Genomic DNA, 112,639 nt, shown 5'->3' with positions numbered 1-112,639 from the left:
GCTGATGATCGGCAGCAGCGGCAGCGTATGCACCACCCAGGCCACCCGCGCCCCGGCGATGAACACCCCGAGGTAGGTCAGGATCGCGACCACGGCGCCGGCCACGATCAGGTAGCGGCTCAGCGGCTGACGCAGCAACAGCAGAATCACTCCGGAAATGGTGGACAAAGCAAACACCAGCGCCAGGAATGCCACCGCAACGCAAAACAGACGATCCGAGTGCCACCAACCGGCGATCAGGTCGGTCGCCACCACCGAGGTGGCCCAGCCGCTGACGATGCTGACGGCAGCGGCGGCCACGGCCGTCGTGCGGCTTGGCTCGCCGAACGGCGCCGGCGGCGGGGCCGGTGCGAACTGCGGCTGCGGCGGCGCCGGCGGGCGGGAGATGAAGGTCGTGCGCGCGTCATCGACGGCCTGTGGCATCGGGCCGGTGGGTGCGCGCCGAATGATGCGCGTTTCGGGATTGGCGGAGCTGGGGTTACTCGGGTTCGTCACATCAACCGGCGAAGGTACCGACGGACAAGCCGCGCTTCGCGAGCCACGGCACCGGGTCGACCCGCTGAGTGCCGCCCAGCAGCACCTCGAAGTGGCAGTGCGGCCCCGTGGAATTGCCGCGGTTGCCCAAGGTGGCGATCTGGTCGCCGGCCATCACGCGTTGGCCCACGCTGACCAGCGTGGTGTTGACGTGGCCGTATAGCGTGACCGTTCCGTCGGCGTGGCGCAGCTTGACCCACATGCCGTAGCCGGCGGTCGGGCCCGCGGCGATCACCACGCCGTCGGAGACCGCGTGGATGGGGGTGCCGATCGAGTTCGCGATGTCGATCCCGGCGTGCAGCACACCCCAGCGGTAGCCGAAGCCCGAGGTGAAGACGCCTTTGACCGGCATCACGAAGAGCGGCTGCTGTAGGCGTGCCTCACGCTGGGCACGTTCTTGGGCGAACGCGACGCCGTGGGCCAGTTCGGCGTTGTGCACGGCGACGTTGGCGGCCGGTTGGACGGTGACCATCTGCATGCCACCGTCGGATGTGCTGATCGGACCGGTTCCCGCCGACTGAGCGGCAAGCACGGTCTCGGTCTTCGAATGCCGCGGAGCCTCGGTGGCCGAGTGCGCGGCGGCTGCGGCGGCGCCGGCGGCCAGCGAACTGATCAAAACTCGACCCCGGGTGGCACCGGTCAACTGTTTGCGGTGCAGTGCGCGACCCGGCCGGGATCCGGCTTCGCTGCGGGCCCGGCTCGTGCCACGCTCGAGTGGGGTCAGGCGCCGCTCGGAAACGCTGGGCCCGATGAGATCGCGGACGACGAGGTTGTCCGTCTCGTCCAAGTCGTCGAGCTCAGGAGCGCTGAGGACCTGCGCTTCTTTGTCGAAGACCGAGTTCTCGCTGAAGGTCGAATCGGCGAGCCGTCCGAACTCGTTGAAGGGGATGATGTCGGTGACTTCGTTGCGGTGGACGGCTGGCCGGCGGTCGCTCGACGCCGAGAGCTCTCCTCGAACAGGAGACGACGCCGGGATTTGCTGGGTCAACCTGATTGTCCTTCGAGCCGTAACCATAACGTTATCTGGACTCTGAGACGTTAACCGTCAGGCGCGAGGCGTCGCAAGTTAAGCCAGAAATCCCGTCGCGTTTGTGACTCGGATCACTCGCCGCGCTCCGGTGAGATCTGCCACATCCGTCGGTGCCCATGGCGGGACACTCTGACCGTCTCGATACAGTTCCCGCAAGCGGACAACCGAAAACTTAGTCCGCTCATAAAAGGCCGACACACAGAAGTGAGCCCATGGATCTTTTCGAGTACCAGGCAAAAGAACTGTTCGCCAAGCACAACGTCCCCACGACTCCCGGCCGGGTGACTGACACCCCCGAAGGGGCCAAGGCCATCGCCGAAGAGATCGGGCGCCCCGTCATGGTCAAGGCGCAGGTCAAGGTTGGCGGACGAGGTAAAGCCGGTGGCGTGAAATACGCCGCCACCCCGGACGACGCTTTCAATCACGCGAAAAACATTCTCGGGCTGGACATCAAGGGCCACGTCGTGAAAAAGCTGCTGGTCGCCGAGGCCAGCGATATCGCCGAGGAGTACTACATCTCCTTCCTGCTCGACCGGGCCAACCGGACGTACCTGGCGATGTGCTCGGTCGAGGGCGGCATGGAGATCGAAGAAGTGGCGGCCACCAAGCCCGAACGGCTCGCCAAGGTCCCGGTTGACGCTGTGAAGGGTGTCGACGAGTCGTTCGCCCGCTCGATCGCCGAGCAGGGCCACTTGCCGGCCGAGGTCCTCGATGCCGCCGCAGTGACCATCGCCAAGCTGTGGGAGGTCTTCGTCGGCGAGGACGCCACCCTGGTCGAGGTCAACCCGTTGGTGCGCACGCCTGACGACCAGATCCTGGCGCTCGACGGCAAGGTCACGCTCGACGGCAACGCCGATTTCCGCCAGCCCGCCCACGTCGAATTCGAGGACCGCGACGCCACCGACCCGCTGGAGCTCAAGGCCAAGGAGCACGACCTCAACTACGTGAAGCTCGACGGCCAGGTCGGCATCATCGGCAACGGCGCGGGACTGGTCATGTCGACCCTCGACGTCGTCGCCTATGCCGGTGAGAAGCACGGCGGCGTCAAGCCGGCCAACTTCCTCGACATCGGCGGCGGCGCCTCGGCCGAGGTGATGGCCGCGGGCTTGGACGTCATTTTGGGTGACTCGCAGGTCAAGAGCGTGTTCGTCAATGTCTTCGGCGGCATCACATCGTGTGACGCGGTCGCCAACGGCATCGTCAAGGCGCTGGAGATTCTGGGCGACGACGCCAACAAGCCGCTCGTCGTGCGACTCGACGGCAACAACGTCGACGAAGGCCGACGGATCCTCACCGAAGCCAACCACCCGCTGGTGACGCTCGTGCCCACGATGGACGAGGCCGCCGACAAGGCCGCCGAACTGGCGAGCGCCTGAAAAGGAGACATGACCTCATGGCAATCTTTCTGACTAAAGACAACAAGGTCGTCGTCCAGGGCATCACCGGATCGGAGGCCACCAAGCACACTGCCCGGATGCTCAAGGCCGGTACGCACATCGTCGGCGGCGTCAACGCCCGCAAGGCCGGAACCACTGTGGCGCACAAAAACGTCGACGACGAGCCCGTGGAACTGCCGGTGTTCGGCAGCGTCAAGGAGGCTATCGACAAGACCGGCGCCGACGTGTCGATCATCTTCGTTCCGCCGGTGTACGCCAAGGACGCGATCATCGAGGCCATCGATGCCGAGATTCCGTTGCTGGTCGTCATCACCGAGGGAATCCCGGTGCAGGACAGCGCCTATGCGTGGGCCTATAACGAGTCCAAGGGCAACAAGACCCGGATCATCGGGCCCAACTGCCCAGGCATCATCACCCCGGGGCAGGCCCTGGTTGGCATCACCCCGGCCAACATCTCCGGTCCCGGCCCGGTGGGCTTGGTGTCCAAGTCCGGCACGCTGACCTACCAAATGATGTACGAGCTGCGCGATTTCGGTTTCTCCACCTCGATCGGCATCGGCGGTGACCCGGTCATCGGCACCACCCACATCGACGCGATCGAGGCGTTCGAGAAGGACCCCGAGACCAAGGTCATCGTGATGATCGGTGAGATCGGTGGCGACGCCGAGGAGCGGGCGGCCGACTACATCAAGGCGAACGTCTCCAAGCCGGTCGTCGGCTACGTCGCGGGTTTCACCGCGCCGGAGGGCAAGACGATGGGCCACGCCGGTGCCATCGTGTCCGGGTCGTCGGGCACCGCGCAGGCCAAGAAGGAAGCCCTCGAGGCCGCCGGGGTGAAGGTCGGCAAGACGCCGTCCGAGACCGCCGCGCTGGCACGCGAGATCCTGGAGAGCCTGTAGGCGTTAGTCACGAGTCCGATTCTGCTGCCGACTCTTTCGCTAGATCGGCGACGAATCGGTCGATCGGCGCGAGTAATTCTTCGTCCACGTATCGACGTGGATCACGCTCGGTCGGCATCTCGACACCCAACACGGGGGCGGCCATCGCCACCGTTGCAGCTACTGTTTCCTGGGTGTCTTTGGTAAAGGCGGCGATGACGGTGTCGAATTGCTCGGGATGAACGTCATTTCTATGCAGGGTCATTGCCAGCGTCCAGCCGACAGCAACGCTGCCCGCACGTTCCCGTGGCAGTCTCTTCGCGAACGGGATCGTAGTTAGCCATAAGGCCCAAGCGACGTTTCGATCGGGTTCGGCCACCCCGTCTACCCCGTCGATGTCGTCCAGGATGTCGTCCACAGCGGACAGAGCATCGTCGGCTTGACCTTCGTGCCTCAGCGCCCACGCCATCAGCATTCGGAGCATCAGCGCGGGCTTTGAGATATGCCGCTCACGTAGAGCTGCGAATTGCTGGTCATCAAGGGCGCGTACGCCACCTCTTTGTGCGCTGCAGAGGAATTCGAACACCGACAGAGCGTCGCCTGCATCGTCATCCCATTCTCGGAGACGCAGACGCAGGAGGGAAGCGCGGACCTTGTCTTCAATCGTGGCGGCGTTTGTTTGAGCAGCGATCGCATCTGCCACGATGTGCTTGAGGTGCTTGGCAACCGGCCGTGTGTACGAAATCTCAAGCGCCGCTGCGAGTATTGCGTCGAGGACGACGGCGATGTCGCTCAGCGATTGCTGTTTGTCGATCATCCAGGTGCGGACGGTGGCGACGAGGGATGTCGGATCATCATTCAAGCCGGCCGCCGCAAACCAGTTGTTCCGGTCGTCTAGTGCGTGCTGAAGATGTCGCTCGACGGGCGAATCTGGGACTGCTTCAGCGAGCTCGGCAAGTAACCGCTCCCGAGAGTAGAAGCCGCGCAGGAACTCGACGATGAGCCGCAACGGTTTTCCTCGATCCTCCCGGTACTGCAGGTGATAGCGCAGCAGCGGCTCGGTGAGGTCGTACCACGTCGCTCGGCGGTCGCCGGTTGGCGCCTTGCTGGATGTCACCCACCGAGCGGATGACAACCTTCCCAACGCCGCAGCTGCCGACTGGTTCGAAATGCCAACGGCCGCTGCGAGATCACTCACCGTCTGCGGTTCCCAACCGCGGGCCAGCTCGACTACTAGGCGTTGTTCGCCGCCGGGGAGTTGCCAGAGCTGCTGCTGGTAATAGGGCGCCAGCCGATCTAGCAGTGACTCCACTGCGGGGACAAGGGCATCGAGAGACTCGATGTCGATTCCTTCGGAAAGAAGATGCCACAGCCGTGGTGATCCACCTGCCAGTCGATGAACGACTTGAAGACGCTCGCGTCCTGTCGTGGACTCGATAAAGCGTGCGAGCTCGTGATCGTCATTGCGCCGAGCGGCTTTGCTCAGCATCATGATTGCGTCGTCGACGGTGAGGTCGGGAAGTGGTTCGACGATGAACGAGCCGTACCAGGGATACGAACGAGAAGAAACGCCGGCGAACAGCATAGGGGCCGTCGCGAAAATTGTTATGGCGGTTGATGTCTCCACCCAGGCGCGCAGCGCTCCTTGACCGCCTGAGCCCAGGCCGTCGAAAACCCTGTCGAGGTTTTCGATCATCAGCAGGATCATTCGGCCGCCCGCGGCCGCATTGATCGCTTGTTCGATCCCTACCGTGTCTTTCTGCCTGCGCATCTCCCGGGCACTGGCGGCAAGGTCGTCGTCGATCGACCGCGCTATCTCGACCAGGAGGTCGGTGTATGAGCTGATCGCCAATGAATCTTCCGGAATAAAGACCGGCAAAATGGATTTGGCTGTGTCGGGGTCGGCGAGGCTTCGGTGCACCGCAACATGCACTGTGTGGGTCTTACCACCTCCACGAGGAGCGACAAGCAGCGTGTGCGGTCGCGAGCCGTCGCGAGCCGCGCCTTTGATTCTGCCGACCAAGGTGTCGAACACTGCGGCACGTCCGACTGTGATGGCGTCGAGTTCGTCGGGAGCCAGTGCCGACGGTGTGAATGTCGGGTGCATCCGTCACCGCCTCATCATGCGCCATGCCCGCTGCACCAGCGGTGATGCGAATCGGTCCGCGTCTCCGGTCCGGACCAGATAGTGGTCGAGCTCTAAACGTTCTACGAGCGCTACCAATTCGGTGCGGTCGTTTATCGAGCTGCCTTCGCTTTGCAGCCTCATGAAGGTGTCGTGAATGGTCAGCGGGCGATCGGCGTGCGCGTAGATATCGAGAAGCTTGCCGACGTTGTCGGCGTCGTCGCCGTAGTAGTCGCTGAGCCGATTGCGGTAATGCTTCAAGTCCCATGGGTCTACTGGGTTTTCGAGCGCGTCATCGACCAACTGCGAGATCGCTTCAGGTCGAAGCGGTGTGCGACCGTCGCGCCAGGACCGAAGCGCGGACGCCACCAGATGCTGAATGTAGTAGGGGATGTTTTCGGCTCCGTCGGCGATGGCTTCGGCGACGGCTCTGCGTCCTTCCACAGGTACCCGCTCCCCCAGGAGCAGGCATTCAGCCAAGTACGCGGCATGGTCGGAGCGGATCGGGCCTACCGCGATCTTGCGGATATCGTTCACCGTGCTTGGCGCGTCGGGTGAAACATGGTGGAAGCCAATGGAACCCGACAGCACCGTCGCGACCGCGGTTCCGTGCTTCTGACGGAACCGACGCAACACATGCAAGAAGCTGGCACCCGCGCCGCGATCGTGACGTTCAAGGTTGCGCGCGAGAATGGTCACCTCGTCGACGAACAGGACTACTTGGCGACCATCGGCGCGTGCAACTACCCGGTCGAGCAGCTCATCCAGCGCGCTCGCGGCACGGGCGTCTCGTTCTACTTGGAGCGGGCCCGCCGTCAGCGTAACGCGCAGTTTCGCCATCTCCTGCGCCCAGCGAGGTTCAAGGTGGCCGAGCTCTGTCGCAAGCGCCGCCACAAACTCGCCGTAGGTTTCTCGCTCGGCGCTGGCCGCCACCACCACCGCGCCGGCCAATTTGGCATCGCGTTGCACGACGCGCGACAACGAGGTCTTGCCGTGTCGGCGGTCTCCCACCAGGACCGCTCCGCTGCCATTGAGTGAATCCATGACATCGGCGACGTCGCGCACGCGCCCTACGACGTTTTCCGGTTGCACAATGCCGCCAACGACCAACGACATCGGTTTGAGCTCCCAAGCCACTTCTCAACAATACGCTGGAATTGATGTACGTCAATATTGATGTACACCATTGGCGATGTACGTCGTACCCGAGTCGGAAACAGGAACACGTTCTATTAGCCTGACTGATTAACACTCGTCAGGAGGTCTGATGGATCCCCGCACTCCCGTCGTCGTCGGCGTCGGCCAGTTCACCGAGCGCATCGACGACTCCGGCTATCGCGGGCTGTCCGCGGTAGACCTGGCGACCGAGGCCGTCCGCGCTGCATTGGCTGACACCGGTGTTGACGTGGCCCAAGTGGCGGCGGCCATCGACGTGTTCGCGGGCCTGCGGCAGTTCGAGATCTGCACGCCGTTCAACTCGCCGCCGTTCGGCGCGTCCGACAACTACGTCCGTTCGGTCGCGCAGCGCGTCGGCGCTGACCCGGCACGGGCGGTGCTCGAGCCGATCGGCGGCAACGGCCCGCAGAAGCTGATGACGGAGTTCGCCGGGGCGATCGCCGCCGGTGACGTCGAGGTCGCGTTGATCCTCGGATCTGAGCCGGGGTCGACGGCCAAGTACTTCGCCGGTCGTGACGACAAGCCGGACTTCACCGAACACGTCGGCGGCCAACTCGAAGACCGTGGTTACGGTTTCGAGCAGTACATGAGCGAATACACCGCCAAGCACGGGCTGACCGGAGCGCCCGTGCAGTACGGACTGCTCGACAACGCCCGACGTACCCGGCTCGGACTCAGCGTCGCCGACTACCGTCGCGCGATGGCCGAGCTGTTCGCGCCGTTCTCGAAGGTCGCTGCCAAGAACCCGTTTTCGTCGTCGCCGGTGGAACGCTCGGTGGAAGAGATCGAAACCGTCACCGACGAGAACCGGATGATCTGCGACCCGTATCCGCGATACCTGGTCGCGCGCGACACCGTCAACCAGGGCGCGGCTGCCCTGGTGATGTCGGTGTCGGCCGCCCGCCGACTCGGAGTGGCCGACGACAAGTGGGTGTATCTACGCGGGCACGCCGACCAGACCGAGCAGGACCTGCTGGACCGCGAGGATCTCAGCGTCAGTTACTCCGCCAAACAGGCTGTGGCCGAGGCACTTCGAGGCGCGGGCATCGGCATCGACAACCTGGCGACGTTCGACCTCTACAGCTGCTTCCCGTTCCCGGTGTTCGCGGTGTGCGACGAGTTCGGCCTCGCCGCCGACGATCCCCGCGGTCTGACGCTGACGGGCGGCCTGCCCTATTTCGGCGGTCCGGGCAACAGCTACTCGCTGCACGGCATCGCCGAGACCGTGGCCGCGATGCGCGACAGGCCGGGATCGTACGGCCTGGTCGGGGCGAACGGGGGTGTGATGAGCAAGTATTCGGTGGGCGTCTATTCGACCGAGCCCGGATTGTGGGAGCCCGACCGCAGCAAGGAGCTGCAGCGGGATATCGCGGCGCTGCCGAAGGTCTCCGTCACGCGGAACGCCAACGGCGCGGGGACAATCGAGACCTACTCCGTCCGCTATGACTGGCCGACGACGACGGGCGTGATCATCGGCCGGCTCGACACCGACGGATCGCGGTTCATGGCGCTCACCGAGGACGACGACCTGGTGGCGTTGATGACCGACGGCGACCCCCTGGGCGCTGCGATCACTGTGACGTCGACCGACGAAGGCATCAACCGGGCGGCGGTCGGCTAGTCCTTCAGCGCGGCGACCAACCCTTCGCAGTCCTCGACGGTGACGTTGAGCGCCGAGTGGTCGCGCAGACCGATCACGCGGTGAATCCTGGGCTCGAAGTGGATGCACACGCCCCGGGTCGCGTTGGTGCCGAACGTCAGTCCGTCGTCGGCCAGCGACAGCCGCGCACCCACCGCCGTCCACCACCGGTACGGGCCGGTGATATGCGCATCCTGAATCTGGGACAGCGGCACGTCGACCCGCAACGGTCCGAAGCGCGCGACGAACCGGCCTTCGTCGGTGATCGTGACGCCCTGTGTGCCGGGCCAGGCCCGGAAGGCGAGCCACATCGGCGCCAGGCGCGTGTCGTAGCGATACCGGAAGTGCCGGCCCTGCTCGGTCACGGTGTGCCTCCCGTCAGCTAGACCGCTGCGGCAAGCTTGCCCGCCAATCGTTCGACGTATGCGGCCACCTCATCTTCGGACTTGTCCGGCAGCCCGAACAACACCTCGGTGACGCCGATCTCGGCCCAGTGCGCCAGCTTCTCGGGTACCGGCTTGAAGTCCAGGGCGACGATCTGCGGTGCCCCCTCGCGGCCCGCGGCGGCCCAGGTGTCCTGCAGCAGCTTCACCGGCTCGTCGATGTCGAAGTCGCGGGGCGTGGTGATCCAGCCGTCGGCGCTGCGGGCGATCCACTTGAAGTTCTTCTCGGTGCCGGCCGCCCCGACCAGCACCGGAATGTGCGACTGGACGGGCTTGGGCCACGCCCAGCTGGGCCCGAAGTTGACGAATTCACCGTCGTAGGCGGCCTCTTCCTCGGTCCACAGCGCGCGCATCGCCTCGATGTATTCGCGCAGCATCGTGCGGCGGCGACCGGGCGGCACGCCGTGATCGGACAGTTCGTCGGTGTTCCAGCCGAACCCGACACCCAGGCTGACCCGCCCGCCGGAGAGGTGGTCGAGCGTGGCGATCGATTTCGCCAGCGTGATCGGGTCGTGCTCGACAGGCAGGGCGACCGCGGTCGACAGCCGCACTCGCGACGTCACCGCGCAGGCCGCGCCGAGGCTGACCCACGGGTCGAGGGTGCGCATGTAGCGGTCGTCGGGCAACGACTCGTCACCGGTGGTGGGATGTGCGGCCTGACGCTTGACCGGGATGTGGGTGTGTTCGGGCACATAGAAAGTGGTGAACCCGTGGTTATCGGCAAGAGTGGCAGCCGCCGCCGGGGAGATTCCGCGATCGCTGGTGAACAGCACAAGCCCGTAGTCCATGGATGAATTAGAACGTGTTCCAATCTTGCGGGCAACCACCGGGGTCGGTACTGGCGACCGGCGGCGCGTCGGAGGTGCGCTAGCGTGGTTCATCGGCTCGCGTCGCACATCCCGCGCAGGCCGTCGCCACCGCGTTGACCCAGCGTTTGCAGGTAGCCTCGCGTGGAGCGGCGCGCGGGAGTAACCAGCGCCGCACGACAATGGCGCCCCAACCGCATCGGAAGGCACAGGACAAGCCATGACTTACCCGCCCGGCAACCCCGGATATCCGCCCGCGCAGTCGCCCGGCTCCTACGGAGCTCCCGCATCGACGTCGTTCGCGAAGTCGGAGGACGCCGAGAGCAACCTCAAGCACTACCTGACCATTGCGGTCGCGGTGCTGGGCGTGCTGACCTACCTGGCCAGCTACTTCCCGATGGTCTCCCGTGTGCTGCCCAACGGCGACGAGCTCGTCGAAAAGGGCAGCACTCTGCCGGTCGACCTCGTGTTGCTGGCCGGCCTACTGGCCGGGGTCAGTCTGTTGCCCAAGGCCAAGAACTACCTCGCCGTCGTCGCCGCGATCTCGCTTCTGGGCTCGCTGCTGCTCATCCAGGACACCGTCGACGCGTCGGATCGCGGCGCCGGGTTGTGGATCGCTGTCACCGCCGGTGTCGTGCAGGCCGGTCTGGCCGTCGCCGCTCTCCTGCTCGACGCGGGCGTGATCACCGCACCGGCGCCTCGTCCGAAGTACGACCAGTACTACGGCCAGTACGGCGGCTACTACGGCCAGCAGCAGGCCCCCTACCAGCAGTCCGGCTACGGGGCGCAGTACGGCGGTTACCCGTCCGGCCAGACGACCGGTGGATTCCCCGCACAGCCGGGACCTCAGCCGAGCTCCGTCCAGTCCCAGCAGCACGGATCGCCAACCCCGCCAACGGGTTTCCCGAGCTTCAGCCCGCCGCCGTCGCCCGGCTCCAACACGCCGGGCCAGGGCAACTCCAGTGACCAGGGCGGCCCTGTCCACGGCCAGCACGAGTACGGCTCAGGTCAGCAACCGCAGGCGCCGTCGGGTCCGTCCCAGTCCTGACGGGTGCGTCCAGGCGCGGCGAGTCGCCTACTGCCCGATCCGGTAGGTAACGTCCTCAAACCGTGACCCCGGACAGTCGAACCCCGGGCGCCCATCAGGCGCGCGACCTCGTGCGGGTCGCGTTCGGCCCAGCGGTGGTGGCGTTGGTGGTCATCGCCGCAGTGACGTTGTTGCAGTTGGTCATTGCCAACAGCGACATGACCGGCGCGCTGGGTGCGATCGCAAGCATGTGGCTCGGCGTGCATCAAGTGCCGATTTCGATCGGCGGCCGCGAGCTGGGTGTCATGCCGTTGCTGCCGGTGCTGCTGATGGTGTGGGGAACGGCGCGGACTACCGCGCACGCCACCGCGCCCACGGCGTCCTGGTTCGTCACGCGCTGGATCGTGGCCTCGGCGCTGGGCGGGCCCCTGCTGTTCACGGCGGTCGCGCTGGCGGTCATCCACGACGCCGCGTCGGTGATCACCGAGTTGCAGACGCCGAATGCTTTCCGAGCATTCTGCAGCGTTCTGGTGGTGCACGTTATCGGCGCAATCATCGGGGTCGGGTCGAGGGTCGGACGACGCGCCCTTGCGGCGTCGCCGCTACCGGACTGGGTGGCCGATTCGCTGCGCGCGGCAGCGGCCGGGGTCCTGGCGCTGCTCGGGCTGTCCGGGATGGTGACGGCCTGCTCGTTGGTCGTGCACTGGGCGACGATGCAGGAGCTGTACGGGATCACCGCGTCGCTGTTCGGTCAGTTCAGCCTGACGGTGCTGTCGATCCTGTACGTGCCCAACGTGATCGTCGCGACCGCGGCGATGGCGGTCGGATCGAGCGCCCACCTGGGTTTTGCGACGTTCAGCTCGTTCACGGTTTTCGGTGGTGACATTCCCGCGCTGCCGGTGTTGGCGGCGGCCCCCCACCCGCCGCTGGGCCCGATCTGGGTCGCGCTGCTGATCGTCGGCGCGTCCTCCGGGGTTGCGCTCGGTCAGCAGTGCGCGCGACGGCCGTTGCCACTTTCCGACGCGATGGCGAAGGTCGGCGTTGCGGCGTTGGTCGCGGCGCTGACGCTGGCATTGCTCGGGTACGCCGGCAGTGGCCAGCTCGGCAACTTCGGCGGCGTCGGAATCGACCAGGGCACATTCGGTTTCGCGATCTTCCTGTGGTTCACCGCGATCGGTGCGCTCACCGTCATGATGGCCGGCGGCATTCGGCGCCGCCCGCGCCGACCCAAGCCGGCTCCCGTCGTGCCGTCTGCCGAGCCACCGCTATCGGCCGAGCCGACCCCGGACCGCGACCCCGACGACTCCGAGGTCGCGACCCAGGACCTGTCGGGCCTCGATCTGCCCGACGAGCACGACCGCTAGACATCCCCAGGGTGGTAGCGGGCAGCGTCGTCGGCCGAAGTAGGCTCTGACCTGTGCAGCAATCGTTCCGTGTGCCTCCCAGCGCACCGGCACGGTTGGTCGTGCTGGCCTCAGGCACCGGTTCGCTGCTGGCGTCACTGCTGGACGCCGCGGTCGGTGACTACCCGGCGCGGGTGGTGGCCGTCGGCGTCGACCGCGACTGCGCGGCCGTCGACATCGCCTCCGCTGCCTCCCTGCCCTCGTTCCGGGTGCGGCTTGGCGACTACCCCGATCGCGAGGCATGGGACGCCGCGCTCACCGAGGCCACGGCCGAGCATTCGCCGGACCTCGTCGTGTCGGCGGGTTTCATGAAGATACTTGGACCGCAGTTCCTTTCGAAGTTCGAGGGCCGGACGCTCAATACCCATCCGGCGCTGTTGCCGGCCTTTCCCGGCGCGCACGGGGTGGCCGACGCGCTGGCCCACGGCGTCAAAGTGACCGGGTGCACGGTGCATCTGGTCGACGCCGGCACCGACACCGGCCCGATACTGGCCCAGCAGGCCGTTCCGGTGCTCGACGACGACGACGAACAAACCCTGCACGAACGCATCAAGGTGATCGAACGGCGACTCTTGGTGGACGTGATAGCCGCGGTGGCGACTGGCGGCGTGACCTGGATCGGACGAAAGGCGACTATCGGATGAGTAACAGTGAAGGCAGGCGGCCGATCCGCCGCGCGTTGATCAGCGTGTACGACAAGACCGGTCTGGTCGACCTCGCCAAGGGACTGGCCGATGCCGGGGTAGAGATCGTCTCTACCGGCTCGACAGCGAAAACCATTGCCGACAAGGGCATTCCGGTTACCCCGGTGGAAGAACTCACCGGCTTTCCGGAGGTGCTCGACGGTCGGGTCAAGACCTTGCATCCCAGGGTCCATGCCGGGTTGCTCGCCGACCTCCGCAAACCTGAGCACGCCGAGGCCCTCGAGCAACTCGGCATCGCGGCGTTCGAGTTGGTGGTGGTCAACCTATACCCGTTCAGCGAGACCGTGGAGTCGGGCGCGGGCGTCGACGAGTGTGTCGAGCAGATCGACATCGGCGGACCATCGATGGTCCGCGCGTCAGCCAAAAATCATCCCAGCGTCGCGGTGGTCACCGACCCGCTGGGTTACGACGGCGTGCTGGCCGCCGTGCGCAGCGGCGGGTTCACGCTCGCCGAGCGAAAGAAGTTGGCGTCGTTGGCCTTTCGGCACACCGCCGAGTACGACGTGGCAGTGGCCGGCTGGATGGAATCGACGCTGGCGCCCGAGGAGCCGGCGACGGAATTCCCCGAATGGGTGGCCGGCACATGGCGCCGCTCGACCCAGCTGCGCTACGGCGAGAACCCGCACCAGAAGGCCGCGCTGTATGTCGACGACAGCGGCTGGCCCGGCCTGGCGCAGGCCGAGCAACTGCACGGAAAAGAGATGTCCTACAACAACTTCACTGACGCCGACGCCGCCTGGCGGGCGGCATTCGATCACCAGGACATCTGCGTCGCGATCATCAAGCACGCCAATCCCTGCGGCATCGCCATTTCGTCGGACTCAGTCGCCGACGCGCACCGCAAGGCTCATGAATGCGACCCGCTCAGCGCGTTCGGTGGCGTGATCGCGGCCAACACCGAGGTCAGCGTCGAGATGGCCGAATACGTCAGCACGATCTTTACCGAAGTGATCGTCGCGCCGGCCTACGCGCCGGGCGCCGTCGACGTGCTGGCCCGTAAGAAGAACATCCGGGTGCTGGTGGCCGCGCAGCCGGAGGGTGACGCGTTCGAACGCCGTCAGATCAGCGGCGGGCTGCTGGTGCAACAACGCGACCGGATCGACGCACCGGGCGACGACCCGAACAACTGGACGCTGGCGACCGGTGAGCCGGCCGACCCGGCCACGCTGGCAGACCTGGTCTTCGCCTGGCGAACCTGCCGGGCGGTGAAGTCCAATGCGATCGTCATCGCCGGTGGCGGCGCGACCCTCGGCGTCGGTATGGGCCAGGTGAACCGTGTCGACGCCGCCCGCTTGGCCGTCGAGCGTGGGGGAGACCGGGTCCGGGGTGCGGTCGCCGCGTCCGATGCCTTCTTCCCGTTCCCGGACGGCCTGGAGACCCTGGCCGCCGCGGGCGTCAAGGCGATCGTGCATCCGGGCGGCTCGGTGCGCGACGACGAGGTGACTGCCGCCGCGGCCAACTTCGGCATCGCGCTCTACCTGACCGGCGCGCGGCACTTCGCGCACTAGTCGTGCGCTAGGCGGTGATCTCGTCCTGCACGCTGGTCGCGTAGCGGATGAAGGCCGCGACCTCCGCGACCGCCCGGCGGGCGTCGGGGTTGACGTCGAAGCTCAGCTGGAACATGTGCATCGCCTTGTGCCACAGCTGGACCCAGACTGCGACGTTTTGTTCGCGTAGCCGTTCGGCGAACACAACGGTGTCGTTGAGCAGCATCTCGTGGGTGCCGGCTTGCAGCAGGAATGGGCCCAGCCCGCGAAGGTCGGCCTCGGGCGGCATCAGCGGCGGCGGCCGGGTGCCGTTCACCGTCGCGAACACGTCGTAGATGAACTTCACCGTCATGAACGGAAACATCACGTCGCGGTGGTCTTTCAGCGCCCGGTACTTCAGGCCCATGTCCGACGAGGTCAGCGGCGACATCAATGCCTGCCCCGCCGGCACCGGCAGCCCGGCGTCCCGCGCGGCCAATGCGACGTCGGCGGCCATCAGTCCGCCGGCCGAGTCGCCGGCCAACACGATCCGCTCGGGCGCGAATCCCTGCGCCAGCGCGAAGCGGTAGCCGTCCAGACCGTCCGCGACGGCCTCTTCGATGCTGGCCTGCGGTGCCAACCGGTAACCGACGTTGAGCACTTTGGCGCCGGTCGCCTGCGACAACCGGCTGACGAAGCGGCGGTGGGAGTTAAGGCCCAGGGTGACCAGCGCCGAGCCGTGGAAGTACACGATCAGCGACGTCGAATCGCGTGCTTCGGGTGCGACGACCCATTCGGCCCGACAGTGCGGCAACTCGACCTGCGTGACGTCGGTGCCGGGCAACGGCCGGATGAACTTCATCGAGCCGTCGATGCCGTCGAGTCGGACGCGTTGCAGGGTGTCTGGGCTAATGCGATTGACCACGATGCCGATGAGGGTCAAGGTGGCCAGCACCGGGCGGACGAAGATGGCGGTCAACACGGCGAGCACGGTGGACTGCCACGAGGCGGGGCCGAAGTGCGCGGTCTCGGGCCGTTCGCGCCAGTCGAGTGAATTCACGGTACTGAGGGTATCGGGTAGCTGGGCACGCATCGTCAGGGCCGTCGGTTGATGCTCGGCAGAACGCTCGACCGCCGCTCAGCAAAGCGCCGTTCTTTGCCGGCCGAGCGGCCTCGAGACGTCTCTTCCGAACAAGATCGGATCGGCTTAGAGTCACGGTTCGGGCACGTCAAACGGGACGAGTCCGAGCCGATCGATGAGTATTCGAAAGGAAATAATGCACGCGCTCAACAGAAGAACAGCGTCGTTCTCGGTCGCTCTTGCAGCTCTCGCATTTCTCGGTGCGGGGTGTCACCAATCGAACAACTCGAGCAGTTCCTCGTCGAGTTCCGCAGCGACCTCGACGTCGTCCGCGATGATGTCGTCGGCTGTCGCCTCGCCAACCTCGAGCGTGACGGCCAGCCCGTCGCCGACGCAGATCGCCGGCAAGAACGGCACCCTGTACACCGTCGAGGGGCCGATTTTGGCCAAGTGGGAGACCCTCACCGACGAGCAGAAGAAGGACCTCGGCGCGCCCTACGACAACCAGAAGAACACCGCCGACAACACCGGCGTTTACCAGCAGTACGACGGTGGCGTCCTGATCTACAAGAACGGCGGACCGGTCTACCTGGTGTGGGGCAAGATCCGCGACGCGTGGAACGACAACCAGGCCTCGCAGGGCAGGCTGGGGTATCCGACCGCCGACGAGACGAAGGAGCCGGACGGCACCTACAAGTCGACGTTCGAGCACGGCACCATCACCTGGAAAGAAGGGGACGACAACGCGACGGTGACGTTCAGCTGATCGCATCTCGCTTCAGCACCTGGGAAGGCCGGGCAATCCAGCGATTGCCCGGCCTTTCGATTTATCAGTAGCGTGGTGTGGTGACCGCTGCGAACAACCTGCCCCGTACCGTCGGCGAACTACGTGCCGCCGGGCACCGCGAACGGGGCGTCAAGCAAGAGATCCGGGAAAACCTGTTGGCCGCGTTGTCGTCAGGGCCGGACGCTCCGGAAATCTGGCCGGGCATCCTCGGGTTCGAAGACACCGTGCTGCCGCAGCTGGAGCGGGCGCTGATCGCCGGTCACGACTTCGTGCTGCTGGGCGAGCGCGGCCAGGGCAAGACCCGGCTGCTGCGGGCGCTGATCGGCCTACTCGACGAGTGGACGCCGGTGATCGCGGGCGCCGAACTCGGGGAGCACCCGTACAGCCCGATCACCCCGGAGTCGATCCGCAAGGCCGCCACCCTCGGTGACGACCTGCCCATCGAATGGCGGCATCGCAGCGAGCGCTACACCGAGAAACTGGCCACCCCCGACACCAGCGTCGCCGACCTGGTCGGCGACATCGACCCGATCAAGGTCGCCGAAGGCCGCAGCCTGGGCGACCCCGAAACCATCGCCTACGGCCTGATCCCGCGGGCGCACCGCGGCATCGTCGCCGTCAACGAGCTGCCCGACCTGGCCGAGCGCATTCAGGTATCGATGCTGAATGTGATGGAGGAGCGCGATATCCAGGTCCGCGGCTATACGTTGCGGCTGCCGCTGGACGTCCTGGTGGTCGCCAGCGCCAACCCCGAGGACTACACCAATCGCGGTCGCATCATCACCCCGCTCAAGGACCGGTTCGGTGCCGAGATCCGCACGCACTACCCGCTCGAACTCGATGCGGAGGTCGCGGTCATCACCCAAGAGGCGCACCTGTCCGCGCAGGTGCCGGAATACCTGATGCAGGTGATCGCCCGGTTCGCCCGCTACCTGCGTGAGTCGAATTCCATCGACCAGCGGTCGGGAGTGTCGGCCCGATTCGCCATCGCCGCGGCCGAAACCGTCGCGGCCTCGGCGCGCCACCGCGGCGCGGTGCTCGGCGAGACCGACCCGGTGGCCCGAGTGGTCGACCTGGGCACCGTGATCGACGTGCTGCGCGGCAAGCTCGAATTCGAGTCCGGCGAGGAAGGTCGCGAGCAGGCCGTGCTGGAACACCTGCTGCGCCGCGCCACCGCGGACACCGCGTCGCGCGCGCTGGGCGGCATCGACGTCGGCCCGCTGGTGTCGGCCGTCGAGGGCGGCTCCGCCGTGACGACCGGCGAGCGGGTAGCAGCCAAGGACGTGCTGGCGGCATTGCCGAATCTGCCGGTGATCGACGCGATCGCCAAGCGGGTCAGCGCCGAGTCCGAGGGCGAGCGCGCCGCGGCGCTCGAATTGGCCTTGGAGGCACTGTATTTGGCCAAGCGCATCGATAAAGCATCCGGAGAAGGCGAAACCATTTATGGCTAGACGCCACTCCTCACGCTATTCGGCCTATACCGGCGGCCCGGATCCCCTTGCGCCGCCGGTAGATCTGCGCGAGGCGCTCGAACAGATCGGCCAGGACGTCATGGCGGGAACCTCGCCGCGACGGGCATTGTCGGAGTTGCTGCGCCGCGGCACCAAGAGCGTCAGGGGCGCCGACCGGCTGGCCGCCGAGGCCAACCGGCGACGACGAGAGTTGCTGCGCGAGAACAACTTGGACGGCACGCTGCAAGAGATCAAGAAGCTGCTCGACGAGGCGGTGCTGGCCGAGCGCAAAGAGCTGGCCCGGGCCCTGGACGACGACGCCCGGTTCGGTGAGCTGCAACTCGACTCGCTGTCGCCGTCGCCGGCGAAGGCCGTGCAGGAGCTCTCCGAGTACGGCTGGCGCAGCGACGAGGCGCGCCAGAAGTACGACCAGATCAAGGATCTGCTCGGCCGTGAAATGCTCGACCAGCGCTTCGCGGGCATGAAGGAAGCCCTCGAGGGTGCCACCGACGAGGACCGTCAACGCGTCACCGACATGGTCAACGACCTCAACGACCTGCTGGACAAGCACGCCAAAGGCGAAGACACGCAGCAGGATTTCGAAGACTTCATGGCCAAGCACGGCGAATTCTTCCCGGAGAACCCGCACAACGTCGAGGAGCTGCTGGACTCGCTCGCCAAGCGAGCCGCCGCCGCACAGCGGTTCCGTAACAGCTTGAGCCCGGACCAGCGTGCCGAGCTGGATGCATTGGCGCAGCAGGCATTCGGATCGCCTGACTTGATGCAGGCACTGGGCCGGCTCGACGGGCATCTGCAAGCGGCGCGCCCCGGCGAGGACTGGGACGGCTCGTCGGAGTTCAGCGGCGACAACCCGCTCGGCATGGGCGAGGGCGCACAGGCGCTCTCCGATATCGCCGAGTTGGAGCAGCTCGCCGAGCAACTGTCGCAGAGCTATCCGGGGGCGACCATGGACGACGTCGACCTCGACGCGCTGGCCCGTCAGCTCGGCGACCAAGCCGCGATCGACGCCCAGACGCTGTCCGAGCTCGAACGCGCGCTGGTCAACCAGGGCTTCCTGGACCGCAGCTCGGACGGTCAGTGGCGGCTCTCACCGAAAGCCATGCGTCGTCTCGGCGAGACAGCGTTGCGCGATGTGGCTCAACAACTTTCCAGCCGCCACGGCGAGCGCGAACTTCGGCGCGCGGGCGCGGCGGGTGAGCTCACCGGTGCCACCCGGCCCTGGCAGTTCGGCGACACGGAGCCGTGGAACGTGACGCGCACGCTGACCAACGCGGTGCTGCGACAAGCCGGCACCCGAACACTGGACGGCCCGCTCGACATCACGGTCGACGACGTCGAGGTCTCCGAGACCGAGACCCGCACGCAGGCCGCGGTCGCGCTGCTGGTGGACACCTCGTTTTCGATGGTGATGGAGAACCGTTGGCTGCCGATGAAGCAGACCGCGCTCGCCCTCGACCATTTGGTGCGCACCCGGTTCCGGTCAGATGCGCTGCAGATCATCGCGTTCGGCCGCTACGCGCGCACAATGAGCAGCGCCGAGTTGATGGGCCTGGAAGGCGTCTACGAGCAGGGCACCAATCTGCATCACGCGCTGGCGCTGGCCGGGCGGCACCTGCGCCGGCATCCGAACGCGCAACCTGTGCTGCTGGTGGTCACCGACGGCGAGCCGACCGCCCATCTCGAGGACTACGGTGACGGCTCGCCGACGGTCTTCTTCGACTATCCGCCGCATCCGCGGACCATCGCCAACACCGTGCGCGGGTTCGACGAGATGGCGAGACTGGGCGCGCAGGTGACGATCTTCCGGTTGGGCAACGACCCCGGGCTGGCCCGGTTCATCGATCAGGTGGCCCGCCGTGTCGAGGGCCGAGTGGTCGATCCCGATCTTGACGGTCTCGGCGCCGCGGTCGTCGGCGACTACCTGCGGTCGCGTCGGCGAAGGTAGTCCGGCGAACTAGCTCTGGGCCTTGCGGTTCTTGCGCCGGACACCGACGCCGCCCCACAGCGAGAAGCCGCGGATGCGTACCGTCGGGGCGCCGGGTGTGCCCTGGCCTTCGACCTCGTGGTCGAAACCGCCCATCACGCCGCGGCCCTTGATCTCGACGTTGACTTCGGGCGGCAGCAGGATGGTCTGCCCGCCCATGATCGAGTGGGCGTTGATCTCGACGTCGGTCGAGGTGAAGTCCGCGTAGCGCAGATCGATCACGCCGCCGCCCCACAGCGCGAACGTCGTCAGCTTCTTCGGGACGTTCCACCGGCCGCGACGCTCGAAGGCGCTCATGATCGCCAGCAGCAGCATCGACGGCGCCGGCTTGGTGGCGCCGCCGCGCTGCGGGCTCACCGACGACCCGAGCAGGTCCGAGCGCAGCTGGTCGAGGTCGTCGTAGGTCTCGGCGGCGTAGGCCTTGGTGAGGCGGTCCTCGTAATCGCTCATTTGCAGCTTGCCCTGCGCCGCGGCATCGGTGAGCAACTGGGCCACCTGGATACGGTCAGTCTCGGCGGCACGCTTCTCTGCGTCCGGCCGGTCGCGCGCCCCTCGCTGCGCTGACTTGCTCATCATGACGAGCCTACGACGAAGAATTTTTCAAGCAAGCGATCTTGACCAAAATGTTGCGTCAACCTCACGGTTTGGCGGATTCGCGGCGCGCGGCTTGGGCGGCCCGGTCCGCGAGGCGGTCGTAGATGGGACGTGAGCGGATTGCGACGGCGACCAGCATCGCGACGGCGCAGGCGGCAAGCATCGGCGGTAACTGGTTGGTGTTGCCGGTCATCTCCGTGGCCAGGATGAGTCCGGTCACCGGGGCGTGCACCGACGCGGTGAAAAACGCCGCCATGCCGATCAGCGCGCAGGCGGGCAGGCTGGGTACCGCGTGCGGGGTCAGATGCACGGCGACCAATCCCACCACGAGACCGGATTGCGACCCGAGCACGAGCATCGGTGCGAACAGTCCTCCTGGGGTGGCCGCGGCATAGGAGACGACTCCGAGCGCGAACCGGAGCAGGAAAATACCGGCGACCGTCAGCAGCGCGCCGCGGCCGTGCAACGCGTCCTGGGTGAGTCCGTCCCCGCTACCGACCAGCCCCGGTGCGAGCCACACGAGAACCCCTACCCCCGCGCCGGTGAGGGCGGCGCGGACCTCTTTCGGCCAACGGCTGGCGTCGGCCCGCTTCAAGGCGGCCATCACGGAGCTGTTGTAGGCCACCCCGAGCAGACCGGTGACGACGCCAATCGTCAGGATCCAGCCGTACTCGACGAGCCGCGGATCAGCCAGCGGCTTCATGTCGAAGTCGTAGCGCGATTCGACCAACAGGTGGGCGGCCACGAACCCGGACGCGGACGCGACGAGGGTGGCGATGGTGGTACGCGGATCGAATCGCTTGAGAAGCTCCTCGAGTACGAAGACACCGCCGGCGATCGGCGCGTTGAACGCGGTGGCCAGGCCGGCGGCGGCGCCACCGGCGACGAGTACCCGCAGGTCGGCGAGGTTGCGCCGCGTCAGGGTGGCGACGATGACGGCCGCGCTCCCGCCCATCTGCACCGACGGGCCCTCACGTCCCAGCGCCAAGCCGCCGCTGATGGCCAGTAGCCCGCCGACGTATTTCACGGGCAGGATCCGGAATCGGTCGGGCCGCACCCTGCCGTCCGCCACCGCCTCGACGCGAGGGATGCCGCTGCCCTCGGCGTGCGGCTCGATGCGGTGCACCAGGGCCGCCGCGATCGCGGCGGTGGCCGCGCAGGCGAGTATCACGGCAACGAGCCCCCACCACGAGCCGTGCGCCCACCCGGCCACGACCGCGCGCAGGTGCGCTCCGCGCTCGAGTAGCAGCCGAAAGGTCGCCGCGCTGACGCCGGTCAAGATGCCGACCATCGCGGCGGCCACCACGAAGCCGATCAGGCTCTCGGCGCCCTCACCCTCCTCGTCGACCGGATGCTCGGTGGGGCGCTGCCACCCGGTGAACAGGCTGCGAAGGACGTTTCGCCAGTCGCCGGTCTCGTCACTCACCCGTCTTGCATAGCGGAGGAACCTGGGCGGGTGTCAGGTGGCCCAGCTGGGCGGCCGCTTTTCCAGGAACGCCAGCATGCCTTCCCGGGCTTCGTCGGAGACGAACAGGCGGGCCGACTCGGCGCCCAGCCGCTCGGCGTCGCGGTCGAATCCGTCCAGCACGGCGGCGGTGGTCAGCGCCTTCGACGCGGCCAGGCCCTGCGGCGAGCCGCGGCCGATGTCGGCGACCAACGCCGCAACCGCGGCGTCGACGTCGTGGGCGGCCTCGGTGATCAACCCGATCGCCGCGGCGGTCGCGGCGTCGAACGTCTCGCCGGTCAGGTAGTAGCGCGCGGCGGCGCGGGCCGTCAGCTTCGGCAGCAGGGTCAGCGAGATGATTGCCGGCGCGACGCCGATCCGGGCCTCGGTCAACGCGAACGTGCTGCGGGGCCCGGCCACGGCGATGTCGGCCGCGGCGACCAGTCCCATGCCGCCGGCGCGCACGTGGCCGTCGACCGCGACGATCACGGGCAGCGGCGCCTCGACGATGGCCCGCAGCAGCGCCGCCATCTCCCGCGACCGTTGCGCGGTCGCCTGGGCTGGATCCGCATTCGCGGCACCCTGGGACAGGTCGGCGCCCGCGCAGAACGTGTTGCCGGTGTGCCCGAGCACGACGACCCGCACCGCGGGATCCGCGGCGGCGTCGCGCAGACCCTCGTGGAGTTGGGTGACCAACGCCGTCGACAGCGCGTTGCGGTTGTGCGGCGAATTCAGGGTCAGCCGCGCGACATGACCGTCGACGGCGTAGTCGACCACCCGGTCCATCAGTAGCTGCGGGGCAGGCCGAGCGACGTCTGCGCGACGAAGTTGAGCACCATCTCGCGGCTGACCGGCGCGATGCGGGCGAGTCGCGCCGCGGCCATCATTGCGGCAACGCCGTATTCCTTGGTTAGGCCGTTACCGCCGAGCGACTGCACGGCCTGGTCCACGGAGCGGTTAGCCGCTTCAGCCGCAGCGTATTTCGCCATGTTCGCGGCGGTGGCGGCGCCGGCGTCGTCGCCGTTGTCGTACAGCGTGGCGGCCTTCTGCATCATCAGCTTGGCCAGCTCGACCTCGATGTGACATTGCGCCAACGGGTGCGACAGGCCTTGATGCGAGCCGATCGGTGTGCCCCACACCTGGCGGGTCTTGACGTAGTCGGCGGCACGGTCCAGTGCGAAGCGGCCCATGCCGACGGCGCTGGCCGCCCCCATGATCCGCTCGGGGTTCAGGCCGGCGAAAAGCTGTGCGATCGCGGCATCTTCGGCGCCGACGAGTGCGTCGCTGGGCAGCCGCACGTCGTCCAGGAACACCTGGAACTGTCGCTCGGGGCTGATGATCTCCATGTCGATCGGGGTGTAGGTGAAGCCGGGCGCGTCGGTGGGCACCATGAACAACGCGGGCCGCAGCTTGCCGGTCTTCGCTTCCTCGCTGCGCGCGACCACCAGCACCGCCTGCGCCTGGTCGACGCCGGAGATGTAGACCTTCTGCCCCTTGATGATCCAGTCGCTTCCGTCGCGGCGGGCCGTGGTGGTGATCTTGTGCGAGTTCGATCCCGCATCGGGCTCGGTGATAGCGAACGCCATTGTCAGCGTCCCGTCGGCGATGCCCGGGATCCAGCGCTTTTTCTGCTCGTCGGTGCCGAACTTGCTGATGATCGTGCCGTTGATGGCGGGGGAGACCACCATCAGCAGCAGCGCGCTGCCGGCCGCCGCCATCTCCTCCATCACCAGCGACAGCTCGTACATGCCTGCGCCGCCGCCACCGTACTCCTCGGGCAGGTTCACCCCGAGGAAGCCGAGTTGCCCTGCCTCGAACCACAATTCGTCGGTGTGTTCCTGGGCGCGGGCCTTCTTGAGGTAATACTCGCTACCGTATTTCGAGGCCCAGTCCGACACCGCCTTGCGCAGCGCCTTGCGGTCTTCGTTCTCGATGAAGCTGCTGTCGGTCACGGGGTTTCTCCTTCTGCTTCGGGTGTATCGACGCGTGCCAGTACGGCGCCGACTTCGACTTGTTGGCCGGTATCGACGTTGAGTTCTGCGAGCACACCGTCGGCGGGGGCGGTGATGGTGTGCTCCATTTTCATCGCCTCCAGCCAGATCAGGGGCTGTCCGGCGGTGACGGTGTCGCCTACTGCGGCGCCGAGCCGGATCACGTTGCCGGGCATGGGCGCAACCAGTGAGCCCTTCTCGACGGCCGATCCCGGCTCCGGGAAGCGCGGCTGTGCGACGAGGTGCACTGGGCCCTGTGCGGAGTCGACGTAGACATCGGCGCCATAACGCTCGACCGCGAAGCTGCGCGCCACCCCGTGCTCGTCAGCCAGCACAACTTCGCGCGGAGTCGACGACACCAGGTGCACGGATTCGTTGCCGGGCAGCGTCACACCGGTTCTGCCGAAACGGTATTCGACGCGGTGCTCGGCGCCGCTGTCGTCGAGGTAGGTCTTGGCCTGGTAGCCCGACGCCAGGTTGCGCCAGCCGCTGGGCAGCGAGCCGAGCACGGTGGCATCGGCCCGGTTCTGCGCGGCGTCGGCCAGCGCTGCGGCCACCGCCGAGGTCCGGACCACGGCGTTGTCGGCCAGCGGAGCGGACAGCGTCGTCAGGTCGTGGGTGTCGAAGAACGCCGTGTCGGTGTCGCCAGCGAGGAAGGCCTTGTGCCGCAACACGTTCACCAACAGGTCGCGGTTGGTTCGCAGCCCGTGCACCTGGGCGCGGGCCAGTGCATCGGCGAGCACCAGCGCCGCCTGCCGTCGAGTCGGGGCGTAGGAGATCACCTTGGCCAGCATCGGGTCGTAATGGATCGAGACCACCGAGCCGTCGACGATGCCGGAGTCCAGGCGGATTCCGGTGCGCGCCCCCAGCGTGGTGAACCGGGTGCGGGCCGAGGGCACGTCGATGCGGTGTACCTGGCCGGCTTGCGGCTGCCAGTCGCGCGCGGGGTCTTCGGCGTACAGCCGGGCTTCGATCGACGAGCCATGCGCGGCAGGCGGTTCGGCGTCCAACCGGCCGCCGTCGGCCACCTCGATCTGCAGCTCGACCAGGTCCAGGCCGGTGGTCTCCTCGGTGACCGGGTGCTCGACCTGCAGCCGGGTGTTCATCTCCAGGAAGAAGAATTCGCCGTCGTCGTCGGCAAGGAACTCGACCGTGCCGGCGCCGGTGTAACCGATCGCGGACGCCGCGAGCCGGGCGGCCTCGAACAGCCGGGCCCGCATGCCGGGGATGCGTTCGACCAACGGCGAGGGCGCCTCTTCGATGATCTTCTGGTGACGGCGCTGAATGGAGCACTCCCGCTCACCGACCGCCCACACCGTGCCGTGCGCGTCGGCCATCACCTGGACCTCGACGTGGTGACCGGTAGGCAGGTAGCGCTCGCAGAACACCGTCGGGTCGCCGAACGCGGATTGGGCCTCACGTTGCGCCGCCGCGACTTCGGTTGGCAGCGCGTCTAATTGGTCGACCACCCGCATGCCGCGGCCACCGCCGCCGGAGGACGCCTTGATAAGCACCGGCAGCTGCGCGGCGGTCACGGTGCCGGGGTCGAGTTCCTCGAGCACGGGAACACCGGCGGCGGCCATCATCTTCTTGGATTCGATCTTGGAGCCCATCGCGCGGACCGCGTCCACCGGCGGCCCGATCCATGCCAGCCCGGCGGCCTGCACGGCGGCCGCGAAAACGGCGTTCTCCGAGAGGAACCCGTAGCCGGGGTGCACCGCGTCAGCGCCGGAGGCTTTCGCGGCGGCGATGATCGCCTCGGCGTTGAGGTAGTCGCTGGCCTGAGGCAGCCGTACCCGGGCGTCGGCCTCGGCGACGTGTGGGGCGCCCGCGTCCGGGTCGGTGTACACCGCGACGGTGCCAATGCCGAGATTGCGGCAGGTCGCAAACACCCGGCGGGCGATCTCGCCGCGGTTGGCCACCAGAACTCGAGTGATTCCCATTTCCGTCACATCCGGAAGACGCCGAAGCTCGACGTCCCCTTGATCGGGCCATTGGCGATGGCGGACAAACACATTCCCAACACGGTACGGGTGTCCCGCGGGTCGATGATGCCGTCGTCATAGAGCATGCCGGACATCACCATCGGCAGCGACTCGGCCTCGATCTGACCTTCGACCGCGGCCCGCAGCGCGGCATCGGCGTCTTCGTCGACCTGCTGCCCGCGGGCCTCCGCCGCGGCGCGGCTGACGATCGACAACACCCCGGCCAGTTGCGCACCGCCCATCACGGCCGACTTGGCGCTGGGCCAGGCGAACAGGAACCGCGGGTCGTAGGCGCGGCCGCACATGCCGTAATGCCCGGCGCCGTACGACGCGCCGATCAGCAGCGAAATGTGCGGAACGGTGGAGTTCGAGACGGCGTTGATCATCATCGAGCCGTGCTTGATCATCCCGCCTTCCTCGTAGTCCTTGCCGACCATATAGCCAGTTGTGTTGTGCAGGAACAGCAATGGCGTGTTCGAGCGGTTCGCCAGCTGGATGAACTGGGTGGCTTTCTGGGATTCCTCACTGAACAGCACGCCGCGGGCGTTGGCCAGGATGCCCAGCGGATAGCCGTTCAACCGGGCCCAGCCGGTGACCAGCGACGAGCCGTACATCGCCTTGAACTCGTCGAAGTCGGAGCCGTCGACGATACGGGCGATCACCTCGCGGGGGTCGAACGGGATGCGTAGGTCGGCCGGGACGATGCCGATCAACTCCTCGGCGTCGAACAGCGGCTCGACCACCGGCGCCGGTTTCGGGCCCTGCTTCGTCCAGTTCAGCCGCGCGACGATGCGCCGTCCGATCCGGATTGCGTCCAGCTCGTCGACGGCAAAGTAGTCGCCCAATCCCGATACTCGCGAATGCATTTCGGCGCCACCGAGCGACTCGTCGTCGGACTCCTCTCCGGTAGCCATCTTGACCAGCGGCGGGCCGGCCAGGAACACCTTCGAGCGCTCCTTGATCATCACCACGTGATCGGACATGCCCGGGATGTACGCGCCGCCGGCGGTCGAGTTGCCAAAGACCAGCGCGATGGTCGGGATGCCCGCCGCCGACAGCCGCGTCAGGTCGCGGAACATCCGGCCGCCCGGGACGAAGATCTCTTTCTGCGTGGGCAGATCCGCGCCGCCGGATTCCACCAGGGAGATCACCGGAAGCCGGTTTTCGAAGGCGATCTGGTTGGCCCGCAAGATTTTCTTCAGCGTCCACGGGTTGCTGGTACCGCCCTTGACGGTCGGGTCGTTGGCGACGACCAGACACTCGACACCCTCGATCACGCCGATCCCGACGACGGTGCTCGCGCCGACGGTGAAGGCGCTGCCGTAGGCGGCCAGCGGGCTGAGTTCCAAAAACGGCGAGTCTTCATCGAGCAGCAACTCGATCCGCTCGCGCGCGGTCAGCTTGCCGCGGGCATGATGGCGCTCAACGTATTTCGCACCGCCGCCGGCCAGGGCCTTGTCCAGCTCGGCCCCGATCTCCTCCAGCCGGGCCTCAGCGGCAGCGGTGGCTGCGGTGAAGGTGTCACCTTTGGGGTCGAGCGTCGACTTCAGGGCCGTCATGACTGGAATCCCAGCAGCTTGGCGGCCAGTGAGGTGAGGATTTCGGTCGTTCCGCCACCAATGCCCAGGATTCGCATGTCGCGGTATTGGCGTTCGATCTCGGATTCGGTCATGTAGCCCATGCCGCCGAACAATTGCACGCCCTGGTTGGCCACCCACTCGCCGGCCTCGACGGCGGTGTTCTTGGCGAAGCACACTTCGGCGATCAGGTTGGTCTCACCGGCCAGTTGCCGCTCGACCACGTGATGCGCGTACACCCGCGCAACGTCGATCCGGCGGGCCATCTCGGCCAGCGTGTTCTGCACCGACTGCCGCGAGATCAGCGGCCGGCCGAATGTCTCGCGGTCGCGGCACCATTGGACGGTGATGTCCAGGCAGCGCTGGGCGCTCGAATAGGCTTGTGCGGCAAGGCCGATACGTTCGGAAACGAAGGCTTCGGCGATCTGCGCAAAGCCGGTGTTCTCGACGCCGACCAGGTTGGCCACCGGCACGGCGGCGTCGACGTAGGACAGCTCTGCGGTGTCGGAGGAGCGCCAGCCCATCTTGTCCAGCTTGCGGCTCACCTCGAAACCCGGAGTGCCCTTCTCGACGAGCAGCAGCGACACCCCCGCCGCGCCAGGCCCGCCAGTCCGCACCGCGGTGACGACGTAGTCGGCGCGCACCGCCGAGGTGATGTAGGTCTTGGCGCCGTTGACGATGTACTGATCACCGGAACGGGTCGCGGTGGTGCGCAGGTGTCCGACGTCGGAGCCGCCGCCAGGTTCGGTGATGGCCAGCGAGCCGATCTTCTCTCCGGCCAGCGTCGGCCGGACGAACTCCTCGATCAGCCGCTGGTCGCCGGAGGCGATCATGTGTGGCACCGCGATGCCACAGGTGAACAGCGAGGCGAACACTCCGCCGGGTACCCCCGCCTGGTGCAGCTCTTCGCAGACGATCACCGCGTCGGCGCCGTCACCGCCGCCACCGCCGACTTCCTCGGGGAAATTGGCACCGAGCAGGCCGGCTTCGCCTGCGGCACGGTGCAATTCGCGCGGCAGCTCACCGCTGCGCTCCCACTCGTCGACGTGCGGCAAGATCTCCCGTTCGGCGAACGAGCGCACGGTTTTGCGGAGCGCCTCGCGCTCCGGCGTGGTCCAAATGCTCACAACAACCCTTCTGGAATGTCGACGTGGCGGCTGCGCAGCCACTCGCCGAGCCCTTTGGCTTGGGGATCGAACCGGGCCTGGTAAGCCACGCCCTGGCCGAGGATGTCCTCGATGACGAAGTTGATCGCACGCAGGTTGGGCAGGAGATGCCGGGTCACCGGCAGATCCGCGGTCTCGGGCAGCAGCTCGCGGAGCAACTCGACGGTCAACGTATGAGCCAGCCAGCGCCACTGCTCGTCGGTGCGCACCCACACACCGACGTTCGCCGACCCGCCCTTGTCGCCGCTGCGCGCGCCGGCAATGCGGCCCAAAGGAACTCGCCTGGTCGGCCCGACCGGCAGCGGTTCCGGCAAAGCGGGCGCGTCGACCGGTTGCAGTTCGAGAGTCTCCGCGGCGCAGGGGATCTCGACGCGCGTGCCGTCGGCGTGCACGGCGGTGTGCGCCACCGCTGCGGCATCGACATAACCCGGGGTGTACACCCCGTAGACCTGACCGTCACCCGGCGGCGCGGTGACGGTGAAGCCGGGATAGCTGGCCAGCGCCAATTCGACCGCGGCCGAGGAGAATTGACGTCCCACATTGGCCGGGTCGGGGTCGCGGACCACACAGCTCAGCAGCGCGCTGGCGGCCTGTTCGGTGTCGGCGTCGGGGTGGTCAGTGCGGGCCAGTGTCCACTCCAGCTCGGCGGGCTTGACCGACAGCGCGGCTTCTAGCTGCCGTCGCACCAGGTCCGCCTTGGCGTCGATGTCCAGACCGGTCAGCACGAACGTCGTCGCGTTGCGGAAGCCGCCGATGCTGTTCAGCGACACTTTCAGCGTGGGCGGCGGCGCCTCACCGGTGACGCCGGAGATCCGTACCCGGTCGGCGCCGTCGGAGCTCAGCGCGATGCTGTCCATTCGGGCCGTCGCGTCGGGGTTGGCGTAGCGCGCGCCGGTGATCTCGTAGAGCAGCTGCGCGGTAACGGTGTCGACGCTGACCAGCCCGCCGCTGCCGGCATGTTTGGTGATCACCGAGGAGCCGTCGGCGTGGATCTCGGCCAGCGGGAAGCCGGCGTAACTCAGATCGGGGATTTCGGTGAAGAACGAGTAGTTGCCGCCGGTGGCCTGGACGCCGCATTCGATGACGTGTCCCGCGACCACGGCGCCGGCCAGCCGGTCGTAGTCGGTGCGCTGCCAGCCGAAGTGGGCGGCGGCCGGTCCGACGGTCACCGAGGCGTCGGTCACTCGGCCGGTGACGACGATGTCGGCGCCGTCGTTGAGGCAGTCGACGATGCCCCAGGCGCCCAGGTACGCATTAGCGGTCAGCGGTGCGCCCAGCCCGAGCTCCTCAGCCCGTCCGGACAGGTCGTCGCCCTCGACATGGGCCACTCGCGCCGAAACGCCCAGGCGATCGGCCAGCGCGCGCACGGCGTCGGCGAGGCCCGCGGGGTTCAGCCCGCCGGCGTTGGCGACGATGCGCACGCCGCGGTCCTGGACCAGTCCCAGGCACTCTTCGAGCTGGGTCAGGAAGGTCTTGGCGTAGCCGCGCTCGGGATGCTTCATCTTGTCGCGGCCAAGGATGAGCATGGTCAGCTCGGCGAGGTAGTCGCCGGTCACGTAGTCCAGCTCGCCCCCGGCCAGCATTTCGCGCATCGCGGAATGCCGGTCACCGTAGAAACCCGAGCAGTTTCCGATGCGGACCACGGCACCAATTCGAGAAGGTCCCGAACGACCCACTATGCGCCTTCCCTCCGTTGGGATTGGCGGTCAGAAACACCAACCAACCGGTAGGTCAGCATAGCGGTACCGATCTGGTCTGGACACCCGCCTGTGGCCCCCCGGCCTTCAAAGCTGTGATCTAGATCATAGCTAGCGTCGGGATTGAGCTAAATCACATAGAGGAGCTATGGTGTCTGATTTCTTGGACTTTCCGCGAACGCGAACATTTTCAGCAAACTTTATGTAGCGCTTCTAGCGGCCTCCGTAGGGCTCTATCGCCGCTATCGCGCAACGTAGTTTAAATATAGGTTAACGGAAGAAAATACGTCTAACGTGCGCAGATAGTGATTCACCAAGGATATTTCCAGGTATCTCTCAGGTTTTCTCACCTTGCTTTCAGGTTGACTCTTCGGTAACTTTCCCGAGGCCGGGGGCCTCTAGCAAAGGAGATGATTGGCGTGGACATGGTGCTACGGCCGTATGCAATCGCGGGATTGACCCTCATCAGTGGCGGTGCCGTCGCCGCGGTACCGGTCCTGTGGCCGGTCGCGCAGGTACCTGAGGTCAAGTCGATGCCCGTCGAGCTTGCCTCGTCCGACACGGCCATCGACTCCTTTCTCAGCGCGGTTGTCGCGGGGTTCAACGCGGGGGAAGCCAACGCCACGCAGCTCTTCGACAACTTCGCGCTGGCCCCCTTCGTGGGTGCGCAGCAGGGAACCGTCGACGGATTCGGCTACCTGCAGGACCTGATCAACGGGACCAGCTTTGACACCGTCCTGGGCGACATCCAGGCCCAGTTGACCGACGTCTTGAGTTCATTCGCCCTCGTCGGAGCTAGCTCGGACACGATCTCGACGACCACCGGACTCACCCTCGACACGTTGCACAGCCTGGTCTTCCAGGAATTACCGAGTTTCCTGCCGGCGTCAGATGCTGCGACCCTGACGCCGGTACTGGACTTTTTGGCCTCCCCGGCGAGCGGCATTCTGATCGGCGCGTTAGGCCCGGTCATCAGCCCGGAAGTGTCGCTGCTCAACAGTGTTGAAGCGATTTCGAGCGCGGTACAGGCCGGTGATACCACCACCGCATTCGACGACCTGCTGGCCGCGCCGGTCAACGCCATCGGTTCGATCTTCAACGGCGCGACCCTCGACCTGGATCCGCTGGTGCCGCTGGTCAACGACTCGGGCTTCCTGCCGGCTGGTGACAGCGTCAGCTCGCTGAGCTTCGCGTTCGGTGGACTGCTGAGCGGCGGCGCCGTGGGCGACACCTGGAATGTCTCGACCGGTGCGATACACGCCGCGGGCGGCTCGCTTTTCAATAGCGTCGGCATGGACCTCAACCTCGAGTTCAACGGTATCCCGTTGACCCTCGATCTGACGGCCAACCCGGTTGGCCCGGTGGGCGCGCTGGAAGGTTTCGACCAGGCGGTCGGCCTGTTGCTGGGTGACAACTGGACCGGTAAGGGAGTCACCCCGGGTGACCCGCTGGCGGGCTTGACCTTCCCCACCATCCCCGTCGCCGACGTGAGCCCCGATGCCGCCGGAAGTCTCAATCTCTCCGACTTGCTGGGCGATTTCAGTGGTCTCAACGACCTCGGCGGCACGCTGTCGACGGACCTCACCGCGTCGCTCAGCTCGCTCACCGACCTGTCGCACGAACTGGTCAACGGATTGCTGAGCGTCTTCTGAGGCGATCAATGCGTAGTTTGGTCGAACTTGCCCAGGCCAGGGCTGAACGTCACCCCGACAAGGTGGCGTTCAGCTTCTCCTACAACGGTGACGCCGACGATGTCAGCCAGCTCACGTATGGCGAGTTGGATGCGAGGGCGAGGTTGATCGCGACGGATCTACAGGGTCGCGGGGCCGCGGGTCGCCGGGCACTGGTGCTGTGCCGGCCGGGACTGGATCACATCGCCGGATTGTTCGGATGCCTCTATGCGGGTGCCGTGGCGATTCCGGTGCACGAACGGCTCGCTCCGCGCCTGACGTCGGTGGTACCCGACGCGCAGGCCGACTTCGTTGTCGCCACCTCGCAGACCCAGTCGAAGATCAAGGCTGTGCTCGACCTGCTCGGCGATGGCCGGCGGCTGCAGTGGTGTTTGAGCGACGGGGTCAACGGCCACGAGGCGGCGGGCTGGGTGCCGCCGGATCCCGATCCCGGTTCCGTCGCGATGGTGCAATACACGTCGGGATCCACCGGGTCGCCTAAAGGTGTCGTGTTGACGCACGGCAACTTGCTACACAACCTGGAGGCCATCCGCGGCGCGTGGGGTGGTGGCGAGAACGATGTGGCGTTGTTTTGGCTCCCGCAGCATCACGATATGGGACTCATCGGCGGCATCTTCAATCCGATGTTCGTCGGGTGTACGACGGTGCTGATGTCTCCGACGGCGTTCATCAAGCGGCCGATGCGATGGCTGGAGGCCATTTCGGCGCATCGTGCGACATACACCGTGGCACCCAACTTCGCCTACGAGAAATGCCTCGAGCAGAGCACCGAAGCAGAACGCGCGGCCCTGGACCTGTCCTGCCTTTCCACCGCGATGAACGGGGCCGAGCCGATCCGCGTGGAGACCATGAATTCCTTCGCCGACGCGTTCGCGCCGGCCGGATTTCGGCATGAGGCGTTTCAAGCCGTCTACGGACTCGCTGACGCCACCTTGTTGGTGTCCGGTGGCTCGGGCTCCACGCAGCCGACGGTAGCGTACGTCAGTCGCGTTGGGCTGCAACAGGATCGTGTCGTTGACGGGGCTCGGGAGGACCCGGCCACGGTTGCGCTGGTGGGTTGCGGCGCGGTGCGGGGCGGTCTGCGCGTCGCCATCGTCGACCCTGAGACCGAGCGAGAGCGCGGCCCCGATGAGGTTGGGGAAATCTGGCTCGCCGGCCCCAGTGTGGCCCAAGGCTATTGGGCGCGGCCGCAGGAGACGGTAAAGACCTTTGCGGCCCACCTGTCGGACAGCGGGGAGGGTCCGTTCCTGCGGACGGGCGATCTGGGATTCGTCCGTTCCGGCGAGCTTTTCATCACCGGACGCGTCAAAGACCTGATCGTCATCGACGGCGGCAATTATTACCCCAACGATGTCGAGTTCACGGTGCAGCAGTGTCATCCGCTGTTCCTGTCGGGGCGCGGCGCGGCGTTCGCGGTGGCACGCCAGTCAGGCGGGGCGGACGAGCTCGTCATCGTCCAAGAGGCGGACCGTGACCTGTTCCGGGACGTCAAGATCGCCGAGGTGATGTCCGCGGTGACGGCGACAGTGCGACAGAGCCACGGCGTGCGCCTGCAGTCCCTGGTCGTGGTCGAGCCGATGAGCATCCCCACTACGACGAGCGGCAAGATCCAGCGTGGGCGGTGTCGCCAGACTTATCTCGACCGGGGTTTTGACACCGTCGCGGAGGCGCACGCGGCTCCCGTCGCACGGGACCGCGAAACCGAAGCACTGGCGAAGGCGGCTGCGATGCTGAAGATGGCGATCGTCGCGCAGCGCCAAGCCACCCGGTGACGACGCTGATTTTTGCCGCCGGCAGGTCAGCGATTACTATTGCTTCAACCGTCGCTGCCGGGACATCTTGCGCGGCGACCCCCCTACCAGGAGTAAGGCCTGATCATGGCTGTGCCAAAGCGGCGGATGTCGCGCTCGAACACCCGTAGTCGACGCGCGCAATGGAAGGCTGAGAAGCCCGAGTTGGTCGGCGTGACGGTGGCCGGACGGCAGCACAAGGTCCCGCGTCGCCTGCTGAAAGCGGCGCGCCTCGGACTGATTGACCTCGACCGCCGCTAACTTTTAAGCCGTGACCGAAGGCCGCGGCGATATCCTCCGCAATTTGCGGACAGCCAACTTTGGCGAACTCTCAGCACGTTCTCAGGCATTTGGATAAAACTGGTGGCCGTGCGAATTCTTGTCGTTGACGACGACCGTGCCGTGCGCGAGTCACTGCGTAGGTCGCTTTCCTTCAACGGTTACTCGGTGACCCTGGCAGAAGATGGCGTCGAGGCCCTCGAAATGATCTCCGCCGACCGGCCCGACGGGGTCGTGCTCGACGTCATGATGCCCCGGTTGGACGGCCTAGAGGTGTGCCGGCAGCTGCGCAGTACCGGCGACGATCTGCCGATTCTCGTGCTGACCGCGCGCGACACGATTTCCGAGCGGGTCGCCGGCCTCGACGCCGGCGCCGACGACTATCTCCCCAAGCCGTTCGCGCTCGAAGAGCTTTTGGCCCGCATGCGTGCGCTGCTGCGCCGAACGCGAATCGAGGATGCCGGCGAATCGGTGGCTATGACGTTCGCCGACCTCACCCTGGATTCGGTGACGCGGGAAGTCACTCGAGGGAACCGTCAGATCAGCCTGACCCGCACGGAATTCGCTTTGCTGGAAATGCTGATCGCCAATCCGCGCCGGGTATTGACGCGCAGCCGCATTCTCGAAGAGGTGTGGGGTTTCGATTTCCCGACGTCGGGAAATGCGCTCGAGGTGTATGTCGGTTACCTGCGTCGCAAGACTGAGGCAAACGGCGAGCCGCGTTTGATCCACACCGTGCGTGGTGTGGGCTACGTGCTTCGCGAAACACCTCCCTGATGCCGCTGAAGACACTGTTCCGGCGGCGTAGCAGAGGTCCGCTTCGGCCCAGCACGTCCCTGTCGCTTCGCTGGCGGGTGATGCTGCTGGCGATGTCGATGGTCGCCATGGTGGTCATCCTGATGGCCGTTGCTGTGTATGCGGTCATCTCGGCCGCGTTGTACAAAGACATCGACAACCAGCTGCAAAGTCGGGCGCAGTTGTTGATTGCCAGCGGCTCGCTGGCCGCCGACCCCGCGAAAGCCATTGAGGGAACGGCATATTCGGACGTCAACGCGATGCTGGTGACTCCGGGTCGATCGATCTTCACCGCTAACCAGGAGGGTCAGACGCTCCCGGTGGGGCAGCAGGAGAAGGCCGTCATCCGGGGTGACCTGTTCATGTCCCGCCGCACCGCCGCCAACCAGCGCGTGTTGGCCGTGCATCTGCCCAACGGCAGCTCCCTGCTGATCTCCAAGAGCCTGGCGCCCACCGACGCGGTGATGACCAAGTTGCGCTGGGTACTGGTGATCGTCGGCGGTGTCGGCATGGCCGTCGCCGCGGTGGCCGGCGGCATGGTCACCCAGGCCGGGTTGAGACCGGTGGGCCGGCTGACCGGGGCGGCCGAGCGGGTGGCCCGCACCGACGACCTCCGGCCGATACCGGTTTACGGCAGCGACGAATTGGCCAGGCTCACACAGGCTTTCAACATGATGCTGCGCGCACTCGCCGAGTCGCGGGACCGGCAGACGCGACTGGTCGCCGACGCCGGTCACGAGTTGAAGACCCCGTTGACCTCGCTGCGCACCAACATCGAGCTGCTGATGGCCTCCAGCGCCCCGGGCGCGCCACCGATACCCGAGCAGGAGATGGTCGACCTGCGGACCGACGTGATCGCCCAGATCGAGGAATTGTCCACGCTGGTAGGCGATTTGGTGGACCTCACGCGCAGCGAAGGCAGCGAAGTCGTGCACGAGCCGGTCGACATGAGCGAAGTGATCGAACGATCGCTGGAACGAGTTCGACGGCGCCGCATCGACGTCGAATTCGACGTCGACATCACGCCCTGGGAGGTCTACGGGGACTCCGCCGGCTTGTCGCGGGCGGTGCTGAACCTGATGGACAACGCCGCCAAGTGGAGCCCTTCCGGCGAGCGGGTCGGAATCCGGCTCCGGCAGCTCAACGCTTCGCACGCAGAGTTGGTGGTATCCGACCACGGACCGGGCATCCCGGAACACGAGCGCGAATTGGTCTTCGAGCGGTTTTACCGATCGACCACGTCGCGCTCGATGCCCGGATCGGGTCTCGGCCTGGCGATCGTCAAGCAGGTGGTGCTCAAGCATGGCGGGGCGCTGCACGTCGAGGAAACCGTGCCGGGCGGACAACCCCCGGGCACGTCGATCTTCGTCCTGCTACCGGGGCGGCCGATACCAGTGACCGATTACCCGTCCGAGCATGCGGCGGCGTCGAATGTCACGGAGGCGACGGCTCCGGGGAACTCTGCGAACCCGGCAAACGTTGTCTCAGTCGAATCACAGACCACGCAGGCAAGGTAGTAGTCCAGTTACTGTTTTGGATCTGTAACCACGGCACAGAAAGAGCGACCAGCGACATGACGAATCACCCGAGGTATTCGCCACAGCCGCAGCAGCACGGATACCGTCCGGGCGCCGACCAGCGTGGAGTTGGAAGCCCTTCCGGCTACGGGCAGCAAACCTACGGCCAGGGTTACGACTGGCGGCACGGGCAGCAGCCGCCCGGCCAGCAGCCACGGCAACCGTACGGGCCGTTCGGGGGCCCGCCCCCGCAGCCGATGCCCGCGCCGCGAAAGCGTTCTCGCGCAGGCGCTTTGACGGTCGGTGCAATCGCGGTCGCAGTGGTCTCGGCGGGTATCGGCGGTGCCGCAGCCTCTGTGGTTGCGCATCACGGAACGCTGTCGTCGGTCGCCGACGGCGCGATGCCGGGCGGTGCCACCCCCGGCATGCCGGCCTCCAACGCGCCGCTGGGCAGCGTCGAGCAGGTAGCCGCCAAGGTGGTCCCCAGCGTCGTCATGCTCGAGACCAATGTCGGCCGGGCGTCCGAAGAAGGCTCCGGCATCATCCTGTCCTCGGACGGCTTGATCCTGACCAACAACCACGTCGTGGCCACCGCCGCCGGCAAGGCGCCGCCGCCGCACTCCCGTCCGAACCCAGAGCACCAGAGCCCGGGCCCGGACGAGGACCCGGGCGGTCCCGGACCGGATCCCGACCAGCCCGCGCCGCCGCCGGGTAACGGCAAGCCGAAGACCACGGTCACCTTCTCCGACGGGCGCACCGCGGAGTTCACCGTCGTCGGTGCCGACCCCACCACCGATATCGCTGTGGTGCGGGTGCAGGGCATGTCGGGCCTGACCCCGATCAGCCTGGGCTCGTCGGCCAACTTGCACGTCGGTCAACCGGTGATGGCGGTCGGTTCGCCGCTCGGCCTGTCGGGCACTGTGACCACCGGCATCGTCAGCGCGCTGAATCGCCCGGTGTCCACGACTGGTGAGACGGGCAACCAGAACACCGTGCTGGACGCGATCCAGACCGACGCCGCCATCAACCCCGGTAACTCCGGTGGCGCGCTCGTCAACATGAGCGGACAGCTGGTCGGCGTCAACTCCGCGATTGCCACCCTGGGTGGCGACTCCCCGGACGCGCAGAGCGGCTCGATCGGGCTGGGCTTCGCGATTCCGGTCGACCAGGCCAAGCGCATCGCCGACGAGCTGATCAGCTCCGGCACCGCCTCCCATGCCTCACTGGGCGTGCAGGTCACCAACGACAAGGACACCCCCGGCGCCAAGGTCGTCGAGGTGGTTCCCAATGGTGCCGCCGCGGCCGCGGGCCTGCCCAGCAACGTCGTCGTCACCAAGGTCGATGACCGGACCGTCAACAGCGCCGACGCATTGGTCGCTGCCGTGCGATCCAAGGCGCCGGGCGACAAGGTGATGCTGACCTTCAAGGACCCGTCGGGGGAAACCAAGAAGGTCCAGGTCACATTGGGTAAGGCCCAACAGTGACCCGAGCCGCCGCGCTGCGGTCAGACGTCAGATATACGGTTGCAGCCATGGAACAGGGCGCGGAATTGGTCGGCAGGGCACTCGTCGTCGTCGTGGATGACCACGGCGACGAGGACCACAGCGGTCCATTGGTCACCGAGCTGCTCACCGAAGCCGGGTTCGTCGTCGACGGCGTGGTCGCCGTTGCAGCCGACGAGGTGGAGATCCGCAACGCACTCAACACCGCGGTGATCGGCGGCGTCGACCTCGTCGTCTCGGTCGGCGGCACCGGAGTGACACCGCGCGACGTGACGCCCGAGGCGACGCTGGACATCCTCGACCGGGAGGTGCTCGGCATCGCCGAGGCGATCCGCGCGTCGGGTCTGTCCGCCGGCATCATCGAGGCGGGCTTGTCCCGGGGTCTGGCGGGCATCTCCGGAAGCACGCTGGTGGTCAACCTCGCGGGCTCGCGGTACGCGGTGCGCGACGGCATGGCGACGCTGAATCCGTTGGCGGCGCAGATCATTGGTCAGCTCTCCAGCCTGGAGATCTGAGCCCGGCATGTCCAGGCCCACCGGTGACGACCACGAGTGGCAGTCGTCAGCCGACGAGCGCGACCCGGATGCCAGCCGGGACGCCGAGGAACGTGAGCGGTGGCTGCGCGACAACGTGCCGCCACACCACGGCTGACAGCACACCTGATAACGGCCCGTCGATGTCACGGCACGAACACCCTTGCATGACTAATTCGGCGCAAAACGCGCGAATGTCGATGGGCGGTCTTACCGTCAACCGAGGGTGATCGCGGGTCGCCCCGTTTCGTTCCTGCTCACGGGAGGTTGGCTCGGGTGTTAAAGGGTTTCAAGAACTTCGTCATGCGCGAGGATGTCATCACCGTCGCCGTCGGTTTGGTTGTGGCCTTGGCGTTTTCGAATCTGGTCAAGTCGTTCACCGAAACAGTGATCAATCCGCTGGTAGCGGCGGCCCAGCCGCATGCCGCCCTGGGACTGGGTTTCCAACTCGGCGACGCCGGCAACAAGGCAACCTTTATCAATATCGGTGACCTGATCGGGGCGATCATCTACTTCCTGGTTTTCATGGCTACCGTGTACTTCGCAATCGTGGTGCCGTACAGGACGATTCAAAAGCGACGCGGTGTCACGGTGTTCGGCGAGGCGCCTGCGACCAAGGCATGCTCGGAGTGCTGCTCCGACATTCCCGAGGCGGCGCACAAGTGCAAATTCTGCGCCAGCGAGCAGTCCGCCCCGGCCGCTTGAGCGAAATCCTCAATGCAGGGTGAGGGTCACGGTCGCGACCAGCGCCGCGCCCGCCACCGCGGTGGCTGAGGCGGCCGGCAGCGCGACCAGCACCACCCGGTCGCCGGTTGTGCTCTGGCCCTTCGACTTCGCCGACACCGAAACCACGATCGCATCGGTGGCCACCACGTGCGGGGTGGCCTGTGTGCTGCCTTCGGTCGCGGCCACCACGTCGACCACGTCGCCGGGTCGCACCACGTCCACCAGTGCTCCGTCGGCCGGGTGCACCGGCACGATCCGGGCATCGGGTCCGGCTGCCGATTCGGCGAGGCGACGGCCCAGCAGTCGAACGTCGGTGAGCACTTCGCCGCGTCTGGCGGGGCCGGCCAGCGTCGAGCCGACGACAGCCCCGACATCGGACTGCGAGCCATCGGGAATGGTTGGCGCCGAACGTGTTTCAAGACTGACGTCGTCGGCGGTCAGCTCGGCGCCGGGGTCCAGGTCCCGGGCGGCGACCACAACCTGCGTGCGCTGGTTGACGGGATCCGGCCGCATCGCGGCGAAGGCGGCCAGCACCACCAGCGCGCCTGCAGCGATACGGCGGGCCAGCACGGTCCGCGACCAGTCCGGACGAAGCCACTGCGAAAGACGACTCGGCAGAGACGGATTCAGCGACGTCCGGGAATCGCCCACCCACTCACGCTAGACACGGTCCGGGATGTGTGCGGTCGGCGGCGTGGCCGCCTGTGGATAACCCGCTAGCTCGACGTGGTGGCGGGCGCTTTCGAGGTCGACGATGACGACGAGTCGGTTTTCGACGAGTCGCTCGAGGAGCTCGACTTCTCGGTGTTTGACGTGCTGGACGTCTCGCTCGAGCTGGAGCCGTCAGACGCCGACGACGAACTGGAACTCTTGCCGTTCGAGCTCTTGGACGCTTCGCGACTGTCGTTGCGGTAGAAGCCGCTGCCCTTGAACACCACGCCGACGTTGCCGAACAGTTTGCGCAGTCGTCCCGAGCATTTCTCGCAGGTGGTGAGGGCGTCGTCGCTGAAGGCCTGGACTACATCGAAGCGATTACCGCACTCGGTACACGCGTAGCTGTAAGTCGGCACACATACCTCCGTGATGGTCTAGACGCTTAGCACTCTACAGTCTTAAGTGCTAAAACCGCTATGTGGCACTGGTCATTCCCGCCGGTTCGAACATCGACCGGCCCGCGACCGCTTCCCGCCTACGCTTATCCCATGGACTCCGTCGAGTGCATCCTGTGTGAGAACTCTTTCGGCTCCTACGCCGTGCCACGTTCGAGTGCACATCGCCCAGCCGCTCAGGTAGTCCTTGGTGGGGGAGTCTGGGAGCTCGAAACCATCCGCTTTATGCGGGATCACGCAGCGGGACGTGACATCGCACATGCGGGAACATATTTCGGAGATTTCCTGCCAGCTCTGGCCGCAGTCGCCACGACCGTCTACGCCTTTGAACCCAACACCGAGAACTTCCGCTGCGCGCAGTGGACTCTTCGCCTCAACGGCCTCACCAACGTGCAGTTGCATCACGGTGCGCTGGGTGACGTCGACGGCACGGGGCACCTGGAGATCGCACGGGACGGGTACGTGCTGGGCGGAATGTCGCACATCACCGCGGCCACCGACGCCGTCTACGAAGATGTCCCGCTGATGCGTCTCGACGATGTTTTGCCACCGGACTCCGACATCGGCGTGCTGCAACTCGACGTCGAGGGATTCGAACAGGCCGCGCTCGCCGGAGCACTGTCGACGATCCAACGTTGCCGACCGATCCTCATCTTGGAAACGCTGCCTGAAGCATTCGTAACCTCGCATCTGACCGGTCTCGGCTACCGTCTCGCGGCCCAAATTTGCGGCAACACCGTGTTGCGAGTGTGAGCCAAACGCGGTAACGCAGATTGACGAGGCCTCAGCCCGGAGGCGCGTCGGGCGGAGCGGTTGGGATCGCCCCCTCGCAGCCGCCCGGTGGAGGCGGCGCCGGGAGAGGTTCGTCGCCGCCGACGCAGTCGTAGTGAAATTTCGGGCCGCCCCAGTATGTCTTCATCCACTGGTGCCAGTAGGACCCGTCGGGGTATTTGTCGCCGTCGCAGACGCCCAAACTTCCGTAGCCCCACTGGCCGCCCGGGCAATAGTCGTGCGTGATGTCCGGCTTGTGCGGGTCCTGGGGATCGGCCGCGGCAACGCCCGCACCCGGCAGAATCGTGGCACCCGCGCCGAGGACCCACGCGCACACGACAAGACGTTTCAGGACCATGTCGACTCCATACCGGTAAGCAACATCAACTTATGTCAATTACCTTCGCGTGGCGTCCCGAGCAACTCGACGAGGCCCCGGCCCGGCGTCAGCGCGTGGGTTACCGGCACATCGTGAGGCTCGTGCGGCACCTCGTCGAGCAACTCCTCGTCGCGGATGACGGCGACCAACCGCGCATCCGGATCGCCCAGCACCAGCGTCCGGTCATAGAAGCCGCGGCCCCGTCCCAGCCGCGCACCGGCCCAATCGACGGCCAGCGCCGGAACCAGGACGATGCTCGCCTCGGCGACCGTCTTCGACGGCAGCCACGGCGCCGGCGGCTCGAGCAGACCGAAGCGGGCCTCCACCAATTGACCCGGCCGGTATTCCCCCCACTGCAGGGCGACGGCATCGTCGTCAGCTGTGGTGCGCGCGACCGGCAGCAGCACCCGGGCCCCGCGGCGCGCCAACACATTCAGCATCTGAAGAGATCCCGGCTCGGCTCCGACCGGCACGTAGGCGCAGACGGTGCCACCAACAACCGCCAGCGCGTCGATATGATCAGCCAACGCCGCGGCATGCTGCGCCCGCACGTCGTCGGGTACCGAACGACGTGCTGCCAGAAGCCGCTTTCGCATTGCGGACTTGCCCGCGCTCTCCACCGCGTCAACGATATGGTTTCAACGATGGCGACCCCACACGTATCAATCCCGCGGACGGCGATTGTGCCCGCGGCCGGATTGGGCACGCGTTTTCTGCCCGCGACCAAAACCGTGCCCAAGGAGCTGTTGCCGGTCGTCGACACCCCGGGTATCGAGCTGGTGGCCGCCGAGGCGGCCGAGGCCGGCGCTGAGCGCTTGGTGATCATCACCTCCGAGGGCAAGGACGGCGTCGTCGCGCACTTTGTGCAAGACCTGGTGCTGGAAGGCACGCTGGAGGCCCGCGGCAAGAAGGCAATGCTGGCTAAGGTCCGCCGGGCGCCGCAGCTGATCAAGGTCGAGTCCGTCGTGCAGAGCGAGCCGCTGGGGCTGGGACATGCCATCAGTTGCGTCGAGCCGGTGTTGTGGGAAGACGAGGACGCGGTGGCGATCCTCCTTCCTGACGACCTGGTGCTGCCGACCGGTGTGCTCGAGACGATGTCGAAGGTGCGCGCCGAGCACGGCGGCTCGGTGCTGTGCGCCATCGAGGTGGCGCGCGAAGAGGTAAGCGCATACGGCGTTTTCGACGTCGAGCCGGTGCCCGGGGCCGGCAGCGACGTGCTGAGGGTCAAGGGCATGGTGGAAAAGCCGACGGCCGAGGAGGCGCCGTCGCTGTATGCCGCCGCCGGCCGCTACGTCCTCGACCGCGCCGTCTTCAAAGCGCTGCAACGCATTCAGCGTGGCGCCGGCGGCGAGATGCAGCTGACCGATGCCATCGCGCTACTGATCGACGAGGGACACCCGGTCCATGTCGTCGTCCACCGCGGCTCCCGACACGACTTGGGAAATCCCGGCGGCTACCTCAAGGCTGCGGTTGACTTTGCCTTGGACCGTCCCGATTACGGGCCAGATCTACGGCGCTGGCTGGTGACCCGATTGGGTCTGGCCGAAGACTAACAAGCCAGATTCCGCGCCCGGTCGATAGAGAAAGGCGCGCTGTGCGTTCGGTGGAAGAGCAACAGGCCCGGGTGACGGCCGCCGCGGTGGCGCCGAGACCGGTGCGGGTCGCCATCGCCGAGGCGCAAGGGCTGCTGTGCGCCGAAGAAGTGGTGACCGAACGCCCGCTGCCAGGATTCGACCAGGCCGCCATCGACGGATATGCGGTCCGCAGCGTCGACGTGCTCGGGGTAGGGGAGGCCAACCACGCTGACGACCAGATCGCCGACGACGATGACGCGACGGAGTCGTCGTCGGGTCGCGGCGGCGTGACGCTGCCGGTGATGGGCACCGTCGAGGCGGGCGCGCGCACGCCCAGCAGGCTGCAGCCCGGGCAAGCCGCGCGCGTGCAGACCGGAGCGCCGCTGCCGACGCTGGCCGATGCGGTGTTGCCGCTGCGCTGGACCGATGGCGGCCAGTCGAGGGTGCGGGTGTTGCGCGGTGTGCGGTCGGGCGCTTATGTGCGCCGTACCGGTGATGACGTGCAACCCGGCGATGTCGCCGTGCGGGCCGGGACGATCATCGGCGCGGCCCAGGTCGGTCTGCTCGCGGCGGTCGGGCGTGACCGCGTGCTGGTGCATCCTCGCCCGCGCGTGTCGGTGCTGGCGGTCGGCGGCGAGCTGGTCGACATCTCCCGCACACCGGGTAACGGGCAGGTCTACGACGTCAACTCCTACGCCTTGGCGGCGGCCGCCCGCGATGCAGGCGCCGAGGTGAACCGTGTCGGCATCGTCGGCAACGACGCCCGTGAGCTCGGCGAGGTGGTCGAGGGTCAGGTCAACCGCGCCGAGATCGTTGTGATCGCCGGTGCGGTGGGCGGCGCGGCGGCCGAGGCGGTGCGGTCGGTGCTGTCCAAGCTGGGGGAGATGGAGGTAACCCGGGTCGCCATGCATCCCGGCTCGGTGCAGGGCTTCGGCCAGCTGGGCCGCGACGGGGTGCCGACGTTTCTGTTGCCGGCCAACCCGGTCAGCGCCTTGGTGGTGTTCGAGGTGATGGTCCGGCCGCTGATTCGATTGTCACTGGGCAAGCGGCAGCCGATGCGCCGGATCGTGCAGGCCCGCACGCTGTCGCCGATCACCTCCGTCGCCGGACGTAAAGGCTTTTTGCGCGGCCAGTTGATGCGCGATCAGGACACCGGTGAATACCTGGTTCAGGCGTTGGGCGGAGCACCGGGAGCCTCCTCGCATTTGCTGGCGACGCTGGCTGAGGCAAACTGTCTGGTCGTGATCCCCCGTGAGGCCGAGCAAATCCGCACCGGCGAAATCGTCGACGTCGCGTTCTTGGCTCAGCGCGGCTGAGGGACGCGGCGGTTTCGGCTTGTGAGCCTGTGGCGCAACGACGCTCAGCATCCTGGCTGGCCCGGAGCTGTCGGCCCGTTGCGGGTGGAAGCCGGCGCGATCCGGCTCCGGCCGGTGCGACTGCGCGACGCCGCGCAATGGAGCCGGGCCCGGCTGGCCGACCGGCCCCATCTCGAGCCCTACGAACCCAGCACGGACGCCGATTGGATTGCGCGACACTCGATTTCGGCGTGGCCGGCGGTGTGCTCGAGTCTGCGCTCGGAAGCCCGCAAGGGTCGCATGCTGCCCTACGTCATCGAGTTGAACGGTGACTTCTGCGGGCAGTTGACGATCGGCAACGTCACGCACGGGGCGCTCCGGTCGGCCTGGATCGGCTACTGGGTGTGCAATGCGGTGACCGGTCGCGGCGTGGCCACCGGCGCATTGGCGCTCGGGCTGGACCACTGCTTCGGGCCGGTGCGATTGCACCGGGTTGAGGCGACCGTGCGGCCGGAGAACGCTGCGAGTCGGGCGGTGCTGGCGAAGGTCGGTTTCCGTGAGGAGGGACTGCTCAAGCGCTACCTCCAGGTGGACGGCGCCTGGCGCGACCACCTGCTGGTCGGGCTCACGATTGAAGAGGTATACGGGTCGGTGGTGTCGGCGCTGGTGCGCCAGGGCCGTGCGCGCTGGGCGTAACGCGTTTTCAACCCGTCAATAACTCGCGGCGTGTCGTGGTACAAACGTGACTTTTGTGACTAATGATGCTTGCCAGAGGGCGTCGTCACCCAGTCACGTCCGGCGGGAAAGGAGCGGGTCGCCATGCCAAGCATCCCGCAGTCATTGCTTTGGATCTCACTCGTGGTGCTCTGGCTGTTCGTGCTGGTCCCCATGCTGGTCAGTAAGCGCGACGCGGTGCGGCGCACCAGCGACGTCGCCTTGGCCACCCGGGTGCTCAACAACAGCACGGCGGCCCGGCTGATCAAGCGCGGCAAGCCTGCGGCGGGGCATCGCAGTAACCCCGACTGGAAGCCCGACGAAGACGAGTACGACGACGATCTCGACGACCACGACGCGGACGAGGCCGACGACGCCCCGCCTTCGCGCGTCCTTGCCACGGTTGCCGCGCCGCTGTCGGCCGAGGAGGCCGGTCCGGACTATCTCGACGTCGACGTGGTGGACCCGGATGCGGCCGCTTTGCCGGCGGCCGCCGCGGACAGCGACGACGACGCCCACCAGGGTGACGACACGGATACCGAGGTCGACCTGGCCGTGGAATACGACGACCGGGGCGAAGCGTTCGGCGACGACAGCGAGCAGTACGAGTACATCGACGACACCTCAGGGATTCCGGTCGCCGAGGAACACCCGCAGCGCACCGCGCCCGCCCACGACCGGCGGCATCGCTTCGACCCGGACAAGGCGGCCGCCCAAGCCACTCGTAAATACGCGGCCCGCAAGCGGGTGCTGTTGGTGATGGCCATGGCGCTGGTCCTCTCGGCGACGGCCGCGTTCCTGCTGACCTCGACCGCCTGGTGGTTCTTCGGCATGACGTCCGCGGTGACCGTGCTCTACCTGGGCTACCTGCGCAAGCAGACGCGGATCGAGGAGCGGGTGCGCCGGCGTCGGATGCAGCGGATGGCGCGCTCACAGCTTGGCGTCGAGAGCACCCACGACCGTGAATACGACGTGGTGCCGTCGCGGTTGCGGCGCCCCGGCGCGGTGGTTTTGGAGATCGATGACGAAGACCCGATGTTCGAGCACCTCGACTACGCCCCGTACGCGCGCGAATACAGCTGGGACTTGCCGCGGGCGGTCGGGCAGTAGCGTTTCGGCGGTCTCGCCTAGGGCTGGTAGCCTGCTAGCGGTCAGGGGCTATGGCGCAGTTGGTAGCGCGACTCGTTCGCATCGAGTAGGTCAGGGGTTCGATTCCCCTTAGCTCCACAGAGTTTGAGCAGTTCAGCCGTTGGCGTTTCGCGTGTTACCGCCTATCTGCTCGTGGCAGAGGATTACCGCGACTGATCGCTACCGATCCGATGAGGCATTGATGCGATTTGCCAGTGTCGGCTGTCCCGGCCCGGTCAATTCCATCGTCACCTGCTTGCGGCCTGTCATGGCCATCAGGAGTGCCTCGCCGGTTCCCCGAACTTCAGGTCCATCGCCGTGCTGCCATGCCACGTCGGTTGCTACGAGTCTGAGGCCCCGAATCCGCCGCCCCGCACCTAGACGCGGATTGCTGGGTACCAGTGGCAGTATCCGTTCAAGTCGATCTGCTGGCACTTTCCGCGGGTGCCCGAGTGCTCGCCGGATGTCTTGATGATGCACGGTGCCGTCCACCAGTCCGATCATGCCGCCAAACGCGGCGGTCAGACCGTGTGGACGTAGATGGCGATGGAGGAACTCCACCAACTCGTGCGGCGACATATGCGAGTACTCCTGCACGCCAACCTGATTCGCGTTGACGACGCGACCCTTCGCGAAACGCATCACGAGTCCAAGAGGGGTCAACTCCTCGTAGCTGACGATATGGGCGACAACGTCTTTGACAGTCCATTTGTGACACAGACTCGGTGCTTGCCACTCCTGCGGCGTGAGGGTTTCCAGGAATGCCGCAATTTCAACCCGCTCGTCGTAGGCCATATTCATTAGCGGCTTGCTTTGGGCGCTCACCGCGGTGCTCTCTTCGTCGCCAGTTCGCCGAAGCGGCGTAGATACAGCGGCCAGCCGGCGTCGCCGCCTATCCCGTCGGCCACTGCCGGCCAGCCAGAACCATGCCGGTCTAGGTGTCGATGTTCCAAATCGACCCGAGTGCGAGTGTCGGATTCAGCGATGAAGCGCACCTCGACTTCGCTGGTCTTGGCTGGGTCGGCTTCCAGCTGCCACGTCGGTCCGATGTCCCAGGAAAACACCACGCGAGAAGGCGGCTCATAGGCAAGCACACGCGCCCAACGGCACTCGCTTCCGTCGATTCCCACGTCGTAGATGTTTCCGCCCACTCTCGCCTCGAATATCGTCTTGGCAATCGGCACCGAAAGCAGGTTGTGTTCGCGTGGCTTAATGGCATCGAACTGCGAGACGAACAGCGCGAACGCTCGTTCGATGTCTGTGTTGACGGTAATGCTCTTTCGGATCGGTTCGACGCCTGATCGACTCATTTGCCCTCGCTTTATCCGTCGGCCAACATCTTGTAGGCATCCAAAGCCTTGTCCCAGAACACATCTAGCTCGGACCTCAAGGCAGCTACTCCATCGGGGTTGACGTGATACAGCCGCCGCGTACCGACTGCGCGGTCATTCACTAGTCCTGCGCACTTGAGCACCTTGAGGTGCTGCGACACCGCAGGCCGACTCACCGGCAGTTCGTTGGCAAGCTCGCCAACTGCCTTCGGACCAGCGGCAAGCCGCTTAAAGATCGTGCGGCGAGTGCCGTCGGCAAGCGCCGACCATGGATCCATGACTAGACAACTCACCACACTCGGTAAGTCTAGACTTACCGAGTCGCGGTTACCAGGGCCCGTGATGGGATGGGGGAACCGGTTCGGTGGGCGGCGTCTGCCCAGTACGGGCCAGCGCCTCTCCTCTTGGGGGTCGGGACGTCGGCACGTGTCACCGCGTCACGCCGACGACGGCGTACTGATCACCGACAGCAGTCGAAGCTTTTCGTGGGTTTCGCTACCCGGCACCGCCGTGTAGACCAAGAGCGCGTGCGACTCGTCGGGGTCCAACAGGGTCTGGCAGTTCAGTTCAAGGCGCCCGACCTCGGGGTGGTCGTACCGCTTGACTGCTCGCGGTTTGATGCCGACCTCATGTTCCTTCCATAGGCTGCGGAACTCTTCGCTCTGCGCGTCGAGCAGCTCAGCCAGCCGGGCGGCCGTGGATTCGGGTCCACGCAACGCGAGCACGCCGCGAAGGCCTGCGACGTACATCCGCGAGTAGAAGCCGTGATCTTCCGGCGGATACAGACAGCGGGCCGTCGGATCGGTAAACCATCGATATCCGATGCTCCGCGACGGGCCGCTGTGCCGGCTGGAGTCGCCGACGAGCGCGATGCCGAGCGGAGTCTGTCGCAGTGTCTCGCCCAGTTCGGTGACGATCTCCGCCGGGGTGTCGGTGAGCCTGTCGAAGATCCGTAGCATCCCGGGGCTGATGTGATCGGTGCCGGACCCGCGAGGCGGCGGTTGGTGCCCGGCGAGGCGAAAGAGATGATCGCGCTCATCTCGGGACAGGTGCAACCCTTGCGCGATCGAGGCGATCATCTGACCCGACGGCTGCGGGCCGCGCTCCTGCTCGAGTCGCGAGTAGTAATCCGTCGACATGTGGCACAGGGCGGCGACTTCTTCGCGACGCAGGCCCACCGTCCTTCTGCGCTGCCCTCGCGGCAGTCCGACGTCTTCTGGCTGTAATGCCTCACGACGGCGGAGCAGGAATTCGGCCAGTCCGGGTCGGTCGATCATGTGTTGCATCCTGCCCCGATGGTCCAGTGGCAACCACGGACAGTCAGTCAGTGGATGACGTCAGCAACTTCGGGAAACCTTGGGCGATACCGACTAGACGTCAACCAATGGAGTGAAAGAGATGCCACGCAGGCAGTACGACATCGCAATCGCCGATCTCTCCGGAAAGCGCGCGCTAGTCACGGGTGCCAGCGACGGGCTTGGGCTGCGCATCGCTGCGCGGCTCGTCGGTGCGGGCGCCGAGGTCGTCATGCCAGTTCGCAATTCGACCAAGGGCGAGGCGGCCGTCGCGCAGATTTGCGAACAGCATCCCGGGGCGAGGGTCTACCTGGAGTCGCTCGACCTGTCCTCGCTGGCGTCGATCGGGGCTCTCGGTGACAAGCTGCGCGCCCAGGGCGCCCCCATTCACATCCTGATCAACAACGCAGGGGTAATGACGCCGCCCGACCGGCAGAGCACGGTGGACGGCTTCGAGTTGCAGTTCGGCACGAACCACCTCGGCCACTTCGCCCTCACGGCCCACCTGTTGCCCTTGTTGAGTGCCGGCCGGGCTCGCGTGACCTCGCAAACCAGCATCGCGGCGCGGAGCGGCGCGATCAATTGGGCCGACCTTCAGTGGGCGGAGACCTACGACGGCATGCGCGCCTATCGACAGTCCAAGATCGCGGTCGGCCTGTTCGGTTTGGAGCTCAGTCGTCGCAGCAAGGCGGCGGGATGGGGTATTACCAGCAACATCGCCCACCCGGGAGTCGCGCCGACGAGTCTTTTGGCCGCACGCCCGGAGGTCGGACGGACCAGGGACACCGTGGGCGTCCGGGTCATTCGGGTCCTCTCGGCGCGAGGCCTCATCGTGGGGACTGTCGACAGCGCGAATCTCCCGGCGTTGATGGCCGCCACCTCGCCCGATGCTGAGGACGGCGGTTTCTACGGGCCCACATGGCTCGGCAACGCCGGGGGGCCGCCCGGTGTGCAGAAATTATGGGGGCCGCTACGCGACACCGACAGCGCGTCGCGTTTGTGGGCGTTGTCGGAGAACCTTTCCGGCATCTCCTTCGGGTGACGTCGCCACGGCCACCTGGATTTCCTCAGCCGGAAACCACGTTGCGGATGACGCCGATACCGCCGACTTCCACTTCGACCACATCGCCGGCCACCAGGAACCGCCCCTCGGCGAGGCCCACCCCTGACGGAGTCCCTGTCAAAATGACGTCGCCACAGGCCAATTCGGCCTGATGGGAAATTCCCTCGACAATCCGGGCAAAGTCGAAAATCATGTCGGACGTCGAACTGTGTTGGCGTTGCTCGCCATTGACGCGAGTGGTAATCGCCAATTCGGCGCCGTCGCGGACTTCGTCGGCGGACACGATGCACGGACCGAGGGGCTTGAACGTCGGGAACGACTTGGCGCGGATCACCTCGCCGACGTCGACGAGTTGCCCGTCGCGCATCCCCCGTTCTTGAATGTCGCGGGCGGATACGTCGTTGGCAACGCACAATCCGGCGATATGGTCCCATCCGTAACCCGGCGCCAGAGCGTGACACGAAGCGCCGACCACGATGGCGATTTCACCTTCGTAGTCGACGCGGCTGGGCGCCGCCTCGGGCAGCGTGATCGGCTGGTGCGGCGTCGCAATCGCCGTGGCGGGGATGGGCAGTCCGATCGGGGCAGCCGGCGCCGAGGCGCCGATTTCGGCCACGTGGCTGTGATAGTTCAGCCCCAGCAGGTAGATCGTCGACCGCAGCGACACCGGCGCTTCGAGCGTCGCGTCGGCCAGCGGTAGTCGCTGCCGGACTGGCGTGCTTGCCGGATCAACGCCGGGCTCTGCGAGCAGTGCCGCGATCGTCAGGTCGGCGGGCAGATCGAGCAGGACCAACCCGTCGCCTTCGCCGCGGGCGATCCCCTCGGACGTCTGATAGAGCCGTGTCATGATCACCGTCCTCCAGCCAGCGTGGTGGCGAAGCGACGCGAGAACCGCCATCTCCCAACGGAATCACGCACGAATTCATCCTCGAGCACCGTGATCGCGCGGGCTGTCAGTTCATCGGCGCCGCCGAGGACGAACACGCACAGCAGCGATTGAGCGATAGCTTCGTCGGCGCCAGTCCGGTGAAACACGATGTTTGTGACCTGGTGTCGCGTCTTGCGTTCCACGTCAGCCTGGCGTGCGGCCATCACGAACTCGAGCTGCTCCCGGCCCTTGATCGAATGTTCGGGAGAGCCCATCTCACCGTCCTCGGTGAACAGGTCCACATTCTCGGTCGCTACGCCGGAGTCGATGTTCTTCGCAAACGAGTGGATCAACATCTGACAGGCGAGCTCAGCACCGACCTGCGCGGCGGTGGGTTCGGTCCCTGGTAATTCAGGCACGCCTTGCTCCTCCGCGTTTCGACGTTGTGGACCGACCCAGTTGTAGCTTAAATTTGACTCTAAGTCAAAGTGCTGTCGCCGACCGGCCTGCGCATGAAACGCCTGCTCAACTGCTACCGTAGTCGAGTGAACAGCAAGCCATCGGCGAAGAAGCGCCCGGCGAGCGCGGCTTCGGAATCTCCGTCCGCCGACATGGCCCATCGGAGCAGAACAGGCAGGGTCGACCGCCGCCAGCAACTCACCGACGCGGCGCTACGGCTGTTCTCCAGCCGCCCCTACGACGAGGTGTTCATCGACGACATTGCGGCCGAGGCGGGCGTCGCGCACGGCCTGTTGTCGTACTACTTCGGCGGCAAACGGGGCATCTACCTAGCCGCGCTGGAGGCCGTACAGGCCGACCTCGCGGTGCTCACCACGCCGCTGCGCTCGGATGGCAGCACGACGGCCCAAATTAAGGGAATGGCACGCCGCCACTTCGAGTACTTCCGCGCGCACCCGCACCTGATGCTCGGCCTGCTGAACTCAGCGCCCACCGACGCCCAGACCCGGGCAATACTGTCCGCCAACCAGGCGTCGGGAGCCAATGCGCTGCTGAAACTCCTGGACCTGCCCACCGAACCGCCACCGGCGCTGGAAACCGCGCTGCGGGGCTGCATGGGATTTCTGGACGCCATCACGGTGCATTGGCTCACCCACGGTGCGCAAACAGACGTGGCTCTTCTCGTGGACATGCTCTACGACGTCGCGCTCGCCGCGATCGCCAGCGCAGTCGGCCATGACGAGGCCCTGACGATCCTCGAGCCGCCGTCGGCGGCCAGTTGACGCACGTGAGGTCGTCCCGGACCTGACTCTCGACTCCGCGCGGGAATCCGCCGTGGCGAAGCTCAGCAAACATGATGCCAACTCTCGGGAGCACGCATGGCGTGGCCTCGGCAGTAGCCTGTACTTGACTTGAAGTCAAAATGTTGAGACCCTCGGTCTATGCCGATGCGACCCGCATCGCTCATTCACTCGCTGCGAGGAGCCAGTCATGCCGGCGCCGCAAAAATTGGCCCACATCGTGTTGGCATCAAGCCAACGAGACGCAATGCGGGACTGGTATTGCAAGGTTCTCGGTGCGACGGTGCAATTCGAGAACGAAGTGCTGTGCTTCTTGGCCTACGACGACGAGCACCACCGCATCGCCATTGGACAGATTCCCGGACTGCACAAGCCGCCACCGGGCTCCACAGGTCTTCAGCACGTGGCATTCACCCACGGTGACCTGGCCGATCTCCTCCAGACCTTCGATGACCTGAGCGGCGAAGGCATTCACCCGATCTGGTGCGTCAACCACGGGACGACGACGTCGATCTACTACGCCGACCCGGACGAGAACTGGGTGGAACTGCAAGTCGATAATTTCGCCACCGTCGAGGAAGGCAACGACTACATGCGATCGGATCGGTTCGCCGCTAACCCGATCGGCGTGCAATTCAACCCCAGCGCGTACCTGACGCGGCTGCGCGCCGGAGAGAGCCCCGCTGATCTGCTCGCCGAGCTCGCGCTCGTGAACGGTGAACCCGTCGGTCCACCCCTCGCGACACCGTGACCGCCCGTTTCGTTTCATGAACAGCCCCGTAACCCTTGTCGCAGAAGTGCTGAGGCCGTTACACTTTCGGCACGGGCGCTGAGGACGAGCCGCCGTCTGTCTGTGCGGATCTCGCGTAGTGAAGGAACGCCCGATGAGAGAACCCGAGTCGTCCTCCTACGAGGATTTGCTGCCAGCGCTCGCCTTGCTGGACGTTGCACGCGCCGTACGGGTCGATCGACCAACAGATGCCGCTATCGCCAACGCCTGCAACGCTTTTGAAGCCCACGAGGTCCAGCAAGGCGCGCACCGGCCAACGGCTCGCGCACGCCTCGTCGAAGTGGCCATGTGAGCAATCGTGCTTGCCGACGGCTCGATCAAGACCGACGTCGAGACGCTTGGCGACGTCACCGTGCTCTCGGCGGCCGGCGAGATCGACTTGCTGACCTGCCCCGCCTTCAAACAAGCCATTTTCGATGTCCTCGCCGGCAATCCGGCTGCTCTGGTCATCGATCTGACCGAGGTGAGCTTCTTCAGCAGCGCTGGCGTCAGCAGCCTGGTGGCCGCCCGTGAAGCCATGGGTGACGATTCACCGTTCGCGGTTGTACCCGCCACGTCAATCGTGGGCCGCATACTCGAGATCGCCGGACTGACCGACTTCTTGTCAGTTCAAGAAACGCGTGAGGCGGCGCTCATGGCGGTGCAAGCGCGGTGAGTCGCCCAGTCGGGAACGAGGGCGTTACCCCCCGTCCGTAATCTCGTCGGCTGCCGCCTCCTCCCGCTTCTGGTCGGCATATCTGCGGTCCTCCTCAGCCGCTCGACGGTGAAACCGGGCAGATTCTTCTTGCCGCTCGGTGCCAGCGGCGATGCGTTGGACGGTCCCCTCTTCCACCTCGGCGAGTTCGGCGTGCATCGAGGCGGACCGGTCGAAACTCTCCGCCGCCGAGCGCGCCGCCCGCGCGGCGCTCAACCGGGCGGCTTCCACCTTGCGATCGGTCTGTTCGACATCGTGCTCGGTCGGGGATTGGGTAGCGGCCTCGTCGTGCTGCACGCGCATTTGCGCCGCGCGCCGCGCTGCCTCAACGCCTCGTGATCCAGGATCGTCGGCCACCATTTCGTGAGTGTCCTCCTCGGCAGGGCGTTCTAGTCGGCCTTGGGCCTGGACTCGCGCCGTTCGGCCTCGACCACTTCGGCGGCTATGCGCGCCAATGGCGTGTTCGACGACTGCGACAGTCGCTTGAGTAGGTGGAACGCTTGCGTGGCGTCTACCTCGAATCGCTCCATGATCATTCCCTTGGCTTGGCCGATGATGTCCCGCGACTTCAGGGCTTCGTGGAATTGCTCGTCGCGCCGCGCAAGCGTCCAGGCGATGGACACGTAAGACGCGTAGCGCAGGGCCGACTCCGTCATCCCGACATCGAACGCATTCGGCTTCTCCGCATAGACATTCAGCGCGTACCTACGCTTTGAATCGCCGCCCAGCGCGATGCTGAGCACTGACCGGACCGGCGTGCGATCGGTGACCGCGCGACTGTAGTCGGGCCAGCGCTGATCGTGCTCGACATCGTCTATGCGGACGACGTCCTCGTGTGTCGCCGCCGACAGGCAGGGCCCGGCGCCACACTGAGCTTGTATCTCGTTGAGCGCCGCGGGAATCGCGCCCGTCGCCGATTCGGTGGCCACTTCGCCGCGAGCCGAGACCGTGACACTCGCGTGTTCGGCTGGCGGCAGAAACCGGACGACGCCTGCGGTCAATTCAGCCAGCACATCTTTCGCGCTGAGACGCTCTTGCTGATAGAGACGACAGACGAATTCAGACATCTCGAGGTCGAGGCTTGCGGGGCTGTCGCTGCTCATCGAGTTCCCTTCCGCCGCTCACCCCACTGGACCCATGGGATGGACGATGACGTGCTGTACCCGTCCCTGCCAACAGCAACGACGGATTGTCGATACCGTTCGCATGCCGGACATCCGCTTTCGCATCGAGCACTATCCGCCCACGGGGGTGGGAGATCAATGCAAGATGGGCTACGCTGAGCGCCTGTTCGTATACTGGACAGCCTGCGGCTCAGCCGGGATGCCTTGAGTAGCTCCCCCGTGCGAAGGCCAATCCATGACCGTACTTCTCGATACCACTGATCTCGGCGAAGCCGAGCAGATACTCAGTGCCAGCTGTGCAAGACAACGACACAGCGCGCCTGCCGAAGCGTTGACTGGCGCGCGAGTGGTCCGCTCGCAGATCGGGTCCCTGATTGTCGACGACATCGAGTTCAGCTACGACTTGAGCACCGAGCCCGAGCCGCTGGCCGACATCGTGCTGCGTCGCGTTCACTCCGGATTCATCGCGCAGCAGTTTCCCGAACGGCTCGGTGAAAAGGTTGCCCTCGACGAAGTGACCGCTGTCGGTGCGCGCAACGGATTTCCTTCCAGTGCACGAGTTTTCAAGGCCCGATATGACGCACTCACCGTCAGCCGCAGTGTCCTGCGGAGGGTAGCGGTACCCGCGGTGATCGAGGAACTCACGTCGAAGCAATCGCAGAGCACGATCAGTATTTCGCCCGCGGCCAACGATCACCTCGTCAAGACGATCGACTACGTGCGCAAAGGAGTCATGCGTGACCCGTTCGCCGCGCAGAACCCTTTGATCATCAGCGCAGTCGAAGATTACTTGGCAGCAACAGTACTGGCGGCCTTCCCTGATGCGGCGCTGCACGACAGCGGCCTCGACGATCACGGTGACGGCACGCCGTCGCTTCTTCGCCGCGCCATCGCGTTCATCGATGACCACGCTCACCGCGACATCTCTGTGGTCGACATCGCCGAGTCGATCTACGTGACACCCAGGGCGTTGCAATACATGTTCCGCAGGCATCGCGACTGCACGCCGATGGAATACCTGCGTCGCGTCCGCCTGCATCATGCGCATCTGGAGCTCGTCGCCGCCGATCGGCACCGCACCACCGTCGGTCAGGTCGCGGCCCGATGGGGCTTCGGGCACCTGGGGCGATTCGCCGTGTACTACCGCGCCCAGTACGGACAGAGCCCCCACGTGACTTTGCGTGAATGAAGCCGTCGTCGGCTCGTTTGTCTTGAGGCAGGGTGGGTAACACGTCTGGTGAATGAGGGCGCTGAGACGGGTAGTCGTCCTGCCGCGCGCAGACAGCTTCAGTTGGGAGAAGCGCCCCATGAGATATGACGATCCGCCGTTGCCGTATCCAAACTTGGTACGAGCGTTCAATGCGGCCATCAGCAGTGTGCTGGCGGGGGCGGTGCTGCCGCCGATATCCGCGATGTTCGATCCGCCCCTGACGCTTGCGCTGCTGGATGTCGCGTATGCCGCGCGCGAGGAGCGACCAACCCAATACCTGGTCGCCCGCGCATGTGCGGCATTCGCGACGTATGCCGCAGACCAGGATGTGCGGCAGGCGCCGCAGGGCGCTCGGTTGCGCCACATCGAGGCGAATATCTAGCCGCGGTGCTGCCGGCGCGGTTCCTCCTCAGAACGCTGTGCGTTCTGCATCGTCACCGCGGTGCTGCCGGCGCGCCTTACCCGGGTTCGTGCGCGGGATAGGCGTGAATCAGCGCACTCGCGAGCTTCGGTAGGACGTGCGTCAGCTCGTGCTCACTGTCGTGCGCAATGCGGTGCGCTGCAGCCAAACTCAGCGCCGGGTCGATGTCCAGTTCGGCGTCGGCGTGGAGGCGGTGCCCGATCCAGCGCAGCCGCACGCTGTGCACGGAACGCACGCCCTGGTGGCCGGCCAAGACGGCTTCGGCGGTGTCGACGAGATGCGGATCGACACCGTCGATGAGGCGACGGAACACATCGCGCACCGCGGTGCGCAACACGGCCAGGATGGCCGCGGTGATGACTAGTCCGACAATCGGATCCGCGAGCGGGAAACCCAGTGCGACACCTCCAGCGCCGACGAGTACGGCCAGCGATGTGAATCCGTCGGTGCGGGCATGTAGACCGTCGGCGACCAAAGCTGCTGAGCCGATTCGCCTTCCGATCCTGATGCGATAGAGCGCCACCCATTCGTTGCCGACGAAACCGGCCAGCCCGGCCAAAGCTACCCAGCCCAGGTTGGCAATCGGCTGCGGGTGGACGAGTCGTTGCACGGCCTCGTAACCGGCGATGATTGCCGACATCGTGATCATCGCGACCACAAACAGGCCCGCTAGGTCCTCGACCCGACCGAACCCGTAGGTATAGCGGCGGGTTGCGGCTTTCGTGCTGAGCGCGAACGCGATCCAGAGCGGAACAGCGGTCAGTGCGTCGGAGAGATTGTGAATGGTGTCCGCGGCCAACGCGATCGATCCTGAGACGACGACAATGGCGAGCTGCGCGACGGACGTCGCGGCGAGCACCAGCAAGCTGATCTTCACCGCGCGGATGCCCGCGGCGCTGGATTCCAGCGCGCTGTCGACGCTGTCCGCGGAATCATGCGAGTGCGGCGCGAAGATCTCTTTGACCGCCTCCCGCAGCCCGTGCGAGTGGCCGTGGTCGTGCGAATGAGTATGCGTCATCGTCGAGTTACCTTGTGCTGGATGCCGTCTCGAGACATGGCCCGCACGGCGCCGTCACCGCGATGGTGTGCGGGCACGCCGGGCCCGGCATGCTCGGCGTTGAATACCGCGTCGGCGACCAACTGGCTGACGTGTTCGTTTTCCAGGCTGTAGAAGATCGTCGTTCCGTCGCGCCGGGTGCGGACCAACCGGGCCATCCGTAGCTTGGCCAGATGCTGCGACACCGAAGGCGCGGGTTTACTGACCCGCTCGGCCAATTCGGTGACCGAGAGCTCCCCGCCGGTCAACGCCCACAGGACTCTGACGCGGGTGGGGTCGGCCAGCATCCGAAAGACTTCGACGATCAGATTCACTTCGTCGTCGGGGATCGACGCGGGAACGTCATTACTTGCGTTCATACGCAGATATTAGCTTACGGAGCTACCTCACCTGCAGCAGTTCGGATCGAGAACTGCGCACAGGGCCGTCAGGGATTCGCGGCGGGGTCGGTGGTAGACGTTCATTCCCCGGCGCTCGGATTCGACGATGCCGGCGCGTCGGAGTTGTGAAAGATGATGACTCACGGTCGATTCGGCCACTCCGACATTTGCGGCCAAATCGCAACTGCACAGCTCGCCGGCCTCAGAGCTGAACAACAGCGACACAAGCTTGACCCGTACCGGGTCGGCGAGGGCCTTGAGGCGCAGGGCGATGTCCAGCGCTGCGGTGTCGTCCAGCGGCCCGGCTGCGACCGGTGAGCAACACAGCGGGGCTGAGATATCGACCTTCGGTAGCGTCTTCGGCACAAGTCACATAGTGCCATAGCTTCTTGACATATATCGAAGAGGTGGCAGGATCGCATCCATCGGACAGTTCGATATATGCCGCAAAGGTAGGGAGGCCCAGTGTCCCGCGCACAACTCGCTCTCAATGTCGACGACCTCGACGAGGCGATTGCCTTCTACTCCACGCTGTTCGGGAGGCCGCCCAGCAAGGTCAAGCCCGGCTACGCGAACTTCGCGGTGGCCGATCCGCCGCTGAAGCTGGTGTTGATCCAAAACCGCGGCCAGGGAGGAACTCTCAATCACCTCGGCATTGAAGTCGACTCCAGCGGCGCCGTCCGTGAGGAGATCGCCCGGCTGTCCGACGCGGGCATGTTCACCGAAGAGGAGATCGGAACGACATGCTGCTTTGCCGTCCAGGACAAGGTGTGGGTGACCGGCGCCGACGGCGAACGGTGGGAGGTCTACACGGTGCTCGCCGACTCCGAGACGTTCGATACCGAGCGACGGGGTGATGACAATCCGGACGCCGACGACCGATGCTGCGCAGTAGCTGCCACCCCGGACGCGGATTCGTGACGCACACAGCGCAGCGTCTGTCGCTGCTGGATCGCTTCCTGCCGGTGTGGATCGGTGCGGCGATGGCCGCCGGACTGCTGGCGGGCCACTGGTTCCCGGGCCTGAACCGGATCCTGGATCAGGTTGTGATACTTGGTGTTTCGCTTCCGATTGCTGCAGGCCTGCTCGTGATGATGTACCCGGTGCTGGCCAAGGTCCGTTACGACCGACTCGACTCTGTGACCAGTGACCGCAGACTCCTGCTGAGTTCTCTACTGCTGAACTGGGTCATCGGTCCCGCGTTGATGTTCGCGCTGGCCTGGCTGTTGCTCGCCGATTTGCCCGAGTATCGGACCGGATTGATCATCGTCGGCCTGGCCCGCTGCATTGCCATGGTGATCATCTGGAACGACCTCGCTTGCGGTGACCGCGAAGCGGCCGCGGTCCTCGTCGCGCTCAATTCGATCTTCCAGGTGGTCATGTTCGCCGCGCTTGGCTGGTTCTATCTTTCGGTGCTTCCGGGCTGGCTCGGGTTGCCGCAGACCAGCATCAGCACGTCTCCGTGGCAGATCGCGAGGTCGGTCGTCATCTTCCTGGGCATCCCGCTGGTCGCCGGATACCTCTCGCGACGTTTCGGTGAGCAGGCGAAGGGCCGAATATGGTACGAGACAACGTTTCTGCCGAAGATCGGCCCGTGGGCCCTCTGCGGGCTACTGTTCACCATCGTGGTCCTCTTCGCCCTGCAGGGCGATCGGATCATTAGCCGTCCGTTTGATGTCGCGCGGATAGCGTTGCCGCTGCTGGCCTACTTCGCCATCATGTGGGGCGGCGGCTACATGCTGGGCGCGATACTCGGTTTGGGCTATCGACGCACGACGACGCTGGCATTTACCGCCGCCGGCAACAACTTCGAACTTGCCATCGCGGTCGCGATCGCCACCTACGGCGCCTCGTCCGGGCAGGCGCTGGCCGGTGTGGTCGGGCCACTGATCGAGGTGCCGGTGCTGGTCGCTTTGGTCTACGTGTCACTGTTACTGCGCCGACGATTCGCGCCGGGACCCGTGGGTCATGGGCCGGCGGTTTCCCCGGTTGCCTCGAAGACGACGCGGCGCCCGATCTCGACGGCGTGGTCGGCGAAGCGCTCGTAGAACCGGCCGAGCAGGGTGATGTCGACGGCGGCGGCAACACCGTGCTTCCACTCGCTGTCCATCAAGACGTTGAACAGTTGCTGGTGCAGTTGGTCCATCGCATCGTCTTCACGGCTGATCTCGGCGGCCTGCGTCGAGTTGCGGGACACCACGACATCTTTCGCGCTATCGCCCAATTCGACTGCCACTCTGCCCATTTCGGCGAAATGGCCGCGGACCTCGTCCGGCAAGACATGGTTGGGATGGCGCCGCCGGGCGATCTTCGCCACGTGTAGCGCAAGTCCACCCATGCGTTCGGCGTCCGCCACGTTCTGTAGAGAACCGACGACGAGTCGCAGATCCCCGGCGACGGGTGACTGTAGAGCGAGCAGGACAAACGCCGTCTCCTCTGCCTGCTTCTGCATCTCGGCAATCTGATCGTGGTCGGTGATCACCTGCTCGGCCATCGACAGATCCGCCTCGAGCAGCGCCTGGGTGGCGCGGTCCATCGCCAAGCCGGCCAGACCGCACATGTCGCTGAGGGTCTGAGTCAGCGTCTCGAGCTGCTCGTGGAACGCCGTCCGCATCGCCATGTCTCACACAAACGTGGCTACGGCAGAGGGCATCGATGAATTCGTCATGAAGCTATCCTTCCGGATGAGTGCGGTCATTGCCTTGGAAAGTCCAAAGGGACAGGGTGGTGACTCCCAGCATCGTTCCGACCCATCGACGACCCGAACGGCTTCAGGCGCAGGTCTTCGCGAAGCTTCTGCGTCGCGATATCGACACGATGACGCGGAAGGTGAGCAAGGCCGAGTCTGCCTGGCAGCGGCGGTGCGAGACCGAGGGCTACGTCGAGCCGCCCAAGCGACTGGTCGTCGTGCGAGGGCGCCTGGCTGAGGCGCGCCGGATGCTCACTGCGTTGAATGCGCGCTTTCCCAGAAACCAACCCACGTGTGTCGAGAAAAACTTCACAATTTAGGGATGTTGATAATAAGCGCATCTATGCCTTGCTCTGATGAACCATAATCAGATGGTGGAGCGACGACGTAAGGCCCAGACGGATCTATCGCCGATGGATACCCTCAAGCAGTTGCCCGCATTGGTTGTGCTGGAGCGGATTCCGATACCCGTGCTGGCGATCGCCAATGACGGCGCGCTGGTGTTCGCCAACTCCGCGTTCTCGGAAATGGTCGGCCGTCCACGCGAGGACGTCGTCTCAATGAAGTTCGACGAAATATTTCACCTGCCGCTGACGGAGGAATCGGCGGTATCGGTGGTGCAATCGCTGGCCAACGAGGTCGTCGAATTAGCGCATCAGGACGGGTCGAGCGTGCGTGCGCTGATGAGCCGGTCGGCACTCATTCGGGCCGACGACGATATCGCGCTCGCAACTTTTCAAGACCTCACCGAGCAACTCTGGCTCGACGAGCGTTAGCCAGTTTCAGCGACCGGATAAATCCATCGTGGAAGCCGCCTTGATCGCCAGTGCCGTCCGCCGCTTCAAAAATTGAGCGAAGTAATCGATTTTATCGGGCTGCACGATCCCGCGCAGCACCGTCGACAACGCTTTCTCGTAGTCACTCAGCAAGACCGCCGGGTCGTCGAGATGGCTGGCCTGGCGCATACCCATGTAGATGGACACCAGCAAACGGCCGATATCCTCGGGATCGCCGCGGTCGACGATGTCACCCTCGCGAATTCCGCGTGCGGCGATTTCGCCGAGCAGTTCAATCCAGCTGCCCAACAGTCTTTCCTGAAGCTTCTCGGTCCGGCCCACCGACTCCAACAGATTGAATGCCGCCCGGGTGACGTTGTCGGTGATGTCGGCCATCGCGAAGAGATACGAGACATCGATCAGCGTTTCCAGCCCGGACAATTTCCGCGTCAGCAATTCTTGGACGGCAACGCCGGACTTCGCGGTCTGTTCATCCACGATCGCAAGTGCCAGGGCGTGCTTGGACCGGAAATGGAAATACATCGCGCCCTTGGTGAGCTGCGCCTCGGCCAGAATGTCGTCGAGGCCGACGGCGTAATACGGTCGCTGCGCAAATTGGTGCGCCGCGGCTCGCAGAATCTGTTCGCGCGTCGTATCGGAGCGCTTGTCGCTGATTTCAGTCATCTACTCACCAGATCGTGTTTTTCAGATCGCGTTCGATGATAGTGCCTGACTGTCTGCCAGGAATGGCATTGGCATGTAACGAGATGAAAGTAGCGATTCCATCGCGTGCCCGGGGAGCGGCCGCGACAACAAATAGCCTTGCGCGCGGTGGCACCCGTGTCTCATCAGGGTGAGCGCAGCAGCGGGAGTTTCCACACCTTCGGCCACTAATTGCAGGTCAAAGGCCTCAGCGAGGCCGATGATCGCGCGGACGATAGCTAGGTCGCGGCTGCTGTTGCCGAGATCGCGAACGAAAGAGGTATCGATCTTCAGGATGTCGACCGGCAGTGACTTCAGGTGCGACAGCACCGCGTAGCCGGTGCCGAAATCGTCGATCGCGATCTGGACGCCGACTTCTTTCAACGCCTCGAGCGTCCTGCGGGTGGTGTCGATGTCGCGAACCACTGCTCGCTCGGTGATCTCCAGGCACACCGAGCCGCCGTCGATGCCGAATTCATCGATGGCCTCGGCGACGCTGTCGACGAAATTCCGGTTGACCAGCTGCACCGGCGAGACGTTGAGTCGCAACGTCGTGTTCTGCCCGACGCCGCGGGAGCGCCAGCGACTGAGTTCCGAGATCGCGGTTCGCATCACCCAACGACCAAGATCGCCACTCAGATTGGCGGATTCGACGACGCCGATGAATGACTCAGGCAACAGCAGGCCCCAACTGGGGTGCCGCCACCGAACCAGCGCTTCGACGGCAACGATTGCTCCCGTCCACAGGTCGACCTCGGGCTGGTAGTGCAGCAGCAGCGATTCGTTGTCGATGTCGCCGCGCAAATGAAGTTCGATGTCGTTGCGGAACAGGCGCTGCAGCGCCATGTCGTCGTTGGAGACCGCCACGCTGTTGCCGCCGGCGCGCTTGGCGCTCAGGACCGCCTCGTCGGCGCGGTGAAGGAGGTCGCTGGTGTTGTCGCGGCCGGGGCTGCCAACCGCGACGCCAACGCTGACGGTGCGGGTGATGATGTGGCCGCCCAGGGCCATTCGGTCACGCAGCGCCGCGCAGAGTTCGTCACCGGTCGCCTCGGCGATATCGAGCGACATCGGCTTGTCGGGCACGACAACGAACTCGTCGCCACCGAGTCGGGCGGTCATGCTTTTGACTCCGGCTTTCAACCGGAGCTGCTCGGCGAACGTCCGCAGATACCAGTCGCCGGCCGTGTGGCCCAGGTAGTCGTTGATCGACTTCAACCGGTCGAGGTCGAGGTACAACACGGCGACCGGACCAGGCTTTCCGGTCGCGAGACGCTCCGAGAGGTGCGCCATGAGAGCGCGACGGTTGTGCAGGCCGGTGAGATCGTCGTGCTCGGCGAGATTACGCAGCTTGGCTTCGGCGGCGATGCGCGCCTGAAGCTGCGCCAGCAACGATGCGACGGTTTGAATCGCGTTCAGCTCGTCGGTACGCCACTTCTTTTTCTTGTACTTCACGCAGGTCAACTGGCCGGTCGTGACTCCGCCGGAGATCAGCGGCGCCGCAACGACCGAGGGGGAGGTGACCTTGCCGGGGTCGGTGCCCCAGCGTTCAACCGCGGCGGCCACCCAGCGCTTCGCGGTGTCGTCGGACGGTTCCGGTCGAATGACCGTCAGCTTCTTGCCATGCCCGCACAGCGCAAGGACCGGGTCGGCGCTGCTGAAATGGGCGACCGCCGACGGGTCGGGAACGGATCGGTCACGCGGCGGCGGCCACACCGCCACCAACTTCGAGACCCGAATTTTGTGGTCGTTGTGTCGTAAGAACGCGCAGTCGATATCGAGATGCTCGACAAGCTCGGCGAGAACCTGCTCGTTGACCTCGGCCACGGTCGACGCCGTCGTCTCCATCAATCTGGTGGCGACGCGAGTGACCAGGTTTCGCGGCAACGTCTCCTCCGATGGTGGTGCGAAGCTCGGGGTGCCGCGTCGGTTATCCGGGGATTACGTATGAGGAGCCCAGCGGTGCGCTCACTATATACGGCCAGCATGCGTCCCGCCGGGCCAACCGGTTAGTCGGTCTTGGCTTTACATCAAGGCTTTGCGCGCCCCGAGCGGCTCAGGCGCCACTCGGGTGGGAAATTCAGATCGTTGTCCTTCACCACGTTGTTGAGGCCTTTTTCGAAGGTGCCGCCGGTGAGGTCGACGTCTTCTGCGTCGTTTTTGATCAACGGCAGCATGCCCTCGACCATGCCGGTGAGAAGGCTGCCGAAGTACTCGCCCTTGTGCTGCTTGTAGAGCTCGAGGAACGTCTTCTGCACCGCGACCGTGTCGGTCGGGCGCGATCGTGAGCACGCCAGCGCGTACTTTTCGGTCTCGGCCGCCAGCTTGTCCCGCGGCACCACGCTGTTGACAAACCCGCAGTCGTACATCTCTTTGGCGCTGAATGGCCTTCCGGTGAACAACATTTCGGAGAACTTGCGCAGACCCATCGTCTCGGCCCACCACCACAGGCGGGGTCCCCAGCCGACGTATCGGAACGCCGGATGGCCGAACAGCGCGTCGTCGGAAGAGATCACCAAGTCGGCGTCGCCGGCTTGATAGAAATGCCAGCCGTAGCAGTAGCCCTTCGCCTCGATGATGCTGATTTTGCGAAGTTCCTGCAGCGGACGGTTTCCGGCCCTCGCCTTGGCGTAGAAATCGGTGACGGTGGACAGGTAGCGGTATGACCCGCCGGGCGGATATGTCACGTCGTCGTCGTTGATCGCCAACTCATGGTGCAGCGGAAGACCGGGGTTCTCCAGCATCGGCCGCTGCTCGGGTAGGTCACCTCCGCTGCCGAAATCGTCTCCCTCGCCGCGGATCACGACGACCTTCACCTCGTCGTCGACGTTGCATTTATGGATCAAATCGGCGTAGTTCTGTCGCATCCCCAGGTTGGCGGCGTTCTGGGCCTCGGGACGGTCGAAAGTGATGTAGGCGATCCGGTTCTTGCGGTCCTTTTCGAACTTGATGTACTGCTCGGCTTCCTTCTTGAGCTCTTCGTAGTCGAACTCGACCATGGGTTCTCCAATGTTGGTTGTTGATTATCCGGACAAAAGTCCCTGTGGCGTAGGGGCGACGGGCCGCATGCCGAGTCGATGCAGCCAGTGTGTCAGCGTCGCCCGCGGTTCGGGCGATTTGTACTTTTCGCTTAACAGCGACCGTCAGCGCACTTACCTGCGACCGGCCTACTCTATTGCTGTAGAGGTTCGGATGGCTCGATTCGCGGCGCTATGCGGTGGGTGATTGCAGCGCGGCGCCGTCGTGGGTGAGTCGGCCCTTTTGGTTGCTGTGCAGGATGCCGTCGACGATGGCCGTCAGCACGCCGTCGAGTTGCTCCGGGGTATCGATGATCCGGTCACCGTGGACCAAGCGCAGCATGAGCCCGTTGATGAAGGTAAGGGTCACGTTGCTGAGGTCGTCGACCACGGCGGGATCGAGGTCGGCGCCGTGTGGCAACAACTGGACCAGGATGTCGTGATGCAGCTTGGTGAAGGCATCCACGGCGCGTTGCAGGGTAGCGCCTAGCACTGGGTCCCGGGTGGCTTGGATAGCCATCTCATACCGCGCTCGGGTGCGGCTGAGCTGGGGTTCGTTCCCGTTCTGGATGACGAGCTTGGCCAGTGCGGACGCCGACGACCCGTCGGGTACGGCAGCGCTGTCGGCGACGGTCTGCAACGTGGCGAGGTCGAGTTCGACCATGCGCTCGGCGACCGCCTGCAACAGTGCCGAGCGGGTGCGGAAGTAGAACGACGTGGTGCCGTCCGGAACCCCAGCACGGCTGTCGACCTTGAGGTGGCTCAGGCCCTTGGCGCCATCGTCGGCCAGCAGCTGTATCGCCGCGTCGCAGAGCTCGCGGCGGCGTTGGTCGGGATTGGGTTTACGTCTTTGAGCTATCCCGGCAGTGTAGCGGCCACCGGCCCGCATTCTCGATGGCAAAGGAGATCGCGGCAACGTACTTGGTTTTTATCGCGGTCCACCACTACTCTATCTTCGTAGTGTCATTGATAATTGCGCACATCGGCGAATGGACCCCACGTGACCGCTCTGGCTAGCACGCTCAACCAATCGCATCGCGCCCAACGCCGGCTCTCCTCGCCGGCAGGGACGCTGCGCGAGCAGGCCGGTGATCCTGGCAGCTACCAATTCCAGATCGTGGCGGCCAACGTCGCCGACGTGGTGCGGTCGATCGGTGGTCTGATCTTTGACCGCGCCATGGCGGGCTGGGAGGTCAGCGTCGTGATCGACGGCGACATCGTGATCGACGATCGGCCCCTCCGAATCCTGGGCGCACGGCTCGCCGAGCGACTGTCGGGTTCGGGGATGCTGCGGCGCCCGCACCTGCTGGCGGCGGCCACAGACGTGATGGTCAGAAGTGACGCCGTACGCCACCAGGTGCTCGCGATGGGAGATGACGAGGCCGACGTCTTGCTGTGGGGCCGCCACCACCCAACCAACCTTGGCCGCACCTTCGTCGCCGTCCGGCATCAGCCCAGCGCCGCCGCTCGTGTGTTCAAGTCCCAGGCTCTGATGGCCGGTGAAACGCAGGCCGGGACGGGGGCCGACGAGGGGTTCTACGCGCTGACCTGAGCGTTACTCCGCTTTGCCGGCCGTGACGAACTGCAGATGACGCTGGATCTGCTGGTCGATGTCGACGAGCCCGGCTTCGGCGAACAAGTCGACGAACACCTGACGATCGAACATGCGTATCCCGATCGCCCCGGCGCTTGCCTTCGTCGCGTATCGCACGGGCGGTATGTGACTGGCGTGGCTGGTCAGGATCGCGATGCGACCCCCGGGTCGCAGCACCCGCACCATTTCGCGGGCGACCTGGATCGGCTTCGGCATCAAGTACAGCGCACCGAAACAGCAGACCGCGTCGAAGGTTTCGTCGTCGAACGGCAGCACGCCCGCGTCGCCGCGCACGTAGCAGGTGCGCGGGCCGCTGTTGTCATGCACGGCGCGGGTCAGCATCGGAACCGAGATGTCGAGCCCGACCGCGAGTCCGCCCGGTGGCAGTTGCTCGGCTAGCTTGCCGGTGAAATTGCCCGGGCCACAGGCGATGTCGAGTAGGCGAGTGGCGCAGGAAAGGCGAAGGGCTTCGGCCGCCCGGCGCTGCTCGGCGCCGGTCGTGATGCCGCTGCCGACGTAGAACGCCACCGGGCGCCACAGTCGCTCGTAAATGGTCGCGACCAGCGGGCTGTTCATCGCCCGCTGCGCCAGCGTCGGCGTTTCGCTGGCGACCGACTCGCCCAGCGTGTCCAGGAATCCGTGCCGCAGGCTCGCGTCGCGATCCAACAAGTCGCGGGTCCTCTGCAACGGATCGTCGGTGGCAGCCACGACAGCGAGTCTGCCGGGACGCGTGTCCTTGCTGCAACACGCTGACAGCCCATAGCCTTGGCAACAATCTTCGACGGCGATGGGGGCGGGCACGGTGACCGAACTGACCACGCTGCGCGCTGACGAACTGGCCAGCTTGGACATCTTCAAGGGTTGCCCCGCCGAGGACCTGATGCCGCTGGCAGCGAGCTTGCAACCGCTGCAGGCCGCGGCGGGGCAGACGCTGATGCGCCAGGGCGAACGGGCGGTGTCGTTCCTGCTCATCGCGTCCGGCGCGGCTCAGATCCAACATGTCGGTGACGACAACATAGTCACGCTGGAGCACGTCGCCGCCGGCACGATTGTCGGTGAAATCGCCCTGCTGCGTCACATTCCGCGGACGGCGACCGTGATCACTACGGAGCTGCTGACCGGCTGGATCGGTGACAGCGATGCGTTCGCGCGGCTGGTGCACATCCCGGGGATCATGACCCGACTGGTGCGGACGATACGCCAGCGGCTCGCGGCGTTCCTCACGCCGATCCCGGTCCGGATTCGTGACGGCTCAGAACTGCTGCTGCGTCCGGTGCTACCCGGTGACAGCGCGCGAACACTGCAAGGGCATGTGAAATTCTCCAGCGAGACGTTATACCGGCGGTTCATGTCAGCGCGTGTACCCAGTCCGGCGCTGATGGACTATCTCGCCGAGGTCGACTACGTCGACCACTTCGTCTGGGTGATGACCGACCTGAGCGGCAATCCGATCGCCGACGCGCGATTTGTTCGCGACAACCACGACCAAACGCTCGCCGAGGTCGCATTCACCGTCGCCGACGCCTACCAGCGCCGCGGGATCGGCTCGTTTCTGATCGCTGCCCTCTCCGTCGCCGCGCGGGTGGCGGGGGTGGAGAGGTTTTCGGGCCGGATGCTCGCCGACAACGTGGGCATGCGCACGCTCATGGACCGTTACGGTGCCCGCTGGCAGCGCGACGACGTCGGGGTGGTCACCACCGTCATCGATGTGCCCGACACGCGTGACCTTGCATTGAGTCGCGATATGGTGGATCAGATCAAACATACTGCGCGCCAAGTTATTCGGGCTGTCAGCTAATATGCGCCCTGCCTCGGCCGCGACGGTGCTGCTGATGCTCGCGGGCTGCGCCCACCCGGCCGAACATCCGCCGCCACCGCCGGCCGGTTCGGCCGCGCGCCACGTCGACCCCGGCAACATCAGACGCGTGCGCCGTGATCTGCCGCCCGGTTATGAGGTGGCCCCGGTATTGAATGTGTCTGCGCCGGAGGGTGTTTGGGGTATCGGGGGAGCCGGCGTGGCCGACCCGCCACGTTGCGCGCCGCTTGCCGACCCGGCCGCTGGCCGCGGTCAAGCCCCGCAGGGTATTTCAGGTTCGGGTCCGGGCGGGACGGTGTACGCAATGGTGGTCGCCGCGCCGGCCGGGGGTGTGTCGTTGGACCACGCGTTGCTTGACCAGTGCCGCCAGTGGCGCATGGCCGGCCGGCGGGCCAGCGCGCTCGTGCGTCTGGTCGACGCTCCTCGCATCGACGGCGCCGATGCCTTGGGAATGACCGCCGACATTGTCACCGCCGTCGAAGGAGGCAATGAAATCGGTTCGCAGGCAAGCACCTTCACTGCCTACCTGGGTGACTATTACGCCTTCACCACCGTGGTCAGCGATCCCGGCTCACCGAATCCGGCGCTGACGCCACAGTTCGCCGCCGACTTGCTGGTGAAAACCGTATCAGCCGTACGCGGGTAGGGGCGGTGCGTTAGATTGGCCCCGATGATGCGGCTAGGGGTGGCGATCGCGAGCGTCTGTCTGTTGACGGCCTGCTCTCACGGATCGTCGGAGGCGCCTCCCGCTGCCGATATCACCAAGATCGTGAAGGTGAAGTCCGACTTCGGCCCCGGCTACAAGGTCAAGGACACCGCCAAGACCGGTATCGATCCCAAAGTGCTGATGACGCACAAGTTGCCGCCGGGTCTGACGTTCGATCCGCCGGAGTGCGCGTCATTCGTCATCGGTGAGGACATGCCGCCCGGCCTGCAGGGCAACATGGCTGCGGTGGCCGCCGAGGGGGACGGTGGACGCTTTATCGCGATGGCGTTGCAAACCTCCGCGCCGGTCCCGTTCCAAGCACCGCCACGGAACTGCAAGAAGGTGGCTTTCCAGGGCGGCCGGGTGCGCGGGCTGATCGAGGTCGTCGACACGCCGCAGATAGAAGGCACCCAAACCCTCGGAGTGCACCGTGTTCTGCAGACCATGGTTCAGGGCAAGCCGCGCAGCGGCGAGTTGTACAACTACACTGCACATTTCGGTGACTACCAGGTGATCGTGACTGCCAATCCGATGCTGGTGCAGGGTCAACCGGCCAAGCCCGTCGACACCAAACAGGCGCGCGACTTGTTGGTGAAGTCGGTCGCCGCCGTCAGAGACTGACCGCTAACGGACATCTCTGGGTCGGAACTGGATGCTGACCCGCGGCCCGGTGGGGGCCGACGTCTTCGGCACCGAATGCTCCCAGGTCCGCTGGCATGAGCCGCCCATCACCAGGAGGTCGCCGTGCGCCTGCGGCAACCGCAGCGATGCGCCGCCTCCCCGTGGTCGCAGGGCGAGGGTTCGGGTAGCGCCGAGACTGACGATCGCGACCATCGTGTCGTGGGTGCTGCTTCGGCCGATGGTGTCGCCGTGCCACGCGACGCTATCCGATCCGTCCCGATACCAGCACAGCCCGACGGTGGTGAACGGCTCACCGAGCTCGCCGGCATAGATGTCGTTGAGCCGTCGCCGCATCCGGGCCAAGTGAGGGTGCGGGGCGTCCTCGGTCGTCAGGTCGTGGAAGCTGAGCAGGCGCGGGACGTCCAGGACGCGGTCGTACATCTGGCGGCGTTCGGCGCGCCACGGAATCGATTCGAGCAATTCGCCGAGCAACTCGTCCGCCCCGGTCAACCACCCGGAGCGGATGTCGATCCAGGCTCCGCGGCCCAGTGATCGTCGGTCGTTGCACTCGAATAACGACTCCTGAACCTCGATCACCACGGCGCCGATTCTATCGCACAATTGTTCGATTCCGGAGGGGCTAAAGCAGTACTGCTCCGGTTCCTTGCGCGCCAAGGGTGTCGTCGGGATTGAACAGCGCGCAGGCGCGCAAGCTCAGGCATCCGCAGCCGATGCAGTTGGCCAGGTCGTCGCGCAGGCGCTGCAGATGCAGGATGCGATCGTCGAGATCCGAGCGCCATCCCGCCGACAATTTGGCCCAATCGCGGCTGGTCGGCACGCGGTCGGCGGGCAGTGTGGCCAGCGCGTCGCGGACGCGAGCCAACGGGATGCCCAGTCGCTGCGACAGCTTGATGAACGCGACCCGGCGCAGTGTGTCGCGGGTGTAGCGGCGCTGGTTACCCGATGTGCGAGTGCTGGTGATCAGCCCGTGCCGCTCGTAAAAATGCAGCGCCGAGACCGCGACGCCGGCGCGGGCCGCGAGTTCACCGGGCGACAGGTCCTGGACGTGCACGGCCTGAACGTTACGTCAGGTCTTGGGAACGCTTCGTCAGATAACCGACACGCGCGGGGCGGGACACCAAACGGTCACGATGCGCTGCGTGGCCTGCCCATGGCGCGCTGAACATGTCACTGTCGGAAGCGTGACTATCGATGTTGACGACGATCTGGTGCTGTACACCGACAGCCGGCCCTACCGATGCGCGCGCGGGCACTGGCTGCTGCCGGGACACATGATGGTCGGAAGCCGGTCATGCTCCTGCGGCCGTGGCCGCCACACGACGTGGGAATGCGAATGCGGCGACATCACCTACTCGCCGAAGGTGCGCGACTCGTGTGAGCTGGGCGCTGATCGTTGACGATCACTGACGATTGTTGACGCGAAATAGAAGCTTTGGCAGTGATTTACGCGGCACCGCGATCATACCTTCGGTTTCGCTGCGAAATCGGGTAACCGCGTTGAGCTAATGCTCGCGTGACTCGAGCAACGATCTCGCGTGGGCGGTCTTCTTTGATCACGCGGATGACGTGCCAGCCGATGTGCTCGAGCGACCCCGCGCGTCGGATGTCCTTGACGTACTGGCGTCTATCCAGGCGATGATGGTCGCCGTCGTATTCCACCGCAACCATCGGAGTTTCCCAGCCCATGTCGAGGTAGGCCACGAATGGGCCGTCGGTTACCAGGATCTGCGTAGTGGGCGGCGGCAGACCAGCGCTGATCAAGATGAGCCGCAACCACGATTCTTTCGGCGACTCGGCGCCGGCGTCCGTCATGTCGATGAGTAATCGGGCACGCCTGCTTCCCCGGGCCCCCGGATAGCGGTCGAGAAGATTCGCTACGTCCGCGCTCGTTATCCCCGTTGCGCGGGCGAGATCGTCGAGGTGGGCAACAGCGGTTGCTCCTATGAGGTGGCGTGCCAGATCGAATCCCGTTCGCAACGGCGTGGCAACTGAGAGACCGCGGAGCGACATGATTGCGTCTGACGCGAATCGTTCGTGACGTGTGATCATGCCGGGCGGGCAATGGTTGTTCCGCCAAAGCATTTCGACTGGCGAGGTCTCGCTGACCCACTTCGCGCCGTGCAGTGCTGCGGCCGCTCGTCCGGTGATCGTCGAGCGCTGCCCGGACCATAGCCACGCGCCGACAGTCATGGCCTCCAGGGATCTGTCAACCGACCTGGGCAGGTAGATGTCCGGAAATATCGGACGATAATTCCATCGCAGTTGACCGCGGCTGAGCGCGCCGCTGGCTACCGCTTCGCTGCCGACGATGGGCGTATCCACGTGCGTGATGATGCCGAGCGGTCGCGAAGTGCGCCCCCAGACAGAAGCCGGGCTGTGGATAGTCGAAAATCGCGGCCAGGGCTTTCCCCCGCAAGCGGGAGGTACCCCCAGTTTCGCGGCCGCTAGCGCCAGCTGGGCAGCCAGATCTCCATGTTCCAGGTGTTCTGCGAGATCGGCTGACCGGTGAGCACCGGGAACAGCCACGCGAAGTTCGTCAAAACCAGTGCCACGTAACAGGACACCACGATCAGCCCAAGGCTGCGACGCTCGGCTCCCTGCCCAGGTTTGTAGAGGATGTCGCCGAGGATCAGCGCGACCCCCATCGCCAGGAACGGCGCCATGGTCGCGGCGTAGAAGAAGTACATCTGGCGGTCGATGTCGGCGAACCACGGCAGCCAGCCGGCGCAATAGCCGACCAGCACCGCGGCGTAGCGCCAGTCGCGGCGTACCAACATGCGCCACGAGGCGTACACCAGCATCGGCACCGAAACCCACCACAACGCCGGAGTCCCAACCAGCATCACCGCTTTGACGCAGGATTGCGCGCCACAGCCCGGGACGTTCTGTTGGTCGATCGCGTACAGCACCGGTCGCAGCGACATCGGCCACGCCCACGGCTTCGACTCCCACGGGTGATAGTTTCCCGCTGCATTCGTCAAGCCGGCGTGAAAGTGATACGCGTTGTAGGTGTAGTGCCATAGCGAGCGAATCGCGTCGGGCAGTGGGACATTCGATTTCGGCCCGATCGACTGGCCCACCTCGTGCCGGTCGATCGCCGTCTCCGACGCGAACCACGGCGCGTAGCTGGCCAGGTAGACCCCGAACGGAATGATCAACAGCGCGTATGCCGTTGGAACCAGGTCGCGGCGCAAAGTGCCCAACCACGGTCGCAGCACCCGATACTGGCGGCGGGCCGCGACATCGAACGCCAACGACATCACGCCGAAGAAGACCACGAAATAGAGCCCGGACCACTTTGTCCCGCAAGCCAATCCGAGCAGGACGCCGGCGCCGAAGCGCCACCACCGCACACCGAGCCGCGGGCCCCACAGGGTCTCGTCGATGCGGCCCTCGGTGTACGCGACGTGCATTCGCTCCCGCACCTGGTCCCGGTCGACGATCAGCGCGCCGAAGGCGGCCAGCACCAGAAACGCCAGAAACCCGTCGAGCAGTGCGGTGCGGGCAACCACGAAGCTGACCCCGTCGGCGATCACGAGCAGACCGGCGATCGCGCCGACCAGTGTCGAGCGGCTGATCCGCCGCACGATCCGCACCACCAGCGCCACCATGATCGTGCCGAGGATCGCGCCGGCGAATCGCCAACCCAGCCCGGTGTAGCCGAACAACGCCTCGCCGATCGCGATCAACTGCTTGCCGACCGGCGGGTGCACGACGAGGCCGTAACCGGGGTTGTCCTCCACGCCGTGGTTGTGCAGCACTTGCCAGGCCTGCGGCGCGTAATGCTTCTCGTCGAAGATCGGCGTGCCGGCGTCCGTCGGCGAGCCGAGGTTCACCATGCGGGTCAGTGCCGCCAGCGCCGTGACCACGCCGGTGACCACCCAGCCCTCGAGCCGGTCGACGGGCCCGAAATCGGGTGCCGGAGCCAAGGGGCCCGGACTGATCACCGGTACTGAGTCCGCCTCGGCGAGGAGCTCGTCGTCGTCGGTGAGAGTCATCGGGTCGATCGTAGGCTGTGGCCCATGTCTACGGGTCGACTGCTGCTGGGTGCCACGCCGCTGGGCCAGCCGTCCGACGCCTCTCCGCGCCTGATCGCGGCGCTGTCGTCGGCGGACATCGTCGCCGCAGAAGACACCCGTCGGGTCCGGACCCTTGCCAAGGCGCTCGAAGTGGTGATCACCGGGAAGGTGGTCAGCCTCTTCGACCACAACGAAGCGGCCCGGGTACCTGCGTTGATAGAGCAAATCAGCGGCGGCGCCACCGTGCTGCTGGTCACCGACGCCGGAATGCCGCTGATCAGCGACCCCGGTCACCGGCTGGTGGCCGCCTGTGTCGAGGCCGGCCTAACAGTGCAGTGCTTGCCCGGCCCGTCGGCGGTGACGACGGCGCTGGCGGTGTCTGGGCTGCCGTCGGAGCGGTTCTGCTTCGAGGGCTTCGCCCCGCGGAAACAGGGTGCGCGCCGCAGCTGGTTGGCGTCACTGGCAGCCGAGCAGCGCACGGCGGTGTTCTTCGAGTCGCCGCGCCGCCTGCACGCCTGCCTGCTCGACGCGGTCGCCGAACTCGGCGGGCAGCGGCGGGCGGCGGTGTGCCGTGAGTTGACCAAGGTGCATGAGGAAGTGGTGCGCGGATCGTTGGACGAGCTGGCCGCCTGGTCGGCCGACGGTGTGCTCGGCGAGATCACCGTGGTGCTGGCTGGCGCGGTGTTGCAGGCCGACCTGCCGAGCCTGGTGGCTCAGGTCGTCGCGCTGGTCGACGACGGGATGGGCGTCAAAGATGCCTGCGCGCAGGTTGTTTCAGCGACGCCGGGTGCGCCGTCACGGCGTGAGCTCTACGATGCGGTGTTGCAGGCCCGACGCTGAAGCGCCGATGATGGGCGCGGCCTTGTGCAGGCATTCCTCCCACTCGGCATCCGGCTCGGAGTCCGCCGTGATACCGCCGCCGGATCCCAGGACGGCGTTGCCCATCGCGTCGAGCTCCACCGTCCGGATCGCCACGTTCAATTCGCAGCCCGCCACCGGCGAGGCCAAACCGACTGTGCCGCAATAGACTCCACGTCGCGCCTGCTCCCACTGCGAAATCAGTTCTCGGGCGCGCAGTTTGGGTGTTCCGGTGATCGACGCGGGCGGGAATGTGGCGTCCAGCATTGCGGCGGTGGGCAACTCGGTCGGCACCTGTGCCGCGACCGTCGACACCAGATGCCACACCCCCGGTGCGGGGCGCACCACAAGCAGCTCGGGCACCGTGACCGACCCGGTGACCGCAATCCGGCCCAGGTCGTTGCGCACGAGGTCGACGATCATCACGTTCTCCGCGACGTCCTTGCTCGACGAGCGCAGCGCAGCCGGGGGTGCGTGCAGCGGCAGCGTGCCCTTGATCGGGCTCGACATCACCAGATCGCCTCGACGACACAGGAACAGCTCCGGCGACAGCGACGCGACCGCACCCCAGTCGCCGGCGACGTAGGCTGCCCGGTCCGGCGCGGTGCGGGCGACGCCGTCGAGAAAGAAGTCCAACGGATCGCCGGCCAGCCGTCCGGTGAACTGCGTACACACGCATGCCTGGTAGACCTCGCCCGCCCGGATGGCCTCCAGACACGCCAGTACCCCGGCCCGATGTGCTTCGCGGTCGGCAGGGTCCCAATCGATTCGATATGCGCGCGGCCCGGTACCGGGACTGGGTCCAGCCAACGCGTCGGCGAGCCAACTGGGCATCCGGGCGCCCGAGAGGCTCTCATACCACCACTGACGGTCGCGGTCGCAGCGCAGGACGCAGTCCGTCCATCCGCCGGCGGCCTCGGGCACCCGGGGTGCCCGCCCGTCGGAGGCCGGATCCGGGTACGACACATAGCCGATCCAGCCACCGCCGACCGTGGTGCTGTGCGAGCCCGGTCGCACGTCGAATGCATCGGTCGTGTCTATCGCGACGATCGGCACACTCGGTGCGATCACGGCCAGCGCGCCGAACCACTGGCCGGTCAGCGCGGCCGGCGCCGGCAGCCCCAGCCGGTCTGTGGCATCACCGATGGCGCGCAGCACCTCGTAGGGGCTGCCCAGATCGCCGAGCCGGTCGATTCGCACGCCTCCTAGCTTGGCAGAAAACTCAGCCGCGGCTGATTCTGCGTGCCGTCGTGACCGCGGCCAGCTTGTCGGGGTTGCGCATCGCGTAGAAGTTGGTGATCGTGCCGTCGACGATCTCGACGGTGAACACGCCCTCCAACCGCTCACAGTTGTAGAGCAGCACCGCGGGTGCGGCGTTGCAGATGCCGATCTCCACGCGGACTTCCGGCACCTGCGCCCCGCGTGCCATCAGCCCGACGACGAACCTGGCGACCTTGTCGGCGCCGACCACCGGACGGCGTGCGGCGCTTGCCTTGCCGTTGCTGTCGGAGGTCCACACCACGTCGGGGGCCAGCATCGACATCACCGCCTGTACGTCACCACCGGCCGCCGCCGCCATGAATTCCGCGGCGATGCGGGCGTTCTGGTCGGGGTCGACGGGAGTGAACCGCTTGCGCCGGGCGTGGACGTGTTCGCGGGCCCGGTGCGCGATCTGACGCACCGCCGCCGTCGATTTGCCCACCGCCGAGGCGATTTCGTCGTAGTCGAAGCCGAACGTCTCGCGAAGCACGAACACCGCTCGCTCGTCCGGGCCGAGGGTTTCCAGCACCACCAGCATCGCCATCGACACCGACTCGGCCAAGACGACATCCGCCGAAGGATCCTGGTCGTCGAGCAGCAGGGGTTCTGGAAGCCACGGTCCGACGTAGTCTTCCCGGCGCCGGGCACCCGCCCGCAGCGCATTGAGCGCTTGACGGGTGACCAGCCGGGCCAGATACGCCTTGGTGTCGTGCACGCGGCAGAGGTCGACCTCCGCCCAGCGCAGGTAGCTGTCCTGCAGCACGTCGTCGGCTTCGGTTGTCGAGCCGAGGATTTCGTAGGCGATGGTGAACAGCAGCGGTCGCAGCAACACGAACCGCTCTGCGTGCCTGTCGGCCTCGGTCACGGCACCGGGACCGCCTCGGCGGCCAGCCGCCGCGCCCGCTTGCCGCCCTTGAGCCAGCGGTACCAACCGGGCTTTGCAGCCTCCTTGCGGATTCCCCACACGGTGCTGTTGCAGACCGCTTCTTTGACGGATGCCGCGATCCTGCCGCCGATGAACAAGTTCAGCGGGCTGTCGTCGGGGCGGGCCAGCTGGACGGTGGCGTACTTGCGGCCAAGGCTGATGCACTGACCGGTGAACGCCTGGTTGACCGGCTTGGCTGGGGTTCCGGCGATTCGGCTCAACACGGTGTTCGCGGCCTGCGCGCCGAGGGGGATGGCGGCCTGGCAGCTCATTCGCAGCGGGTGGCCCGAGGGCGCGGCGGCGTCGCCGGCCGCCACGATGCGGGGATCGTCCACGCAGGTCAGTGTCTCATCGGTGAGCAGCCGACCCAGCCGGTCGGTCGGCAATCCGCTACGGGCGGCCAGGTCCGGCACCCCGAAGCCCGCCGTCCAGATCGTGAGCGCGCTGCGCAGTACGGCTCCGTCGTCCAGCACCACACCGTCGGAATGGACAGCGGTGACCTTCGGGGCCTCCAGCACCGTCACGCCCAACCGGCGCAGCCACTTGGCCACGGAACGGCGGCCGGGCCGGCTCAAGGACGGACCGAGTGTCCCGCCGCAGACCAGGTGCACGCGCCGGCCTTGCTCGGCCAGCTCGGACGCCGTCTCGATGCCGGTCAGTCCCGCGCCGACCACGGTGACCGGCGCATCGGGGTGCAGCTCGTCGAGGGCCCGGCGTAGCCGTTCGGCTTGCTCGAATTCGGCTATCGGATAGGCGTATTCGCGGGCGCCCGGCACCGCGGACGGGACGACTCCGGTGCTGCCGACCGCATAGATCAGGTAGTCGTAGTGCAGCACGGTGCCCGATGTCAGCTCGACGGTTCCGTCGTGGATTCGCTCGGCGGTGTCGACGACCAGTCGGACGCCGGCGCCGAGCAGCGTGCCGTAATCCGTGGCGGCAGCGCCGCTGCCGGCGACCATCTGGTGCAAGCGGATCCGTTCGACGAACACCGGCCGGGGGTTCACCACCGTGATGTCGACATCGGCGTTGAGCCGCAGATGGTTGGCGGCCAGCGTGCCGGCGTATCCGCCGCCGATCACGACGACGTGAGTGCGCTGGGCGGTCATGGTTGTCTCCTGTCTGGATGGGGTTGTGCTGCCCCCTAGACACCCGCGGCGCTGTGGTTGTGACCGTGTGTGATCAGGCTCACTCGCTGTCGCAGATGTTGGCGATCAGGACGTCTACGCGTTGATCGTGAAAGTCGGGGCGCAGCCGCCCGCTGCGTTCGAGGGCGATCAGTCCGTGCAGGCCGGCCCACACCACCTCGGTCAACGTGTCGGCGTCGCGCGTGCCCGCGACCCCGTCGACCGCCGCGCGCAGCTCGTGAAAGGCAGCGTTCAGTTCGGCCGGGGTGTCCTCGGCGGCAAACGCGACGGTGGTCGCGCGAGTGAACATCGCGTCGAACAGCGCCGGGTTGTCGCGCCCAAACCCGATGAACGCGTGGGCAACTCGGGCCAGGGCGTCGGGACCGTCGGCGGCACCGGAACGAGCAGCGGCCAGCGTGTCGCTCAGCTCGGCGAACCCCTGAACGGCGACGGACGCGACGATGCCCTCCATGCCGGCGAAGTGCTTGTAGAGGACGGGCTGGCTGTATTCGATTTCGGCGGACAACCGGCGAGTGGTGACGGCCTCCCACCCCTCCTCTTCGGCGATCTTGCGTGCGGTGGAGGTGATCAACCGGCTACGGGCCGCCCGTTCGCGGGTGCGGCGGTCTTCGATGGCCATGCTTCGCATGTTAGCGCCGATACCGGGAATAGCAACGCTATTACCTCTGGTTAAAGGCAGGGTTAGCGCTGCTAACACCAACAGAGGAGGGCGTAATGGTCGAGAAATTGTTCGCGATGATCGCGGTGCTGGGCACCGCGGTGGTCTACGGCACGGATGTGTTCTGCGCGATGGTGCAGCGGCCCGCGTTGGCGCGGGTCGATGATCGGGCGTTGCTGTCGGTGATGGGCAATGTGCACCGCTACGGCGACCGGCGGATGCCGCTGCCCGGGGTAATCGGATTGGTGTCCGCGGGGACCAGTGTCGTGTTGGCCGCCGTATCCGGTCGCTGGCTGCATGCGGAGCTGGCCGGGGTTGCTTTCGGTCTGCTGCTGGTGTGGCTGGTGATCTACCTGCAGGTGAGCGCGCCGATCAATCGCCAGATGACTTCCGCCGCCGACGAGGCCGGTGCGGTCGTCGATGCCCGCGCGCTGCAACACGATTGGGACGCCGTCATCACGGCCAGAGCGACCATGCAAGGCCTGGCGGTCGCGGCACTGTGCGCGACGCTGTTGGTCTAGTCGACCTGATAACGCGGGAAGACGCCGGTGGGTGCCGGCAGCGTCGTGCCCGGCGCGAGCCGGGTGTTGACGGCGGCGAAGCTGCGTTGCTCCGGCGACTGGCCGAGCAGGTCGAGCAATTTGCCGGCCGAATCGGGCATCACCGGCTGAACCAGCAGCGCCGCGATGCGCACTACTTCGATCGTCACGTAAAGCACGGTCGCGAAGCGCGTCTGGTCGGCCTCGGATTCGCTCTTGCGCAGCACCCACGGCTCCTGGGCCGAGAAATATCTGTTCGCCGCACCGAGCATCAGCCAGATCGCCTCTAACGCCAGATGTATTGCCTGGCGGTCGAATTCGGCACGCACCCGCTCGAGCAGGCCGTCGGCGGCGGCCAACAGTTCGGTGTCCTCCGCGGTGAAGTCGCCGGGCGTCGGGACAACTCCGCCGAGGTTCTTGGCGATCATCGACAGCGAGCGTTGAGCCAAGTTGCCGAATTCGTTGGCCAGGTCGGCGTTGATCCGGGTGATGATCGCGTCTTCGCCGTAGCTGCCGTCTTGGCCGAAGGGAACTTCGCGGAGCAGGAAGTACCGCAGCTGGTCCAGGCCGAAGGTGTCGATCAGCGTGTTCGGGTCGACGATGTTGCCCACCGACTTGCTCATCTTCTCACCCTTGTTGAGCAGAAAGCCGTGAGCGAAAACCCGCTTCGGCAAAGCGATTCCGGCCGACATCAGAAACGCGGGCCAGTAGACGGTGTGGAACCGGATGATGTCCTTGCCGATCATGTGCAGGTCGGCGGGCCAATAGCGTTGGAAGGCATCGGATTCGGTGTCCGGGTAGCCGACCCCGGTCAGGTAGTTGGTCAATGCGTCCACCCAGACGTACATGACGTGGTCGGGATGGTCGGGGACTTTGACGCCCCAGTCGAACGAGGTGCGCGAGATGGACAGGTCCCGCAGTCCGCCGGAGACGAAGCTGACCACCTCGTTACGGCGGACTTCGGGCGCGATGAAGTCGGGATGAGAGTCATAGTGCTCCAACAACTTCTCGGTGTAGGCCGAGAGCCGAAAGAAGTAGGTCTGCTCCTCGGTCCAGGTGACCGGCGTGCCGGTTTCGATGGCGATCCGCTTGCCGTCGACCTCAGCGGTCTCGGATTCGACGAAGAACCGCTCGTCGCGCACCGAGTACCAACCCGAATACGTGTCCAAGTAGATGTCACCGGCGTCCTGCATCCGTCGCCAAATGGCCTTCGACGCCTCGTGGTGGTCGGCGTCGGTGGTGCGGATGAACCGGTCGAAAGAAATGTTCAGCTTGTTTTGCAGGCGCTGGAACACGTCGGAATTCCGCTTGGCCAGCTCGGCGGTCGGAATGCCCTCCGCGGCCGCGGTCTCGACCATCTTGAGGCCGTGTTCGTCGGTGCCGGTCAAGAAGCGGACGTCGTAACCGTCGAGTCGCTTGAAACGCGCGATCGCGTCGGTGGCGATGTACTCGTATGCGTGCCCGACGTGCGGGTCGCCATTCGGGTAAGTGATCGCGGTGGTGACGTAGTAGGGCGGCTTGCTCATCAGGGGTTCCACCTTATGGTGTGCGCGTGAGCTCCAAACGTCCGCCGCCGCCCCCTCCGCCGCCGCTGAGCCCGCTGATCGACGCGCACACCCACTTGGACGCGTGCGGCGCGACGGATGCCGACAGCGTGCACGCGATCGTCGATCGCGCAGCGGCGGTCGGCGTGGCCGCGGTAGTCACGATCGCCGACGACCTGGAGTCGGCGCGCTGGGCGACCCGGGCTGCCGACTGGGATGCGCGGGTGTACGCCGCGGTCGCGCTGCATCCCACTCGTGCCGACACGCTGACCGACGACGCTCGCGCCGACGTCGAGCGGCTCGCGGCCCACCCGAAGGTGGTGGCGATCGGTGAGACGGGCTTGGACCTGTACTGGCCGGGAAAGCTGGACGGCTGCGCAGACCCGGCCGTGCAGCGGGAAGCCTTCGCGTGGCACATCGACCTGGCCAAGCGGACGGGCAAACCGCTGATGATCCACAACCGGGACGCCGATGCCGAAGTGCTCGACGTGCTACGCGCCGAGGGCGCGCCGGAGACTGTGATCTTTCACTGCTTTTCTTCGGGCGAAGACCTGGCCCGCGCCTGCGCCGACGCCGGTTGGCTGATCAGCCTCTCCGGGACCGTCAGCTTCAAGAACGCTCGCGCGCTGCGTGACGCCGTCCCGCTGGTACCGACCGCACAACTGCTGGTAGAGACCGACGCGCCGTTCTTGACGCCGCACCCGTATCGCGGCGCGCCGAACGAGTCGTACTGCCTGCCGTACACCGCGCGCGCACTGGCCGATCTGATCGACCGGTCGGCCGAAGAGGTGGCGGAGATCACTACCGACAACGCGCGGCGGGCCTATGGCATGGGGTCCGAGGATTAAAACTCCGTTAATGTGGCCGCGGTCGAGTTGCCCTCGTTAGGGCTATTCGTTACCTTCTCGTTATCGAAAGCGGGGGCCGTAGCGGCCCCTTTTGGTTGTAACTCACGTGAATTAGGTCGGGATACACGCGCGTTGAACGTCATTACGAAACTCCATCAGGCTCCGTCGCCGGCTCTGCGCTTACTTGTTGCGGGACTCTTGTTGGTCTTGGCATTCGCCGGAGCCGTCGCAGTTGCCGACTACAAGACAGTGACGCTGAGCGTCGACGGCAACGCGATGACCGTGACGACGATGAAGTCGCGGGTGATCGACATCATCTCCGAGAACGGGTTCAAGGTCAGCGATCGCGACGACCTGTACCCCGCCGCCAAGGAGAAGGTCCACGACGCCGCCAACATCGTGCTGCGCCGCAGCCGGCCGCTGGAGATTTCGCTGGACGGCCAGAACACCAAGCAGGTCTGGACCACCGCGTCCACGGTTGACGAGGCGCTCGCCCAGCTCGCGATGACCGACACCGCCCCGGCGGCGGCCTCTCGTGGCAGCCGCGTGCCGCTGGCCGGCATGGCCCTGCCCGTGGTCAGCGCCAAGACCGTCGAACTCGACGACGGCGGACAGGTCCGCACCGTCCACTTGGCCGCGGCCCGGGTCGGCGATCTGCTGGCCGGCCTCGGCGTGCCGCTCGAGCAGAGCGACCACGTCACACCCAGCGCGAGCGCTCCGGTGATCGACGGCATGCACATCCAGGTGATCCGGTTTCGGATCGACAGGATCACCGAGCGGGTTCCGCTGGATCCGCCGCGGCGTCGCATCGAAGACCCGCAGATGAACATGAGCAAGGAGATCGTCGAGGACAAGGGCACCCCGGGCACGCAGGACATGACGTTCGCGGTCTCCAAGGTCAACGGCGTCGAGACCGGCCGCCTGCCCGTCGCCAGCCACGTCGTCACACCCGCCCGCGAGGCTGTCGTGCGGGTCGGCACCAAGCCGGGCACCGAGGTGCCGCCGGTAGCCAACGGCGAGATCTGGGACGCCATCTCGCGGTGCGAGGCCGGCGGAAACTGGGCGATCAACAGCGGGAACGGGTACTACGGCGGCGTGCAGTTCGACCAGAACACCTGGGAACGCAACGGCGGCTTGAGGTTTGCGCCACGTGCGGACCTGGCCAGCCGCGAAGAGCAGATCGCCGTCGCACAGGTGACGCAGTCCCGTCAGGGTTGGGGAGCGTGGCCGGTGTGCAGCGGTCGAGCGGGTGCGCGCTGACCATCCGGTTACTTGGGCGAACCGAGATCCGTCGGCTAGCCAAGGAACTCGAATTCCGGCCGCGTAAATCGCTGGGGCAGAACTTCGTCCACGACGCCAACACCGTCCGCCGGATCGTCACCGCGTCGGGCGTCAACCGCAACGACCACGTATTGGAGGTCGGTCCCGGCCTCGGTTCGCTCACCCTTGCGTTGCTGGACCGCGGATGCACCGTCAGCGCGATCGAGATCGATCCGGTGCTGGCCGAGCGGCTGCCGCAGACCGTGGCCGAGCATTCGAACAGCGAGGCTCAGCGGCTGACGGTGATCAACCGCGATGTGCTGTCCATCGGGCCTGGTGATCTCGCGTCCGAACCGACCGCGGTGGTGGCGAATCTGCCCTACAACGTCGCGGTCCCCGCGATTCTGCACCTGCTGGCGGAATTTCCGACGCTGCGAACGGTGATGGTGATGGTGCAGGCCGAAGTCGCCGAACGGCTCGCGGCTGAGCCGGGCGGCAAGGAGTACGGCGTTCCCAGCGTCAAAGTCCGTTTTCACGGGGAGGTTCGCCGGCACGGCACGGTGTCACCGACCGTGTTCTGGCCGATCCCGCGCGTCTATTCCGGTCTGGTGCGCATCGACCGCTACACCACCCCGCCGTGGCCGACTGACCCCTCGTTCCGTCAGCACGTGTTCAAACTCGTGGACATCGCATTTGCTCAGCGGCGCAAGACTTCTCGTAACGCATTCGTCGAGTGGGCCGGTTCGGGTAACGAATCAGCGAGCCGGCTGCTGGCCGCCAGCATCGACCCGTCTCGACGCGGTGAGACGTTGACCGTCGAAGAATTCGTCAGGCTGTACCAACGCTCGGGCGATACGGGCGACGCCACCCCCCGAGGCGAAGCCCCGCGGCACGCGCCGGCCAACTGACCGACTGGCGATAGTCTCGTTCGGTGCCGAGGGATCCAAGCACCGCAGCTCAGTGGGTGCCCACTGGTTCGGTGACGGTCCGCGCGCCCGGCAAGATCAACCTCTATCTGGCCGTCGGGGACTTGTTGACGACGGGCTACCACGAGCTGACGACGGTGTTTCACGCCGTGTCGCTGGTCGACGAGGTCACGGTCCGCAACGCCGACGTGCTGTCGCTCGAAATCACCGGCGAGGGTGCCGGCCAGCTGCCGCTCGACGAGCGCAACCTGGCGTGGCAGGCGGCCGAACTGATGGCCGAGCACGTCGGACGGGCGCCGGACGTGTCGATCACCATCGACAAACGGATTCCGGTGGCCGGTGGAATGGCCGGTGGCAGTGCGGACGCGGCGGCGGTGCTGGTGGCGCTCAACTCGCTGTGGGAGCTCGGCCTGCCCCGCCGCGACCTGCATACCTTGGCCGCCGAGCTGGGCAGTGACGTGCCGTTCGCCCTGCACGGGGGCACCGCGCTGGGCACCGGTCGCGGCGAAGAACTCGCTACGGTGTTGACCCGCAACACTTTTCACTGGGTGCTCGCGTTCGCCAAGGGCGGGTTGTCCACGCCGAAGGTATTCCGTGAGCTGGACAGGTTGCGTGAGGTCGGCGACCCGCCGCGGCTCGACGAGGCAGGCCCGGTGCTGGCCGCGCTGGCAGCCGGAAACCCGGAGCAGTTGGCCCCGCTGCTGGGCAACGAACTACAGCCGGCCGCGTTGAGCCTGAGTTCACCGCTGCGCCGGGTGCTGCGAGCCGGTGTGGAGGCCGGCGCATTGGCCGGCATCGTGTCGGGCTCGGGGCCGACGTGCGCATTTCTGTGCCAATCGGCGGCATCGGCCGTCGACGTGGGCACCGAATTGTCCGGCGCCGGCGTCTGCCGGACCGTCCGGGTCGCCAGCGGCCCGGTACATGGTCCCCGGGTGGTTCCCGCCCCCGCCGCGGGGTGACTGGAGGAGGCGACGAAGCGCCGAATCCACCGCACAGTTTGGCAGTTCCTTAAGGGGAGTTTAAGATTGTCGGCGGTGATGACTTCCGGTCGAGCAACGAGCCTGGTTTCTTCGCCCGCCGGTGCGGTCGGCGGGCGTGCCTTGCGCGACGTCGCGACCTTTCACGCGGTTACCGGGGCACCACCTATTCGAGATGAAATCGCTGCCCAATTGTGGGCGCGCGGCTATCCCAAAGTGTGCTTGAGCAGGAGCAACATTAAGGGCTGGACGATGGCGCCGGAACCGAGGAGGCAATCGTGAGCAGGTTTACCGACAACATGTTCCGCAACGCTCATGCGAGCTCGCGGGGCATGGTCACCGGCGAGCCGTACGAGCCCGTCCGGCACACCTGGCTCGAGGTGCACGAACGTGCCCGTCGCGTCGCCGGCGGACTGGCCGCCGCGGGCGTGGGCCACGGTGACGCGGTCGGCGTCCTGGCCGGATTCCCGGTCGAGATCGCCCCCACCGCACAGGCGCTGTGGATGCGTGGCGCCAGCCTGACGATGTTGCACCAGCCCACGCCGCGCACCGACCTCGCCGTGTGGGCCGAGGACACCATGAACGTGATCACGATGATCGAGGCGAACGCGGTGATCGTCTCCGAGCCCTTCCTCGTCGCCATCCCGGTGCTCGAAGAAAAAGGCATCAAGGTGCTCAAGATCGGCGACCTGCTCGAGTCCGAGCCGATCGACCCGGTCGAGACCGACGAGGACGATTTGGCGCTGATGCAGCTGACGTCCGGGTCGACCGGCTCGCCCAAGGCCGTTCAAATCACCCACCGCAACATCTACTCCAATGCCGAGGCGATGTTCATCGGCGCCCAGTACGACGTCGACAAGGACGTCATGGTCAGCTGGCTGCCCTGCTTCCACGACATGGGCATGGTGGGCTTCCTGACCATCCCGATGTACTTCGGCGCCGAGCTGGTCAAGGTCACGCCGATGGACTTCCTGCGCGACACGCTGCTGTGGGCCAAGCTGATCGACAAGTACGAGGGCACCATGACCGCTGCGCCGAACTTCGCGTATGCGCTGTTCGCCAAGCGGCTGCGAAAGCAGGCCGAGCCCGGCCAGTACGACCTGTCGACGTTGCGGTTCGCGCTGTCGGGCGCCGAGCCCGTCGATCCCGCCGACGTCGAGGACCTCCTCGATGCGGGCAAGGCCTTCGGGCTGAAGCCGTCGGCGATCCTGCCTGCCTATGGCATGGCGGAGACCACGCTGGCTGTGTCGTTCTCGGAGTGCAACGCGGGACTGGTGGTCGACGAGGTCGATGCCGACTTGCTGGCCGCGCTGCGCCGCGCCGTTCCGGCCAGCAAGGGCAACACCCGGCGGCTGGCCTCGCTCGGTCCGCTGCTGAAGGATCTCGAGGCGCGCGTCGTCGACGAGAACGGCAACGTGATGCCTGCCCGCGGTGTCGGGGTGATCGAGTTGCGTGGCGAATGCGTGACGCCCGGTTACATCACGATGGGCGGATTCCTGCCCGCACAGGACGAGCACGGCTGGTATGACACCGGCGATCTCGGTTACCTGATGGAAAACGGCCACATCGTGGTCTGCGGCCGCGTCAAGGACGTGATCATCATGGCCGGCCGCAACATCTACCCGACCGACATCGAGCGGGCCGCCGGCCGCGTCGAGGGTGTGCGCACCGGCTGCGCCGTCGCGGTGCGACTCGACGCCGGGCATTCGCGCGAAACCTTCGCTGTCGCAGTCGAATCCAATTCCTGGCAGGATCCCGCCGAGGTACGCCGCATCGAGCACCAGGTGGCCCATGAGGTCGTCACCGAGGTCGATGTGCGGCCGCGCAACGTCGTGGTGCTCGGCCCCGGCACCATTCCGAAGACGTCATCCGGCAAGCTGCGCCGGGCGAACTCGGTCACGCTGGTTACCTAACCGCGTCGAGCAGACAAGCGTCGGCGCTAGACGAGCTGCTTCTGCTCGTAGAGCCGCGCCCACTCTTTGCGCGATCGGATCGACACGTCGACGTCGGCGCCCTTGGCGCGCAAAGCCTTGACCGTGGCCTGTTCGCGCGGCGTGCGAGCGAACGGGTCCCAGCCGAAGAAGTTGCAGGCATTTTGCCAGGTGATCTTGTTGATGTCGGTGTCGTCGGCCCCTGCGCCCCGTAGCTCGGCCATCACCTGTTCGGGGGCATCCGGCCAAAAGCAGTCCGAGTGTGGGTAGTCGCACTCCCAGGCGATGATGTCGATGCCGATCTCGTGACGCAGCCTCAGCGACGTCTTGTCGGTGACGTAGCACGCCAACGAGTGTTCGCGGAACACCTCGCTGGGCAGTTGCGAGCCGAAGTCGCGGCGCAGCCATTTCTGGTTGGTGTAGTGCCGATCGCAGCGGTCGAGATAGAAAGGGATCCAACCGATTCCGCCCTCGGAAAAGGCGAATTTGAGGTCCGGGTAGTTGCGCATCGCCGGACCCCACAGCAGATCCTGCGCGCACATCGCCGAGACCTGGGTGGCCAGGATGATCATGTTGTCAATTGGCGCGTTGGGCGCCATGCTGATCGCCCCGAAGCCGGTGCCGATGTGCAGGCACATCACCACGTTCTCCTCGGATAGGGTGCGAAATACCGGGCCCCAGTAGTCGTCGTCGTGATAGCTCGGAAGTCCTTCCAGGTGCGGCAGTTCGGGCATCGTCACCGCGCGACAGCCCTTGGCCGCCACGCGGCGGATCTCGGCACACATACCCTCGGGAGTCCAGGTCGGCAGGATCGCGATCGAGATGAAGCGGTCCGGGTAGGAACCCGCCCACTCGTCGATGTGCCAGTCGTTGTACGCCGACACCATCACCAGCGTGACGTCTTCGCGGGTCATGTTGAGGTGACGGGCAGAGAAACCGGTGAAGGTCGGAAAGCACATCGACGCCAGGATGCCGTTGCGGTTCATGTCGCGGACTCGCTCGTGCACGTCGTAGACGCCCGGTCGCATCTCCGCGAAGCCCGCCGGGTCGCGACCCCACTCCTCGGCCGGCCACGACACCACGGCGTTGAGGCCACTGACGCCTTGCGGGCGGCCCTGGTACATCCACTGGTCGACGCCCTTGTCATCGGTCACAACGATCGGCGCCTCGTCCTTGAACTTCGCCGGCACATGGCGCCGGAACATGTCCGGCGGCTCTACGACGTGGTCGTCGATGCTGACCAGAATCAGGTCGTCGATATTCATGCCTCAACTAGTACCCTGGCCCCCGATGACCGTCTCCGCATCTTCGGCCAGACTTTTGTCTGAATCGGCCAAACTCGTCGAGTTGCGCCGCGGTGGCCGGGCCCGTGCCGGCAGCTACCTCTACGAAGGCAGCCAACTGATCACCGGGTGGCACTCCCACGATCTTCATCAGATCCAATACGCGATCGGTGGCGTGGTCGAGGTCGAGACGGCCACCGCGCACTATCTCCTTCCGCCGCAGCAGGCCGCCTGGATTCCGGTGGGCCTTGAACACCAGGCCACCATGACCGCAGAAGTCCGCAGCGTCGCGGTGATGTTCGATCCGCATCTGCTACCCGCGGTCGAAAGCCGGGCCCGGATCGTGGCGGTGTCGCCGGTGATCCGGCAGATGATGATCTATGCGCTGCGTTGGCCGATCGGGCGCCCAGACAGTGATCCGGTGTCGGACGGCTTCTTTCAGACCCTCGGCCACCTGGTATTCGAGGCGCTCGACCACGAGGCGCCGCTGAGCCTGCCTACCGCCGACAACGCGATAGTCGCTGCCGCAATGGAGTACACGAAGACGCACCTGTCTGACGTGACCGCGGCGGAGGTGAGCCGCGCGGTCGCGGTATCCGAGCGGACGCTGCGACGCCAATTCGACACCGAGGTCGGCATGTCGTGGCGGACTTACCTGCTGCATGCCCGCATGTTGCGCGCGATGGCGTTGCTGGTCAGCCCCGGCGGGTCGGTGCAAAAGACTGCCAGCGCAGTCGGTTTCGACAGCTTGAGTGCGTTCACTCGCGCGTTCACCAAGTTCTGCGGCGAGACCCCGTCGAGTTACCGGCAGCGAGCCGGCGTGACGGTGTAACGCGTCAGCTCTTCGAGAGTTGGTGCGGGCAATAGTATTTCGCGGAGATCATCGCGAAATCGGATGCGTCTTCCATATTGAAGCCCGGATTGCGGGCTTTCACGTCGTGGATCAGCTCCAACCCGGATTCGCCGCTGTTCAAGCATCCGCAAACCGATTTTCCGGCGCCGACGGCACCGTCCGGGTAGGGAAAATGAATGCCGACTTGGCGCAGCGCCCCCAAGAAGCCGGCGTCGTCGCCGGCGATATCGGGTGGATCACCGTAGGCCGGCGCCGCCAGAGCGATCGCAGCGAACACGCCCAGCGCGGCGAATGTCTTCTTCACGAGCAACCTCCTTTATTCTAAATATGTTCGGTCGGACTGACTTTCGCCCTGCCGCCCTTGGATAGGTGAACGGCATGGACCCCGGGCACCTTGGCCAGTTGCTCGAGCAGGCTGTCCAGCCCCTCTTGGTCGACGTGGTGATGCTGCACGCTCTCGGGTTTCTCCGAGATCTGTGCGACCATCCGTTTGAGCTGCTCGGGGGAGTGTTTGCCGTTGGAATCCTTGAGGTCTTTCAGTGGGGTGATCCGACCACGAACACCGTTGGCCGAAGCGACAGTTGGCGCGCCGGCGCCTACCGCGCTGCCGAGCATCCCGGCCATGGACATCGAGCTGAACAACCCGACCTCGCCAAGTGCGGTCGCCGGCACGGCCTGCGTCCCGGCGGCGGACAGCGCCCCGGCGACGGTTCTGACGGTCGGGGTGGCCGCCGCCCAACTCGGTGGGACGGACAGCTTCCCGACCAGGGTGCCGGTGTCTCCCATGCTGGCCGAGACGGAGCCAGTCAGCCATCCTCGGCCGTACCACGGGCCGAGCAGCCCACCACCCAGCCCCGCTTTCGGCGGCAGTCCGAAGCCGGGGGCCGGACTGAACTTGAGGAACTGCGATACCGGGAAGTTGGTGAGCAGGCCGATGTCGTTGAACTGCGTGCTGAACGAGACGGGCGCTTTGACCGCAGAGAACAGCGCCGAGTACGTCGACGCCCCGGAGGGGCCGAACAGGCTGTTCAGCAAGCCGTTGAGGGTGCTGGTGTAGTCGGTGCTCAGGTTGGCCAGCCATTGCAGCAGTGGCGAACCGGTGTATGTCGTGGCGTCCGCGACTGTTTGCGCGCTGGATCCGGCCTGGGTGGCAGCGGCTTGAGTCACGGCTGCCGATTGCGCCGCGTTACCCGCGCTGTTCGTGGTCGGTGGCGGTTCGGTGTAGGGCGTCAGCTTGGTGGCGGCCGCCGACGAGGCCGCGTAGGTATCCATCGCCAGGGCGTCCTGTGCCCACATCTCGCCGTACTGGGCCTCGGTGGCCGCGATCGCCGCGTTGTTCTGACCGATGATGTTGGTCGCGGCGAGCTGCGCCAATTGGAGACGGTTCGCGGCGATCTCAGCCGGCGGCACATGCGACGCGAATGCCGTCTCGTAGGCGCTGGCGGCGGCGCCGGCCTGGTCGGCGGTCTCGGCGGCCTGCGCCGCGGTGCTCTGCATCCAGGCCAGATAGGGGGCAACGGCGGCCGCCATGCTCAGCGACGTCGGGCCTAACCACGGCCCACTGGTCAGCGATGAGATCACCGACGAGTAAGAGACGGCCGCCTGCTGCAATTCGTTGGCGACCTCACCCCACGCGGCCGCGGCGGCCAACAAGGGCTGAGATCCCGCCCCGGTGTACATCCGGCCCGAGTTGATTTCTGGCGGAAACGCTGCATAGAACATGTCGGAAACCCTTGCCTCGTCAGTCGTCGAACGCCGGGATCACGAAGATGGTGGCCGCCGCCGGGTCCGCCTCGGCGGTGACGACTCCGCCCAGTGGCGATGCGATCGGGGCACTGCCGATCGAGCCGGTTGCGCTCGCCGCCACGGCCCGACCGGCCAGGCTCGACAACGCCATCTGGCCGAAGATCTCGCCCGGGCTACCCGCGAGTGCTGCCTCTGGGGCACTTGCCAATTCGGTCGATAGCGCCTGTGCGACGTTGCGGATTTCCGGTGCTGCCTGCGCCCAGCCCTGCGGCACCGACATGTTGCCGACCAGCATCGCGCGGCCCACCGACCCCGACACCGGCGCGGCACCATACCCCGCCGAAGTCAGATGCGGGCCGAGCTCGCTGGCCAGCGGCGCCAGGGCCCCGGTGATCGGCTTCGGACCGGCCAGGAACGCGGCGGCCGCCTGCCCGTTCTGCCCCCACGAGTACGCCTGGCCGAACGACAGGAGCGGACCGCCCGGAATCGCCGTCCAACCCTGCAGTGAATACGGACCGGTGAGCGCGGAGAAGATCGTGTTCCAGTTCGTCAGGTCAGTCTGCAGTCCGGGCGGCAGCGTCAACGATCCCAACTGGGGCAGCGAGAGTCCCGACAGCAGGTTCGTCGACCCCGTGGTGGGCGATTGCACGAGACCGTTGGCCAGGTTCTGCAACGCGGTCGGTAATGAGTCGATGAATTGCGTTATCTCCGTGCCGATATTCGACGCGCCGGAGGAGCCGGCCTGAGCGGCCGCCGCCGACTGTTGCGCGGCGCCAGCCGAGTTGGTGGTCTGGGGCGCGTCGGTGAACGGCGACAATACCGAGGCAGCGGCCGCGGAGCCGGCGTAGCCGTACATCGCCGTCGCGTCCTGGGCCCACATCTCCATGTAGTGGGTTTCGGTGGCGGCGATTGCCGGGGTGTTCTGGCCCAGTATGTTCGTGGCGATCAGCATCGCCAGCAGCGCTCGGTTCGCTTCGATCACCGGTGGCGGCACGGTGGCCGCGAAGGCTGCTTCGTACGCCGCGACTGCGGCCTTGGCCTGGCTTCCTGTCTCCTCGGCTTGTGCCGCAGTGGTATTCATCCAATCCACGTAGGTGCTGGCCGCAGCTGCCATGGATTGTGACGACGGGCCCTGCCACGACCCGGCGGCCAAGCCGGAGACGGTCGACGCGTAAGCTGCTGCCGTCGAACTCAATTCGGACGCCAGGTCATCCCAGGCTGCCGCAGCGGCGAGCATCGGCGCTGCTCCGGGACCGGAATACATTCGCCCGGAATTGATTTCGGGCGGCAGGAATCCGAAGTCCACGCTTGTTTACCTCCGGTGGCACGGCCGATCTCGATGATTTCCGGCGACGTTGCCGCGCACGACTTTTCGAATATCAGCTCGTCAGTCGTACGTGAGCGATCGTGCTGTCGCCATGTTCGCAAGACGTTCCCCGGGCGTAACGCGCGCGAAAATTGGCATTCACTCTGCGTCGAACTGCGTTGTGAGGGCGTCGTTGAAACAGCTGTTCATCCGCGCTTCGGCGAGCCGCGGGCATTCCATGTCGGGCCATCGGCCCGGAACAACCGATTTCGCAGCCCCGACACAGCTCGAGGGCCTGGCCGACGGCGGAAGAGTTGAGCCGTTGGGACGGCTGCGCGTGAGTTCTGTGTAACCCTGACTTTACGTCGAAGCGACGATCACCAGGCGTGCACCCGGTTCTGGGCAGGCTCCAAGCCGAGTTCGATCAGCAGCTCCGTGGCGTCGGCGGCCTGTTCACAGATCGTCGGCACCTCGGGCCGTTCCGTGGCGGTGAAACTCTCCAGCACGAATGCCGCTGGGTCCTTGCGTCCGGGCGGACGGCCGATTCCGATCCGGACCCGCTGAAAGTCTTTGGTACCGAGCGCATTCGCCACCGAACGCAAACCATTGTGGCCACCCTCGCCACCGCCGAGCTTCAGCCGGATCTGACCGAAGTCGATGTCGAGCTCGTCGTGAATGATCACGACGTCAGCGGCAGGCACCGAGTAGAACTTCGCCAGCGGACCCACCTGGCGTCCGGACTCGTTCATGAAGCAGCGCGGCTTGGCCAACACGATCGAACGGCCACCAAGTCGGCCGGTCGCGACCTCTGCACCGGATCGCTTGTGCACCTTGAAGTTCGAACCGATCCGGGCGGCGAGCCGGTCGGCAACCATGAACCCGAGATTGTGCCGCGTCTGGGCATAGTTCGGTCCCGGGTTGCCCAGACCGACCACCAAAAGCGGTCCGGCCACGGCTTATTCGGATTCGGACTCGGCTTCGGACGCCTCGCCCTCGGTGGCCTCGGCGGCGGGCTCTTCGCCCTCGGCAACCTCGCCGGCGCCCTCGGCTTCCAGGTCCTCCTCAGTCGGCGCGACCACCACGTTGACGACCAGGGTCTCGGGGTCGGCGACCAGGCTCACACCCGACGGCAGGTCGATCTGGCCAGCGGTGACCTGGGTGCCCGCTTCGGCGTCCTCGACCGACACGGTCAGCGACTGCGGGATCGACAACGCGTCCGCCTCGATCTCGATGGTGTTGGCTTCCTGGGTCACCAGGGTGCCAGGCGCGGCGTCGCCGACGACCTCGACGGTGACCTCGACGGTCACCTTTTCGCCGCGGCGCACGACGAGCAAGTCCGCGTGCGTGATCGTCCGGCGGATCGGGTGGATGTCGAGCGCCTTGGTCAGCGCCAGCTGCTCCTTGCCCTCGATGTCGAGCGCGAGCACCGCGTTGGTGCCCGAGTGGCGCAGCACCGCGGCGAAGTCGTGGCCGGGCAGGTTGAGGTGCTGCGGGTCGCTGCCGTGCCCGTAGAGCACGGCCGGGATCCAGCCGTCGCGACGAGCCCGGCGGGACGCGCCCTTGCCGGTTTCGGTCCGTACCTTGACGGCGAGCTGGTTCTGAGACTTGGCCATTGATGTCGCTCCTGTGTGAGATACCGGGGCACGGCCAGGAGTCGCGACTGTGAGTCGGTCTCCGTCGATAACGGCGGCTCGCTCGAGCCGCCCTCGCCGTGACGCGAGGTCAGGCTAGCGCATCAGCGGCTCAGAGGGGAAATTTGGTGTCGGTCAGCCGCTCGGACAACTCCCACAACGCGGCGGCAGTGGCGTCGCGTTTGGCCAGTGGGCTGCGGCCCACCGGCTTGCTGCGTCCGAACATGCCGAACGCTGGGCCGATGAAGCTGTTGCCGGGAACATCCTGCGAGATGGCATACAGGGTCTGACGGGCGCCGAAATCCGCGTCGGTCGCCAACCGGTTCCCCAGCCCCATAAGTCCGTCGACCAACTTCTGGCCGGAATGGCCCTGCAAGTTGGTGTGCGAGTAACCGGGGTGGGCGGCCACTGCCCGCACCGGGGAACCCGCCGTCTGCAGCCGACGCTGCAGCTCGCTGGTGAACAGCAGGTTGGCCAGTTTGGACTGGCCGTAGGCGAGCCAAGCCGAGTAGGGCCGCGACGTCCAGTTCAGGTCCCGCAGGCTGATGTAGCCGATGTAATGCATCAGCGACGACACAGTAACCACCCGATCGCGGATCTTGGGCAGCAGCAGATTGGTCAGGGCGAAGTGGCCGAGGTGATTGGTGCCGATCTGGCTCTCGAACCCGTCGGCGGTAACGGCGTGCGGGATGGCCATGATGCCGGCGTTGTTCACCAGCACATCGACGTCGCTGTCGATCCCCTCGACGAATTGCCGCACCGACGCCAGGTCCTGCAGGTCGAGTCGGCGGACTTCGACATCGCCGGTCATCTCCCGGGCGGCGGTCTCGCCCCTACCGGGGTTGCGCACCGCGAGGATCACCTGGGCGCCGACGCGAGCGAGCTCGCGGGCCGTCACCGCGCCAAGTCCACTGTTCGCCCCGGTCACGATGGCGGTGCGGCCGGCGAACGAAGGCAGATCCGCTGCTGTCCACGATGTCATGGATGACACAGTAGTGCGGCCGCGCCGCGGGCCGGGAGTTACTTCGCGGCGACAGTGAAGCCGCGGATGATCGCCTCGACGTCGACCGCGTCGGCGACCGCCTTGTCGGCCAGGCTGGTCACCGCGAGCTGAATCAGGTACTTGTCCGCGTCCTCACCGCCGGCGTGGGCGACGACGATCCGGTTGATGGTGTGCAGGCGTTGGTCGCCGAGGTTGTAGCTGCCTTCGATCATCGACGACGGGAAGCCGTGGAAGTCGGCATTGGACGCCTCGAGCTGTTTGAAGTTCTGGGCTAGCCGCGCGTCGTCGTTGCCGTGCTTGACCAATTCCTTCGCGTCGAATTCCCCGCCCAGCTTGAACACGATCAGCATGGCGTTGGGAAAGTTGTCGGCCTTGGCGATCAACTCGGTGGTGGGCGGAATGTTGGCTCGGTTCACCCGTTGCCAGCCCGCCGGAATGGGAATGGAGATGGTCAGATCGGTCACCTGGTCGGGGGCCACGGGCGAACCGGACACCCCATTGCTTTCCAGGTATTCCGAGAACGGCACCGGCTTCTCGGCCGGTGCGGCACTGGTGGTCGTCGGGGTGGTCGACCAGATTGATTGGTAGTCGGGGCTTTTCGGGCCGCATCCGACGACTGCCAGCGCGCACACGCCCAGTGTCGTAGCGATTTGTACCAGCGGCCTCACAAGATCTCGCGGACCGCGTCGACCGGACGAGCCAGCCGCGTACCTTTCGGTGTGACGACAAACGGCCGTTCGATGAGGATGGGGTGGTCGGCCATCGCGTCGAGTAGTTGATCGTCGTCCGCATCGGCCAGATCGAGCTCGGCGTACAGCGATTCGCGTTTGCGCACCGCTGCGCGGACGTCGATACCCGCGGCACGGATCATCTCCGTCAGCTCGGCACGCGACGGCGGGTTCTTGAGATATTGCACGACCTCGGGCTCGAATCCGCTGGCGCGTAGCAATTCCAGGGTTTTGCGCGACGTGCTGCACTTGGGGTTGTGGTAGATCACCACGGCGCCATCGCCCCGAGAAGTCGGGACCATCTAGGCGTCGCCGTCGAAAAGACCGGTCACTGAACCGTTTTCGAATACCGCGCGGATCGTGCTCGCCAGTAGCGGGGCTATGGACAGCACGGTGAGTTGCGGGAAGCGCTTGTCCTCGCCGATCGGCAGTGTGTTGGTCACGATGACCTCGCGGGCACCGCACGCCGCCAGCCGCTCGGCGGCCGGGTCGGACAGCACGCCGTGGGTGGCGGCGATGACGACGTCCTTGGCGCCGTCGTTGTGCAGCAGCTTCACCGCGCCGGCGATTGTGCCGCCGGTGTCGATCATGTCGTCGATCAGCACGCAGGTCTTGCCCTGCACCTCGCCGACCACCCGGTTGGAGACCACCTGGTTGGGGACGCGCGGGTCGCGGGTCTTGTGGATGAAGGCCAGTGGCACGCCACCCAGCGCGTCGGCCCATTTCTCGGCGATGCGCACGCGGCCCGAGTCGGGGGAGACCACGACCATGTTTCCGTCCGGGTAATTGTCGCCGATGTAGCCGGTGAGCAGATTCTGCCCGCGCATGTGGTCGACGGGCCCGTCGAAGAAACCTTGGATCTGGTCGGTGTGCAGGTCCACGGTGACGATCCGGTCGGCACCGGCGGTCTTCAGTAGGTCGGCGACCAGGCGGGCCGAAATCGGTTCGCGCCCACGGTGTTTCTTGTCCTGCCGGGCGTAAGGATAGAACGGCAGGACCGCGGTGATCCGCTTGGCGCTGCCCCGCTTGAGGGCATCGATCATGATCAGCGATTCCATCAGCCAGTCGTTCACCGGCGCGGGGGCCGACTGCAGAACAAAGGCGTCACAGCCGCGTACCGACTCGTTGAAGCGCACGAAGATCTCGCCGTTGGCGAACTCGCGCGCGGTCTGCGCGGTGACGTGGGTGTCGAGTTCCTTGGCGACTTGCTCAGCCAGCTCAGGGTGGGCCCGGCCGGAGAAGAGCATCAGATTCTTGCGGTTATCGGTCCAGTCGTAGCTCACGTGCTGCCTTTACTGATTCGAATCGGATCGCTGCTGTAGGAATACTAGGTGGTCGCTGCCGGGCCGGAAGACGACTCATCGCCGTCGGCGGGTGTCTGTCGTCGCCGCTCCTCAGCATCGCTCCGCTCTGCATCGTCGCCGGCGGGCGTCGATCTGCGTGCCCGCTCGGCCGCCTGCGCGGCGGCGCTGCCCGGCCGCTTGCGTTCGACCCAACCCTCGATGTTGCGTTGCGGGCCGCCCGAGACGGCCAGTGCGCCGGGGGGAACGTCGTCGCGCACTACCGTTCCGGCGCCGGTGTAGGCGCCGTCGCCGACGGTGACAGGCGCCACGAACATGGTGTCGGAGCCGGTGCGCACGTGTGAACCGACGGTGGTGCGCTGCTTGGAGGTGCCGTCGTAGTTGACGAACACACTGGATGCGCCGATGTTGCTGTGCTCGCCGATGTCGGCGTCACCGACGTAGGTCAGATGCGGCACCTTGGTTCCCGTGCCGATCGTGGCGTTCTTGGTTTCGACGAATGCACCCAGCTTGCCCTCGGCGCCCAGGGACGTGCCGGGCCGTAGGTACGTGAACGGGCCGACCACCGCGCCGTCTCCGATGGCGGCGTCCGAGCCGTGGGTGCGGACCACCGATGCGCCGTCGCCGACGGTGACGTCGGTCAGCGTGGTGTCCGGTCCGATCGCGCAGCGTCCGCCGATGCGGGTGCCGCCGAGCAGTTGTGTCCCAGGCTGGATGACGGTGTCGCGGCCGATGGTGACGTCGACGTCGATCCACGTCGTTGCCGGATCGATGACGGTGACGCCGGCGAGTTGATGGGCGGACACGATGCGACGGTTGAGCTCGGCGGCTAGCTCGGACAGCTGGACCCGGTTGTTGACCCCGGCCACCAGCGAGCTGTCGTCGACGTGTCGGGCCTGCACCACCTTGCCGTCCTGGCGGACGATCGCGATGACGTCGGTCAGATACAGCTCCTGCTGGGCGTTGTCGGAGGACAGCCGGCTCAGCGCCGAACGCAGTGCCGCGATGTCAAAGGCGTACACGCCGGCGTTGACCTCGCAGATCTCCAGCTGGGACGGCGTCGCGTCGGCCTGCTCGACGATCGCGATCACCTCGTTGTCCTGGGTGCGCAGGGTGCGGCCGTAACCGGTCGGATCGTCCACGGTGGTGGTCAGTACGGTGGCCGCGGCGCCGCGGGTGTTGTGCGCGTCGACCAGATCGGCCAGCGTGTCCGCGTCGAGCAGCGGCACGTCGCCGGAGGTGACCACGACGACGCCGTGGAAATCGTCGGGTAGCGCCGTGAGTCCGCAGAGCACGGCGTGGCCCGTGCCGAGTTGCTGCTCCTGTATCGCCGTTTCGATCGGGCGGCCGAGGGTCTGGGTCAACTCGGCGACCGACTGCTCGATGCGCTGGTGGTCGCGGCCCAGCACCACGACCAGGTGCTGCGGGGCCATCTTGGCGGTGGCATGCAGCAGATGCGCCAGCATGCTGCGGCCCGCCAGGGTGTGCAACACCTTTGGGACGTCTGACCGCATCCGGGTGCCGGCGCCGGCCGCCAGGACGATGACCGCGGATTCGCCGTGCTTAGTCGTCCCGGTCATGCAACCCTCCCTCGCAGTGTGTCGCCACCTGTTCAGCGTGTCATTATGCGCACGCCTGCGGCAAAACAGACCGGCAACGCACATTCGGCGATGGACGCCGCGATGGACAATAATCAAGCAGTGGACCGACGACGAACTGCGCAGGCCAGCCGATCTCCGGCGGAGGTGCTCCGCGAGTTGCCCGCGTTAGTGCTGCTGGAGCGGATTCCGGTCCCTACCCTCGCGGTGCTGCAAGACGGCACCATCGTGTTCGCCAACACCGCCTTCGCCGAGATTTTGGGCCGGGACGCCGACGAGGTCGTGGCCTTGAGGTTTCACGACATCTTCTACGGGGCGCTCGAGACGGAATCGGTGCTCTCCGTCGTCGACGGGCTGGCCAACATGATCGTCGAGTTGGCCCATAAGGACGGCTCGACCGTGCGGGCGCTGATGAGCAGGTCCGCGATGCGGCGCGCCGATGATGCCATCGCGCTGGCGACCTTTCAGGACTTGACCGAGGAACTCTGGGCCAGCGGGCGCTGACCGGTCGGGGCTACTCCTCGTGCTCGACGTGGCGCAGTGCCTCGCGCGCCAGGAACTCGCGGTAATAACCCAGCGACGCCTCGGTGACGATCGCGGGAAACAACAGCTCCCACATCTGTGTCAGCCGGCGGACCAGGTCGTTCCCGTTGTCCGTGCGCTGGCCCACCATCCGGGCGCCAAAGGTGGCGCCGACGATCGACTCGCTGACCATCAGGGGGTCCAGGTCTTCCCGGATGTCGCCTTCGGCGATCGCCCGCCGGGCCTCGGCGGTCATCGCCTCGACCCACGCCGCATACGCCGCGCCAGCGTCCTTGTTGAACTTGCCGAAGGCCAGGCTCAACTGCTCTGCGGTGCGGACCACCTTGTTGGTCGCGTACAGATCCGCGGTGACGAAGGTGCCATGCAGGATGTTTTCCAGCGCGGGGGAAAACGAGTCCGACATCGCGCCCAACTCGGCGACCACCAGGTTGGCGCCGTCTTCTATGATGGCGGCGGCAAGCGACTCCATTGAGTCGAAGTGATGGTAGAAGGCGCCTTTGGTCATTCCAGTGCGCTCGATGATCGCGCCACGGTCGGCGGCAGCGAACCCGACTTCGGTGAATACGTCGACTGCCGCATCGAGAATTTTTCGCCGGGTCGCTTCCGACCGAACTTGACGGGCCATCGTCTAGTACCTCCGGAGTTCCGCTAGTGCGCTCAACTTCCGGACCGTCGGTTTCGCACTGACTCGGCGGCAAAGCCTAGCAGGAGCACCGCGGGTTCACGGTCGGTTGGCCGCTCGGTGAAAGCGGTGTCTGTCACGTCGATCCCGTCAGTGCCGAGGTGCTCGCGATCGCGATGGTGGTGCGCCGCCCGATGAACTGACGGAAGTAGTCGATCCGCTCAGGACGCACGAAACCCGGCAATAGCAGCGTCCACGTCTGCTGGAAGTCACGCAGGAAGCGCTCGGGTTCGTCCAAGTTGGAGGTCTGTCGCAGGCCCATGTACGTCGACGCGACCAGGCGGCCCACCTCGACCGGGTCGCAGTCCGGCAGCACGTCGCCCTCGGCGATACCGCGTTGCACGGCGACGGTGAGATTGTCGATCCAGCTTTTGTGCAGCTTGGTTTGCAGGCCCTCGACCCGCCCGATGGACTCGACCAGGTGCAGCGCCGAGCGCGACATGTCCTCGCTGATGTCGCGCAGCGCCAGCTGATACGAGAAGTCGATCAAGGTTTCGAGCCCAGACAGCTTGCGGGCCAGCAGGTCGGTGATCGCCTCATCGGACCGGGTGATGTGGTCTTCGATGATCGCCAGCGCGAGCGCATGCTTGGACCGGAAGTGGAAATACATTGCGCCCTTGGTCAATTCGGCTTCGGCGAGCACGTCGTCGAGGCCGACTTGGTGGTAGGGCAGGCGCGCGAACTGTCCGGCGGCGGCGCGCAGAATTTGATGGCGGGTGGTATCCGCCCGTGTGTCGGTCGTCTCGGTCATAGTGTGGGCCACCTCAGAACGCTCCCGCCGCGAAGCTCCTCCACGGGCCCCTTGGTCTCGAGGCGTCGTTGATCGAGCTTAGTCCAATTGCGATTTGCAGTCGCGATCGACGCGACTCGAAAGCCACCCCTGAGTCGATGCACTGTGACCAACTCTAGCAAGACTTACGGTCTGTTCAAGCCTATACATGATTCAAAAAGTATGTAAAACTGCTGACATGCAGATGGACGGTCTGGGGGTATCTGTCAAGCGGGACTGGCTTCTATCGTCCCACGCGGCAGGTTGGCAAGCTGCCCTCCGCAACTGTGTGCGAGGCGATTCGTAATGTTCGGTTTCGAGGCGCTGCCCCCGGAGATCAACTCCGGCTTGATGTACACCGGGCCGGGGGCGGGGCCGATGGCGGCCGCCTCCGCGGCCTGGGACGCATTGGCGGACGAGCTTTACCTGGCGGCATCCGCCTACGGATCCGCGATCGCCGATCTCACGACCTCCTGGCTCGGACCTTCCTCCGCATCGATGGCCGCCGCGGGCGCCACCTACGTAGCGTGGATCGGCGCGACAGCTGTCCAGGCCGAGCAGGCCGCCGCGCAGGCCAAAGCGGCCGTCGCTGCCTACGAGGCAGCATTCGCGATGACCGTGCCGCCACCGGTGATCGCCGCCAACCGTGCGCTGCTGTTGGCGCTGATCGCGACGAACTTCTTCGGCCAGAACACCCCGGCCATCATGGCGACCGAGGCCGCCTACTTCGAAATGTGGGCTCAAGACGCTGCCGCGATGTACGGATACGCCGCCGCCTCGTCCGCCGCCTCGACCATGGCGCCGTTTACGCCGCCGCAGCCCACCGCCAACTCGTCGGGAATCGCCGGAATGGCCGCTGCGGTGACACAGGCGGCGGGCACACCGGTCGGGACGGTCGCGCAGACGGTTTCGCCGCTGGGCTCCGCCGCGGCAACGCCTAGCGCCGCGCAGGCCGCCGCCGCTACTGCGGCAACGTCGACGACATCGACTTCACCGCTGGCGTCGTTGACGACATCGACGTCGACGTCGGGCACCGCGTTGACGGCGGGGACGACCGCGGCGTCGGGAGCCACGTCGGCTGCCTCGATGTTGACCTCGGCGGTCTCGATGCTCAGCTCGTCCGGGTCGCTGGCGAATACTTTGGCGCCGGCGACCGGCGCGCTTGGCGGCGGATTCCCGATGTTCAAGTCGTCGCTGGATATCGGCGCGACTCCCGGTGCGGGCGTCGTGGGTTCGCGCGCGGCCGCAGTATCGGCGGCATCCGCGCGTGCGGCGTCGCTGGGTGCGTTGTCGGTGCCGCCCGGCTGGACCTCGGCTGCGCCGGCATTCAGTCACGTCGCCTCGGCCATGCCACCAGGCAGCGGGCTGCCGATCGCTCCATTAGCGCCGGCGAGTAGCCCCGCCGGCCCGATCGGGGCCCCGATGACTCAGGCGCCGCCGGCACAGGGCAGCGCCCGGTCGCCACTTGCCGCTCGTTACAACTACCGCCCAAGCATGGTTCAACGGCCGATCTACGCCGGCTAGCCGGATCGAACCTGGCGGCCCCGGAGGCACCGCTTTACGCCAGTCTCAAACCACTAGTTCAAGAAAAGTCTTAACATCATTCAAAACGTATGTATACTACCCAAGAAAGTAATGATCGGTTTGATCCGTGTCGGCGACCAAGCAGCCGTCGCCCGAAGGTAGGAGGCGCAGTGCACACTCCTTCGTCGGCAGCTGCGCGGCGGCAGACCTTGACGCAAGATCTGCGCCGCTGGACGGGGCGCCCGACATGCTCGCGCTGACACCGGTGAACCTGAACGCCATCGCGGTCGTCGGCGCGAACTGCTCCGACATCGCCGTCGGCGCCGGGGCAACGCTGATGGAAATCGCCTCCGACAAACCCGATCTCGTGGTACACGCTCTGGTACTGACCGGTGGCGCCACCGAGCGCGAGGTCGAGGAGAAGAACGCGTTCATCACGTTGTGCCCCTCGGCGGACGTGCGATTGACCGTCGCTGACCTACCCGCCGGTGAGCTCGGCACGAACCACCGCTGGGCCAAACAAATCCTGGCCGACTTCCGCCGCGACTGCGAGCCGGACATCGTGTTGGGGCCGCACACCGGCGACGGTGAGAAAGACCGCGAGGTGCTGGCCGATTTGATTCCGACGGCGTTCAGCGAACACCTGATTCTCGGCTACGAGATCCTCACGCCCGACTCCGACTTGCTCAATCTGTCGCTGTATCTGCCGATTCCGACCGAGACGGCACATGAGAAAGCGCGGCTGATCGCCCAGTGCTACCTGTCTCAATCGCGTCGCAGATGGTTCGACGACGAGGCGTTCCTCGCTTTGATGCGCGTCCGCGGGGTGCAGTGCAATGCGCGTTACGCAGAGGCCTTCGCGGTAGAGAAGGCCGCATCGGGTTCGGGTGTCCGGCGAATGAGCGAAGACGGTGAAAAGGGTACGGACAGAGGAGGGTTCGAGTGAAGTACACACCGACTGACGTCGCCGGCGTGACGATCGTCGACATCGAGCCGGCCCGCGACGACCGCGGATTCGTCTCACACTTGTTCTGCGCCAACGAGTTCGAGAAGTACGGCCTGCTGTCAGGTGTCGCGCGAGTCGATGTGGCTTACAGCTACGCGAGAGGGACGCTGCGCGGTATCCATCGCCAGGTACCGCCCAACGTCGAGGCCAAGTTGGTGCGCTGCACCCGCGGCGCCGTCGTCGCCGTTGCGGTGGACGTGCGGCCGGAGTCGCGCAACTACGGCGACCACGTGATGGTGCAGCTGAGCGCCGACAATCGTCGCGCGCTGTTCCTTCCCCCGTTCATCGCACACGGATTCCAGACTCTTGCCGACAACACCGAAGTCCTCTATCAGGTCAGCGGTGCCTACGACACTGAAGAAGAACAGGGATTCCGATGGGACGATCCGCAATTCGGGATCGACTGGCCGTTGCCGGTAAGCGTGATCTCCGACCGGGACGCGAGCTGGCCGCTGCTGGCCTCGGTCGGGAGAGCGGCCTCGTGACCATCCACCACTCGAACACAACGCCGTGCCGCCATTCGACGACCCGCCAGCCAGGAAACAGGCCGTTATGACGATCTCGATCACGCCGAACGTTCCTCTGCAGAAAACCCTCGCGCCGCCCGTGCTGCCTGAGACGCAGAGCGTCACTTCACAATCTGCCCGTCGGTGGCAGTACCAATACTCGCGGCGCCTGCGCCTCACCGATGCGGTGATCGTGTGCGCCGCGGTCGCCCTCGCCCAGTTCGTCCGATTCGGTGACTCACCGCATGCGTCGGTCTACAGCGGCGAGATGATGACGGTGTTCTCCGTTGTGTTCGCCGCGCTATGGCTCACCTCGATCACCGCGTTCCGCGCACGCTCCATTCGCATCATCGGGGCGGGGATCGAGGAATACCGGCGCATCGTCAGCGCCTCGTTCTGGACGTTCGGGATCATCGCGATGGTCACCCTGCTGGCGAAGATCTTTCTGGCCCGCGGCTACCTGGCTGTGGCGCTACCGGTGGGCACGCTCGGATTGCTGGCGAGCCGCGCGCTGTGGCGTTACTACATTGCCGGCCAACGCGTTCGCGGTAAATACCAGACCATGGTGCTCGCGATCGGAGATCGCAAGGGCGTCTTGCACCTCATCGAGGAGTTGACCCGTAATCCCCGAGCCGGCTACGTGGTCGTCGGGGCCGGCATCCCGGGTTACGGGCCGTCGCGTGGCAAAGCCCTCGCGGTCAGGGGTCAACAGATCCCGATCCTCGGTGACGAGTCCCACGCGCTCGCCGCAATCGCGCGTTGCAAGGCCGACACCGTTGCGCTGACGGGAACCGAACGCTTTGGAGCACAAGGGATTCGGCAGCTGATGTGGCGACTGGAGACCATGGATGTCGACCTGGTGGTGGCCCCCGGGGTGATGGATGTCGCCGAGGGTCGGTTGGCGCTGCGACCCGTCGCTGGCTTTCCGCTCCTGCATGTGGAGAAACCGCAGTACCAAGGGGCCAAGAGCTTCCAGAAACGCGCGTTCGACTCGTGCTTCGCACTAGCCGCGCTGATCGGGACGGCACCGTTGCTCATTGCGGCGGCGATCGCCATCAAACTGTCCAGCAAGGGGCCGGTCTTTTATCCCTCGGAGCGGATAGGCCTAGATGGAAAGCCGTTCACCATGCTCAAGTTCCGCACGATGGTCGACGGTGCGGACCGACAGATTCCGCAATTGCTGGCACTCAACGAAAGTGAAGGCGGAGTGCTGTTCAAGATCCGCGAGGACCCCCGCGTCACCTCGGTGGGCAGGATCCTTCGCCGGTTCAGCATCGACGAGTTGCCGCAATTCATCAATGTGCTCAAGCAGGACATGAGCGTGGTCGGTCCGCGGCCGCCGCTGCCACGGGAAGTGTTGCAGTACGACGGCGATGTCAAGCGCCGCCTGCTGGTCAAGCCGGGTGTCACCGGCCTGTGGCAGGTAAACGGACGCTCGGATCTGCCGTGGGAAGAATCGGTGCGCTTGGACCTTTCCTACGTCGACAACTGGTCGATGGCGAGCGACTTCCTGCTCATCGCAAAGACTCTCAAGGCGGTCGTAGCCAGCGACGGGGCATATTGATGAACGACCGCACACTCGGCCGCAGCGTCTTTTCCCACTGCGGCCTCGATGACAGGTCCCTCCACTCGGCCGGTGTCGGCCTCGCTGCACAGCAGGCAGCCGAGCGCGTGACCCTCGAGTTGGCGTGGACCTCCCCGAAACGCCCGGGCCGCGGTGTGCCCCCGCCGCGGTCCGGGCTTCGACGGAATTCGTCATGAAAGGTGATTCCGCTAACGGTACGCCAACTACGTTGACGCAGTTGCGTTGTCGGCTCTGCGATTCAGAGCGTCTGCGAAGTGTGCTCGACCTCGGTGCGACGCCACCGTGCAATAGCTTCCTCACGCCGGGTGAACTCGATTTCGCCGAGCCGACTTTCCCGCTGAATCTGCGGTTGTGTGAGAACTGCCTGCTGCTACAAATTCCCGCGCTGACCTGGCCGGGCGTCGTGGACGACGATCGCCCATACTTCTCGTCGTTCTCGGAGTCCTGGGCAGAGCACGCAAAAAGGTACGTCGTCGACACCATCAAGCGCTTGCGACTTTCATCCGACTCGTTCGTTGTCGAAGTCGCCAGCAACGATGGTTATCTCCTTCGCCATGTCGCCGCAGCGGGAATTCCTTGTCTGGGCATCGAGCCGTCCGTCAACGTCGGGGTGATCGCTCGCGATCGCGGAGTGCAAACGGTCGCAGCGTTTTTGAGCGAGTCGCTGGCGCGAGAGATACGGGGTGAGCACGGGCCGGCCGATCTGCTGGTGGCGAACAACGTCTACTCGCGCATTTCGGATCTGCGCAGCTTCACCCGGGCGCTGCGCGCACTATTGGCCGACGATGGCTGGCTGAGCATCGAGGTACGGCACGCGCTGAAGCTGGTGCAGGAGAGCCAGTTCGATGCCATCGATCATGACAACGTGCATTACTACACCCTGCTTTCGGCGACCCGCGCGCTGGCGACCGCGGGACTCAATGTCGTCGACGCGGAGCTGCTGCCGACTTGCGGCGGCTCACTGCGCATCTGGGCCCGGCCGGCACGCGCCGCGGCGCCGCCCAGTGATCGGGTCGTCGACGTTCTGCGCGTGGAGAAGGCGGCGGGACTGCACCGCGTGGAGGGTTACCTCCAACTACGGTCGCGCACCGCAACGCTCCGGCAGAATCTGCTTCGATTTCTGCTCGACTGCCGCGCAGCCGGCGAGCGCGTGGTCGGTTACGGAAGTCATTGTTCTGGAGGCACGTTACTCAATTACTGCGGCATACGAAGCGACCTAGTGGAGTACATCGTCGATCGCGACCCCTACCGCCACGGCTGCTTCACGCCGGGTACCCGGATCCCGATTCACGACCCGAGGCGGATCGAAGCCGACCAGCCAGACGTGGTGCTGGCTCTGTCGGGCGACCTCGAACCCGAGTTGGCGGACCAACTCGGCAACATCGGCGAATGGGGCGGCCGCCTGGTGTCGCCGCGAACCCTTCAACGGCCGGTCGCGTCGCTGTGCAACGGCAGCGGGGTGAAGCACCCGTGACGACTCGCGCGGCCACCTCTGAGCACCTCCTCGGACTGCTGTCGCGGTCTCGCCCGAATGCCGGTACCGGAATGGAGAGCCGGGTGATCCGGCTCAGCCAGTTGCGTGCCGAGGGCGGACCGGCGGTCGCGATCATGAAGGTCGCCCGCGATCTTCGCGGCGCCTCTGAATTACGCACGCAGCGCCGGTTGGTTGCCGAAGTCGTCAGTCAACCGGGACTCGACAAGGCGTGGCGCGAACTGGTTCCGCGGGTCTTGGCTTTCGACGAGCGCAACGAAGCGACCGTCTGCGTCGAGTCCTACCGGCCCGGAATTCGCATGGCGGATGTGCTTGCCGACCACCCGCACCGGTTCGAGGAACTGACCGCGATGGCGCTTCATGCGATCGTTCCGTTGCACCGAGCGACGGCCAGATCGATTGTGGTGGACAACCTCTCAGCGGTACGGCAGTGGGTTGTCGGCCCGGTCGCGACCCTCGTCGCCGCGTGCCGCCGGCGCGATCCCGGATTGGTGCCCGAGTTGCAACGGCTCGAAACAATGCTGACTCGTGCCGTCGTCGGCCGGCGCACGACGGTGTGCTGGACGCACGGCGGGTATAGCCCAAGGTCGGTGCGGATGGCGGGACCGCAGGGTCCGGTCAACCGCATCGTGGCCTGGGATAAGGCCCGTGGCGATCGCCCGGCGCTTGTCGACGTGTATTTGATGGTGCTGGCCGCCAGCGCTCAAGTCGAGGGAGCAGATCTCGGCGAGATAGTCGGACGGCGCGTCGAGAGCGGCCTGTCCGACTCGGAACGACGCGTGCTGACTGCGCTGAGCGCCTGTGCGGACCCGTTCGACGAGCGGGTTGCGATCGCGCTGGCCTGGCTTCAGTACATCGCAACGACGGCGGGTGATCGATCGGAGAACGAGGATTGGCTCACCGCCGACGTCGTCCCGGTCCTCCACGCCTTCGCAGACAGCGGTTGACAGACCTGCATGCGGTATCAGCTATTCATAAACTATGTATACAGATATCAGCTTGTAACCAGTCAAATAGTATGTAATACTACGGATGACAAGGTGGACGGTATCTAACAAGCTCGGGCTTGCAGGCCGCGGGTCCTACCGCAAGGAGGAGCACATGTCGTTCGTGACTACTCAGCCGGAGGCGCTGGGGGAAGCGGCCGGTTCCCTGCAGGGCGTCGGCTCCGCCATGGCTGCGGGAAATGCCGCCGCGGCGGCTCCCACCACCGGCGTGGTTCCGGCCGCAGCCGACGAGGTATCCGCCCTGACCGCCGCGCAGTTCGCCGCGCACGCGCAGCTCTACCAGGCGGTGAGCGCCCAGGCGGCGGCTATCCATGACATGTTCGTGCAAACGCTCGGGGCCAGCGCCGAATCGTATGCCTCAACCGAGGCCGCCAACGCGGCTGCGGCACTGTAGAGCCGACGAGGACTCGGTCATGGATTTCGGGGGCCTACCGCCAGAAGTCAACTCAGGGCGAATGTATGCCGGTCCCGGGTCGAGTTCGATGCTGGCTGCTGCGTCGGCATGGGATGGCTTGGCGGCCGAATTGCGTTCCACGGCATTGTCATACGCGGCGGTGACGTCCGAGCTGACCGACGACAGCTGGCGAGGTCCGTCATCGGCGGCGATGGAGGATGCGGTGACGCCGTATGTGGCGTGGCTGAACTCCGCAGCCGAGCAGGCCGAACAGACGGCCGGCCAGGCCCGCTCGGCGGCGAGCGCATATCAGGCGGCGTTCTCCGCGATGGTGCCGCCGGAAATGATCGCGGCCAATCGTGAACAATTGGCGATGCTGAACGTTACCAACGTTTTCGGTCAGAACACCCCGGCCATCGCGATGACCGAGGCGCAGTACGGCGAAATGTGGGCACAGGACGCCGCCGCGATGTACGGGTACGCCGGAAACTCGGCAGCCGCCACCCAGCTGACGCCGATCACGGCGCCGCCGGCGACCACGAATCCGGCGGGATCGGCGAACCAGGCGTCCGCCGTCGCCCAATCCGCCGCGGCATCGTCGGGCGCGGGCGTGCAATCGGCGCTGTCTCAGTTGGTCGCGAACGTCCCGGGCGGCCTGCAGAACCTCTCGACGCCCGCCGCGTCATCGACCTCGCTGTCGACGTTGTTCACCGACGTTCTCAACAGCCTGACGTCGGCGGGCACCTCGGCGACGACTTCGTCGACCGGCTTACCCGGACTGGATTCGTCGACCCTGCTCGGAGACGTCTACAACTACATCGGGCTCTTCGGACTGTTCATGGGTCTCGATGCGATGGGACCTCTCATGGGTACGCCGATCAGCACCGCCATCAACCAGGCCATGATGCCGGTTGCAGCCGCCGCAGCTCCCGCCGCTGCAGCCGCGGCGGGTGGCGCCGCGGCGTCGATGGGCGGAGCCGTCGGCGGATTCGCCAGTGGCGCGAGCGGTTTGGCCGGCATGGGAGCCGCCGCATCGGTCGGCGCACTATCGGTGCCACCGAGCTGGGGCATGGCCGCGACGCCGACCTGGCTGGCCGGGATGCCGCTGGCTACCCCGCTACCCGGCCTCTCCGCCGAGGTGGGGGAGGGATTCCCGTTCGGCCTTCCGGTGCTGCCCGGCGGGCTGGGTCGGGCGGCCGGAGTCGCAGCCGCGGCCGGCGTGGGCGGCGCGGTCGCCTCCAAGTACGGCCCACGACTCAAGGTGCTGACGCGTTCGCCGGGCGCCGGCTACCCATCCGCCCCGATGGCCCCGGCCGGCGGATACGGAATGCCAGCAGGACTTCCGCCAGCTCCGGGCTACACGCCGCACATCGTCTATCTGCCCAACAACGAACCAAACGGCAATGGCTATAACGGCCACAACGGATACGGCGGGCACAACGGATACAACGGCCATAACGGGTACGGCCAAAACGGCAACGGACACGGTCCGCGCTGACCATCTTTGGCATCAACCACTTTCGCCGACTACCTCAACCAAGGAGAAGAAGTTATGCCTACTCGTTTTATGACTGACCCGCACGAAATGCGGGCGATGGCGGGACGTTTCGACGTCCACGCGCAGACCGTAGAGGACGAGGCCCGCAAGATGTGGGCGTCGAGCCAGAACATCGCCGGCGCCGGCTGGAGCGGTACCGCTCAGGCCACCTCCTACGACACGATGGGTCAGATGAACACCGCGTTCCGCAACATCGTGAACATGCTGCACGGTGTCCGGGACGGGTTGATTCGCGACGCGAACAACTACGAAGCCCAAGAGCAGGCCTCGCAGCAGATCCTGTCCAGCTAATCCACCGACACCGAAACTACTTAGGAGAACACTCATGTCGATCAGCTACCAGTTCGGTGACGTGGATGCCCACGGCGCCCTGATCCGCGCCCAGGCCGCCTCCCTGGAGGCCGAGCACCAAAGCATCGTTCGCGATGTGCTGGCCGCCGGTGACTTCTGGGGTGGCTCGGGTTCGGTGGCCTGCCAGGAGTTCATCACCCAGTTGGGCCGCAACTTCCAGGTCATCTACGAACAAGCCAACTCCCACGGCCAAAAGGTCCAGACGGCAGGCAACAACATGTCGTCCACCGACTCCGCCGTCGGATCCAGCTGGGCCTGACAGCACTTTCATCACACCGCCGGCCCCGGGGCAATCCGAGCGTGGGGCAGCCCTTTGGGCGCTCGGGAAGGGTAAGAGAAACATGAGTGACCATCCACTCGACGTCGTGTCGCGACTCGAACGCTTCGCACACGAACGCTCGGGGGCACCAGCTTTGACGGCATTGGACGGCGACCTGTCCTACGGCGAATTGTGGTCACGCGCCCTGGCGCTGGCCGGGCGGTTGCACGAGATCGGCGTGCTGCCAGGCGATCCGGTTGCACTGTGCGTGCCCCGCTCTCGTGACCTCGTGGTCGCTGCACTGGGCATCCTTGCTGCGGGTGGTTGCTACGTGGCGCTCGACCCGGCGTATCCCAATGACCGACTCAGCTACATGATCGGCGAATCGGGTGCGCAAGTTCTCGTTGCACAGGCGGATACCGCGACGCGCCTCGATGCCGTACGCACGGTGGATCCGGCGCAACCCGTCGGAGCAGCCCCAGCCGCGTGCGGCACGCTCGCGACCGGCGACCCCGCCTACATCGTCTTCACGTCAGGATCGACCGGACGCCCCAAGGGTGTGCTCATCGAGCACGGCAGCCTCGGCAATCTCGTCGACTGGCACGAAAAGGCCTTCGAGACAACCCATTCCGATCGATGCGCACTGATATCAAGCCCGGGTTTCGACGCCGCGGTGTGGGAGATCTGGTCTTGCCTGGCGCTTGGTGCCTGCCTGGTCATCCCTCCCGAGAGCGTCAAGACCGATCCGGTCGCGCTACGCGATTGGCTGGTCGAGCAACGCATTACGACAACTTTTGTCCCGACCTCGCTCTGCGAGGAACTTCTCAGCCTCGACTGGCCTGCTACCGCAGCTTTGCGAGTGATGCTCACCGGCGGCGACGTGCTGCACCGACGCCCGCGCGCGGACCTGCCGTTTCGTCTTGTCAACAATTACGGTGTCTCGGAGGCCGGCGTGGTGTCGACGTCCGGAACGGTCGTGCCGTCCGGTGTCGCCGGAGAATCGGCTGAGCTTCCGACACTGGGCACTGCCATCACCGGCGTCACGTTGAGCGTGGTGGATCGCAATGGTCAGCCCGTGCCGGCCGGTGGTGAGGGTGAGCTCATCATCGGTGGAGTATCGGTTGGTCGTGGCTACGTCGGCCATCCGGTGCACAACCAGGGCCGGTTCTTCCTCGACGCTGCAGGGTGCCGCCGTTACCGGACCGGCGATTTGGTGCGTATCGGTCCCGGCGGCGAACTCATTCACCTGGGGCGGCTCGACGAGCAGGTCAACATTCGCGGTCTACGGATCGAGCTCGGCGAGATCGCCGCGGTGCTCGACCAGCACCCGAAAGTGCGCACGAGCGCGGTCGTCGCGGTCGGTCACAACGGATCGCAACGGCTCCGCGCCTTCATCGTCGGGGCTGCGGGGCGTGCACCCGCCACCGCGGAGCTCCGTGAATTTCTCTCGAAGCGGTTGCCTGAGCACATGATTCCGTCCGATTGCACGATGCTGGACGAGCTGCCGGTCAACACGAACGGCAAGATCGATCGGAAGGCGTTGCGCGAGCGCGGTTCGCAAATCGCCGGCCGCGATCAGTTGACACCTCCGCGAAACGACCTTGAGGAAATCCTGGCCGGTATCGTTGCCGAGCGGCTCTGGTTGCCCGCAATCGGGATCGACGAGGACTTCTTTGCCCTCGGTGGGCACTCGATGTTGGGTGCGCAGTTGTCGGTCCGGATCGGGGAGCGGTTCGGCATCGAGGTTCCGCTGCGTTCGGTCTTCGACAACCCCACGGTGGCTGAGATGGCAGTAGAGGTCGAGCGTCTGCTGATGGCCGACATCGAAGCCATGAGCGACGACGAGCTGCTCGAAGCGAGCGCGGTGATGGGCTTCGACGGAACCCTTGACGAAGAGCTCGCGGGATGACCACGCGCACCGGATCACTGAGCCTGTACCACCTGCTCGACCCCGATGTTCTGGCCAACCCCTACCCGCTCTACGCCCAATTGCGGCAGGAGTCCCCGGTGCTGTGGGATCGGTTCCTGCACGCCTGGGTGCTCACCCGCTACGACGACGTCGTCGAGGTATTGGGGCGCTTCGGGGCCGAGTGCACACCCAGCCCCGACCGGCTGGCCGAACTCGGTATGCAGCGCCTCGCGCCGGTGGCCGAGATCATGGTCAAGCAAATGCTTTTCATGGACTCACATCAACACCGCAGAGTCCGCGCCCTGGCATCGCACGCGTTCACCGCTCGCCGCGTCGAGGCACTGCGCGAGCAGATCCGCAGCATTGCAGACGGTCTGATCGACCGGGTCATCGCATACGGCGAGATGGACTTGATGAGCGATTTCGCTGGCCCGCTGCCCGCGATCGTCAGCGCAAAAATGCTGGGGCTGCCCACCCACGATCACGAGCAGCTCAAAGAGTGGTCGCAGACGTTCGCTCAGATCCTGGGTAACTTCCAGAACAATCCGGACGGCATCGACGAGGTGCTGACGGCAACCTCGGACATGACCGAGTACTTGCAGCGGGCGCTGACAGAGAACGCCGACGCACCCAGCACGGGACTCATCGGATTGCTGAGTCAGGCCCGCGTGCAAGGAGATCGGCTCACCCGGGAAGAGGTGATCGCCAATACGATCATCACGATGGTGGGCGCCATGGAGACGACCACCAACCTGATCGGCAACGGCCTGGTGACTTTGCTACGCAACCCCTCCGCGCTCGAGCAGCTGCGCGGCGACCCGAGCATGCTGCCTGCCGCGATCGAGGAATTGCTGCGCTTCGAGAGCCCGAGTCAACAGACCACCCGGATCGCGCCCGAAGACCTGGTGCTCGGCGGTCAACCGATCGAGCAGGGTCAGTCGGTGATCGCAGTGATGGGTGCCGCCAACCGCGACCCGGCCCGCTTCACCGACCCGAATCGGCTCGACCTGACCCGACACGACAACCGGCACTTGGCATTCGGGTGGGGTCCGCACTTCTGCTTCGGTGCCCCGCT

At 65.9% G+C, this 112,639-nt stretch carries 116 protein-coding genes, 1 tRNA gene and 3 pseudogenes (2 of these 120 running past the window's edge); 61 read left to right on the top strand and 59 right to left on the bottom strand.

The window, feature by feature from the left end; genetic code table 11:
- Together MKK62_RS03675 and MKK62_RS03670 are read right to left on the bottom strand one after the other, a co-directional pair.
- Positions 1-495 carry the 5' portion of a hypothetical protein gene (locus MKK62_RS03675; protein ID WP_240262363.1) on the bottom strand. 51 nt of this gene lie to the left of the window's left edge, so the window shows 495 of its 546 coding nt (coding positions 1-495); it begins with the start codon at positions 493-495; its stop codon lies beyond the left edge, outside the window.
- Between the two features lies 1 nt (position 496).
- Positions 497-1,522 carry a M23 family metallopeptidase gene (locus tag MKK62_RS03670; RefSeq protein WP_240262364.1) on the bottom strand — a complete coding sequence of 342 codons (1,026 nt, stop codon included), beginning with the start codon at positions 1,520-1,522 and terminating at the stop codon, positions 497-499.
- Between the two features lie 254 nt (positions 1,523-1,776).
- On the opposite strand from MKK62_RS03670, the gene sucC reads away from it, so the two are divergent.
- A complete protein-coding gene (gene sucC / locus MKK62_RS03665) occupies positions 1,777-2,940 on the top strand; it encodes an ADP-forming succinate--CoA ligase subunit beta (protein ID WP_240262365.1) in 1,164 nt (387 codons plus the stop codon).
- 17 nt (positions 2,941-2,957) lie between these two features.
- Entirely contained in the window at positions 2,958-3,860 is a 903-nt protein-coding gene (gene sucD / locus MKK62_RS03660; RefSeq protein ID WP_240262366.1) for a succinate--CoA ligase subunit alpha, read from the top strand.
- 7 nt (positions 3,861-3,867) lie between these two features.
- On the opposite strand, the gene MKK62_RS26500 is transcribed toward sucD, so the two are convergent.
- Positions 3,868-5,874 carry a hypothetical protein gene (locus tag MKK62_RS26500; RefSeq protein WP_350355744.1) on the bottom strand — a complete coding sequence of 669 codons (2,007 nt, stop codon included), beginning with the start codon at positions 5,872-5,874 and terminating at the stop codon, positions 3,868-3,870.
- 75 nt (positions 5,875-5,949) lie between these two features.
- Positions 5,950-7,029, bottom strand: a complete 1,080-nt coding sequence (locus tag MKK62_RS03650) for an ATP-binding protein (RefSeq protein ID WP_350355743.1) — start codon at positions 7,027-7,029, stop codon at positions 5,950-5,952.
- Positions 7,030-7,231: 202 nt separating this feature from the next.
- Between MKK62_RS03650 and MKK62_RS03645 the strand changes: the two genes are divergently transcribed.
- Positions 7,232-8,761 (top strand): acetyl-CoA acetyltransferase, encoded by a 1,530-nt coding sequence (locus MKK62_RS03645; RefSeq protein ID WP_240262367.1) that lies wholly within the window; start codon positions 7,232-7,234, stop codon positions 8,759-8,761.
- Here MKK62_RS03645 and MKK62_RS03640 read toward each other — a convergent pair.
- Together MKK62_RS03640 and MKK62_RS03635 are read right to left on the bottom strand one after the other, a co-directional pair.
- On the bottom strand, positions 8,758-9,090 hold the full coding sequence (locus MKK62_RS03640) for a hypothetical protein (RefSeq protein ID WP_240263839.1): 333 nt from the start codon (positions 9,088-9,090) through the stop codon (positions 8,758-8,760). The two genes, MKK62_RS03645 and MKK62_RS03640, sit on opposite strands and share 4 nt — an antisense overlap.
- A 71-nt stretch (positions 9,091-9,161) precedes the next feature.
- The gene (locus MKK62_RS03635; RefSeq protein WP_240262368.1) at positions 9,162-10,010 is read right to left on the bottom strand and encodes an LLM class F420-dependent oxidoreductase; all 849 of its coding nucleotides are present in this window, start codon (positions 10,008-10,010) and stop codon (positions 9,162-9,164) included.
- A gap of 238 nt (positions 10,011-10,248) precedes the next feature.
- Between MKK62_RS03635 and MKK62_RS03630 the strand changes: the two genes are divergently transcribed.
- The 4 genes and pseudogenes from MKK62_RS03630 to purH all read left to right on the top strand — a co-directional run bounded on the left by MKK62_RS03630 (position 10,249) and on the right by purH (position 14,670).
- On the top strand, positions 10,249-11,076 hold the full coding sequence (locus tag MKK62_RS03630; RefSeq protein WP_240262369.1) for a DUF5336 domain-containing protein: 828 nt from the start codon (positions 10,249-10,251) through the stop codon (positions 11,074-11,076).
- Positions 11,077-11,138: 62 nt separating this feature from the next.
- A pseudogene (locus MKK62_RS03625) lies at positions 11,139-12,303 on the top strand (cell division protein PerM); the annotation flags it as partial.
- A 169-nt stretch (positions 12,304-12,472) separates the two neighbouring features.
- Positions 12,473-13,102, top strand: a complete 630-nt coding sequence (purN, locus tag MKK62_RS03620) for a phosphoribosylglycinamide formyltransferase (protein ID WP_240262371.1) — start codon at positions 12,473-12,475, stop codon at positions 13,100-13,102.
- Entirely contained in the window at positions 13,099-14,670 is a 1,572-nt protein-coding gene (gene purH, locus MKK62_RS03615) for a bifunctional phosphoribosylaminoimidazolecarboxamide formyltransferase/IMP cyclohydrolase (protein ID WP_240262372.1), read from the top strand. The genes purN and purH overlap by 4 nt, the downstream gene beginning before the upstream one ends.
- A gap of 7 nt (positions 14,671-14,677) precedes the next feature.
- Here the strand turns inward: purH and MKK62_RS03610 are convergent, their stop codons facing one another.
- Complete coding sequence (locus tag MKK62_RS03610; RefSeq protein ID WP_240262373.1) at positions 14,678-15,688, bottom strand: alpha/beta hydrolase fold domain-containing protein; 1,011 nt, start codon at positions 15,686-15,688, stop codon at positions 14,678-14,680.
- A gap of 291 nt (positions 15,689-15,979) precedes the next feature.
- Entirely contained in the window at positions 15,980-16,126 is a 147-nt protein-coding gene (locus MKK62_RS03605) for a hypothetical protein (protein ID WP_240262374.1), read from the bottom strand.
- 25 nt (positions 16,127-16,151) lie between these two features.
- Between MKK62_RS03605 and MKK62_RS03600 the strand changes: the two genes are divergently transcribed.
- From MKK62_RS03600 to MKK62_RS03590, 3 genes are all read left to right on the top strand, one after another.
- Complete coding sequence (locus MKK62_RS03600; protein ID WP_240262375.1) at positions 16,152-16,475, top strand: LGFP repeat-containing protein; 324 nt, start codon at positions 16,152-16,154, stop codon at positions 16,473-16,475.
- Positions 16,476-16,552: 77 nt separating this feature from the next.
- Complete coding sequence (locus MKK62_RS03595) at positions 16,553-17,947, top strand: sigma 54-interacting transcriptional regulator (RefSeq protein ID WP_240262376.1); 1,395 nt, start codon at positions 16,553-16,555, stop codon at positions 17,945-17,947.
- Positions 17,940-19,913 carry a vWA domain-containing protein gene (locus MKK62_RS03590; RefSeq protein WP_240262377.1) on the top strand — a complete coding sequence of 658 codons (1,974 nt, stop codon included), beginning with the start codon at positions 17,940-17,942 and terminating at the stop codon, positions 19,911-19,913. Before MKK62_RS03595 ends, MKK62_RS03590 begins: the two co-directional genes overlap by 8 nt.
- A gap of 9 nt (positions 19,914-19,922) precedes the next feature.
- Here MKK62_RS03590 and MKK62_RS03585 read toward each other — a convergent pair whose 3' ends face one another.
- From MKK62_RS03585 to MKK62_RS03550, 8 genes are all read right to left on the bottom strand, one after another.
- Entirely contained in the window at positions 19,923-20,525 is a 603-nt protein-coding gene (locus tag MKK62_RS03585) for a DUF1707 SHOCT-like domain-containing protein (RefSeq protein WP_240262378.1), read from the bottom strand.
- Positions 20,526-20,589: 64 nt separating this feature from the next.
- Positions 20,590-21,972 (bottom strand): ClC family H(+)/Cl(-) exchange transporter, encoded by a 1,383-nt coding sequence (locus MKK62_RS03580; RefSeq protein WP_240262379.1) that lies wholly within the window; start codon positions 21,970-21,972, stop codon positions 20,590-20,592.
- 33 nt (positions 21,973-22,005) lie between these two features.
- On the bottom strand, positions 22,006-22,776 hold the full coding sequence (locus tag MKK62_RS03575; RefSeq protein WP_240262380.1) for an enoyl-CoA hydratase family protein: 771 nt from the start codon (positions 22,774-22,776) through the stop codon (positions 22,006-22,008).
- On the bottom strand, positions 22,776-23,942 hold the full coding sequence (locus tag MKK62_RS03570) for an acyl-CoA dehydrogenase family protein (RefSeq protein ID WP_240262381.1): 1,167 nt from the start codon (positions 23,940-23,942) through the stop codon (positions 22,776-22,778). The genes MKK62_RS03575 and MKK62_RS03570 overlap by 1 nt, the downstream gene beginning before the upstream one ends.
- Positions 23,939-25,924 carry an acetyl/propionyl/methylcrotonyl-CoA carboxylase subunit alpha gene (locus MKK62_RS03565; RefSeq protein WP_240262382.1) on the bottom strand — a complete coding sequence of 662 codons (1,986 nt, stop codon included), beginning with the start codon at positions 25,922-25,924 and terminating at the stop codon, positions 23,939-23,941. The genes MKK62_RS03570 and MKK62_RS03565 overlap by 4 nt, the downstream gene beginning before the upstream one ends.
- Positions 25,925-25,929: 5 nt before the next feature.
- Entirely contained in the window at positions 25,930-27,525 is a 1,596-nt protein-coding gene (locus MKK62_RS03560) for an acyl-CoA carboxylase subunit beta (protein ID WP_240262383.1), read from the bottom strand.
- Positions 27,522-28,670 carry an acyl-CoA dehydrogenase family protein gene (locus tag MKK62_RS03555; protein ID WP_240262384.1) on the bottom strand — a complete coding sequence of 383 codons (1,149 nt, stop codon included), beginning with the start codon at positions 28,668-28,670 and terminating at the stop codon, positions 27,522-27,524. Before MKK62_RS03555 ends, MKK62_RS03560 begins: the two co-directional genes overlap by 4 nt.
- Entirely contained in the window at positions 28,667-30,301 is a 1,635-nt protein-coding gene (locus MKK62_RS03550) for an acyclic terpene utilization AtuA family protein (protein ID WP_240263840.1), read from the bottom strand. The genes MKK62_RS03555 and MKK62_RS03550 overlap by 4 nt, the downstream gene beginning before the upstream one ends.
- 530 nt (positions 30,302-30,831) lie before the next feature.
- On the opposite strand from MKK62_RS03550, the gene gjpA reads away from it, so the two are divergent.
- From gjpA to MKK62_RS03505, 9 genes are all read left to right on the top strand, one after another.
- A complete protein-coding gene (gjpA, locus tag MKK62_RS03545) occupies positions 30,832-32,058 on the top strand; it encodes an outer membrane porin GjpA (RefSeq protein WP_240263841.1) in 1,227 nt (408 codons plus the stop codon).
- Positions 32,059-32,066: 8 nt separating this feature from the next.
- Complete coding sequence (locus MKK62_RS03540) at positions 32,067-33,869, top strand: fatty acyl-AMP ligase (protein WP_240262385.1); 1,803 nt, start codon at positions 32,067-32,069, stop codon at positions 33,867-33,869.
- Between the two features lie 105 nt (positions 33,870-33,974).
- On the top strand, positions 33,975-34,148 hold the full coding sequence (gene rpmF / locus MKK62_RS03535; RefSeq protein WP_067331883.1) for a 50S ribosomal protein L32: 174 nt from the start codon (positions 33,975-33,977) through the stop codon (positions 34,146-34,148).
- 108 nt (positions 34,149-34,256) lie between these two features.
- The gene (locus MKK62_RS03530) at positions 34,257-34,943 is read left to right on the top strand and encodes a response regulator transcription factor (protein ID WP_240262386.1); all 687 of its coding nucleotides are present in this window, start codon (positions 34,257-34,259) and stop codon (positions 34,941-34,943) included.
- On the top strand, positions 34,943-36,478 hold the full coding sequence (locus MKK62_RS03525) for a HAMP domain-containing sensor histidine kinase (protein ID WP_240262387.1): 1,536 nt from the start codon (positions 34,943-34,945) through the stop codon (positions 36,476-36,478). The genes MKK62_RS03530 and MKK62_RS03525 overlap by 1 nt, the downstream gene beginning before the upstream one ends.
- 56 nt (positions 36,479-36,534) lie before the next feature.
- Positions 36,535-37,962, top strand: a complete 1,428-nt coding sequence (locus MKK62_RS03520) for a S1C family serine protease (RefSeq protein ID WP_240262388.1) — start codon at positions 36,535-36,537, stop codon at positions 37,960-37,962.
- Positions 37,963-38,009: 47 nt separating this feature from the next.
- The gene (locus MKK62_RS03515) at positions 38,010-38,495 is read left to right on the top strand and encodes a MogA/MoaB family molybdenum cofactor biosynthesis protein (RefSeq protein WP_240262389.1); all 486 of its coding nucleotides are present in this window, start codon (positions 38,010-38,012) and stop codon (positions 38,493-38,495) included.
- Positions 38,496-38,502: 7 nt separating this feature from the next.
- A complete protein-coding gene (locus tag MKK62_RS03510) occupies positions 38,503-38,631 on the top strand; it encodes a hypothetical protein (protein WP_260060468.1) in 129 nt (42 codons plus the stop codon).
- 158 nt (positions 38,632-38,789) lie between these two features.
- Entirely contained in the window at positions 38,790-39,218 is a 429-nt protein-coding gene (locus MKK62_RS03505; RefSeq protein ID WP_240262390.1) for a large conductance mechanosensitive channel protein MscL, read from the top strand.
- 9 nt (positions 39,219-39,227) lie between these two features.
- Here MKK62_RS03505 and MKK62_RS03500 read toward each other — a convergent pair whose 3' ends face one another.
- Positions 39,228-39,890 (bottom strand): SAF domain-containing protein, encoded by a 663-nt coding sequence (locus MKK62_RS03500; protein WP_240262391.1) that lies wholly within the window; start codon positions 39,888-39,890, stop codon positions 39,228-39,230.
- Between the two features lie 65 nt (positions 39,891-39,955).
- Positions 39,956-40,309: an FmdB family zinc ribbon protein gene (locus MKK62_RS03495; protein ID WP_240262392.1), complete on the bottom strand. Its 354-nt coding sequence runs from the start codon at positions 40,307-40,309 to the stop codon at positions 39,956-39,958.
- A 132-nt stretch (positions 40,310-40,441) separates the two neighbouring features.
- On the opposite strand from MKK62_RS03495, the gene MKK62_RS03490 reads away from it, so the two are divergent.
- Positions 40,442-41,101: an FkbM family methyltransferase gene (locus MKK62_RS03490; protein WP_240262393.1), complete on the top strand. Its 660-nt coding sequence runs from the start codon at positions 40,442-40,444 to the stop codon at positions 41,099-41,101.
- Positions 41,102-41,132: 31 nt separating this feature from the next.
- Here MKK62_RS03490 and MKK62_RS03485 read toward each other — a convergent pair whose 3' ends face one another.
- A complete protein-coding gene (locus MKK62_RS03485) occupies positions 41,133-41,477 on the bottom strand; it encodes a hypothetical protein (protein WP_240262394.1) in 345 nt (114 codons plus the stop codon).
- Positions 41,478-41,512: 35 nt separating this feature from the next.
- Positions 41,513-42,118 (bottom strand): 5-formyltetrahydrofolate cyclo-ligase, encoded by a 606-nt coding sequence (locus MKK62_RS03480; protein WP_240262395.1) that lies wholly within the window; start codon positions 42,116-42,118, stop codon positions 41,513-41,515.
- 24 nt (positions 42,119-42,142) lie between these two features.
- Between MKK62_RS03480 and MKK62_RS03475 the strand changes: the two genes are divergently transcribed.
- The 5 genes from MKK62_RS03475 to MKK62_RS03455 all read left to right on the top strand — a co-directional run bounded on the left by MKK62_RS03475 (position 42,143) and on the right by MKK62_RS03455 (position 46,308).
- Entirely contained in the window at positions 42,143-43,051 is a 909-nt protein-coding gene (locus MKK62_RS03475) for a UTP--glucose-1-phosphate uridylyltransferase (RefSeq protein WP_240262396.1), read from the top strand.
- 41 nt (positions 43,052-43,092) lie between these two features.
- A complete protein-coding gene (gene glp / locus MKK62_RS03470; protein WP_240262397.1) occupies positions 43,093-44,388 on the top strand; it encodes a molybdotransferase-like divisome protein Glp in 1,296 nt (431 codons plus the stop codon).
- A 21-nt stretch (positions 44,389-44,409) separates the two neighbouring features.
- Positions 44,410-45,063: a GNAT family N-acetyltransferase gene (locus MKK62_RS03465; RefSeq protein ID WP_240262398.1), complete on the top strand. Its 654-nt coding sequence runs from the start codon at positions 44,410-44,412 to the stop codon at positions 45,061-45,063.
- Between the two features lie 123 nt (positions 45,064-45,186).
- Entirely contained in the window at positions 45,187-46,191 is a 1,005-nt protein-coding gene (gene sepX / locus MKK62_RS03460) for a divisome protein SepX/GlpR (protein WP_240262399.1), read from the top strand.
- A 44-nt stretch (positions 46,192-46,235) separates the two neighbouring features.
- Positions 46,236-46,308 (top strand) — tRNA-Ala (locus MKK62_RS03455).
- Positions 46,309-46,389: 81 nt separating this feature from the next.
- Here the strand turns inward: MKK62_RS03455 and MKK62_RS03450 are convergent.
- From MKK62_RS03450 to MKK62_RS03435, 4 genes are all read right to left on the bottom strand, one after another.
- Positions 46,390-47,010, bottom strand: coding sequence for a maleylpyruvate isomerase family mycothiol-dependent enzyme (locus MKK62_RS03450; RefSeq protein WP_240263842.1), 621 nt, complete (start codon positions 47,008-47,010; stop codon positions 46,390-46,392).
- Positions 47,011-47,030: 20 nt separating this feature from the next.
- On the bottom strand, positions 47,031-47,519 hold the full coding sequence (locus MKK62_RS03445; RefSeq protein ID WP_240262400.1) for an SRPBCC family protein: 489 nt from the start codon (positions 47,517-47,519) through the stop codon (positions 47,031-47,033).
- Positions 47,520-47,530: 11 nt separating this feature from the next.
- Positions 47,531-47,818: an ArsR/SmtB family transcription factor gene (locus MKK62_RS03440; RefSeq protein ID WP_240262401.1), complete on the bottom strand. Its 288-nt coding sequence runs from the start codon at positions 47,816-47,818 to the stop codon at positions 47,531-47,533.
- Positions 47,819-47,977: 159 nt separating this feature from the next.
- Positions 47,978-48,817 carry a helix-turn-helix transcriptional regulator gene (locus MKK62_RS03435; protein WP_240262402.1) on the bottom strand — a complete coding sequence of 280 codons (840 nt, stop codon included), beginning with the start codon at positions 48,815-48,817 and terminating at the stop codon, positions 47,978-47,980.
- A 121-nt stretch (positions 48,818-48,938) separates the two neighbouring features.
- Here MKK62_RS03435 and MKK62_RS03430 point away from each other — a divergent pair, with 121 nt between their 5' ends.
- The gene (locus MKK62_RS03430; RefSeq protein WP_240262403.1) at positions 48,939-49,877 is read left to right on the top strand and encodes an SDR family oxidoreductase; all 939 of its coding nucleotides are present in this window, start codon (positions 48,939-48,941) and stop codon (positions 49,875-49,877) included.
- Between the two features lie 25 nt (positions 49,878-49,902).
- On the opposite strand, the gene MKK62_RS03425 is transcribed toward MKK62_RS03430, so the two are convergent.
- Together MKK62_RS03425 and MKK62_RS03420 are read right to left on the bottom strand one after the other, a co-directional pair.
- Positions 49,903-50,745, bottom strand: coding sequence for a fumarylacetoacetate hydrolase family protein (locus tag MKK62_RS03425; protein WP_240262404.1), 843 nt, complete (start codon positions 50,743-50,745; stop codon positions 49,903-49,905).
- Between the two features lie 2 nt (positions 50,746-50,747).
- Positions 50,748-51,185, bottom strand: coding sequence for a nuclear transport factor 2 family protein (locus tag MKK62_RS03420; protein ID WP_240262405.1), 438 nt, complete (start codon positions 51,183-51,185; stop codon positions 50,748-50,750).
- A 126-nt stretch (positions 51,186-51,311) separates the two neighbouring features.
- On the opposite strand from MKK62_RS03420, the gene MKK62_RS03415 reads away from it, so the two are divergent.
- The 4 genes from MKK62_RS03415 to MKK62_RS03400 all read left to right on the top strand — a co-directional run bounded on the left by MKK62_RS03415 (position 51,312) and on the right by MKK62_RS03400 (position 53,470).
- Positions 51,312-52,007 carry a TetR/AcrR family transcriptional regulator gene (locus MKK62_RS03415; protein WP_240262406.1) on the top strand — a complete coding sequence of 232 codons (696 nt, stop codon included), beginning with the start codon at positions 51,312-51,314 and terminating at the stop codon, positions 52,005-52,007.
- A gap of 208 nt (positions 52,008-52,215) precedes the next feature.
- A complete protein-coding gene (locus tag MKK62_RS03410; RefSeq protein ID WP_240262407.1) occupies positions 52,216-52,776 on the top strand; it encodes a VOC family protein in 561 nt (186 codons plus the stop codon).
- 133 nt (positions 52,777-52,909) lie between these two features.
- Positions 52,910-53,107, top strand: coding sequence for a hypothetical protein (locus tag MKK62_RS03405; RefSeq protein ID WP_240262408.1), 198 nt, complete (start codon positions 52,910-52,912; stop codon positions 53,105-53,107).
- 6 nt (positions 53,108-53,113) lie between these two features.
- On the top strand, positions 53,114-53,470 hold the full coding sequence (locus MKK62_RS03400) for an STAS domain-containing protein (protein ID WP_240262409.1): 357 nt from the start codon (positions 53,114-53,116) through the stop codon (positions 53,468-53,470).
- Between the two features lie 24 nt (positions 53,471-53,494).
- On the opposite strand, the gene MKK62_RS03395 is transcribed toward MKK62_RS03400, so the two are convergent.
- Together MKK62_RS03395 and MKK62_RS03390 are read right to left on the bottom strand one after the other, a co-directional pair.
- Positions 53,495-53,869 carry a hypothetical protein gene (locus tag MKK62_RS03395; RefSeq protein WP_240262410.1) on the bottom strand — a complete coding sequence of 125 codons (375 nt, stop codon included), beginning with the start codon at positions 53,867-53,869 and terminating at the stop codon, positions 53,495-53,497.
- A gap of 29 nt (positions 53,870-53,898) precedes the next feature.
- Complete coding sequence (locus MKK62_RS03390) at positions 53,899-54,612, bottom strand: GAF and ANTAR domain-containing protein (protein ID WP_240262411.1); 714 nt, start codon at positions 54,610-54,612, stop codon at positions 53,899-53,901.
- A 256-nt stretch (positions 54,613-54,868) separates the two neighbouring features.
- On the opposite strand from MKK62_RS03390, the gene MKK62_RS03385 reads away from it, so the two are divergent.
- Complete coding sequence (locus MKK62_RS03385) at positions 54,869-55,822, top strand: helix-turn-helix transcriptional regulator (protein WP_240262412.1); 954 nt, start codon at positions 54,869-54,871, stop codon at positions 55,820-55,822.
- A 118-nt stretch (positions 55,823-55,940) separates the two neighbouring features.
- Positions 55,941-56,225: a hypothetical protein gene (locus tag MKK62_RS03380; protein WP_240262413.1), complete on the top strand. Its 285-nt coding sequence runs from the start codon at positions 55,941-55,943 to the stop codon at positions 56,223-56,225.
- Positions 56,226-56,301: 76 nt separating this feature from the next.
- Here the strand turns inward: MKK62_RS03380 and MKK62_RS03375 are convergent, their stop codons facing one another.
- From MKK62_RS03375 to MKK62_RS03365, 3 genes are read right to left on the bottom strand one after another with little or no spacing between them, the layout of a single operon-like run.
- Entirely contained in the window at positions 56,302-57,282 is a 981-nt protein-coding gene (locus MKK62_RS03375) for a cation diffusion facilitator family transporter (RefSeq protein ID WP_240262414.1), read from the bottom strand.
- Positions 57,279-57,680 (bottom strand): ArsR/SmtB family transcription factor, encoded by a 402-nt coding sequence (locus MKK62_RS03370; RefSeq protein WP_240262415.1) that lies wholly within the window; start codon positions 57,678-57,680, stop codon positions 57,279-57,281. Before MKK62_RS03370 ends, MKK62_RS03375 begins: the two co-directional genes overlap by 4 nt.
- 27 nt (positions 57,681-57,707) lie before the next feature.
- The gene (locus MKK62_RS03365; RefSeq protein WP_240262416.1) at positions 57,708-58,067 is read right to left on the bottom strand and encodes an Rv2640c family ArsR-like transcriptional regulator; all 360 of its coding nucleotides are present in this window, start codon (positions 58,065-58,067) and stop codon (positions 57,708-57,710) included.
- 99 nt (positions 58,068-58,166) lie between these two features.
- Between MKK62_RS03365 and MKK62_RS03360 the strand changes: the two genes are divergently transcribed.
- A complete protein-coding gene (locus MKK62_RS03360) occupies positions 58,167-58,622 on the top strand; it encodes an ArsI/CadI family heavy metal resistance metalloenzyme (RefSeq protein WP_240262417.1) in 456 nt (151 codons plus the stop codon).
- Positions 58,583-59,662, top strand: a pseudogene (gene arsB, locus MKK62_RS03355) (ACR3 family arsenite efflux transporter); the annotation flags it as partial. The gene MKK62_RS03360 and the pseudogene arsB, both read left to right, overlap by 40 nt.
- Before the next feature lie 5 nt (positions 59,663-59,667).
- Here the strand turns inward: arsB and phoU are convergent.
- Entirely contained in the window at positions 59,668-60,315 is a 648-nt protein-coding gene (phoU, locus tag MKK62_RS03350) for a phosphate signaling complex protein PhoU (RefSeq protein WP_240263843.1), read from the bottom strand.
- A 488-nt stretch (positions 60,316-60,803) separates the two neighbouring features.
- On the opposite strand from phoU, the gene MKK62_RS03345 reads away from it, so the two are divergent.
- Positions 60,804-61,166, top strand: a complete 363-nt coding sequence (locus MKK62_RS03345; protein ID WP_240263844.1) for a PAS domain-containing protein — start codon at positions 60,804-60,806, stop codon at positions 61,164-61,166.
- A 6-nt stretch (positions 61,167-61,172) separates the two neighbouring features.
- Here MKK62_RS03345 and MKK62_RS03340 read toward each other — a convergent pair whose 3' ends face one another.
- The 4 genes from MKK62_RS03340 to MKK62_RS03325 all read right to left on the bottom strand — a co-directional run bounded on the left by MKK62_RS03340 (position 61,173) and on the right by MKK62_RS03325 (position 65,741).
- Positions 61,173-61,850 carry a TetR/AcrR family transcriptional regulator gene (locus MKK62_RS03340; RefSeq protein WP_240262418.1) on the bottom strand — a complete coding sequence of 226 codons (678 nt, stop codon included), beginning with the start codon at positions 61,848-61,850 and terminating at the stop codon, positions 61,173-61,175.
- A 21-nt stretch (positions 61,851-61,871) separates the two neighbouring features.
- Positions 61,872-63,752, bottom strand: coding sequence for a bifunctional diguanylate cyclase/phosphodiesterase (locus MKK62_RS03335; RefSeq protein WP_286670887.1), 1,881 nt, complete (start codon positions 63,750-63,752; stop codon positions 61,872-61,874).
- 143 nt (positions 63,753-63,895) lie between these two features.
- The gene (locus MKK62_RS03330) at positions 63,896-64,864 is read right to left on the bottom strand and encodes an enoyl-CoA hydratase/isomerase family protein (protein WP_240262419.1); all 969 of its coding nucleotides are present in this window, start codon (positions 64,862-64,864) and stop codon (positions 63,896-63,898) included.
- A 211-nt stretch (positions 64,865-65,075) separates the two neighbouring features.
- A complete protein-coding gene (locus tag MKK62_RS03325; RefSeq protein ID WP_240263846.1) occupies positions 65,076-65,741 on the bottom strand; it encodes a TetR/AcrR family transcriptional regulator in 666 nt (221 codons plus the stop codon).
- Between the two features lie 141 nt (positions 65,742-65,882).
- Between MKK62_RS03325 and MKK62_RS03320 the strand changes: the two genes are divergently transcribed.
- Positions 65,883-66,434 (top strand): hypothetical protein, encoded by a 552-nt coding sequence (locus MKK62_RS03320; RefSeq protein WP_240262420.1) that lies wholly within the window; start codon positions 65,883-65,885, stop codon positions 66,432-66,434.
- A gap of 3 nt (positions 66,435-66,437) precedes the next feature.
- On the opposite strand, the gene MKK62_RS03315 is transcribed toward MKK62_RS03320, so the two are convergent.
- Positions 66,438-67,184, bottom strand: coding sequence for a class I SAM-dependent methyltransferase (locus tag MKK62_RS03315; protein ID WP_240262421.1), 747 nt, complete (start codon positions 67,182-67,184; stop codon positions 66,438-66,440).
- Between the two features lie 79 nt (positions 67,185-67,263).
- Between MKK62_RS03315 and pat the strand changes: the two genes are divergently transcribed.
- From pat to MKK62_RS03300, 3 genes are read left to right on the top strand one after another with little or no spacing between them, the layout of a single operon-like run.
- Positions 67,264-68,274 carry an acetyltransferase Pat gene (gene pat, locus MKK62_RS03310; RefSeq protein ID WP_240262422.1) on the top strand — a complete coding sequence of 337 codons (1,011 nt, stop codon included), beginning with the start codon at positions 67,264-67,266 and terminating at the stop codon, positions 68,272-68,274.
- 1 nt (position 68,275) lies between these two features.
- Positions 68,276-68,938, top strand: a complete 663-nt coding sequence (locus tag MKK62_RS03305) for a DUF5642 family protein (protein WP_240262423.1) — start codon at positions 68,276-68,278, stop codon at positions 68,936-68,938.
- 24 nt (positions 68,939-68,962) lie between these two features.
- Positions 68,963-69,619, top strand: a complete 657-nt coding sequence (locus MKK62_RS03300; protein WP_240262424.1) for a DUF5642 family protein — start codon at positions 68,963-68,965, stop codon at positions 69,617-69,619.
- 3 nt (positions 69,620-69,622) lie between these two features.
- On the opposite strand, the gene MKK62_RS03295 is transcribed toward MKK62_RS03300, so the two are convergent.
- Together MKK62_RS03295 and soxR are read right to left on the bottom strand one after the other, a co-directional pair.
- The gene (locus tag MKK62_RS03295) at positions 69,623-70,219 is read right to left on the bottom strand and encodes an alpha-ketoglutarate-dependent dioxygenase AlkB (protein WP_240262425.1); all 597 of its coding nucleotides are present in this window, start codon (positions 70,217-70,219) and stop codon (positions 69,623-69,625) included.
- 40 nt (positions 70,220-70,259) lie between these two features.
- Positions 70,260-70,691 (bottom strand): redox-sensitive transcriptional activator SoxR, encoded by a 432-nt coding sequence (gene soxR, locus MKK62_RS03290; RefSeq protein ID WP_240262426.1) that lies wholly within the window; start codon positions 70,689-70,691, stop codon positions 70,260-70,262.
- A gap of 130 nt (positions 70,692-70,821) precedes the next feature.
- Between soxR and MKK62_RS03285 the strand changes: the two genes are divergently transcribed.
- On the top strand, positions 70,822-71,037 hold the full coding sequence (locus MKK62_RS03285; protein WP_240262427.1) for a hypothetical protein: 216 nt from the start codon (positions 70,822-70,824) through the stop codon (positions 71,035-71,037).
- 46 nt (positions 71,038-71,083) lie between these two features.
- Here MKK62_RS03285 and MKK62_RS03280 read toward each other — a convergent pair whose 3' ends face one another.
- Positions 71,084-71,962: a hypothetical protein gene (locus MKK62_RS03280; RefSeq protein WP_240262428.1), complete on the bottom strand. Its 879-nt coding sequence runs from the start codon at positions 71,960-71,962 to the stop codon at positions 71,084-71,086.
- Positions 71,963-72,084: 122 nt separating this feature from the next.
- On the bottom strand, positions 72,085-73,638 hold the full coding sequence (locus tag MKK62_RS03275; RefSeq protein ID WP_240262429.1) for a dolichyl-phosphate-mannose--protein mannosyltransferase: 1,554 nt from the start codon (positions 73,636-73,638) through the stop codon (positions 72,085-72,087).
- 24 nt (positions 73,639-73,662) lie between these two features.
- On the opposite strand from MKK62_RS03275, the gene rsmI reads away from it, so the two are divergent.
- Complete coding sequence (rsmI, locus tag MKK62_RS03270) at positions 73,663-74,499, top strand: 16S rRNA (cytidine(1402)-2'-O)-methyltransferase (RefSeq protein ID WP_240262430.1); 837 nt, start codon at positions 73,663-73,665, stop codon at positions 74,497-74,499.
- Here the strand turns inward: rsmI and MKK62_RS03265 are convergent.
- The 4 genes from MKK62_RS03265 to MKK62_RS03250 form a co-directional block, all read right to left on the bottom strand.
- Entirely contained in the window at positions 74,455-75,717 is a 1,263-nt protein-coding gene (locus MKK62_RS03265; protein WP_240262431.1) for an aminodeoxychorismate synthase component I, read from the bottom strand. The two genes, rsmI and MKK62_RS03265, sit on opposite strands and share 45 nt — an antisense overlap.
- Before the next feature lie 22 nt (positions 75,718-75,739).
- Positions 75,740-76,642: an RNA polymerase sigma-70 factor gene (locus MKK62_RS03260; protein ID WP_240262432.1), complete on the bottom strand. Its 903-nt coding sequence runs from the start codon at positions 76,640-76,642 to the stop codon at positions 75,740-75,742.
- Positions 76,639-77,808 (bottom strand): NAD(P)/FAD-dependent oxidoreductase, encoded by a 1,170-nt coding sequence (locus MKK62_RS03255; protein WP_240262433.1) that lies wholly within the window; start codon positions 77,806-77,808, stop codon positions 76,639-76,641. Before MKK62_RS03255 ends, MKK62_RS03260 begins: the two co-directional genes overlap by 4 nt.
- Before the next feature lie 79 nt (positions 77,809-77,887).
- Positions 77,888-78,466, bottom strand: coding sequence for a TetR/AcrR family transcriptional regulator (locus MKK62_RS03250; protein ID WP_240262434.1), 579 nt, complete (start codon positions 78,464-78,466; stop codon positions 77,888-77,890).
- Positions 78,467-78,561: 95 nt separating this feature from the next.
- Here MKK62_RS03250 and MKK62_RS03245 point away from each other — a divergent pair, with 95 nt between their 5' ends.
- Positions 78,562-79,026, top strand: a complete 465-nt coding sequence (locus tag MKK62_RS03245) for a DUF1772 domain-containing protein (RefSeq protein ID WP_240262435.1) — start codon at positions 78,562-78,564, stop codon at positions 79,024-79,026.
- Here MKK62_RS03245 and metG read toward each other — a convergent pair.
- Positions 79,023-80,570 carry a methionine--tRNA ligase gene (gene metG, locus MKK62_RS03240; protein WP_240262436.1) on the bottom strand — a complete coding sequence of 516 codons (1,548 nt, stop codon included), beginning with the start codon at positions 80,568-80,570 and terminating at the stop codon, positions 79,023-79,025. The genes MKK62_RS03245 and metG overlap by 4 nt on opposite strands.
- Positions 80,571-80,590: 20 nt before the next feature.
- On the opposite strand from metG, the gene MKK62_RS03235 reads away from it, so the two are divergent.
- From MKK62_RS03235 to MKK62_RS03215, 5 genes are all read left to right on the top strand, one after another.
- Complete coding sequence (locus MKK62_RS03235; protein WP_240262437.1) at positions 80,591-81,436, top strand: TatD family hydrolase; 846 nt, start codon at positions 80,591-80,593, stop codon at positions 81,434-81,436.
- Positions 81,437-81,568: 132 nt separating this feature from the next.
- Positions 81,569-82,696 (top strand): resuscitation-promoting factor, encoded by a 1,128-nt coding sequence (locus MKK62_RS03230; protein ID WP_240262438.1) that lies wholly within the window; start codon positions 81,569-81,571, stop codon positions 82,694-82,696.
- A complete protein-coding gene (gene rsmA / locus MKK62_RS03225) occupies positions 82,660-83,604 on the top strand; it encodes a 16S rRNA (adenine(1518)-N(6)/adenine(1519)-N(6))-dimethyltransferase RsmA (protein WP_434085020.1) in 945 nt (314 codons plus the stop codon). Before MKK62_RS03230 ends, rsmA begins: the two co-directional genes overlap by 37 nt.
- Before the next feature lie 23 nt (positions 83,605-83,627).
- On the top strand, positions 83,628-84,581 hold the full coding sequence (locus MKK62_RS03220; RefSeq protein ID WP_240262439.1) for a 4-(cytidine 5'-diphospho)-2-C-methyl-D-erythritol kinase: 954 nt from the start codon (positions 83,628-83,630) through the stop codon (positions 84,579-84,581).
- A 296-nt stretch (positions 84,582-84,877) separates the two neighbouring features.
- A complete protein-coding gene (locus MKK62_RS03215; RefSeq protein WP_240262440.1) occupies positions 84,878-86,512 on the top strand; it encodes a fatty acyl-AMP ligase in 1,635 nt (544 codons plus the stop codon).
- A 26-nt stretch (positions 86,513-86,538) separates the two neighbouring features.
- Here MKK62_RS03215 and MKK62_RS03210 read toward each other — a convergent pair whose 3' ends face one another.
- Positions 86,539-87,795, bottom strand: coding sequence for an amidohydrolase family protein (locus MKK62_RS03210; RefSeq protein WP_240262441.1), 1,257 nt, complete (start codon positions 87,793-87,795; stop codon positions 86,539-86,541).
- A 25-nt stretch (positions 87,796-87,820) separates the two neighbouring features.
- On the opposite strand from MKK62_RS03210, the gene MKK62_RS03205 reads away from it, so the two are divergent.
- Positions 87,821-88,645, top strand: a complete 825-nt coding sequence (locus MKK62_RS03205) for an AraC family transcriptional regulator (protein ID WP_240262442.1) — start codon at positions 87,821-87,823, stop codon at positions 88,643-88,645.
- 4 nt (positions 88,646-88,649) lie between these two features.
- On the opposite strand, the gene MKK62_RS03200 is transcribed toward MKK62_RS03205, so the two are convergent.
- The 10 genes from MKK62_RS03200 to glmU all read right to left on the bottom strand — a co-directional run bounded on the left by MKK62_RS03200 (position 88,650) and on the right by glmU (position 97,961).
- Positions 88,650-88,970, bottom strand: a complete 321-nt coding sequence (locus tag MKK62_RS03200) for a DUF732 domain-containing protein (RefSeq protein WP_240262443.1) — start codon at positions 88,968-88,970, stop codon at positions 88,650-88,652.
- Between the two features lie 17 nt (positions 88,971-88,987).
- A complete protein-coding gene (locus tag MKK62_RS03195; RefSeq protein WP_240262444.1) occupies positions 88,988-90,388 on the bottom strand; it encodes a PPE family protein in 1,401 nt (466 codons plus the stop codon).
- A 19-nt stretch (positions 90,389-90,407) separates the two neighbouring features.
- Positions 90,408-91,718, bottom strand: coding sequence for a PPE family protein (locus tag MKK62_RS03190; RefSeq protein ID WP_240262445.1), 1,311 nt, complete (start codon positions 91,716-91,718; stop codon positions 90,408-90,410).
- Positions 91,719-92,095: 377 nt separating this feature from the next.
- Positions 92,096-92,671 carry an aminoacyl-tRNA hydrolase gene (gene pth, locus MKK62_RS03185; RefSeq protein WP_240262446.1) on the bottom strand — a complete coding sequence of 192 codons (576 nt, stop codon included), beginning with the start codon at positions 92,669-92,671 and terminating at the stop codon, positions 92,096-92,098.
- 3 nt (positions 92,672-92,674) lie between these two features.
- The gene (locus MKK62_RS03180) at positions 92,675-93,331 is read right to left on the bottom strand and encodes a 50S ribosomal protein L25/general stress protein Ctc (protein ID WP_240262447.1); all 657 of its coding nucleotides are present in this window, start codon (positions 93,329-93,331) and stop codon (positions 92,675-92,677) included.
- 130 nt (positions 93,332-93,461) lie between these two features.
- Complete coding sequence (locus MKK62_RS03175; protein ID WP_240262448.1) at positions 93,462-94,331, bottom strand: oxidoreductase; 870 nt, start codon at positions 94,329-94,331, stop codon at positions 93,462-93,464.
- A gap of 38 nt (positions 94,332-94,369) precedes the next feature.
- Positions 94,370-95,020, bottom strand: a complete 651-nt coding sequence (locus MKK62_RS03170) for an LpqN/LpqT family lipoprotein (protein ID WP_240262449.1) — start codon at positions 95,018-95,020, stop codon at positions 94,370-94,372.
- The gene (gene arsC, locus MKK62_RS03165; RefSeq protein WP_240262450.1) at positions 95,017-95,382 is read right to left on the bottom strand and encodes an arsenate reductase (glutaredoxin); all 366 of its coding nucleotides are present in this window, start codon (positions 95,380-95,382) and stop codon (positions 95,017-95,019) included. Before arsC ends, MKK62_RS03170 begins: the two co-directional genes overlap by 4 nt.
- On the bottom strand, positions 95,383-96,363 hold the full coding sequence (locus tag MKK62_RS03160) for a ribose-phosphate diphosphokinase (protein WP_240262451.1): 981 nt from the start codon (positions 96,361-96,363) through the stop codon (positions 95,383-95,385).
- A gap of 44 nt (positions 96,364-96,407) precedes the next feature.
- Positions 96,408-97,961 carry a bifunctional UDP-N-acetylglucosamine diphosphorylase/glucosamine-1-phosphate N-acetyltransferase GlmU gene (gene glmU, locus MKK62_RS03155; protein WP_240262452.1) on the bottom strand — a complete coding sequence of 518 codons (1,554 nt, stop codon included), beginning with the start codon at positions 97,959-97,961 and terminating at the stop codon, positions 96,408-96,410.
- A gap of 120 nt (positions 97,962-98,081) precedes the next feature.
- Between glmU and MKK62_RS03150 the strand changes: the two genes are divergently transcribed.
- Positions 98,082-98,483 (top strand): PAS domain-containing protein, encoded by a 402-nt coding sequence (locus tag MKK62_RS03150; protein ID WP_240263848.1) that lies wholly within the window; start codon positions 98,082-98,084, stop codon positions 98,481-98,483.
- Between the two features lie 10 nt (positions 98,484-98,493).
- On the opposite strand, the gene MKK62_RS03145 is transcribed toward MKK62_RS03150, so the two are convergent.
- Together MKK62_RS03145 and MKK62_RS03140 are read right to left on the bottom strand one after the other, a co-directional pair.
- On the bottom strand, positions 98,494-99,147 hold the full coding sequence (locus tag MKK62_RS03145) for a TetR/AcrR family transcriptional regulator (RefSeq protein WP_240262453.1): 654 nt from the start codon (positions 99,145-99,147) through the stop codon (positions 98,494-98,496).
- Positions 99,148-99,280: 133 nt separating this feature from the next.
- On the bottom strand, positions 99,281-99,955 hold the full coding sequence (locus MKK62_RS03140; RefSeq protein WP_240262454.1) for a TetR/AcrR family transcriptional regulator: 675 nt from the start codon (positions 99,953-99,955) through the stop codon (positions 99,281-99,283).
- Positions 99,956-100,279: 324 nt separating this feature from the next.
- Between MKK62_RS03140 and MKK62_RS03135 the strand changes: the two genes are divergently transcribed.
- The 12 genes and pseudogenes from MKK62_RS03135 to MKK62_RS03080 form a co-directional block, all read left to right on the top strand.
- On the top strand, positions 100,280-101,497 hold the full coding sequence (locus MKK62_RS03135; protein WP_240262455.1) for a PPE family protein: 1,218 nt from the start codon (positions 100,280-100,282) through the stop codon (positions 101,495-101,497).
- A gap of 247 nt (positions 101,498-101,744) precedes the next feature.
- On the top strand, positions 101,745-102,443 hold the full coding sequence (locus tag MKK62_RS03130; protein WP_240262456.1) for a PIG-L deacetylase family protein: 699 nt from the start codon (positions 101,745-101,747) through the stop codon (positions 102,441-102,443).
- The gene (locus MKK62_RS03125; protein ID WP_240262457.1) at positions 102,440-102,988 is read left to right on the top strand and encodes a dTDP-4-dehydrorhamnose 3,5-epimerase family protein; all 549 of its coding nucleotides are present in this window, start codon (positions 102,440-102,442) and stop codon (positions 102,986-102,988) included. Before MKK62_RS03130 ends, MKK62_RS03125 begins: the two co-directional genes overlap by 4 nt.
- Before the next feature lie 67 nt (positions 102,989-103,055).
- A complete protein-coding gene (locus tag MKK62_RS03120) occupies positions 103,056-104,573 on the top strand; it encodes a sugar transferase (protein WP_240262458.1) in 1,518 nt (505 codons plus the stop codon).
- 238 nt (positions 104,574-104,811) lie between these two features.
- Positions 104,812-106,068, top strand: coding sequence for a class I SAM-dependent methyltransferase (locus MKK62_RS03115; protein ID WP_240263849.1), 1,257 nt, complete (start codon positions 104,812-104,814; stop codon positions 106,066-106,068).
- A complete protein-coding gene (locus MKK62_RS03110; RefSeq protein WP_240262459.1) occupies positions 106,065-107,033 on the top strand; it encodes a hypothetical protein in 969 nt (322 codons plus the stop codon). Before MKK62_RS03115 ends, MKK62_RS03110 begins: the two co-directional genes overlap by 4 nt.
- Before the next feature lie 154 nt (positions 107,034-107,187).
- Complete coding sequence (locus MKK62_RS03105) at positions 107,188-107,487, top strand: PE family protein (protein ID WP_240262460.1); 300 nt, start codon at positions 107,188-107,190, stop codon at positions 107,485-107,487.
- Between the two features lie 19 nt (positions 107,488-107,506).
- Positions 107,507-108,775, top strand: a pseudogene (locus tag MKK62_RS03100) (PPE family protein); the annotation flags it as partial.
- Between the two features lie 264 nt (positions 108,776-109,039).
- On the top strand, positions 109,040-109,336 hold the full coding sequence (locus MKK62_RS03095; RefSeq protein ID WP_240262461.1) for a WXG100 family type VII secretion target: 297 nt from the start codon (positions 109,040-109,042) through the stop codon (positions 109,334-109,336).
- Positions 109,337-109,370: 34 nt separating this feature from the next.
- A complete protein-coding gene (locus MKK62_RS03090; RefSeq protein ID WP_067336045.1) occupies positions 109,371-109,655 on the top strand; it encodes a WXG100 family type VII secretion target in 285 nt (94 codons plus the stop codon).
- Positions 109,656-109,737: 82 nt separating this feature from the next.
- Complete coding sequence (locus MKK62_RS03085) at positions 109,738-111,564, top strand: non-ribosomal peptide synthetase (RefSeq protein ID WP_240262462.1); 1,827 nt, start codon at positions 109,738-109,740, stop codon at positions 111,562-111,564.
- Positions 111,561-112,639, top strand: the 5' portion of a protein-coding gene (locus MKK62_RS03080) for a cytochrome P450 (RefSeq protein WP_240262463.1). 142 nt of this gene lie beyond the right edge of the window; 1,079 of the gene's 1,221 nt are visible here — the first part of the coding sequence; it begins with the start codon at positions 111,561-111,563; its stop codon lies beyond the right edge, outside the window. The genes MKK62_RS03085 and MKK62_RS03080 overlap by 4 nt, the downstream gene beginning before the upstream one ends.

Source organism: Mycobacterium paraterrae, from assembly GCF_022430545.2.
GTDB lineage: Bacteria > Actinomycetota > Actinomycetes > Mycobacteriales > Mycobacteriaceae > Mycobacterium > Mycobacterium paraterrae.
The sequence above is the reverse complement of the archived record's forward strand: the minus strand, read 5'-3'. Positions and strand labels throughout refer to the sequence as shown.

Bases quoted from the DNA above. Each gene is read 5' to 3' on its own strand.
- MKK62_RS03120 (WP_240262458.1), top strand. From the start codon at position 103,056: ATGACGATCTCGATCACGCCGAACGTTCCTCTGCAGAAAACCCTCGCG.
- MKK62_RS03300 (WP_240262424.1), top strand. From the start codon at position 68,963: ATGATGCGGCTAGGGGTGGCGATCGCGAGCGTCTGTCTGTTGACGGCC.
- MKK62_RS03515 (WP_240262389.1), top strand. From the start codon at position 38,010: ATGGAACAGGGCGCGGAATTGGTCGGCAGGGCACTCGTCGTCGTCGTG.
- MKK62_RS03490 (WP_240262393.1), top strand. From the start codon at position 40,442: ATGGACTCCGTCGAGTGCATCCTGTGTGAGAACTCTTTCGGCTCCTAC.
- MKK62_RS03305 (WP_240262423.1), top strand. From the start codon at position 68,276: ATGCGCCCTGCCTCGGCCGCGACGGTGCTGCTGATGCTCGCGGGCTGC.
- MKK62_RS03560 (WP_240262383.1), bottom strand. From the start codon at position 27,525: ATGACGGCCCTGAAGTCGACGCTCGACCCCAAAGGTGACACCTTCACC.
- MKK62_RS03130 (WP_240262456.1), top strand. From the start codon at position 101,745: ATGCTCGCGCTGACACCGGTGAACCTGAACGCCATCGCGGTCGTCGGC.
- MKK62_RS03340 (WP_240262418.1), bottom strand. From the start codon at position 61,850: ATGACTGAAATCAGCGACAAGCGCTCCGATACGACGCGCGAACAGATT.
- gjpA (WP_240263841.1), top strand. From the start codon at position 30,832: ATGGTGCTACGGCCGTATGCAATCGCGGGATTGACCCTCATCAGTGGC.
- MKK62_RS03145 (WP_240262453.1), bottom strand. From the start codon at position 99,147: ATGGCCCGTCAAGTTCGGTCGGAAGCGACCCGGCGAAAAATTCTCGAT.
- MKK62_RS03245 (WP_240262435.1), top strand. From the start codon at position 78,562: ATGGTCGAGAAATTGTTCGCGATGATCGCGGTGCTGGGCACCGCGGTG.
- MKK62_RS03430 (WP_240262403.1), top strand. From the start codon at position 48,939: ATGCCACGCAGGCAGTACGACATCGCAATCGCCGATCTCTCCGGAAAG.
- MKK62_RS03370 (WP_240262415.1), bottom strand. From the start codon at position 57,680: ATGAACGCAAGTAATGACGTTCCCGCGTCGATCCCCGACGACGAAGTG.
- MKK62_RS03585 (WP_240262378.1), bottom strand. From the start codon at position 20,525: ATGAGCAAGTCAGCGCAGCGAGGGGCGCGCGACCGGCCGGACGCAGAG.
- MKK62_RS03565 (WP_240262382.1), bottom strand. From the start codon at position 25,924: ATGGGAATCACTCGAGTTCTGGTGGCCAACCGCGGCGAGATCGCCCGC.
- MKK62_RS03085 (WP_240262462.1), top strand. From the start codon at position 109,738: ATGAGTGACCATCCACTCGACGTCGTGTCGCGACTCGAACGCTTCGCA.
- MKK62_RS03405 (WP_240262408.1), top strand. From the start codon at position 52,910: ATGAGAGAACCCGAGTCGTCCTCCTACGAGGATTTGCTGCCAGCGCTC.
- sepX (WP_240262399.1), top strand. From the start codon at position 45,187: ATGCCAAGCATCCCGCAGTCATTGCTTTGGATCTCACTCGTGGTGCTC.
- MKK62_RS03250 (WP_240262434.1), bottom strand. From the start codon at position 78,466: ATGGCCATCGAAGACCGCCGCACCCGCGAACGGGCGGCCCGTAGCCGG.
- MKK62_RS03435 (WP_240262402.1), bottom strand. From the start codon at position 48,817: ATGATCGACCGACCCGGACTGGCCGAATTCCTGCTCCGCCGTCGTGAG.
- MKK62_RS03550 (WP_240263840.1), bottom strand. From the start codon at position 30,301: ATGCGCGAAATGCTGGCCGGGGGCGAGCTGGACTACGTGACCGGCGAC.
- MKK62_RS03345 (WP_240263844.1), top strand. From the start codon at position 60,804: ATGGATACCCTCAAGCAGTTGCCCGCATTGGTTGTGCTGGAGCGGATT.
- MKK62_RS03635 (WP_240262368.1), bottom strand. From the start codon at position 10,010: ATGGACTACGGGCTTGTGCTGTTCACCAGCGATCGCGGAATCTCCCCG.
- MKK62_RS03510 (WP_260060468.1), top strand. From the start codon at position 38,503: ATGTCCAGGCCCACCGGTGACGACCACGAGTGGCAGTCGTCAGCCGAC.
- MKK62_RS03475 (WP_240262396.1), top strand. From the start codon at position 42,143: ATGGCGACCCCACACGTATCAATCCCGCGGACGGCGATTGTGCCCGCG.
- MKK62_RS03575 (WP_240262380.1), bottom strand. From the start codon at position 22,776: ATGGACCGGGTGGTCGACTACGCCGTCGACGGTCATGTCGCGCGGCTG.
- MKK62_RS03590 (WP_240262377.1), top strand. From the start codon at position 17,940: ATGGCTAGACGCCACTCCTCACGCTATTCGGCCTATACCGGCGGCCCG.
- sucC (WP_240262365.1), top strand. From the start codon at position 1,777: ATGGATCTTTTCGAGTACCAGGCAAAAGAACTGTTCGCCAAGCACAAC.
- MKK62_RS03180 (WP_240262447.1), bottom strand. From the start codon at position 93,331: ATGGCCAAGTCTCAGAACCAGCTCGCCGTCAAGGTACGGACCGAAACC.
- MKK62_RS03520 (WP_240262388.1), top strand. From the start codon at position 36,535: ATGACGAATCACCCGAGGTATTCGCCACAGCCGCAGCAGCACGGATAC.
- glmU (WP_240262452.1), bottom strand. From the start codon at position 97,961: ATGACCGGGACGACTAAGCACGGCGAATCCGCGGTCATCGTCCTGGCG.
- arsC (WP_240262450.1), bottom strand. From the start codon at position 95,382: ATGGTCCCGACTTCTCGGGGCGATGGCGCCGTGGTGATCTACCACAAC.
- rsmI (WP_240262430.1), top strand. From the start codon at position 73,663: ATGTCTACGGGTCGACTGCTGCTGGGTGCCACGCCGCTGGGCCAGCCG.
- MKK62_RS03640 (WP_240263839.1), bottom strand. From the start codon at position 9,090: ATGTGGCTCGCCTTCCGGGCCTGGCCCGGCACACAGGGCGTCACGATC.
- MKK62_RS03380 (WP_240262413.1), top strand. From the start codon at position 55,941: ATGAGATATGACGATCCGCCGTTGCCGTATCCAAACTTGGTACGAGCG.
- MKK62_RS03385 (WP_240262412.1), top strand. From the start codon at position 54,869: ATGACCGTACTTCTCGATACCACTGATCTCGGCGAAGCCGAGCAGATA.
- purH (WP_240262372.1), top strand. From the start codon at position 13,099: ATGAGTAACAGTGAAGGCAGGCGGCCGATCCGCCGCGCGTTGATCAGC.
- MKK62_RS03205 (WP_240262442.1), top strand. From the start codon at position 87,821: ATGACCGTCTCCGCATCTTCGGCCAGACTTTTGTCTGAATCGGCCAAA.
- MKK62_RS03135 (WP_240262455.1), top strand. From the start codon at position 100,280: ATGTTCGGTTTCGAGGCGCTGCCCCCGGAGATCAACTCCGGCTTGATG.
- MKK62_RS03395 (WP_240262410.1), bottom strand. From the start codon at position 53,869: ATGGTGGCCGACGATCCTGGATCACGAGGCGTTGAGGCAGCGCGGCGC.
- MKK62_RS03540 (WP_240262385.1), top strand. From the start codon at position 32,067: ATGCGTAGTTTGGTCGAACTTGCCCAGGCCAGGGCTGAACGTCACCCC.
- MKK62_RS03630 (WP_240262369.1), top strand. From the start codon at position 10,249: ATGACTTACCCGCCCGGCAACCCCGGATATCCGCCCGCGCAGTCGCCC.
- MKK62_RS03485 (WP_240262394.1), bottom strand. From the start codon at position 41,477: ATGGTCCTGAAACGTCTTGTCGTGTGCGCGTGGGTCCTCGGCGCGGGT.
- MKK62_RS03390 (WP_240262411.1), bottom strand. From the start codon at position 54,612: ATGAGCAGCGACAGCCCCGCAAGCCTCGACCTCGAGATGTCTGAATTC.
- MKK62_RS03275 (WP_240262429.1), bottom strand. From the start codon at position 73,638: ATGACTCTCACCGACGACGACGAGCTCCTCGCCGAGGCGGACTCAGTA.
- MKK62_RS03330 (WP_240262419.1), bottom strand. From the start codon at position 64,864: ATGGTCGAGTTCGACTACGAAGAGCTCAAGAAGGAAGCCGAGCAGTAC.
- MKK62_RS03440 (WP_240262401.1), bottom strand. From the start codon at position 47,818: ATGGATCCATGGTCGGCGCTTGCCGACGGCACTCGCCGCACGATCTTT.
- MKK62_RS03140 (WP_240262454.1), bottom strand. From the start codon at position 99,955: ATGACCGAGACGACCGACACACGGGCGGATACCACCCGCCATCAAATT.
- MKK62_RS03450 (WP_240263842.1), bottom strand. From the start codon at position 47,010: ATGAATATGGCCTACGACGAGCGGGTTGAAATTGCGGCATTCCTGGAA.
- pat (WP_240262422.1), top strand. From the start codon at position 67,264: ATGGGGGCGGGCACGGTGACCGAACTGACCACGCTGCGCGCTGACGAA.
- MKK62_RS03445 (WP_240262400.1), bottom strand. From the start codon at position 47,519: ATGAGTCGATCAGGCGTCGAACCGATCCGAAAGAGCATTACCGTCAAC.
- MKK62_RS03090 (WP_067336045.1), top strand. From the start codon at position 109,371: ATGTCGATCAGCTACCAGTTCGGTGACGTGGATGCCCACGGCGCCCTG.
- MKK62_RS03175 (WP_240262448.1), bottom strand. From the start codon at position 94,331: ATGACATCGTGGACAGCAGCGGATCTGCCTTCGTTCGCCGGCCGCACC.
- phoU (WP_240263843.1), bottom strand. From the start codon at position 60,315: ATGCGGACGGCGTTCCACGAGCAGCTCGAGACGCTGACTCAGACCCTC.
- MKK62_RS03105 (WP_240262460.1), top strand. From the start codon at position 107,188: ATGTCGTTCGTGACTACTCAGCCGGAGGCGCTGGGGGAAGCGGCCGGT.
- MKK62_RS03410 (WP_240262407.1), top strand. From the start codon at position 52,216: ATGCCGGCGCCGCAAAAATTGGCCCACATCGTGTTGGCATCAAGCCAA.
- MKK62_RS03425 (WP_240262404.1), bottom strand. From the start codon at position 50,745: ATGACACGGCTCTATCAGACGTCCGAGGGGATCGCCCGCGGCGAAGGC.
- MKK62_RS03255 (WP_240262433.1), bottom strand. From the start codon at position 77,808: ATGACCGCCCAGCGCACTCACGTCGTCGTGATCGGCGGCGGATACGCC.
- sucD (WP_240262366.1), top strand. From the start codon at position 2,958: ATGGCAATCTTTCTGACTAAAGACAACAAGGTCGTCGTCCAGGGCATC.
- MKK62_RS03525 (WP_240262387.1), top strand. From the start codon at position 34,943: ATGCCGCTGAAGACACTGTTCCGGCGGCGTAGCAGAGGTCCGCTTCGG.
- metG (WP_240262436.1), bottom strand. From the start codon at position 80,570: ATGAGCAAGCCGCCCTACTACGTCACCACCGCGATCACTTACCCGAAT.
- MKK62_RS03210 (WP_240262441.1), bottom strand. From the start codon at position 87,795: ATGAATATCGACGACCTGATTCTGGTCAGCATCGACGACCACGTCGTA.
- MKK62_RS03095 (WP_240262461.1), top strand. From the start codon at position 109,040: ATGCCTACTCGTTTTATGACTGACCCGCACGAAATGCGGGCGATGGCG.
- MKK62_RS03645 (WP_240262367.1), top strand. From the start codon at position 7,232: ATGGATCCCCGCACTCCCGTCGTCGTCGGCGTCGGCCAGTTCACCGAG.
- rpmF (WP_067331883.1), top strand. From the start codon at position 33,975: ATGGCTGTGCCAAAGCGGCGGATGTCGCGCTCGAACACCCGTAGTCGA.
- MKK62_RS03375 (WP_240262414.1), bottom strand. From the start codon at position 57,282: ATGACGCATACTCATTCGCACGACCACGGCCACTCGCACGGGCTGCGG.
- MKK62_RS03195 (WP_240262444.1), bottom strand. From the start codon at position 90,388: ATGTTCTATGCAGCGTTTCCGCCAGAAATCAACTCGGGCCGGATGTAC.